Source organism: Beijerinckia indica subsp. indica ATCC 9039 (genome assembly GCF_000019845.1).
GTDB classification, from domain to species: domain Bacteria; phylum Pseudomonadota; class Alphaproteobacteria; order Rhizobiales; family Beijerinckiaceae; genus Beijerinckia; species Beijerinckia indica.
This window is the reverse complement of the sequence record NC_010581.1, coordinates 2,186,497-2,301,839: the sequence shown is the minus strand read 5'-3', so window position 1 is coordinate 2,301,839 and position 115,343 is coordinate 2,186,497. Positions and strand designations below refer to the sequence as shown.

Genomic DNA, 115,343 nt, shown 5'->3' with positions numbered 1-115,343 from the left:
GTGCAGATCAGATCGACTCCGAAAAATCTCACGGAATAGGTGAACATTCGCTTGAGACAGGCGCCATGAAAGGGAGTGGCCGGGCGCAAAATACTCGTGGCACGCCAAGCGAGCATTGCAGTGATCGGAACTGTTGGCAGGAGATAGCTCATTGCGGCTGTGGCCGGCGTCAGCAATCCCGAGAGCCATAAAAGCGAAAGACTACACAGGATGAAGAAATTGTTTAAAAGGCCTAGTCGGCTCACGAAATTGAATTCGTGATGTCCATCGAGGACACCGTTCAACACATAGGAGATCACGCTGACCGGTACGACAAAGGTCAAGAGGCGCCCGGCGAGCAAAGTATGTTCATCAAACTTGTCCAAGATCCAGGGGAGGGCGAACCAGCCGATGGTGACGCCGATGAGACTGACGATTAATCCGATCAATAAGGCGCTGCCAAAATAATAGCTTTTATTTGGTGGATCGGATTTCATATTGTAAACGAGCGCTGTATGCAGACCGAAACTGCATATGCCACTCAGGGTCAGAGCTCCGAGCAATATGGCGGCTTGTGTGCCGCGCCCCGCTGGACCAAGTGACCATGCGGTGATCATGCCGGTGCCAAGATTGGTCACCAAAGAGACGACGCGCAATGATGCAATTAAGATCATCGAATTGACGCGTTGATTGCGAAAAAGTCCCCGCATTCTTGTTACCGTGCTCCGATATTTTTGTTGCTTATTTTCTTGTAGGCTATCCGTTTCATGGGGATCGATCGACTGCTTGGCCCGTCTCCAATGTGTCCTTGGGATGGGCATTATCGATAAATTTTATTGAGTGTTGAACCGAGAAACCAACTGAAAGACCCGAACAAAACCTCGCGTTCGCAAAGCTCTCCTCTCATTCGGTTCATAATATTTCAGACCAGGGCATTTTGATGCCATGCGGGGTGACGTGCAAACCCTGATGACCATAAATCTTATTGATTACAACTGCTTTTTTCGCAATGTGAAATCTCCATCTATAGGAATTGACAGGTCTCTTCATTGGAAAGCTATCGATTATTAAAATCTTTTGATAAATTTTTATGCAGCAGAGAGCAGAAAGTCATGTCCTGGTTGCCATCATCCTCAAATAATAGGCGTTATATAATAGTTTTATGTCATAGTAGTTTATAATTAGAGTGGAGTAAGGCGGATTCCCGCAAACCCTTGGCATGGCCGATGAGCTCTGTTGCTTCTTTGGTCGATAGCTCCTGCGCCAATGTAAAAGCTTTCTCTTTCGCTTTTGCGGGATGAAGACGCGTAAGATTGTCTATTTTGTCATGGACGCGAAGAGCGTGTCGCGGCATCAAACCGCGAAGCAGCACCTGTTTGCGGACGCAAACGTCAGGGTCGCTGCACTAGGTATGGATCTTGCTTGATTTTAGGGGAATGTCATAATCAGTCAGTGGTTTATGCAGTTTCCTCGACCCGTCCATCCGCTAGAGCCTCTTGATGGTTTTCTCCTATAAATCGGCTTTGGCTCGTTGATTAAACCCATTTCCTTGATGCGAGCTGGATTCGCGACAGAGGAAAATGGTTTCGTCGTTTGAAATTGCGCGTGGCTTCTGCCTCAGCTTTTTCGGCATCCACTTCCCTGCCACAAGCCTTGTCAGGACAAATGTCATGAAAGTCTTGTTTATGTGTGGCTATTTTCCTGACTTGGCGGGCGTGTACGATGCATGGCCTCTGGATTATCAGGATGCTTTTTCGTTTTGTCGCGCTGTCCGAACTGGCCAATTCGAACGCAATTTTTCCGTTCATACGCAGAAGGATCCAGTCAGGGTTTGCGCGTCCAATGTTGGTGTCGCTCGCCGTGCTTTCGGACGGTTCATTGAACGCCGTATCACGGAGGAAACATCATGGCCTTCGCCAGTTCTCGTTCCCATGCCGTCTGAAGATGCGGTCATCGGCGTTGGAACATTTCGTTCCTGGTTTATGCTGAACGAGGCCATGGCTCCGACCGAATTCAAATTATCGCCTGTTGACGCCTTGTTCTGGCGGGAAAAGCCTTCGCCGCAGGTTCTGACCGCGGGGCGGGATGAGCTTTCAACGCTGACGAAGGATTTGATTTGTGATTTCCCGTTGCGTGGTCAGACCGTGGTGTTAGTGGATGATCTGGTCAGCAGTGGAACCACGCTTTTGGCCGCGCGCGATTGCCTGCAACGTGAAGGCGCGGCCGTTCTCGGTGCGGTGGTTTGCGGCAAGGTCATTCATGATCGCAAGACACCTGCATTCGGAAGGCAGGAATTTTGGGTCGATGACGATGGAACGGCTGATCCATCATGAGCGCCTGATGGGGCTATGAGATATATTGTGTTGGACGCTTCGGGCGACGCTAGAGTATCAGACACGAGACAAGTCGGACGTCCGATGCCTAGGGTGAGTTCGATCGTGATGTAAGGTTTGATCCCATGGAAGAAGTAGCTGCATTTTCGGTCGATCAGGCTGATCAGGAGACCATATTGATCCGGCATTGCGCAGAAGCGCATCGCTATGCGTTTTTCATCGTGTCTCAGGATGGCCGCCGTATACTCGGTGACGGTGTGACCATCGGCAATAATGCAACGGCTAATGATGGCGCTGATTTTGCCGGTGAAGCGCGTTTATTCGCCGAGGCTGCGGCGCGCGAACGCAATCTCATCGATTGAGATATGAGGATCGGGATTGATGCATAGGATTTGGCGGTCGCATGACCGCCAAAACTTCGTGCAAATCAACCGATATAATTTTGGACGATATCGCCCAGGATGCGGTTGATATCATGGATGGATTCGCTGGAAAATTTGGTAATCTTGCTGCCTGAGGCCTTGTCGGCCAGGTAGAATTTGTCATGGGCAAAAGTGATCTGCTTGCCCTGGATATCGAAGGGAATGGTGAGCGCAGCCTTCATGGGGCGCGAGACCTCGAGGGCGCCACTGACTTTGCCTGTGGCAAGATCGACTTCGGGTTGACTCACTACGAGGCCGAATTGCGGGCCCACTTGATCTTGAATCATGCCGTTCAGCACATCGGCCCATTTGAAGAAGCCGGAGAAATCGGTTCTGGCGTTGGCGATCAGATCTTCTGCGGTTTCTGACATATTATCTGCCTCGAATTTAGCCTTTTCGCCGAAGGTCCCGAAAGACCTTTCTACGAAAAGCGCCGACTTCTCCAATAGAAGCTGCGTTCATACGATAAAAGCGACACTTTCCGAGCGAGCTTGAATGGAAGGTGCAAATCCACACCCGCGCTTCGCTCTATTCGTCAGAGGACGCTTTGGGAAACCACTGCAAAGGAAAAGCCAGATTTCCGTGTCCTTGGGTCCCCACTTTGCCGTTGGGGGACCAACGCATTGTGCGTGTCGTTTGTTCTTCTTACACCCTAAAAATGCGTCCTTTTATAAACTGGGGTGTGATAAAGTCGAAACGACAGCACGATTTGAGGCCTCATACTGACCCAAAAGAGGCGTCCGCTTTTGGGTTTGATAGTGTAACGTTGCGCAAACAGTGGGATTGAATCGAGCGATGGTTGAAGAAGCGAGACGGCGCACAACGGTCGACGCCGAGGATGTGGCCCGTTTCGATCGCGTCGGCGGCGCATGGTGGGATCCACAAGGGCCTATGGCGGCGTTGCATGCCTTCAACCCGGTCCGAATTGCCTATCTGCGTGATCTCTTGTGCCGTCATTTTCCACAAGACGGGCAGTTTCGAGATCGCCACGCCGCGCATCCGTTGCAAGGATTGCGGCTGCTCGATATCGGCTGCGGCGCGGGCCTTTTATCAGAACCTCTGGCGCGGCTTGGCGCGAGCATGACCGCGATTGATCCGGCCCCCCACAATATCGAAGTCGCTCGTGCTCATGCGGAAACCTCGGGTCTCGCCATCGATTATCGTTGCATGCGCGTGGAGGATCTCGATCCGGCCGCTGAATGTTTCGATGCCGTGCTCACCATGGAAGTGCTGGAACATGTCGCTGACGTTCCAGCATTTTTGAAATATGCGGCGGATTTGGTCAGGCCGGGAGGGCTGCTGATCGCCGCGACATTGAACCGGACATTGAAAAGCTTCGCCCTGGCGATTGTGGGCGCGGAATATATTCTACGCTGGGTTGAGCCCGGCACACATCAATGGCGGCAATTCATTACACCGGAAGAATTAACCCGGATGTTGCGCGCCAATGGCTTGACCCTCATCGACAGAACCGGTGCGAGTTACGATCCCCTGCGCCGGCAATGGCGTCTGTCACATGATCTCGATATCAATTACATGCTCGCCGCCCGCCGGTGAATGCCATCCGCTTGTCATGTTGATGGTTTGAACAGGGACGCGAAGATTAATTTCGTCAGAATCTCCGGTATCACCCTTGGCATCCTTTCAGGGAACAGCTAAGCCTTTGTTGCCTTGGCCAATGTTTTTCCGAAACGGTCATGTAACCGGTTTGCTGACTAAAAGGATACTCGATGAAGAAGTTTCTTGTCGCTGCCCTTCTCCTTGCAAGCTCGACACAAGCTTTTGCCTTTTCACGCGCTGAACAGACCAGGGCCTGCCGCCCGGACGCGGAACGGCTTTGTGGTCGCTTCATCCCCGATGTGACCAATGTGACCCATTGCATGAATCATTTCTATTCTCAGCTTAGCCCCGAATGCCAGAGAATGTTTGGGCCCCGACATCATCACCGCCAGGGCTAAGATTGCTCATCGTTCTTGCGATGTGGCATGGGCGAAGCCGGTCACTGGCACCGCCCGGCCGTCCAGCCAATGCGAAAGCATGGCGAAGAGGGTCGCGATGATTGCGATTGTCATCCCAACCCAGGGCAATTGGGCGTAGGAAAGGCCCTGTGTGAGGAGCAGACCTCCGATCCATGCGCCAATAGCATTGCCGAAATTGAAAGCTCCTTGATTAAGGGTCGATGCGAGGTTGGGGGCCTCTCGGGCTTCATCGACAACGCGCATCTGTAAGGGTGGAACCATCGCGAAAGCGAGCAGACCCCAACAAAAGACCGTTATGGCGGCAGGCAGCGCCTCTGAACTCGTCATGCGGAACAGGCAGAGCAGGGGAATGAGCAAAGCGAGTATGCCGATGACAGAGGGCATCAGCTTCCAATCGCCCAGGCGTCCACCCAAGAAATTGCCGCAGGTTACACCGACACCGAACAAAAACAAAATGAGTGTCACAACGTGGGGAGACAGGCCTGTCACGTTTTCAAGGATTGGCGTGATATAGGTAAAGACACTGAACAAGCTCGCCGAAGTCAGGATGCTGATCAGCATGGCCAGGATCACTTGCGGGTGGCCAAGTGAGCGTGCCTCACGTGCGAGCTGCATTGGCGGTACGGGAATGTTGCGCGGCAGCCAACGATAGAGCGTTACGATAGCCACCAGGCCGACCACGGCGACACACCAGAAGGTTTCGCGCCAATTCAGGGTCTCGCCAAGCGCGGTGCCGAAGGGGACGCCAAGGACATTGGCAACGGTGAGGCCACCGAACATCATGGCAATGGCTTGGCCCTTTTTATGAGGCGGCACGAGCGCGGCCGCAACCACCGCGCCGATGCCGAAAAAAGCGCCGTGGCAGAGGGCCGTCACAATACGTGCACCCATCAAGAGCCCATAGGTTGGCGCCAGGGCACAGAGCACGTTGCCGAGGATGAAGACACTCGCCAGAACGAGCATGGCGTTCCGGCGATCCATGCGCGCGGTGGCAATCGCCAAAAAGGGCGAGCCGAAGGCAACGCTCAAGGCATAGGCGCTGACCAGAACGCCAGCCTGCGGAATCGTGACATCAAGATCGCGGGCTATATCCGGCAGAAGCCCCATGATGACATATTCGCTGGTCCCGATGCAAAAAGAGCCGATGGCAAGTGCTGCAAGTGCGCGTTGAATGGTCCGATCGCTCGGCTGAGAGGGAGAGGGCATGGACATGAGGCATTGACCGTGAAAGCAGGAAACGGCTGGCGGTGTTGAGGGAATCAAAGGAAAACTGCCGCGGAGGAGCGCGGCAGGTTATCAAACAGATCAATTGTATAGAGGGTACACGTGATCCCTTGAGATTGAATCACAAACCTGAATGAATCGTGTATTTTTGCGCCTGGGATCGCTCAATCCAAGATGAGGCATTCCGAAATTAAACCTCGCCGTAGCGCAGTAAAACGCGAATTTCCGCATGGCAGGCCCCTGAAAGATGAATATCCTTCAGCGGGCTGTTTTTCGGGAGATATGAGCGCCGGCATCGGGTTTCAGAAACAGACAATCCGCGATGGCAAGCAGGGCCGGTGTGGCGATGATGAGAAAAGCCAGGCGATAGGGGCCCGCTGGCAAGGATAATAGGTCGAGATCCTGACAGAGCATCGTGCCGATCCGGATGGCGATAGCGCCAACCGCAATGCCCATGCCCATCGTGAGTTGCAGCGCGGTGCTGAACAAAGTATTGGCGCCGCTCATCTGCTTGGTTGGCACATCGGCAAAGGCGATGGCATTGAGCGCGGTAAATTGCATCGAGCGACACAGGCCGCCGATGAACAGGATCGTCACGATGACAAAGACCGGTGTGGTCGGGGTGAACAAAGTACAGGCCGCGAGCATGATGGCATTGATGAGACCATTGACCACGAGCACGGGTTTGAAGCCGAAACGGCGGAGAATTCTCGTGGTCGCGGGCTTCATGGAAAGATTGCCGGCGAAAACCGCAAGCGTCAGAAGACCCGCGTGAAAGGCATCGAAACCGAAGCCGAGTTGAAACAGGAGGGGTAACAGAAAAGGAACCGCGCCGATCGCCATGCGGAACAGGGAACCGCCCAGGATGGTGACGGTAAAAGTCGGCTGCGCGAGCGCGTCGAGAGCAATCATCGGATGTGTCGCGCGGCGGAAATGCCGGAAGGCCAGACAAAGAAACAGCGCGCCCGTGGCGATTAACAGCACAATTTGCCAAGCGCCGGGGCTGGAATGGCCGAGCAGCTCGAATCCATACATCAGGCTGGCAAGGCCGATGCCGCTCGCCACAAATCCTGGCCAGTCAAAGGGTGTTTTTTCCTGTCCGGTCGTCGCCGGAACCAGGCGCAGCGCGAAGACGAGGGCCAGGAGGCCCAGGGGCAGGTTGAGATAGAAGATCCAACGCCAGGAAGCATGATCGGTGAGAAAACCGCCGATCGGTGGCCCGAGGATAGGCGCGACCAAGGCGGGCCAGGTGATGGTCGCAATGGCCTGGATCAGCTTGCCCTTGGGGGTATTATTGAGGACGACGAGGCGCCCGACAGGCACCATCATCGCGCCGCCCATGCCTTGCAGCACGCGCATGGCGACAAAGGTGCCAACGCTATTGCTCACACCGCATAACATGGAGGCAATCGTGAAAAGGATGATCGCCGAAGCGATCGGCGACCCAGCCGCTGATCGGAACGAAGACACCGAGCGTCAGCAGATAGGCACTCATGCCGATATCGAGCTCGACGGGTTCGATGCCAAATGTATGCGCCATTTGTGGCAGCGCCGTCGCGATGACCGTGCCGTCGAGATTTTCCATGAAGAAGGCGGCGGCGACGAGGAGAGCGATCCAGAAGGGGCGTCTGTCCATGGGCTGTTCGATGATCTGGGACGCGCTCATGTCCACTTGTGGCGCGGATGGGGTCGTCGCTCGCATCGTGTTTCCAAATGGGCTTAGCCTTCGGACAAATCTTCGAGAAGCGGATGACCCGCAACAGGCAGGCCGGCCGCTCTCCTCGCTTTGTCTCCAAGAGCTTTGCGCATTTTGAGTGCGAAAGAAGAATCAATTTTTGCTGAAATGGCCGGGAGAGGCGTCCTCATGCCGGCGCTCATCAGGGTGTGAATGGGCTCCTTTCAACCCTTGTCACGAAAATGTTATGCGTTCCGTCAGGCTTGTCCCTGACGGCCGGGCCAAGGCTTGAATATATTCAGAGACCAGGGTTCGGGGGACGGGGCAAGACATGAATCAAAACAGAAGCCGATAAGTGTCATCATCCCTCGACCTCCATTCTGTTCCGCTAGGCCGCGACCATGGTCAATCCTCAAAGCCCGAATGATCAAGAGCCAATGGGCCGTTCAGCGCCGCAAGGACCGCAATTCGCGGTTCTTGGCGCGATCAGCCTTTGCCATATGCTGAATGACACGATTCAATCCTTGATTGTTGCCATTTATCCCCTCTTGAAAAGCTCCCTGGCCTTGAGTTTCGCGCAGATCGGGCTGATCACGTTCGTCTATCAATTGAGCGCGTCTCTGTTTCAGCCGGTCATCGGATATTACACGGATCTCAAGCCGAAACCGTTCTCGCTCGTCATTGGCATGAGTTGCAGTCTTATGGGCCTGCTGCTCCTTTCGGTAGCGCCGGCCTATGGCATCGTCCTGGCGGCGGTCGGGCTGATTGGACTCGGCTCCTCCGTGTTTCACCCGGAATCCTCGCGCATCGCTCGATTGGCGTCGGGCGGTCAGCCGGGCCTTGCTCAATCGGTTTTTCAGGTCGGCGGCAATTTCGGCACCGCGATCGGTCCTTTGCTCGCGGCCTTTATCGTTTTGCCGCAGGGCAGGGGGAGCCTCGCCTGGTTTTCCGTGCTGGCCTTGATTGCCATGGCGTTTCTGTTTCGCATCGGCCTCTGGTATGGCCGTGAACTCGTGCGCAGAAAAGCCAAGGCGCGACAGGCCAATGTCCGAGCGCTGCCCTTGCCGAAAAAGCAGGTGGCGGTCTCAGTCGCGATTCTGCTCGTCCTGATCTTTTCTAAATATTTCTATCTGGCGAGTATCTCCAGTTATTACCTTTTCTATCTCATCCACAAATTCGGGATCAGTCCTGAAGAGGCGCAACTCCGCCTGTTCATCTTTCTTGGCTCGGTCGCAGCCGGCACCTTGATCGGCGGGCCGATAGGAGACCGGATCGGCCGCAAATATGTCATCTGGGGCTCGATCCTCGGCGTTCTGCCTTTCTCGCTGGCGCTCCCCCATGCGGACCTGTTCTGGACGGCCGTGCTCACGGTGCCGATCGGCATCATTCTGTCCTCGGCCTTTGCGGCGATCCTTGTCTATGCCCAGGACTTGATCCCGGGGCGAACCGGCACGGTGGCCGGCTTGTTCTTCGGCTTTGCTTTTGGAATGGGCGGCATTGGCGCGGCGGTGCTGGGTGGTCTTGCTGATAGCCATGGCATTGAGTTCGTCTATCAGCTTTGCGCCTGGCTTCCCGCCATCGGCCTGCTCGCCATGTTCTTGCCGGATCTGCGCGAGAAGGAGCCGAAGGTGAAGGTCGTGACCAATGTAACCGAACAGGCCTCGCAAGCCTGAAGGTTACAGAGCCGGAATCTGATCGAGTCCGTAGAGATCCTCGATAGCCTCGGCGGTCAACACGCTGTCCGCCGGACCATCGGCTTTGATACGGCCTTTCTGGATCAAAACCGCGCGGTTGAAAATGGTTCGGGCGCGCAGCGGATCATGGGTCGTGGCGAGAACCGCATAGCCCTCCTGCGCGAGTTTTCTCAGCACCGCGAAGAGGCGCTGCTGCTGGCCGAAATCGAGTCCGGTTTCCGGCTCGTCGAGCACCAGAATGCCGGCGCCTTGGGCGAGCGCGCGGGCAATCAACACCGCTTGCCGTTCGCCTCCCGACAAATGCGTATAGGGGCGGGCGGCCAGATGTTCGATGGCGAGTTGGCGCAGGGCGGCGCTCGCCACCTCGCTATCAGAGGAAGGGGCGATGCGCCCGAAGGGCGAGACGGGAAGCCGCCCGAGCATCACGATTTCAAGGACGGTATAGGGAAAAGCGGGCACATGGCCTTGCGGCACATAGGCAATGGCGCGGGCGAGGTCCCGGCGGCTGTAATCCCGCAAGGGCTTGCCATCGATATGGATCGTGCCGGAAGCGGGCTCGAGGAGTCGCAGAAGAAGCCGCAGCAACGTCGTCTTGCCGGCGCCATTCGTGCCGAGCAAGGCGATGAGGTCCCCGCCTTTCACGCTGAAGGAGAGATCGTTGAGGATCGTGCGTCCGTCCACGGCATAGCAAAGGTTTTGCGCGATCAATTCCGTGCTCATGCCCAGCCTCGCCGCAAAAAGCGGAGAACCGCCAGGAAGATCAGAACGCCGAAGAGATCGACGAGAATGCCAACCGGGATTTCTTCCTCGGATAAGGTTCGCGCCAGATCATCACAGATCAGGAGGAAGATCGCCCCGTAACAAGCGGCAAGAGGGAGCAACCGTCCGTTGGAGGGACCGCCCATGAGACGGGCGATATGCGGCACGATCAATCCGAGCCAGCCGATCATGCCAGCGGCCGAAACAGTCAAGGCGGCGAGAATCGTGGCAATGGCGATGGCGCCAAGACGCAGGGCTTCAACCGGCACGCCCAATGTGCGCGCCTCATCGTCGCCCATTGATAGAGCGTCGAGCATACGTCCCAGGGTAGAGAGCACAAACAGGCCAAGGGCCAGCGCGCCGGCGAGAAGCGGCAATTGACGCAATTGAATCTGTGTCAGACTGCCGAGCAGCCAGAAGACAATATCCGGCAATTGGCGCTCTGGATCGGCAATATATTTGAGGATCGACAAAAGCGCCGTGAACAAGGCCGTGCTGACGAGGCCGCCGAAGACCAGCATGAGCATCGAGCGAGACTCGAAACTCCGCGCGACCGTGACACTGATGGCCACCGCGCTGATCCCACCCAAAAAGGCCAGGACCTGCATGCCGAAGGGGCCGGTGTCGTAAACAATGCCGAGAGCTGCGCCGAAACCGGCGCCGCTCAGAACGCCGACGAGATCCGGTGAGATAAGCGGATTGCGAAACACCGCCTGATAAGTTGTGCCGGCGACGGCCAGGGAGGCGCCGATGATCGCCGCCCCCGCGATGCGCGGCAGGCGTGAGCCGACGAAAATCGAATGGATCAGGGCATAGCGATCAGAGGGCAGGGCATGACCGCCGAATGCCGTGACCGTGAAAAGGAAAAGGTCACCCGGCGCGATGGGGTAACGGCCGATACAGAAGGAGATCGAGACCACCAAAACAAGGAGGAGACACGCGAAGGCCAGCAGGCTTTTGCCGGGCGCGGTTTTGATTGTGTCTTTTGCAAAGGTAATGGCGGTCAAGGAGCGGAGCCCTCCGGTGGCTGTGCGGCGAGGATCCGTTCTGCTTCCGTGGGGCTCAGAGGATAGTCGAAAAAGGTGCGGTAGAAACGCATGGTTTCGGCTTTCATATCAATGTTCGGAAAGAGACTGGGATGCAGGGTTTGCGCCGTCCAGAGGACCTGCAACAGGAATTCGCTGCTATAGCGGTCCCAGGGGAAAACGCCGTAAGGATTGCGATAGACGCGATGATCGTGCACGGCGCGGACGGATTGCCATAGGCCGCCCGCGGATTGCGGATCGAAGGCGCCGGTATGACCCGCGACGATGATGACATCGGGATTCCAGGCCGCGACCTGTTCGGGGGAAACCTGTTTGCTATTGCCCTTGAGGCTTTCCGCCACGTTCCGGCCACCGGCGATCTTAATCCATTCATCGATGATCGTGCCAGATCCATCGACCTTCAGGGGGCTGACGGATGGAATATGCAGGACGCTCAATCGTTCCTCGGGTTTCAGGCGATCGGTGATCTCGCGCGTCGAACGAACCGTTTCTTTGAGAGCCGTTTCATAGCGGCGTGCAATCGCGCGGGCTTCATCCGTATTGATGACATCGGCTGTAAGGTTGATGGCACTCAGCAGCGACGCGGTATCAGAAAAGCCGCCGTCAAAGGTCGGAATATTCATCTGCCGCAAGGGGCCGATGGCTGGTGAATCGGAAAAAACGAAAGCCGCATCCACACCCTTGCGAATGAGAACTTCCGCATTCGGCACCAGCCCATTGATCTCGATGGCGTTCTTCAAAACGGGCGCGACTTGGTACATCCAGGGTTGCATTGAGGGTCGATCGACGGTGACGGCGACTTTGTCAGCGGCGTGGAGCAGGATCATGAGGGCTGGATGGGCAAACCAGAGTTCGGCGAAATGGGCAGGATGAGCGGGGACCTGGCTCGCGACGCCGCTCATATCGGTGATGGTTCGTGTTTCCTCAGTCCTTGAGGGTTCAACCTTTACGGGCTCTGCCAATGAGGAGAAGGGCAGGCCCGTGATGGAAAGGACCGACAAAATTCGCAAATAAGGGTTCATCAACCATGCCTCTTTCGGCAGAACTTATATTGCGATTTATATACGATGGCCAGCCCGGGCAGGCGGCGCGGCGGGCAACGCGGAAAAACCGGAAAGTTTCACAAAATTAATATGTTTTGGCGGGAGAAACCCACTAAACAAACCCGGGGACAGAGATGATCGCGACAGTGTGATCACGGATCGATTTTATATCCTATTGATACTCTGTCCTTCGGAATCAATGGCCTGGAAAGGCGGATCGCAAGCCGTCTGATGATGGAAGGAATGGCAATGTGCGGCAATGAGAAAACGACCGGTGTCGGCGAGGATGAGCATAATCATTTGCATATTGATCGCCGGGCGCTTTTCGGGCTCGCCGCGATGACAGGCCTCCTGCCGTCCCTGCTCCAGGCCGAAGAAGTGACCAAGGAAACAGCCAAAGTGCCGACTCCGCCGGTGACTCTGCCGAAGCTCGATGCCGACCATCAGGCGATCCTCGACGATCTTCTAGCGGGTCATTCCCGCTTCCTGGCCAATACGCCGCGTGAAAAGGATTTTACGGCCAAAAGGGTGCTGCAATCCGAAGGACAATCGCCGGCGGTTGCCATTCTCTCCTGTTCCGACTCGCGCGTGCCACCGGAAACGCTCTTCGATCAGGGGCCGGGCAGCTTGTTCATCGTGCGGATCGCCGGCAATTTCGTGACCGACGAAGGACTTGCCAGCCTCGAATTCGGCACGAAAGTCCTCGGGGCCAAATTGATCCTGGTGCTGGGGCATACACACTGCGGCGCTGTGAATGCGGCGATCAAGGTTTTGCAGGAGAACGCAGTTCTGCCCGGACATATCCAGGATCTCGTGCGTAATATCAAACCGGCCGTCGCGCCGGAACTTGCGAATAAAGAGCCTGATCTGGAAGATCGCGCTGTCGCCGCCAATGTGCGTTATAATGTCGAGCGTTTGAAACAGGCGACGCCAATTCTTTCCGAGCTTGTGGCGGACGGGACTGTGGTCGTTATCGGCGGTGTGTATGATATCGAGACTGGGCGGGTCAGTTTGGTTTGATAGTGGTCTTCTTATCGTTTACAAAATATAGTGTGAGTGGTGGCCTTGTTTAAGGATTGGACGTTCAATAACGGACGAAACAGAATTTCGCCAAACCCGGGCAAATTCTGTTTCATGGTTATCGATCAGGCCACCCATGAGGTACCTAAATTAGAGTTCGAGGTCTAGAGCATCAGAGGTTCAAGTGGAATTAGGTCTGATGTTCGATATCTTTCTAAACCCGTCAGATTTTTTCCAAGGGCGGAAAAACTTTGGGTCTGATACTATAGATGGATCTGACCCAAGGTGGGCTTTGCTAATTCTAGTTGGAATGTCTCAAAAGGAAGTCTACTGCGTGGCTCTGGACTCGGTAGCGCTCCATTGTCATTGTGGGCTACAAGCGTTCTGGGGTAAATGAGCCTCGAAGGGGAGGGGAAATGTCGAGGCAACTTCGGTTAACAAAGTTTCGCGAACTGTCGCTAGCCGATCCATTTTTTGATAGCTTAAAAGCAGGATATCAGAATTTTTCCGCTTGGTTCGCCCGCAAGGCCGACGAGGACCTATATGTCGTGGTTGACGGCTCCTACCTTAGCGGCATGATCTATCTAAAGCTTGAAGACCATCCTGTGACCGATGTTGATCCTCCGCTTCCCAATGCTCGCTGGCTGAAGGTAGGCACTCTTAAGATAGAGGGACGCGGGACGAAGATGGGTGAACGCGTCCTCAAAAAGATACTTGATACTGCGATCTTGGAAGGAAGAGATGGAATTTATATCACTGTTTTTGATATTCACGCCGATCTGATTGCGCTGTTCGAGCGATACGGATTTGTGCGTCATGCAACCAAGACGACGATTGATGGCATTGAACTGGTGCTTGTGCGACGATTAGATCATTTTACAGGCAATATGATTTCAGACTATCCGTTCATACATACCGCCGGGCAGCGATACTGGCTCCTTGCTATTTATCCGGAGTTTCACTCACAGCTCCTACCCGATTCGATATTGAACAATGAGCCGAAGGAGATAGTAGAGGATGTCTCTCACACAAATACAATTCATAAAGCTTATATAGGGCGAGTGCCTCTTACTAGATTATCTCGTGGTGACGTAGTGGTTATGTATAGAACATCTGATGGAAAAGCGCCAGCTTACTATAGATCGGTAGCTACATCCATCTGCGTTGTAGAGGACGTACGAAGAAAGCAAGACTTTTCGGACGTTGACGCTTTTGTGGATTATGCGAGAAAGCATAGTGTGTTTGATGATAACACTCTTCGCGACTGGTTTGTGACAAACCGGAAACTTTACGTAGCTCGTATGACATACAATGCGGCGTTTGGTCGCCGTATGACCAGGGGTAAGCTATTGGATGAAGTAGGTATCACCGAACAACCACGGTGGGACTTACGCGAGCTCTCCTCTGAGCAGTTGCATCACATAATTGATATGGGGAATGTCGATGCGCGTCTTATTATCGATTAAGCCGGATCATGTTGCAAATATAATGTCCGGCAAGAAGGTATTCGAATTTCGGCGGAAAGTCTTTGCCCGACGAGATGTTCGGGTAGCAATTATATATTGTACAATGCCCGTTGGTAGAATAGTCGGAGAGTTCGATATCGTGGATATTATCAGGGATTCTCCAGATAGGCTGTGGGAGCGAAGCCAATGGGGCTCTGGCATATCAAGGGAATACTTTGACTCGTATTTCGACGGATGCAAAGATGCGTATGCTCTTCAGATTGGGAATGTTCGAGAATTTGAGCCGCACATTAATCCGTCTGATCTGGTTGATAAGTTCACGCCACCACAGTCCTATATGTACATAGGCGAGGATAGAAAGCGTGATATGGCTACACAGCTAGAGTTACTTTGGTCGTGACTCATAGACTTCTCCTTTTTGGTGTTTCGGGGGTTGGTAAGACGACAGCATGTCGCTCCTATACCCTGCGACATGCTAACGTCTTATGCCTCAATGCAGGTAGCCTGTTGAGTGCGGCCTCCCATTGTGAGGCTAATGAATTACGATCCTCTAGCTCCGACGCAATTATTCGTAGGCAGTTCTTTCTTGCCGATGCGTTAGATCGGCAGCTACGTGGATGTAATGCCGAATTAGTAATTATTGATGGCCATGCTATCATCGACAATAATCGGGAACTCGTGCGGGTGCCGGTGGAGGTCGTACAATCTCTCAAACCACACGGACTTTTGCTACTCGAGGCTTCGGTAAGCGACATTTTCCATCGCCGTTTAGAACGTAAACAGTGCCCATATCGTTCTGAATTAGAACTATCCTTAGAGATGGAGCAGGAGAGGCAGGCAGTTGAAAGCTATGCGAATGAGCTTGGCTTACCTTTTGAGAAAGCCTGCTCAACCAAGGGGTTTGAGCTTGACGCTATCGTGCAGGCTATCAGGCCAAGATTGGGCTAGGCCTTTATTGTCAAGTGTACTCTTCAACTCATTGTATCCTAACTCTGATGAGTTTGGGATGTAGACTCCAGATCTAACAGAAGTGAGATCAAACCCATACCAGTCGAATATTCGCTCAAACGCAGCGAGCTTCCCTTCACTCACTGTCAAGTGAGGCTTGTCAACATTAAGCCATTTTAGAAGCCCATCGAAAATTCGAAGGCCGATGCCGCGTCCCATATGCGAGGGAGCGACCCGCACGGTGCATATCTTCCGCTCGGCTTCCTCTCGCTTTCCGATCCCTAAGCCGACTAGGCGACCTTCACGCTCAATAGGTAGCAGTGTCCTGGTCCCAATCCGTAGACCCGGAACAACCTTGGAACAGAACCAAGGAACGATATCAGGATAATCACCAGAAAGGGGCATAAGGAAGGCTAACGCTTCTCGCTCGGTCGCGGATAGAGTGGGACGAGCAATTTCAGATTCGGCGCAGATCATCTGCGGGTAAGCTCCAGGCACGAGATATCGCCGATCATGCCATTGCGTCATTCGGTTTACCGAGGCTCCGGCAATGAGTGAGTCGGTTTCGAAGGACTCACTGGTAAGTTCATGCTCCAGATTCGATTCCATACATAGTCTATCCATACATGTTCAATATGGGGTTGGATCTCAGAAGCAACAAGATTACCAACGATGCCGAACACGAAAGCGACGGCTAAATATGCATATAAGGTTCGGCGACCGCTTCTACGTGTTTGAAGTTTCACAAAAGCGGAGAAATCTTCAACGCCTTGAGCCTCATCCTTGCGCCAGTGATAAACCATCATACCGGGAGGTATCCCACTCGGAATGTAAGGGTCCCAGAGATCGTGCTCCAGGAGTCTGTTCTTGTGTGACTCCCGATTGCTTGCTGTTAAGTCCGACAGAACAGGGACCGCAGTTAGAAACGCTACCTTCGTGATTGCAAGGGAGACAGCGTGATCTGTTCTCATGCGTGTTTCAATGGAGGGGGGAAGCGTGCGGGCTTCATTCAAGCGAAAGTCCACATATTCGACTTCGTCGAAACCGCTCTGAAAGAACCTGTCTTTCGGCGGTATCACTCGTACAAACGGTCCCTTTCTCCTGTCCTTAACATAAATTCTTAACCTGAAGTAAGCTGCTGCGAGGATCGTCGTGCAAACCTCGTCAATAGCACAACGAGTTATCTCTAATAGAGTTCCGCCAGGATAGTCTGTCCTTGACAACTGTGAAAGGTCAATCTTTCCTGAAGAGTCCTTCATGAACTTGTGAACGCGGCAGTATGGAGCTTGCCCCTTTTGCAACTCGACACGAGGAGGACCTGGCGGACCAGCAGATATGCATGATAGAGGTTCATTGAATATCCCCTGTGCAATGCTTACTTCCGAAAAATAAGGGCCGCAGTCTTCAATTGTGTTATCGTCGAGTACTTCAGGAATGAAAATGTATACCTTCTCTGTCAGCAAGGGGGTTGCCAGCCAAATTCCTATCTCCGCGAAATCCCTAGCCGGGTGACCTCGACGTCCTGAAAAATCGGTGTCCCCAGCTATACGCCAATAATTGAAGTGTACTTCGGCCGTGGCATTTTGCGAGCCAGCTCGATGCACACACCAAACTGCCATACTACCATTAGCCGCCACTGGCCTCTCCAAGGTTCTTCGCGTTTCGATCGAGGGATTTCCCCATTCCTATATTTCCGAGAGAATACGTCGTCAACGCCGTTAATGGACGTATTATACTTGGTTAAGAGCCTTCAAATAAGATCGTGACCCTAGCACCGTGACGGGACTTCGGCAAAGGCGTGCGGAGCCGAGTTGACGTGCCGAGATATGGGAGTGGCTGTTTTGGAGTGACGACACTTCAGTGCTTAACGAGAACGATGGAATCCGATAGACAAGTTGAGGAAAATGGCGCGAATATCTGCTTTTGACTAAATCATCCGTTCGATTTACGTAACGAATATCCATTTTGGGTCGAGTTGCGCATTCGATTTTAAGAATGCGCGAACCTCCCCGCTGATCTTCTCTGGAGGATGATCATTCCAAGCCGGCTTCTGATGGATCTGCATTTTGTAAAATCCCGACCGGATAATTCACTTCCCGCTTGCCGCCCGTAAATCCCGGCGTCGGATTTTGCTGCGAGGCGGGAATCCACAGGAAGCCATCATTATCGACCCACATGGCATCCGACCAGATCAGCCTCGGATTGGCAATCAAGGTTGAAACCTTGCCATCGGCACCAATCGCCAGAATGCGGCGATTGTCCGTGCCACTCAGATAGATCGTACCAGCATCGTCAATGGCGATGCCGCCAGTTGTTGGCGTATTGCCACGGACTTGTTCTACGTGGGACGCAAGTTCTGCGGGACTGAAATTTCCATCATCGAGCCAATGCAAGAGTTTTGGCGAAACAACAAAGCGTGCATCGCTCGACTTTGATCAGCCGTCGCTTTTTTTGTTGCGTCTTTCGCGCCTTTATTCCGACCCGGCTGTATTCATTTCCCAGCTCGCATGGCGCACGTCTGGTTGTGTGCGGAGATTGGCGAGTGCCGCGTCGAGCGCCTTGGCATCGATCGACGTGGCAACGAGCGTGGCCACCAGATCCGTTACCGTATCCGAGACTTCCTCGGTCTCGATCTCGCTGATCGGCAGATTGGCGGTGGATAATTGACGTGTGAGCTGATTGCGGACAGTGGGCACCGCTTCGTCGTTCACCGTGACGCGAACGGTGAATTCGCCTTCTGATGCAATCGTGTCGAGCGGCCGGCTGTTGATGAGATTGACCACCGGCCGCAGCAGCGTATTGCCCATGAGAATGAATATCGTCACCATCACGGCTTCGGCGACCATGTCGGCGCCGGCGCAGGCTCCGACCGCGGCCGAGGCCCAGAGCGTCGCCGCCGTATTGAGCCCGCGGACATTGGCGCCCTCCTTCATGATCGTGCCAGCGCCGAGGAAACCGACGCCGGAGACTACATAAGCGATGACGCGGACCGCTCCCTCCGTGCCGCCGATCCGCGCCGCGAGATCGACAAAGGCGGCTGCGCCGACAGCGACGAGAACATTGGTGCGCAAGCCCGGCACACGCTGGCGATATTGCCGCTCAGCGCCGATCGCCGTGCCGAGCACAAAAGCCGAAAACAAGCTGACGAAGGAATCCAGAAAGGGTGCGAGCTCAAAGGTTTGAATGAAACGCATGAAATCGGCCTGTTTCAACCTCGGGGAGAGGGATGGCATGGGACGGATGAGGAATCCCATTTCATAACAGGAGAATATTGAACAAGGGTGACGAGGAGGTCTGCCTGGGCTTTGCCCGAAATGGGAGGGGAAACGAACAAGCCGATTCACGACGAAGTGAAACCTGACTTCGGGATGCGGCGTCGCAAAATCGCTCATAAGGCTTATGAATCAAGGGGGATGACGGCTAAAAGGGAAATAGCCATGCCATGGAGGTGCTTCTCGCCAATGGTGAAACCAGAGGCCAAATATGAAAGATATTTTAGTTCTCGAATCGCGAACGATTGCCCTTGTAGAAAATCTGGACGGGTCGATGTGGTCCCCCTGATTGAGTTTGTACCTAGTATCGAGAATCACAGATTCTCGAACCGTCACTTTTAAAACCGTATCCACCCTTATTGAACAGCGACGAGTCGCGCTTCAATAAGGGTGGATACGAGGAGACTGCCTGATAATGCTTGGATTTCGACGGCGTTTCCTCCCCGATAATAGGGCTGCGCGCCTCGCGTGGGTCTTGCTTCTGGCCGGTGTCTTCGGGCCGCTTCATGCCTTGCCCGTAAAAGCCGATGATATGGCGGCGGAAATCCGAGCCTTGAAAAAGAAGCTGGAGGATTTCGACGTCATCAAGGCGCGGCTGAAGGAACTCGAGGAAAAGGTCAACGGGCAGGCCTCCCATGAACACAAAACCCATATCGTTCACGTTCATGAGCGGCCGCAGCCGGTTCACGGCACGGCGGCGCCGCAGAATGAGGCTTCCGCGCAGCATGTGCATATTCGTGATCCCTTCGGTGCGGCCCATGAGCGTGTTCCGGTTACGACGCCTTTGCCGATTAATCAGTTGAGTGGCCATTATACATTCGACTTCAACGGTATACGGGTGACGCCCGGTGGCTATGTCGATCTCGATGGCGTTTTCCGCAGCAAGAATCTAGCATCTGACATAGCGACGCCGTTCAATGCCATTCCCTATGGCAATATTCCGCTTGGCCATACGCGTGAGTTTCGCGGCAGCTCGCGACAGAGCCGTGCCTCCATTCTCATTGAGGCGAATGTGAGCCCGGTGACGCATCTTGCAGCCTATGGCGAATTCGATTTTCTCGCAGCACCGCAGACGGCGAATACAAACGAGAGCAATTCCTTCTCACCGCGTATCCGTAATCTCTATGGAACCGTGGATTGGGGTGATCTCGGCCTTCATTTGCTCGCCGGTCAATCCTGGTCGCTTGCGACTATCAATCATAACGGGATCATGCCGCGCGACGAATACCTCCCACAGACCATCGATGTCGGCTATGTTCCAGGGTTCGTATGGACACGGCAACCTCAGTTGCGTCTGACCAAGGAACTCATGAATAAGGAACTCTGGATTTCGGCCTCGCTCGAAAATCCGGCGACGACTTTCTATAATGTTGGCTCGACGCCCTGGGGGACTGCGCCTCTGCCACCAACCTTGCTTTACATGACTCAGGGCGGTTCATTGTTCGACGCACAAAATCAGATGTCGATTAATCATGTGCCGGACATTATCGGTAAGATCGCCTATGAGCCGACTGTATTCGATCGCAAGACTCATATGGAATTGTTCGGAATCTATCGCGACATTTATACGCGCAATCAATTTGCCAATCACGATGTTGCGGCCGGCGGTATTGGTGGCTCGCTGATCTTTCCGATCATCCCCAAAACACTCAACTTGCAACTTTCTGGCCTGACCGGGACGGGCATCGGCCGCTATGGCTCGGCGCTCTTGCCTGATGCGACGATCGATCCCAATGGGGCGGTTTCTCCGATTCCAGAAACCATTCTTTTCGCTGGCTTGACATGGAGCCCCACGTCTAAGCTCGATCTCTATGGTTATGGCGGCGAGGAATTCGAGCGGGCGACTTATGCGACCACTGCTTCCGGCCTAGCCTATGGCTATGGAAACCCGCTGTACGACAATAGAGGCTGTTCGACAGAGGGCGCGCCGAGCACGACTTGCAATGGCAATACGAAACTCATCCGTCAGATCACTGGCGGACTCTGGGACCATATTTACGATGGGCCCTTCGGCCATTTGAAATTCGGCATGCAATATTCCTATACGCAGCGCTTTGGTTTCGTCGGCATCGGCGGCGCCCCCAAGACGGACGAACATATCTTTCTGACCAGCCTGCGTTATTATCCCTTCTGATACCACGGCTATAGGAACGGCCTGCGCGTACTTTTGCGCGCGCAGGCAACAGGCCTGGCCGAGCTTTTCGTATGGCGTCGATCAAGTCACAAAAAGATCAGGCCAGCAAAGTGGCTTCCAGGCTGATGTCGGCCTTGATCACTTTCGAAAGCGGGCAATTGGCCTTGGCCTTATTGGCGAGTTCGGTGAACGTTGCCTGGTCCGCTCCGGGAATCTTGGCCGTCAGGGTCAGGTGGACCTTGGTGATCGCAAAACCGCCCTCGACCTGATCCAGAGAGACCTTGGCGGTCGTTTCCATCTCCGTGGCGACGAGCTTCGCCTCACCGAGGATGAGCGATAGCGCCATGGTGAAGCAGCCGGCATGAGCAGCGCCCAGAAGTTCTTCCGGATTGGTGCCTTTCTGGCCCTCGAAACGGGAGGCGAAACCATAGGGATAGGCGTCCAACGCGCCGCTTTCGGTTGAAATAGCGCCCTTGCCATCCTTGAGCCCACCGGACCATTTGGCTGAAGCCTTGCGGACGATTGTCATGTCTTGCTCCGTCGTTTTGAGGAGGGGAAACCTGCATGCGAGTAGAAGAAACTTGTTTCGGGCCTACCTTGCGCTGCCTACTTGTGTTTTGGGCGTCTCCTGAAAAGTAAAATAGAGATTCCCGATAAAGCGGCAATGACACCTTTTGTTGATGGAGGAGGGATGATCTCATTCCGCCGATTGTCTGTCGGGCGAGGAAGCGCAAAACCCGATGGATGGCGGGCAGGCGAAAATTGATGCCGAGGGCAGCATCGGAAGCAAAGCACCTGGACGAGCGTGAAAAAGTGAAAGATTAAAGACAATCCCGCGAAAAAACTGTCGCGTTTTGGCTTCACAGACGCATGATTCAGTCCAGGAGGAGCATTTTTTATGTTTATTGACTTGCCATAAATTAATAAATAATATTTTATTAAAGGGCCTATGCTGCTACCATATGGCATAATATGGGTAGTTTTTTATATTGAATACTCTTTTCCCAAGGGTTTCCCACTCTTGAAAGGTCACGCTTTTGGAACGATCCATGGTGGATAGGCGTGATTGATCCTTTTGTCGAAAGTTTAATCCGCGCCATCTATGATTGTGTTGTTGATCCTTCCGGCTGGGAGGAAGTTCTGCGGCGTATTGTCACCAAGACCAACGCTGTCTCCGCTTCTATGCAGACGACATTTGATGCAAAGCCCAGCAATATTGCAAGATGGAATGTCGATCCTTTCTATTCAAAGATCTATCTAGAGCATTTTTATACTGTAAATCCTTTCATTCCTCTTCGTATGAACTATATGGCTGAAAAGGTTTATAGTGGAGATAGCCTCACCACGACGGCCTCGTATCGCGAGTCCTCCTTCTTCAATGAATTCGCCAAGCCGCAGGAGTGGGAAGGCTTCAATGGCATCAGCCTCAATGGACCGGGTTCCGCTGATGTCCTTGCCCTGATGCATAACCGGAATGCAGATTTTGCGCAGACGGGGGGCGAGGATCTTCTTTCCCGTCTCGCCCCGCACGTCTGTCGAGCCTATGATCTCGGCGGTTTGCTGGCCAAAGCGCATCAGACGACGGATTTTTTGGGGCAGGCTATCGCTGCGGCCGGTTTCGGGACCGTTCTGCTGAGTGAGAATTGCCGGATCATCTATGCCAATCAGGTCGCTGAAGACATGCTCCGCCAGCAAAGCGGTCTTGTTTTCATCAGAGGTGAACTCCTTGCTGAGGCATCGCCACTGACCAGCCAGCTGCAAGCCTTGGTCCGCGCCTGTGTCGATCAAAAAGCTGCGACTTATCCCCTTGGCACGATACTCAAGCTAACGCGCCGCAAAATCGATCAGCCCATCCTCGTCCATGTTCTGCCCCTCCGAGAAAAGACGGCAGCCATGCTTACCAACAAGGTGCGCCCGGTTGCGGCTCTTTTCCTGATCGATCCGCATCAAGATCTTTCCGCGCGTTTGCAAAGCTTCGCCAATGCCTATGCTCTGACATCGGTAGAGATCGCGATCATGAGCGAAATCATCCAAAGCGACTCGCTGACGATCATCGCGGCGAAACTCGGCATGGCTGCCTCGACCTTGCGGACGCATCTTGGACGTCTCATGGCCAAGACCGGAGCGAGCAACCGGCTTGCACTCCTGCGCCGCTTTTTCGAAATGGCCAGCTTGGCCATGCCGTGAAACGCTATATAAATGCTTAAATTTTATCTGATAAGCGCATGCCACCACTTTATCATAGCATTAGCAGTTAATAGAGTAAAACCAGTTTCTTACATATCGGATTAAAATACAATTTTTAATAAGATTTGAAATTTGTTTGATCTCGCTCTATTGCTACCTTTTGTCTTATTTACAGCGAATTGGGTTGCATACACAGTCTTTGCCCTAAATTGAAACCTTAATTTTGGGGAGATCTCTGGTGGGTAGGCGTGATTGATCCTTTAATCGAAAGCCTGATCCGCGCCATCTATGATTGCGTCATTGATCCTTCCGGCTGGGAAGAGGTTCTGCAGTGTATTGTCACTCAGACCCATGCAGTCTCCGCGGCCATGGAGGCGGATAGCGGCATACCAGGGGTAAAGCCCAAAATCGTTGCGACTTGCGATGTTGACCCTTTCTATACCAAGGCCTACCGAGACTATTTTTATAAGCTCGATCCCTTCGTTCCCTTTCTCCAGGCGGAAGCGCCGGAACAAGTTTGTATTGGGAATTTTCTGACCGAGACCGCCCTTTACCGATCTTCGGCTTTCTTCAATGAATTCGCCAAACCGCAGGAATGGGAAGCTCTCATCGGCATCAGCCTCAACGGGTCTGGCTCGGCGGATGTTCTGGCTCTCATGCGAAACCGAAAAACCGATTTCACTCAGGCCGGCATCGAGCGTTTTCTCTCCATTCTCGCACCGCATTTGCGGCGTGCCTACGATCTCAGCACCTTGCTGGTGAGGACCCGTCAGACAACGAACCTCTTGGGACAGGCCATTGCGGCGGCGGGTTTCGGAACTATTCTGCTGAACGAGAAATGCCGGATCATCTATGCTAACCAGGTCGCTGAGGACATGCTCCGCCAGCAAAAAGGCTTAGCCTTCATCAGAGGGCAACTCGTGGCCGAAGCCTCGCCCCTGACTGCTCAACTCGAGGCTTTGGTGCGTGCCTGTGTCGATCCTCGCGCCTCGACCTTTCCGCTCGGCAGGATCCTCAAACTCCCGCGTCGTGGCTCAGATCAGCCGATCCTTGCTCATGTCCTTCCCTTGCAGGACAAGACGGCAACCATGCTGACGGACAAGGCGCAGCCGGTCGCTGCGCTTTTCTTGATCGATCCGCATCAAGATCTTTCCGTGCGTTTGCAAAGCTTCGCCGAGACCCATGCACTGACATCGGCAGAGATCGCGATTTTGGGCGAAATTATTCAAAGCGAGTCGCTGACGATCATCGCGGCGAAACTTAGCATGTCTGCCTCGACTTTGCGGACGCATCTTGGACGTCTCATGGTCAAGACCGGAGCGGGTAACCGGCTTGCACTCCTGCGCAGCTTTTTCGAAATGCCCAGCTTGGCCATGCCGTGAAAGCTCTGGCGTAATAACGATGTGTTGCTGTTTGCGCGTTATTTATGGTTTTTGTCATGTTGTACTATGCATTGTGGATAATGATGCTTAGTTTGTTTCTATAGTTTTTGCTCTTTCACAAAATATATTAATAATATTATAGTATTAAATAATTAGTTATTTATGAGCTAAGGTATTACTTGTTGCGTCGGACCCATCGGCTCCAACAGGCCGAGAAGGGACGCTTTCCCATTCCTCGAAATTGCAGGATGAGAATTGCCAAAGGATTTGAAGCCGTGCCGTGGCTGGCTGGGCCGAGGCTTTGGATTTTTCGCTGGAAAGCACCATGCGTAAGCGGAACCTTTGGCTTGCTTGTAACTTTAAATTGTAATGGCCTAATCGGGTCTGAAAATAGTTACGACCAATGCTCCTAATATGGAAACATGGTTCTCAAAATCTCAAGATCCTGAAAGGTCACGCTTTTGAAAAGATCCGTGGTGGACAGGGGTGATTGATCCCGTCGTCGAAAATTTGATCCGCGCCATCTATGATTGCGTCATCGATCCATCGGGTTGGGAAGACGTCCTGCAAAGGATCGTCACCCATACCCATGGCGTTGCCGCCGCTTTGGAAGCGGAGATGTCAGAGACAAAGCCTAAGAAGATCGCAAGCTATAATTTCGATCCTTTTTATGACTTTGCTTATCGAAGCCATTTTCATGCCTTGAATCCGTTCATCCCTGGCCGATTGTCCCAAATGGCCGAAACCGTTTCTATTGGCAATTCCATAACCGATACCGCTGCTTATCGTGCGTCATCCTTTTATAATGAATTCGCCAAGCCCCAGGGATGGGAAGCCTTTATCAGTGTGAATCTCAATGGACCTGGGGGCGCCGATGTCTTCGCCCTCATGCGAAGCCAAAAAACCGATTTCGCTCAGACGGGCATCGAACATTTTCTGACTCTTCTCGCGCCGCATTTGCGGCGTGCCTATGATCTTTCCAGCCTCCTGGCCCATAGTCGTCAGACGGCGGAGTTTCTAGGGCGGGCGATTGCCACTGCGGGGTTCGGCACTATTCTCCTGAGCGAAAAATGCCGGATCGTCTATGCCAATGAGGTTGCCGAGGAGCTGCTTCGTCAGCAACAGGGGCTGGCTTTCATTCGAGGTGAACTCGTCGCGGAGGCAACGACCCTGACCTCCCGACTTGCGGCCATGGTGCGCGCCTGTGTCGACCCGCGGGCCTTGACCGATCCGCTCACCACAATGCTCGAGCTCCCGCGCCGCGGTTCGGATCAGCCCATCCGCGTGCATGTCTTGCCCCTTCAGGAAAAGACGGCGGCGATGGTGGCCCATCGGGCACGGCCCGTTGCCGCGCTTTTCCTGGTCAATCCGCAGCATGATCTTTCCACTCGGATGCAAAGTTTTGCCGATGCTTATTCCTTAACGTCGATCGAGATCGCAATCCTGGGGGAACTCATTCACAGTGAGTCGCTGACATTGGTCGCTGCGAAGCTTGGCGTGTCTGCCTCGACCTTGCGGACGCATATGGGACGCTTGATGGCCAAGACCGGGACAAGAAATCGACTTGAACTTCTCCGCAGCTTCTTCGAAATGTTCTGCTTCGCTTCGCGGTAAAAAGCGCGCATATGCTCATGTGCGTGAGACATGCGGTTTAGAGCACCAGACGTTCGGATCGATCTGCCATCTGATGCTCTCGATCTTCGAAAGCGGATCAGATTGATCCTAAAAGGGTGATCCATTTTAGGATGAGATGCTCTAGAGCCTTTTCATGACAGGCTGGATCATGAAAAGGCTCTAATCTATTTGACGAGAAGCTATTTTCTCGATCCAAGCCCATTGGCTAGGGTTGCAAACGCCCCGACTGAACAAAGGAGGGGCGAAGAAGGAAACAGGATCAAACCATGCCCCACGAACCTCTCAATTCCTATCGCTCGGGCCCGGATGAGAGAGGGCATTTCGGCATTTTTGGTGGTCGATTCGTCGCCGAAACCTTGATGCCGCTGATTCTCGATCTCGAAAAGCATTATGCGCTGGCACGCGTCGATCCCGCCTTCAAGGCGGAGCTCGATGGTCTTCTGACGCATTATGTCGGCAGGCCGAGCCCTCTTTATTACGCTGAGCGTTTGACCGAACATGTGCGTGCTATTGCGGCGCACGCCGGTGGCAGGGGAGGCGCCAAGGTCTATTTCAAGCGCGAGGAGCTGAACCATACGGGCGCGCATAAGATCAATAATGTGCTCGGCCAGATTCTCTTGGCGCGGCGGATGGGCAAGACGCGCATCATCGCCGAGACGGGGGCCGGCCAGCATGGCGTAGCGACCGCCACGGCCTGCGCGCGCTTCGGCCTCGAATGCGTGATCTATATGGGCGCGGTCGACGTCGAACGGCAAAAGCCCAATGTCTTTCGCATGAACCTTTTGGGTGCCAAGGTTGTGCCCGTGCAATCGGGAGCACGAACCCTGAAGGATGCGATGAACGAGGCCTTGCGTGACTGGGTGACCAATGTCACCGATACATTCTATTGCATTGGCACGGCGGCGGGTCCGCATCCTTATCCAGCCATGGTGCGTGATTTCCAATGCGTGATCGGCGAGGAAACTCGCACGCAAATGCTGGAACGCGAGGGGCGGCTTCCCGACTCGCTTTTTGCCTGCATTGGCGGCGGTTCCAATGCAATCGGCCTGTTTCATCCCTTTCTCGACGAGCCGAATGTGGAGATTTACGGGGTCGAGGCGGCGGGTTTCGGCCTCGACAAGCAACATGCCGCCTCGCTAGCGGGTGGACGGCCTGGCGTCTTGCACGGTAATCGGACTTATCTTCTCATGGACGCGGATGGTCAGATCGAAGAAGGCCACTCGATCTCGGCGGGGCTGGATTATCCGGGGATCGGCCCGGAACACGCATGGTTGAAGGAGACCGGCCGCGTCACCTATCTCTCGGCCCGAGACGATGAGGCCTTGGACGCCTTTCAGCTTTGCGCAAAGCTCGAGGGAATCATCCCGGCGCTGGAGCCGGCTCATGCCTTGGCGAAGGTGGTCGAAGTCGCGCCCTCAAAGCCGCGTGATCATCTTTTGGTGGTCAATATTTCAGGCCGTGGTGACAAAGACATTTTCACGGTCGCCGATTATCTGGCGCCAGTTGGCTAGTGCCATCAGCAGCGATCCAATCAGATGGACCTGCGGCCTTGTTCCATCTGATTGGGCATCACTTTTGGGATCAATCTGATGTACAATTGGACATCGAGAATAAGCGTAGGCCTTAAGGCGGGAGCCATGGGCGGGCGCCTGTGACCAGAATGTTCTTTGCCGAAGAGATTCTAAGTGGAACACGCCGGAGCGCTATCCGCGATCCTTGGGCACAAGATTATCGCGGCTGATCAGCCGAATTCAGCATTTGTTCAGGGTTTGATAGTCTATGCTTAAGGTCCCGCTTATTTCTTGATTCAGCTGATTTGAATAATTTGCTCTCTTCACTATGTAATGATAAAAAATGCCGGCTCCGAAGCTTTTCGATTCATGATGTATTTTCGAAAACCTATAGTGTTGCGCAAATTTAACTTTAACATTTTATACTTCAGTATTATGATAAGTTCATATCTGTTCACATGTTATGTTCTCCTTATAATTTCATCAAGCAATGTGATTTTCTATGGCTTAAATTGAATATGTCAAAATATAAATCCGACAAAATTTGTCGATGAATTGTCCAATTTTATAAAAATACATTATTATCGTAAATCCATCCAGACAATTTTTATTGTTGCAGAGTATATTAATGAATAATGCATTAATTATAGTATAAAATGTAGCTTTTATTAATGAATTTCCATATTATATATTATGCACGTTATGTTGATAAATTATATTGAATAATCCATTTGAGGTTGCCCGTGGCCCATGAAGACGATTTTTCCGATTGCGATCGAGATATGTCCACCGACGAACGTTTGCTCGAAATGCTCTATCTCGCCGCTGATGTCGATCATCTCTCGCGCCTCGCGATGCATATGCATTATCCCGATATTGCACAGGCTTTGGCGAAGACCGCTTCGGACATTCTCGCTCTGGTGCGAACGTCTCGATCCAAGGGTTAGACCTACCTTTTTTGATGCTACTTGAAAGACAAGGGCTCGGAAACGTCTAAACAGACGTGAGCAATGGGCGGCCCGTCTCGGCGCAGGGGCTGACTAATCGGGGGACGTCGATCGCAAAATCTGTTTCCTTGCAGAGGATTTGGTTTTAACGACAAACAGCAAACTCCCAATTCGTGCCTGGAGGGACAAGGGGGAGAAATCTGTCGCACGAGAGTGCCTGTTCAGAGGTGAATCCATTTCATGCCCACACGCATCGATCGCCGCTTCGAGGAATTGGCCAAGGCCGGCCGTGCCGGGCTTGTGACTTTCGTGATGGCCGGCGATCCGGATCTGTCGACTTCTCTCGAGATTTTGCACGCCCTGGTGCGGGCGGGTGCGGATGTGCTCGAGGTCGGCATGCCTTTCACCGATCCCATGGCTGATGGGCCGGCGATCCAGGCGGCGGGCTTGCGGGCGCTCAAGGCTGGGATGACCTTGCGCAAGACCCTCGACATGGTCGCGGCTTTCCGCGCGAAGGACGCGACAACCCCAATCATTTTGATGGGCTATTATAATCCGATCTATATCTTCGGGGTGGAGGCTTTCCTGAACCGGGCCAAGGAAGTCGGCGTGGATGGTCTCATCGTCGTCGATCTGCCTCCCGAGGAGGATGAGGAACTATGCCTTCCGGCGCGGGCGGCCGGGCTGAATTTTATCCGGCTTGCCACACCAACGACCGATGCTGTGCGCCTGCCTGCCGTGCTCGCCAATACGTCGGGTTTCCTCTATTATGTGTCGATCACTGGGATCACAGGCGCAGGGGTCCCTGATTACAGCAAGGTTGCTTCCGCGGTTGCCGGCATCAAGGCGCATACGAATCTACCAGTTGCCGTTGGTTTCGGCGTCAAGACGGCGGAAAGCGCGCGTACGATCGCGTGCCATGCCGATGCCGTTGTCGTGGGGTCAGCCATTGTCGATGCTTTGCGAGCCTCGCTCGATGGCGAGGGCAGGGCGACACCGGCCTGCATAGGCACTGTGGAAAAGCTTGTGGCGGAACTCGCCGAAGGTGTGCGGAGCGCAGCAGCAGCAGCCTGACTGCGCGCACAAAATTGAGTCGCTCCGAGAGCGTAACCCGAGACAATCGCCGAGAGAACCGCAATGAATTGGATTTCCAATGTCGTTCCGCCGAAAATCAGGTCCTTCCTGCGGCGCGATACGCCGGAAAATCTCTGGATCAAATGCCCGGAAAGCGGCGAACTGGTTTTCCATAAGGATCTGGAAGCCAATCTTTTCGTCATTCCGGGGTCGGGTTATCATATGTATATCGCGCCCAAGCCGCGGCTCGATGCTCTATTCGACGAAGGAGTCTATGAGACGATCCCGACGCCGGAGGTCCCGCTCGATCCGCTGAAATTCCGCGATGTCAAACGCTATACCGACCGTATCAAGGAATATCGTCAGAAGACCGGCGCGCCGGATGCGGTCAAATTGGCTTATGGCAAGTTACAAGGCCTCGATGCGGTCGTGGCGGTGCAGGATTTCGCCTTTCTCGGCGGTTCTCTCGGCATGGCGGCCGGGGAGGCTGTCATCACTGGCATGCAGCAGGCGCTTGAACGGCAAGCGCCTTTCATCATCTTCACAGCCTCCGGCGGCGCACGCATGCAGGAAGGCATGTTCTCCCTGATGCAGATGCCGCGTACGACGCTGATGGTGCAGGCCCTGCGGGAGGCCAGGTTGCCCTATATTGTCGTTCTGACACATCCGACGACCGGAGGGGTCAGCGCCTCCTATGCCATGCTCGGCGACATTCAGGTCGCCGAACCCGGCGCCGTCATCGGTTTTGCCGGGGCGCGGGTCATCGAACAGACCATCCACGAACATTTGCCGGAAGGTTTTCAGCGCGCGGAATATCTACAGGCGCATGGCATGGTTGATATGGTGGTGCGCCGGCATGATCTGCCTGCCGTGCTCGCCCGTCTTTGCGCCTTTTTAACCAACAGCCCGCGTCGCGCTCCGATCCCCGCCTGACCCCATCGCATGCAGGCTCTCGACACGCTTCTTGCCCGGCTGTTCACCTTGCATCCGCAGCAGATCGAGCTTTCGCTCGGCCGTATGCGGCGGCTCTTGGACGCCATGGGGTCGCCCGAAAAGCATTTGCCGCCGGTCATTCATGTCGCCGGGACTAATGGCAAAGGTTCGACGGTGGCCTTTTTACGCGCCATTCTCGAGGCTGCGGGCAAAAGGGTCCATGTCTATACGTCGCCCCATCTCGTGCGGTTTCATGAGCGGATCAGGCTCGGCGCGCCGGGCGGCGGCCGTCTTGTCGGTGATGCTGAATTATTGGAGGCTCTGCGCTTTTGCGAGACCGTCAATAAGGGGCAACCGATCACCTTTTTCGAATCGACCACGGCGACCGCTTTCCATCTCTTTGCCAAGCATTCGGCAGATTACCTTTTGCTCGAGGTCGGACTCGGCGGCAGGCTGGACGCGACCAATGTTGTCGAAAATCCCCGCATGACGATCATCACACCGGTTTCGATCGATCATCAGGAATTCCTCGGTGAAACGCTTGAGAAGATCGCCGGTGAAAAGGCGGGAATTCTGAAACAGGGGGTACCGGCGGTCATCGGACCGCAGCAACCGCAAGCCTTGGCCGTCATCGAGCGTGACGCGGCACGCTTGCATGCGCCCTTGATTCGCTCCGGCCAAGAATATGGTGTTCGCGAGGAACATGGCCATCTGATCTTCGAGGATGAACGCGGGCTCCTCGATTTACCCTTGCCGCGTTTGCCAGGCCGCCATCAGCATCACAATGCGGCCCAAGCGATCGCGGCGCTTCGCTGGCTCGACGCGGATCTCCCTTTCGAAGCCATCGGACGTGGCATGGTGCAGGTGGAATGGCCGGCGAGATTGCAAAATCTCGCCAAGGGGCTGTTGGTGTCCCTTGCCCCGGAAGGGGCCGAACTCTGGCTCGACGGCGGGCATAATGCCGAGGGAGGACAAGTGCTGGGTCAGGCGATGGCGGATTTCGAAGAAAAGATGCCGCGCCCGCTCGTCCTCATATGCGGTTCGCTGGCCAGTAAGGACACGGTCGCTTTTCTCAGCGCCTTCAAAGGCTTGGCTCAAGAAGTTCTGGCTGTTCCCGTGTTGAGCGAGCGTCATGCGCGCCCGACTAGCGAAGTCGCGGCGGCAGCGCAAAGCGCCGGTCTGTCGGCGGCAGCCTGTGAGAGCGTGAGCTCCGCCCTGCGTTTTCTGGCTGTTCGAGATTGGCGCGTACCGCCCCGGATCTTGATCTGTGGCAGCCTCTATCTTGCGGGCGAGGTTTTAGCGTTGAACGGCCCATCGCCAATATAGATCGTAATCCTCAATCAGAATTATCCATTAAAACAAAGAGATAGGAATTACTTCCTCACCAACTCAATAAAGAACGTCTTCAATTCAATTGAAAATACGCAAGATTAGCATATTCGGCTTTGGCGTTAATGCGCCGAAGCCATTTCTGTTGGATCGTTTCGTTCTTCCAGGGGCGTTTAAGAGTCCGTGGAACTACGGCCAAGCAGCTTCGCCATTTCCTCTTCAAGCGAATCCACTGACTCGGCGATTTTGGCTTCCGACGCGAGATTGGGCTCTGAAGGAGGCGTTGCCACAGGTTCTTCGGCCATCACAGGGATGGGTGTTGGTTCTGGTGTGGGCGGCGGCGGGGGTTGAACCTGTTCGGCCTGCGGCTGCGGAACCGCAGTTTCTGGCGCGAAAGACGGTGCGGTGGGCTCCTCCCGCGTGGCTTCCGTTGACCCTTGGCGTTGTGGCAGAGGTCTCAGGAAAGGTGTGGTGATGGGGGCGCGAGGAAAAGCTGCGGCGGGACCAGCTGCCGGGCTTCCCGGAGCGGTTTGCTCTCGGGTTGGCGTCGGGCGGTTGCCGAGTGTGCCCAAGGGAGGCAAAGGACGCTTGGGCGGCATGGGATAGGCCGGCGTCCGAGGCAACGGTTGGGCAGGGGTGGGGCGCGGAGGAACGGGAGGCGCGCTCTGGGCGGCTAGGGAGCGTTCAGCCTCGCGACGGCTCACCGGGAAGGGCTCTTGCGGTGCCTGTGCCGGGCCCTCGACAGGAGCAAATCGCTCGGGAGCGGGGGTTGGCCGATAAACCGGTTCAGTGCGCGGCAAGGGCTTTTCCGCTGCGACGGGTTCCATCCGCACGGGCTCCGGAACGAGCGGCGGTTCGGTGAAGGGTTGTATCGGAGTCGGAGCGACGCCAGGCGATGGCCAAGGAATTCCAGTCAGGTTTTGACCGGGAATGCCGGCTGGCTCTCGCGTCTCCTTGTCACGTAACCGGCCATCACCCCGGATGATCTCAGCCTCGATCAGGAGATCGTTGGGACCACCGATCATGATGAGATGTTCGGTATTGTCTCGCCGCACGATGAGCAGTTGGCGTTGCCGGTCAAGATCAAAGGCTTCGACCAAGCCGAGCCGTTGCTGGCGCGTCCGCCCGCCCGGCATCCGCAGCTTGCGGCCAAAAGCGAGCCGGAAGATCAGCAGGATGAGCACGACGGCGATCAGGAAAGTGATCAGCGCCACAGCATACATCAGGGTCTTGGATTCGAAAAATTGCTCGTTCAAGGCCTGTATCGATGGTTTGCTTGATGAAATCCGGTTGGGCTCTCTCTGCGGGAGAGGCCCGGTTCCTTTCCGATTAAGGCCAACCGTTCACGAAAGCTAGAGCACACCGTGAAAAACTGGGCAAGCTCGGCGGCTCACCTCATGGGTGTCACGACATTGCCTGGGCCTTCCGGGTGATAAGGGTCAGCGCCGAGCCCCATGCGACCGGCTGTGCCTGAATTATGATAAAGGCGCTGGCGATAAACATCGACCGGGAGAGATGATCCCGCATCAGGATCATAAGTCGGGGAGCGGTGGCGCGCCGCCGGCGCGGTCTGGATCTGTCCAAAGGCTGGATGGAAAGATGCGAGAAACCCATCGCCGAGCAAAAATCCGCCCACCAAAAGGCTTATCGTGAAGAATGAGGCCTTATTGGCGCGGGCAAGTGGGAATTTCATGGCGGACTGCCCCATCATGATCATGGGATCTCATGCGCGCGTCACGGACGGCCAGCCGCATGGATCAAATTCGATAGGCTTCGATATAAGCGCGAAAGACGATCAATTCACGCCTTGCGCTCAATTTTCATGGATCTGGGGAAGCGGCTTCGATTCGAAGGTCCGATAGTCCAGAGGCCGATCCTGAAGAGTGAGAACAAGGCTCCAAAACCGTGTAACCAGCAAGCCTTGCACCAGGATTGTGTGATGAAATCCTTTATACTGATCGTAGATCGATTGGCAATCGAACCCCTCTGACGTTTGGATCGTGGGAAGGGCGGCGTTGGAGAAAGAGTTCACTCTCCATGGACTTCAACAGCCAAAGCGATGGTTAGCTCAGTGATTGTGTATTTAAATCAATAATATATGGAATTTCATTGGAGCTCTGATGGAGAGCGGGCGTTGCAAGGTTTGGTCAGGACATGAACTTAATGGTCATGGAGCGAGTCGTTTGAGAAAAACGAGATCAGATATTTTGCAGCTCGAGAGAGAAAAACGCCTTATGGTGTTGATATCATTTCAAGACTGTCTCGGAATCGATCGGACGGGCTCTCGCATGCCCTGAGCGGAACATCTGATTTGTTTTTTAACACGCACCCTGTTTCTGGCACGAATCGAGGCGATGTCCTTATGACCGATTTCAAAATGCCGGTTCCGATGAAACGCTCCGGCATATCCGGCATGATCTTGCTGTTGTTGACTGTTTTCGTGACAGTGATGGCCGCTTTGTCCTTGCTGCCACGCGAGATGGCTGCCGGTCTCGCTGTCTGGTGCCTGGCCCTCTTCGCGGTGGTCGGCCTTCTCGCGCTTTATGCCTATGCTTGCGGTTGGTTGCGCATTGCGGGACTGAAGCCGGACTTGCACCTGAGCCGTTTGATTTGCGACGAAAGTACCGATGGGCTCGTCGTGACTGATGTGGAAGGATCGCTTCTCTACGGTAATGCGGCTTATGAGGCCTTGGTCGGCCCTCTGGATTTGTGGCGTGGGCCGGCGGTCGAGCGGCGGTTCGCTGACGTGCCGGAAATCAGGGAGGCGATCTATCGCCTGGCTCAGGCGGGTCGGCAAGGCCGGGCAGGGTTAGAGGAATTGCGACTCAGCCCTGCGCTCATGGGGGGCGCGCCTTTTGGCTGGTATCGGATTGCCGTGCGCCCCCTGTTTTTGAAAGAGGCGCGACCGGCGACGCTCTGGAGATTCACCGATATTACGCGCGAGCGGGAGCAACAGGAAAAGCTCTTTGGCGAATGGCGTCGTGCTATTGCTTTTCTCGATCAAGCGCCAGCGGGCTTTTTTTCTTCCGATCGGGACGGACGGATCACCTTTTTGAATGCCACGCTGGCGACATGGCTCGATTATGATGTGACGCCGCGCGAGACGGAAGAGATCGCGCTTTTTCAATTGGATGGACGAGAGACGCGATCAGGTGGCCTCGCGCTCGGGGATTTGATGGCTGGCGATGGGGCCAATGTGCTCGGCGCCAAGAAAGGTGCGCCGGGGGAAGTGCGTTGTGAACAATTGGATCTCGATCTGAAACGGCGTGAAGGCCGGAGCCTGCCCGTGCGGCTCTTGCACCGGATCGCCTTCGGCGAGGATGGACGGCCAGAGACATCCTGCACCCTTGTTCTCAATCGGGCGGCGAATGAAGAACCGGCAGAGGGTCTGCGGGGAAACGAGACTCGTTTCGCACGCGTGTTCGATACCACTCCGATCGCTATGGCGATCGTCGATCGCTCCGGCCAGCTCCTGCGGTCCAATGCTGCTTTCGCTCGTTTCATGCCGGAGGCTCTCGATCGAAACGGCAAAAATCCACCTCGCGCGCTCCAGGCCTCGATTATCGAGCCTGATCGTGCGGGGCTCGATGAAGCGATTCAGGCAGCGGCGCGGTCGGGAGGCGATATTCCACCGGTCGATGTCACGTTTGTCGGCGCGGAAGAACGCTCAGCCAGATTGTTTGTCGCGAGCGCGAATGAAGGACAAGGCGGCGCGATGATCTACGCGCTGGATACGACTGAATTGCGGACCTTGCAGAATAATTTCGCGCAATCGCAGAAAATGCAGGCGATTGGTCAGCTCGCCGGTGGCGTAGCGCATGATTTCAACAATGTGTTGACTGCCATCATCGGCTATTCGGATCTTCTGCTTGCCAATCAGCGTCCGACTGATCCCTCCTTCCAGGATATTATGCAGATCAAGCAGAACGCCAATCGGGCGGCGGGCCTAGTGCGTCAATTGCTGGCTTTCTCACGCCGGCAGACCTTGCGCCCGCAAGTGCTCCAGCTTGGTGATGTTCTCTCCGATCTGCAAATGCTGCTGCGCCGCCTCGTCGGGGAGACAATCGAACTTGATCTACGGCATGGCCGCGACCTCTGGCTCGTCAAGGCCGATCTCAATCAGTTCGAACAAGTCATCGTCAATCTCGTCGTCAATGCGCGTGACGCCATGCCGGACGGCGGACGGATTGCCTTGCGCACGCGCAATATCGAACCTGAAGCCTGCGCCGCTTTCAGTGAAAAAACGGTACGGCCCGCCGAATATGTCCTGATCGAGGTGGAAGATAATGGTCAGGGCATTCCCATCGACGTCAAGGATAAGATTTTTGAACCCTTCTTCACCACCAAGGAAGTTGGAAAGGGGACGGGGCTAGGGCTGGCCATGGTCTATGGCATCGTCAAGCAAACGGGAGGCACTGTCTTTTGTGATAGTGTCTTGGGTGTCGGCACGACCTTTTCGATCCTATTGCCGCGATACAAGGAGGAGCATTCAGCCGAAGCCCCGGTGGTGGAGGCGCCAAAGCCCGCCGCCGATCTTACCGGTCGGGGAACGATCCTGCTCGTCGAAGATGAGGAAGCCGTGCGCGCTTTTGGCGCGCGGGCTCTGACCTCACGTGGTTATACCGTGCTACAGGCAGGTTCCGGCTTAGAGGCGTTGGAAGTCGTCGAACAGAATGAGGGCAAGATTGATCTCGTCGTTTCCGATGTCGTGATGCCGGAGATGGATGGTCCCACAATGTTCGGTGAATTGCGTAAGCGGGGCGTCATGGCCAAGGTCATTTTTGTGTCCGGCTATGCCGAGGAGGCTTTCGCCAAAAATCTGCCGGAGGGACAAGAATTTGCGTTTCTACCGAAGCCTTTCTCCCTGAAACAATTGATCGAAGCGGTGAAAGGGCAAACGACCTGATCATCGCGCGGTATAAATTGTGCTCATGACTATACGGACGGCTGTTGGAACATTCTCGAACTTTTCATTCACCTGTGGGGAATGAAAAAATCCGGGAATGAACCCAAGGATCGCTTAAAGCGACTCTGGCTGTTAAATCGCCTCTACAGGATTTTCGTTGATGATTGTTTGGCAGCTGACGCTTTCGGAATTCATGGCCGGCCTGGGACAGGGGGAAGGCTACGCGAAAATAAATCCGTTCGATGATCTCATGGCGGGGCTCACGGCACCGGGCTGGGTCGTCGGGACGGAGACGATCATCGAGGAAGATCCGGAATTCGCCACGGCGCTCGCCAATCAGGCGGAGCCAACGCCGGCCAACCAGGTGCTCCTGCATAAAGAGGGCGATGGATGGAAACCGGTCGGCGCCTATATCGACGATAAGATTGCAATCATCGATGCCTTTCGCGGGCGTGATCCAAAGCTCTCGACCGATCTGATTCTGCGCTGCGCCGAGAACCGGCCGGTACCCGAAAGCCGGGACATGACGATCCCTGGCTTCAAAGCGTTCCTGCGCGCGCATTTCGCCGCCGTCGAGCGGGCAATTGGCGCTGGCCTCGATGTTCCAAAGAACGTATGTGAGGATTATGGCTTCTGAGAAGTCCGCTTTATGCTGATTGTGAGAGTCACGCGCCGCCCAATGTGATGTCTCTATCGAGCGTTGCAGACTATGATCCTTGTTTCTCCTCTTGAATTCTTGTCTTTCCGAGGCACTAGCAAAAATTCATCGCCGATTTGTCCTATTGGCGATGAAACGCAATCGCACCAGCAGATGTCAGGATCCAGCAGCGCCCATGCAGACCTTTTTTGTGGAGATCAAATGTGCGCTCGGGCGGACCTATGATGTCGCCAATGCTCTGGCTCAGGCGGAAATCGCCTCGGAAATTTATTCGATCGCCGGGCGTTATGACATTCTCGCCAAATTTTATGTCGGCCCTGATGTTGATATTGGTCGCTTCATCGGTGAGAACCTGCACGGCCTCGAAGGGATCGTGGATACGCGCACGATCATCACCTTCAAAGCGTTCTGAGCCTTTCGGGCTGATGCGTCATACGCCGGGCGGCGGACGCATCAGCCCGAAGCGATTGCGAAACCAATCCTTCAGCATCGCTTTTTCATATCCGAGGCGTTCGCTCGACAGGCGCCCCGCCGGATTCATCAAATAAGCCAGATCCGTGATCGTCTCATCGGCTTGAAGAATGACGCGCCCTTTTTGTTCCAGGGCGTAGTGGACCTTGAAACGTGGTGGTGTGTAGTCGCGCATGATGCGGACATCGTAACCATAGAAGCGCCAAGGTTCGAAATAACCGGCAAGGTCGATATCGAGCACGTCGAGTTTCAGGGTCTGACCGGGCTTGAGATAGGTGGCCCCGAGCTGTTCGAACGTCCGCTGAAACTGATTCAATGTGTCTTGCTGATACCAGGGACGATTACGGTCCAGATCGGTGTAATGCTCCGGGTTGACGAAGGTCACTTTGACAGCGGCGATTGCCGAGGCCTGGGCGAGGCATAAAGCCAAGGCGGCAAGCACGAGGGTTTTGGCGAGGCGCATCGACACTCTCTCTGCTCCAATCCCGTTTTAGAGGACCCCGCTGTCGTATTCCTGCGCCGAAGAGACAGTGCCCCGAGGTTGCTCGCCCAAAGATCGGCCGAGTGTTCCTCGAGGACGTCCCCTGATTTTTACTGTTCCGGCTTCAGAGGGCGCCGCCGCCGGCGGTCTTGAGCCATGCGGCGCCACAGGCCTTGGCGAGATCACGCACACGCAGAATATAGGACTGGCGTTCAGTCACGGAGATGACGCCGCGTGCATCGAGAAGATTAAAGAGATGTGAAGCCTTGATACATTGGTCATAGGCCGGCAGCACGAGGCCCTTGCCGGTTTTTTCAGCCTCGATCAGCAAAAGGCGGCAGGTCGCTTCGGCGTCCTTGAAATGCTGGAACAGGATTTCCGGGTTCGAGGCTTCGAAATTATAGCGGGAATATTCCTGCTCAGCCTGGAGGAATATATCACCATAGGTGACTTTTTCCTCGCCCTCGCGGCCATTGTAGTTGAGATCCATGATGCGATCGACATTTTGCAGATAGCAGGCAAGCCGTTCGAGACCATAGGTCAGTTCGCCCGAGACCGGTGCGCATTCGACGCCGGCGACCTGCTGAAAATAAGTGAATTGCGAGACTTCCATGCCGTCGCACCAGCATTCCCAACCAAGGCCCCAGGCGCCGAGCGTCGGGCTTTCCCAATCGTCTTCCACAAAACGGACGTCGTGCAAACGTGTATCGATCCCGATGGCTTGGAGCGAGCGCAAATAGAGGTCCTGGAGATCGGGCGGTGAGGGCTTCAGGACGACCTGGAACTGATAATAATGCTGCAGGCGATTGGGATTTTCGCCATAACGCCCATCCTTTGGCCGACGGCAGGGCTGGACATAGGCCGCCTTCCAGGGTTTCGGGCCAAGCGAGCGCAGAGTGGTTGCCGGATGAAACGTGCCCGCGCCCACTTCCATGTCATAGGGTTGCAAGATGACGCAGCCCTGGCTCGCCCAGAACCTTTGCAAGGTCAGGATCAGGCCTTGAAAGGAACGTGTCGGATCAAGGAAATCGATCCCTGCGGGCGCGGTCTCTGGATGGGGAGCGGGGGCGAGGGTAGAAGACATCAAGGCACCAGAAAACTGAAGCGTCATTCTCCATGGGCATAAACCATTGGCCATGGAAAGGCTGCACGATATGGCTCCTACAATGGCGGAGGCGTCTTGCCAAGCAAGGCGAGCGCGAGACAGGTCGATTGGCGGGGGACCGATCGAGCGCTGGACGGCATAAGAAGGGTTGGGCTCGCCATCAATCTCCTGGCCTATTTTCTGATTAAAGACATTGCGATAATGTCGTGGCATCTATCGCGCGACATCCCTGTCCCGGTCTCTTGCAGCAAGGAAACATGATGGGTTCGTTCAGAACGGTCATCGCGGGGGCGATCCTCGCTAGCGGCCTCATTGTGACGGGTGTTGCGCAGGCTGCCCCCTTGGCGGGCTTGTCTCAAGCGAGCGCGTCCTTGCAGGTCGAAGCCCCAAGGCTATCCATCGAGACCGTGTCTTACCACCATAGGAGGCACTGGCGATATCGTCACACTGCCTCCGCCGGCCATTTGCCGGCCTATCATTATTACCCGCGTGTCGTTGCCTCTCGGGATTTCTACTGGCGCCCCAATCATTGGAGCCCGATGTATCATCCCTTCTATTGGTAAAGCCGGGAAAGACCATAGCTGACGCTTGGTGGTTTTCTCAAGTTTCAATATTTTCAATAATATACGAAAATTTGAGAGTGTTCCAAGAGGCGATTTCTCGGACCACTCGTATAAAACAAGGTTCACGGCCAATCGATAAAGGCCGTGCCGCGATGGATGGCCTCGGCCTCGTCCGTGAACCGCCCCTGGTTTTGCAGGACGAGGGGAGGGGCGATGGCGAGGGGAGCGCGGCTGCCCTTGCGCGCGCGGATCAGCACACGCTTGGCGCAGGACTTGGGGCTTGTCTGTATCGGCAGGATGACGAGCGCTCCGGCGCGGCCCGCGCAGGCACCAATAATGGTGCCGAGCACCTCGGGGCGATGAATCATCAAGAACAGGCCATCTGCCGCCAGAAGGGCGAGGCTTGCCCCAATCCAGCGTTCGAGCGGCACGGGACCAGCGGCCTCCATCATCGCCGCTTGGCGGCGGCGGGCATCCTGCGGAGGACGCATGCAGGCTGGATCATAGAAGGGCGGATTGGTGATGACCATTTGCGCTGCTCCCTCTTTTAGGCCGGCCTCGCGGCGGGAGGCCGGCGACAGGAGATCGGCGACAAAAACGTGCCCGCGCTCCGCGAGCTGATTGAGATGCAGATTCTCAGCGGCGAGCTGGGCGGTGCCAGGCTCCCTTTCCACAAGCCCGATTGTGAGGTGAGGACGTTTGACGGCAAGCGCCAGACCCGCGGCGCCGACGCCCGCGCCGAGATCGAGTGCATGACCCTCGAAGTCGCCTGGGGCCGCCGCTGCAAGCAAAATGGCATCCGTGCCCGAGCGGTGCCCCTTGCGGGGTTGGCGCAGGACCAAAGCACCGTCGAGAAAACGGTCGGTCGTTGTTTCGCTATCGGATATGGTTTGAGTCATTCCGCCTCAAAATCAGCATGATCCAGCCCCATTATAAAAGTTGGCCCCGGCAGTCCCTTTGGACCTTGTTGATGCTCGAACCGACCGCACGAATCAAGGACACGACAATCAAGGACACGAAGCCTGCGGCAGAGCCCGGGCTGTGGAAGCTGATGCCTTGCAGCACCAGCGCCTTTTTCTTCGATGTCGATGGGACTTTGCTCGATATCAAGCCCCATCCGGCCGATGTTGTCGCGGATGCGGGTTTGAAAAGCCTTTTGCTCCAATTGGCCGCCAAAACCAAAGGGGCTTTGGCCCTGGTGAGCGGGCGCATGATCGAGGATATAGACCGGATCTTCGTGCCACTCGTGCTCCCAGCCGCAGGTCTTCACGGCGGGCAAATTCGTCTCTCCCAGACGGTTGAAATGCTGGCCTCGCGGCAAAATATTGATCTGGCAAGGCCAGAGGTGTCGGCCTTTGTCGATAAATTTCAAGGTCTCATGCTGGAAGACAAGGGGGCCACGCTTGCGATTCATTTTCGCCAATGCCCGGAACTTTCCGAAATCGTGCGCATTAGTGTCGAGGAATTAGCGTCAAGACACGGTTTGGAAGCACAGGAAGGTAAAATGGTGGTGGAGTTGAAGCCCTCTGCGTTCGACAAGGGTACCGCCATCACCAACTTTCTCACCGAGCCGCCTTTTTTCGGCCGGCGTCCGGTTTTCTTCGGGGATGATCTGACCGATGAAAAAGGGTTCGAGGCCGTTAATCGGGTTGGAGGGATTTCGGTTAAAATCGGGTCCTTCGAAACACCGACCAAAGCTCTCTATCGCCTTGCAGAGCCCTCCGCTCTTCGATGGCAAATCGAGCAGATGATTTAATGTGGACTTTGTCCCTTGAATCGCATGTTGCTTCAATTATACTGGGAATATTCGCAAATACTTCGTATCCAGTGCGTTAATTGATGATATCTTTGCCAATGCATTGGGTGGCGGTATACCGCCCAAGCAGAAGTTTGTTCTTAAGAATGGCGAAGCTGGATGGCAGGTCTAATTCTTGTCATGCGGTCTTTATATTTATAATTTACAATGAAGTCGGTTAAAAGGTCGACGGGCTCAATGATCGCCAGACAACCGCTTTCAATCGATTTGGGAGGAACCATGTCGTCGATTACGGAAATTCTGCGCAATTGTTCTCATGAAAAAGTCGCCCAGGCCGCGGTGGCATCACTGGGTTATGCCTTTGCGCGGAAGGTTGAGGCAGCGGCTTGTGCCAAGGGCATGTCGATTGGCCGTTTCACGGCAGAAACCGTGGGTGATTTTGAGCGCCATTCGGACCTCCAGGAGAAGGATGCTCTCGGTCAGGTGATGAAAAGGGCGGATCAGCCCATTCTGACCGGGTTGCATCATATTCTCGAGCCCGTTCTCGATCAGCGCGAGGCGAATTGATCTGTTTTGCAAGCCCTTACTAAAAGAGTGGGCTATTAGAGGACAGATCATCTGCGATAAAACGCCATTATCAGGGAACAGGCCACAATCAGCATTCTTGTTATACGTCTAACGGTCATAAAAGATGATCGTTAGACCGTTCTTGAAATTTCGCTTATGCGGCGCGTTTGTGCTGGACGATGAGCACAGGCCTCGCTCGTCCGCTTTCCTCGAACGCGATTTCCTCGTCTTCCACCGCTCCGAGGAGCTGACTTCCGAGTGGGGATCCGACCGAGAGGAAACCATTGGCATAATCCTCTTTGTCTTTCGTGATCGTGAAACTCATGGTCTTGTGATCATCCAGATATTGGATGATCACGCGATCACCTATTCGAATGCCTTCCGGAGAAGGAGGCTTCCCTTCAGAAGCATCCTCATGCTCAGTGTGTGCTTTGGGCGTGGAAGAGAGCGCGGTCTTACCGCCTGACCTCTGCTTGGGCGTAGCGGTCAGATGAAGCGTGAAGTTTCCAATCGGCCGTTCTTCATCGGTGGGACGGATGTTCAGCCGGTCCAATGTCTCGACCAGATCCATCATGCAACTGTCTGGATTGAGAACGAAACTCGAGGCCCAGCAGCGCCAGAACCGCCATCCTACGCGTTCAAGGATACGCTGTCGCCGCATGTCGTCGGACCAGCGTTCAGGCCCATGATATTTGTCGCCATCACATTCGATGGCCAATCGCTGGCCATTGGCACCCTCTACAACCAGATCGATACGATAGCCAAGCGCGCCGACCTGAGGCAGTACGCGATATCCGCGCTCCGTCAGGCGCTGGAACATATCACGCTCGAATTCTGATTCACACAGAGCTGCAAGATCTCCCTTGGGTGCCGATGCCTCTGCCATTGGATCGCGGAAGTGCCGAATAATGCGCGCCTTGAGATCTTCGTGTTTCAGCTCTTCCTCGTGGACTGACCTGACGAGGACCAGGCGATCGCGGGCACGCGACATCGCCACATTGAATCTCTGCTCGAATTGCGTTGCCGTTTGGGCCTGTTTATTGTTTGGATCGGCAATCATGGACAGAAAGATCACGTCTCGTTCATTGCCTTGGAATGTTGCGCTGTCGCCGCAAGCAATGTGATGACGCCTCATGATCTCCTCGCCCAGTTCCTCGAGGAGCAGCCGATTGATCAAGGCCGCTTGTTTGGCCCCTATGAGAGAGACGACGCCGATCGTCCGCCAGCGATTATGAGCCTCGATCCGTGCGAGCGCTGGCTCATTGATGATTGTGCGGATTTCCTCGACGATGACCTCAGCCTCACGAGGATTTTGCTTATCGCCGACGCGGCGCCCGTCGGGAACATAGATGTCGACCAGCGGAGGGTCCAGCCGCTCATGGGCATTGGGCACTCTGAGGGGCACCAGCGGTTCTGGATAGAAACCCATGGAAAAGCGAATGATCGGCTCGGCGCAGCGGAAATGTTCGCGCAGCATCACAAGCTTATCGGGGAACATGACCTTAGCCAGATCGTAGAGTGATGATCCGGGCAGAAGCAATGTCTTGAACGGTTGCTTTTGCAGAAAATTATGCTCCAGACGGTCCAGTTTGGCATTCTCGATAAAGGCGGCTGAGGGGCTCACCTGCTTGTCATCACCGACGACGAGAATTTTCTTGCCACGCAGCAACGCGGGCAGTTCCTTGATGTCGGATTGCGATGCCTCGTCCATGATCACAAGATCGAAGGATCCGATTTCGCCCGGCAATTGCTCGGCCACGCGCCATGTCGGCATGATCCAGCACGGGATCGCGCTGTAGCACTGAGCCATTGCGAGGCGGGCATCACGGCGGTGTCGCGCCGCGCCTTTCCCTGTTCCCTTGCCGATCTTGCGCAAGGCTGTGGTAAACATCATGAGGGCGCTGCGAACCGTACCCTTCATTGAACGGCCGAGTTCGTAGAAGGTTCTTGCCTTCACAAGGCGTTCGAAGGTGTTGCGCAAGTCGCTGTCGAGCCGGACGCGCTCTTCCGAAAGAGTCTGTAAACCGCCCCGATCATCAATGTGCATCAGATAGGCCTTGGCGGCGGCCCAGTCCCATGCGTCCCGCCAATCACCCGGCAGCAATGTGTCGGTTGCATCCACAAGGGGTTCCGTCCGCAATCGCTTCGCCCAACGGGAAGCACCGGCCGCCTCGATCGCGGCACTCACATCGCGCACGATCTGCATCTGCGTGGCATGCTGCTTCACATCAGCGATCTGGTTGCGGAGAGTCGACCATAGGCGCGAGATGTGATCGGGTTCGATCCTTTCAAGACCAATCGCATCGTTCAAGATATCGCGTGCGAGCTTTCCCAGTTTGCCAGAGGCGTCCGGGAACAAGGCCGTAAGTTTTGTCAGCTCGGCCTGTGCCTTGGCCAGATGTGTGGCTGCCGCAGCATTGCGCAGCGCGTCCTCAACGGCCGTCATCCGTTCCACGCTCGGCCATAGAGTTTGCGGCGAGGCGCCGTCAGCCATGATCACCGCAAAGGCAGAGCCCATAATGTCGAAGGCTTTCCTGGCCTCGATCAGGATCGCATCAAGATTGCCGACCAGATCCTCAAGGTCGCGGGCAGAGCCGACCGGCGGGGCTCCGATTTCCTCACCAAGCGCTCGCCAGCGCACGCTCAAGGCCGTAACCTGATCGCGCCAGACCAAATGATCGCGCACGTGTTGCCATTCATTGGCGTTCGCCGGCGCCAGTCCCCGCACCCTGATGCCTTCGATCAAGGGTTTGAAGCTCTTGGCTCGGAAGGAGAACAATCCGAAAACCTGTTCGCCAGCGGCAAGCTTCGTGACGAGAGCCGATGCGTCACCTGCGGATTGATCGAATCCAGCGGGCAATTCGACGGGCAGGGCGATATAGCGTTGACGCTGGTGGACGACTGGCCGGGCATCCTCGACGAATGCCTTGATCAGTGCGAGCAGGCTATCGGATTCATCACCTCGCAAGCTGCGATCCGCCAGCGCTTCGAGCCAGGAGATTGCCGCCGCGATGGGCTGGATGCGGCGCAAGGTCGCGAGCGCTTCGGCGGCTTTCATCGCGAGAGCGATATCAGACGGTGAGGTGAGGCGTATGCGGATCGAAGGGTCGCGTGCCGCGGCCTCGGCGAAGGTTTTTGATCGCACGAGATCCTCATGCAGCTTGGCCATGGCCTCGCCGCTGGGCAGATCCTCCACGGAGGGTAATGTGCAGCTAAGATGTTGGAGGCGCGGCCCCAAAACCGCGCGGGCCGCCCGCAGGCGGTCGATGGCTGCATCGGATGGGGCAAGATCGATCGAGGTGCCGGCCGGTCTATCCTCAAACCAATGGAAAGAGGTGCTGGCGGCGACGACTTTCCTGGCAAGTTCCGCCGGTTGGTGGCCGAACGCTGGCAAGAGCTGTGTGGTCGCAATCTGTGCAATCTTTTTGTCGGTTGCGGCGAGCTTTTCTCGCAAGCCCAAGACATGGGCCTCAAGGTCACGGATGAGCTTGTTTTGCTCATCGGGCCGGATGTCTTCGACGACGGATTGCAGCAGCCGGACCGCTGTTTCGAGCTGTTTCAAACCTTCCCGTTCGGTTGCCGTGACGCTGATTGCGAGATCGCGTATCCCCTCCGGAAGCTGGTCTCGCAGAACGGCAAGCGCCGGCTCACCATGCGAGACCACGAGCACGCGGTGGCCAAGCGCCATAGCATGGCAAATGATGTTTGAGATCGTATGGGTCTTGCCTGTTCCAGGAGGCCCTTGAACGACGACGCCATCAGATGCTTTCAGCCTTCTTATGATCTCGACTTGCTCGTCGTTGAAGGGCTTGGGAAAGAACAGGTCGCCAGCCTCGATGGTTGGCGAAGAGACGGTTTCACTGGCGGGAGATTCTCCGACATTATGGCTCAACGGCTTCCAGATGTCCGTCGTCGGCCCGTCTTGTGGCCCCATGACAAGGGTGCGCGCCGGTCCGGGCAAGGGGTTCGTATCTGTTCGAAGCTCGATCGATTGCTTAAGATTGTTGAGATCATTCAGCAGGAAACTATCCGAGCGGCGACGCGCGAAGATAACCCACCGGTCAGAGACAGTGAGGCGTGAGTCAGCCGGTGGAACCGGCTGCTCGGGCGCTAAAATAAGCGTGTCGGGCAGATAGACGCCTTCTGCATCGAGCTGGGTCTGACAAGCACGCAAGGTGGGTTCGAAGCTGTCACATTGGAAAGGCGAGATGCCTTCATCCTGATCCATTGTCGCGATCAGGCGCCGCGCCGCATCACGGGCAAGCGAGACCCCGGGGATGCCCATCGCATCGAAGGGGCGCAAGTTGACGCCGGCATCGGCGGCTTGGGAGCCAGTTTGCGAGCCGATCTTGATCTCGGTCCGTGGCCTGATCTTGATTGTGCCAGCGGCCTTCTCGTCGATCTCGATTTCGACGAGCCGCTCGATGAGCGGCAGATCGACTTCATGGCCATCACGCTTCCATCGCGTAAGACCGACACCCCATACGATTTCAAACGGATGATCGTTGGCACCCATTTCGGTGAGCTGCACGATCTCGAATAATTGTTGATAAAGGGCAAGCGATCGCCGGACGGGACGTTCGGCAATGGCCCAGGGCGTCCAGAGATTTTCGAGCCATTCGGTTGCAAGCCGCGAGATTTCCGGCCGGTCCTCGATGCGCAAACGAACATCCCAGAGCGGGATGTCGTCCTTGACCTTTTGCATCGAGACCGCGCAATCTTCCGCTCTCGCTTGGCCTGCACTGACCAGCGCGCCGCGCTCCTTCTCGGTCACGGTCCTCAGTAGAAATGAGCGAATAACCGGTAACGCGTCGGGATCAGGCGAAACATCAATCCATTCCTTGGCTTCTTCCGGTGGCGCTGGCGGCGCACTGCGTCGAAGACGTTCGGCTGCAAGCCAAATCGGGCCATCATCATCGATGAGATTCAGCGTGATCCCGGGAAGGGCATGCAGTTCGTGCTGATGCAGAACAAACGATCGACCATTTGGCAGGCGATGTTCACCCAGCCGCTTCGCGACATTTTCGTCCAGCCGGACGAGTTCCTCGATATAATCGAGGAGAGAAGCGAGCCGCGCGGCTGCCGTGTCGGGTAATGCTGTCATGATCCAATCGACAAAGAGCCGGAAATTAAAAGCTTATCGGCAAAGTCCCCCACAATGATCCGATCGTCAAGCCAGGGCAAAAGGACACCAAAAGCCTCGCACAGGCTTGGCCATTCTGGCTCCTGACTCTTGGAGGTTCACGCTGGAACAGGCCATGAGGCTCTTTTCTTGATCCTTACGACGATGGTGTCAGCAGTCTCATAATCTGCGCCCGATCAGGGCTGGAAAGCAGATCGGCGAGCGTATAGCGCTGAAGAACGGCCAGGAACGCAGCCAGGGCTTCTCCTAATATGGATTGCAAGCCGCAATAGCCGGTCAGAACGCAGGCCTCGTGATCTTTTGCCTGCTGAAAACAGGCGACAATGGCCATGTCTTCTTCGGTATAGCGCACAACGTCATCAAGCCGGATTTTATCCGGTGCGCGAGCGAGGCGGAGACCGCCGCCGCGACCGCGGGTGGTTTCTATAAATCCGTCTGGGCGGCCCAGTTTCTGGATCACCTTCATGAGATGATTTTCCGAAATGCCATAGGCATCGGCGATTTCGTGGATCGACACCCGGCGCTCCTGGTGAAGGCCGAGAAAAATCAATGTCCGTAAGGCATAATCGGTGTGCAGGGTCAGGCGCATGGATAAGATGTACCATCTTTACATCTTATTTCCAGAGGTTATAAGAGGTATATTGTTTACCCCTTATAGGAGCGATCATGGCCGAGCCTCTTTCTCCAGAAACCATTGCCCTCATCAAGGCGACAGTGCCGGCGCTGGAAGCGCATGGCCTGGACATTACGAGGGAAATGTATGCGCGCTTGCTGCAGAACCCGGCCATTAAATCCCTCTTCAACCAGTCCCATCAAGGCGATGGTGCGCAGCCTCGGGCTCTTGCCATGGCGGTTTTGGCCTATGCCAAGAATATCGATAATCTTGGCATGCTGGCTGGCGCCGCCGTCGAACGCATTGCTCAGAAACATGTCGGCCTGAACATTCTGGCGGAACATTATCCTTATGTGGGAGAGGCTTTGATCGGCGCGATCCGGGCGGTTCTTGGCGACGCCGCCACACCGGAGATTATCGACGCCTGGGGCAAGGCCTATTGGTTTCTCGCTGATCTGCTCATCGGCCGCGAGAAGCAGATTTATGACGCGCATGAACAAGCGCCGGGCGGCTGGACCGGCTGGCGGGACTTTACCATCGCGCGCCGTATAGACGAAAGCGACACCATCACATCCTTCGAACTGGCTCCCTCGGATGGCAAGGAGGTTCTCCGGCATCGGCCGGGCCAATATCTGAGCTTTGCTTTCGATCTTGCGGACAAGGGATCCTTCCGCCGTAATTACAGCATTTCTTCCGCGCCTAGCCAGGAGAGCTATCGGATCAGTGTCAAACGTGCCGACCAGGGAAAAATATCGAACTGGCTGCATGATGAGGGGAAGATCGGCGTCACGCTGAAGGTCTCGGCACCAGCCGGAGAATTCGCGCTGCCAGCTTCGGAAACATGCCCGCTCGTTCTGTTGAGCGGGGGCGTCGGGCTGACACCGATGATCAGCATGCTGGAGGATCTTGCGCAAACGGATTCGCAAGTGCCTGTGCGGTTCATCCATGCCACACATTCAGGCGCGACCCATGCGTTTGGAGCGCGTGTGCGTGCCCTGTCGGACGCTTCGAAAGGGCGTATTCGTCCGACGATTTTCTACAGTGCGCCGCGTCTCGAGGATGAAATTGGCGTCGCTTATGACAAAGCCGGTCATGTGACCGCCGCCTGGTTGCGCGCCGAAATGCCGGAAGATGCGGATTATTATGTCTGTGGCCCGCATGAATTTCAGCGTGATCTCATCAGTGGCCTGCGTGCATCGGGAGTTGCCGATGCGCGGATTCATTATGAATTTTTCGGTCCCACCGATGAATTTCTGACCAGCTGAGATGGGAAGGGTATAAAAGGCGCATTCCGAACAAAGACTGTTGGCATTCTTACAGGCAGTCTGCATAATAATACATCAGAACCCCCAAGGCGCTTGCCGTCTTGGGGGTATTTTTTGCCCTTGGAATGGCAGGCATAATATTTGCTTTAATGTCGGCGTGCCGGGAAGAATGGGCCGCATGTCTCTTTGACGGCGGCTCCAATGAATGTCCAAATTTTGCTCGGTTCACGCGCCTATTCAACGGTGGATGGGTGTGGTGCGGGCTGAAAAGCCTTTGTGACGAACTGGTGGGTCAACGGCGGCCTGCTTGGCCCCAAGGGGCGACGATGGAACTGGAGTACTTCCTCGTCATCGGATCAGACCTATGGATAGAGGTTTTCTGAAAGCAGGGCATCTGCCGACACTCTTTGCCGCCTTTCTCTATTTTGACATTTCCTTCATGGTTTGGGTGCTGCTGGGTCCGCTCGGGATCTCGATAGCGCAGGACCTCCATCTCAATCCCGCTCAAAAAGGCTTCATGGTCGCGACACCCGTTCTGGCGGGCGCCTTTTTGCGTGTTGTGCTGGGGGCGTTGGTCGATCGCTTCGGCGCCCGCGCTGTCGGTATTGGAGCCCAGATCGTTGTCATTCTGGGGCTCGTTACGACGTGGCTGATCGCGCCGCATTCCTATGAATATATGTTTGTGCTGGCTCTGGTGCTCGGCCTCGCGGGTGCGTCCTTCGCGGTCGCCTTGCCTTTGGCTTCGTCCTGGTATCCGCCCAAATATCAGGGCACGGCTTTGGGGATTGCCGGTGCGGGTAATTCCGGCACGGCGGTGGCCGCCTTGTTCGCGCCGGGCCTTGCCGTCCTTTATGGCTGGCTGAATGTGATCGGTCTGGCGGCGATACCGCTTGTCATCGTGCTGGTCATCTTTATCGCGCTCGCAAAAGACTCTCCGAAACGTCCCCCAGCGCGTCCGCTTTCGGCCTGGTTGCCTCTTCTGCGGCAGGCCGATTGTTGGTGGTTCATGTTTTTCTACAGCGTCACTTTCGGCGGCTTCGTCGGGCTTGCAGCTTCGTTGACGATCTATTTCAACGATCAATATGGGTTGCCGCCGGCCATGGCTGGCCTGTGTACGGCGCTGATTGTTTTCGCCGGTTCGTTTGTCCGGCCGGTCGGTGGCGTGATTGCTGATCGCGTGGGCGGTGTCCGGGCTCTGGTTGTCTTCTATGCCGTGGCGGCCATTGTTTTCGCCATTGTGGCTGCCGGGCTCCCTTCGATCTGGCTGGCCATGCCGGTTTTTATTCTCGGCATGCTGGCTTTGGGTATGGGCAATGGGGCGGTCTTCCAGCTCGTGCCGCAACATTTCAGTCATGCCATTGGAATTATGACTGGATTGGTGGGGATGAGTGGCGGCGTCGGCGGCTTCTATTTAGCTTCGTCGCTGGGCGCCGCGCGGCAGCTCACCGGTTCCTATGGCGCGGGCTTTCTGTTGTTCAGCCTGCTGGCCGTGGCTGCTCTCTTGGGCATCCTCTATTGCCAGCGCCGTTGGCGCGTCACCTCCTCGGTTGAAGAACAAGTTGGAGAGATCGGGGAAGTCGCGGGGACGCGTAAGGCATCTGTGTATCTCGCTGTCCCGTTTGCAACTCTAGCCTGATTTTCTGAAAAGCCACGTCTCCCATCAAGAGACTGTCACGTCTTGTGTGTGCGTGCCCGATCCTGTTCGGGTTCGCCCCACCGTATGGGGCCATTGCGCGGGCTGGCGATCCGGCCGCCGACGCAGATCATTGAATCAAAGTTCTGGCCATGGACGATTGTCCCATCTGCCTGGAGGTCTCAATATATGACCGAACGTAATCATCGCGAGAAGATCATGGTCGTCGGCAATGGCATGGTCGGCCATCATTTTGTTGAGCAATTGGTCGCGCATGATCTGCACGAGCGTTTTGACATTCATGTCTTCGGCGCGGAACTGCATCATGCCTATGATCGTGTGCACTTGTCCGAATATATGGCCGGTCAGGACGCCAGGGCGTTACAATTGCACCAGGATGATTTCCATGCCGCCCATGGCGTAACATTGCATCTTGGGATTCATGTTCGTTCGATCGACCGGGAAAAAAGGCAGATCGTCACGGGCGAGGGGGATTTTTCCTACACGACTTTGGTCCTGGCGACAGGGTCCTTTCCTTTCGTCCCGCCTGTGCCGGGGAATGTCGGAACGGCTGGTCTCGTCTATCGCACGCTTAAAGATCTGGACATGATCCGCGCGGCCGCGCAAGGCGCATCGCATGGTGTCGTCATAGGTGGCGGCCTTTTGGGGCTTGAGGCGGCGAACGCACTCAAATTGCTCGGTTTGGCGGTCGATGTCGTTGAATTCGCGCCGCGTCTGATGCCGGTGCAGCTTGATGACGAGGGTGGCCGGGCCTTGCGGCATCGCATCGAGGCTTTGGGCATTGGCGTGCGCACCGCCCATGCCACGCAAGAGATCGTTCCCGGCACATCGCGCCGTCACCGTCTCGTTTTCTCCGACGGCACATGTCTGGAAACCGATCTGGTGGTCTTCTCCGCCGGTATCCGCCCGCAAGATGCGCTGGCGCGGGACTGTGGGCTGACACTCGGCACCCGGGGCGGCATCGCGATCGATGATCATTGTCGCACCTCCGATCCCTCGATCATGGCCGTGGGCGAATGTGCCGCTTGGCGGGATCAGACGTTCGGTCTCGTCGCGCCGGGTTATACGATGGCCCGGACAGCAGCCGCTGTGCTGGCGGGCGAGGAGGCGGCTTTCACGGGCGCCGACATGTCCACTAAGCTGAAACTGCTCGGCGTCGATGTCGGATCGATCGGCGATGCTCATGGCACCGCGCCTGGTTCGGCGAGCTATCGTTTCATCGGCGAGGCGGATGGCAGCTATCGGCGGCTGGTGCTCTCGGCCGATGGCAAATGTGTTACCGGCGCGATCCTGGTCGGTGACAACAGCTATTATGATACGATCCTGCAATATGTGCAGAATGGCATTCGCCCGCCTGCGGACCCTGCCGCGTTGATCCTGCCGCAAGGGGACGGCGCGTCGCTTTTGGGCGCGGACGCCTTGCCGGCGACAGCCACCATCTGCTCCTGTCATAATGTCACCAAGGGCATGATCTGCGAGGCCATCGATGGAGGGTGCGGCGATCTCGCTAGCCTCAAAAAGTCGACAAAGGCCAGCACCGGATGCGGTGGCTGCGCCAGCCTGTTGAAACAAGTGTTCGAAGGCGAACTGACCGCGCGCGGTGTCGTAGTCGATCATAGCCTGTGCGAACATTTTTCCTATACGCGGCAGGAACTTTATTCCCTGGTCAGGGTCCATGAAATCAAGACATTCGAAGAGCTGATGGCACGCTATGGCAATGGCGGGCTCGGCTGCGATATTTGTAAGCCGAGTGTCGCCTCTATTCTGGCGTCGGCCTGGAACGAACCGATTACCGATCCTGCTTACATTCCTTTGCAGGATACGAACGATACGTTCATGGCCAATATGCAGAAGAATGGTACTTATTCAGTGGTGCCGCGGATCGCGGGCGGCGAGATCACGCCCGAAAAGCTGATCGTACTCGGGCAGGTCGCCCAGAAATATGGTCTTTATACCAAGATTACCGGTGGTCAGCGTATTGATCTCTTCGGCGCGCAATTGCATCAATTACCGGATATCTGGGGTGAATTGCTCGCCGCTGGATTCGAGACCGGACACGCCTATGGGAAATCGACGCGCACCGTGAAATCCTGCGTCGGCAGTACGTGGTGCCGTTATGGCGTCCAGGATAGTGTTGCGAGGGCACTCGATCTCGAAAACCGCTACAAGGGTCTGCGCTCCCCGCACAAATTGAAATTCGCGGTTTCTGGCTGCACACGTGAATGCGCCGAGGCTCAGAGCAAGGATGTTGGCGTAATCGCCACGGAAGTTGGCTGGAATCTCTATGTCTGCGGCAATGGGGGAATGCGCCCGCGCCATGCCGAACTCTTCGCGATCGATCTCGATTTCGAAACTTTGGTGAAATATATCGACCGCTTCTTGATGTTCTATATCCGGACCGCTGACAGGCTGCAGCGCACCGCTGCCTGGCGTGAAAATCTTGAAGGCGGGCTGGATTATCTGCGCGATGTCATCATCAACGACTCGCTTGGCATCTGTGATGAATTGGAGCGCCAGATGCAGGCGGTGGTGGACAGCTATCGCTGCGAATGGCGCGATGTGTTGACGGATGAGGACAAGCTCAAGCGTTTCCGGACTTTCGTCAATGATTCCCGGTCCGATCCGAATGTCCGCGTAGTGCCCGAGCGCGATCAGGTGAAGCCGGCCGACAATCTGCCGGACGCTGTGCCTGACTATGCAGGGCCTGCCGACTGGACATCGGTCTGCGGCATTGGCGACCTTGTGGCCAATTCAGGTGTGGTTGCCTGGCAGGATGGCGCACAAGTGGCTTTGTTCTATCTGCCAAATGGCGCGCCGGGACAGAACGGCGAGCCCATGGTCTATGCCGTCGATAATCATGATCCGTTCTCCAATGCCAATGTGATTGGACGCGGCATTGTCGGTGATCTCAAGGGGCATCTCGTCATTGCTTCACCTCTATACAAGCAGCATTTCCGTCTGGTCGATGGTGTCTGTCTCGAAGATGAAGGCAAGCGCTTGCGGACCTGGGATGCGCGATTGCGCGATGGCCAAGTGGAAATTCGCGGCCGCGCGCCTGTTATGGTGTAAGGGCGATGGCACGCAGAAATATCCGTTCCGTCTGTCCGTATTGCGGGGTCGGTTGCGGAATTGTCATGGAAGTCGAGGATGATCGCATCACCCGTATTCGTGGGGATGCGGATCATCCCGCCAATGGCGGCAGGCTGTGTACCAAGGGCAGTTCCTGCGATAAGCCGATTGCCTCACCCGCGCGTCTAACCGCGGCCTTGCGGCGTCCGACGCGACGGGGTGCGGTGGAAACCATGCCCATGAGCGTGGCAATCGATGCAATTGCCTCGAAACTGCACGCTCTCATGGAGACGCATGGTCCTGATTCCATTGCGCTCTATGTCTCTGGCCAGATGTCGCTGGAAGCGCAATATCTGGCCAATAAACTGGCCAAGGGTTTCATCCGCACGCAGCATATCGAATCCAATTCGCGCTTGTGCATGGCGAGTGCGGGGACCGGCTATAAATTGTCTCTCGGCGCCGATGCACCGCCCGGCAGCTATGAGGATTTCGACTGCACCGATCTGTTTTTTGTGATCGGCGCGAATATGGCCGATTGTCACCCGATCCTGTTTTTGCGTTTGCTCGACCGCAAGCGAGCGGGAGCCAAACTGATCGTGGTTGATCCGCGTCGGACGGCGACGGCGGACAAGGCGGATTTGTTTCTGCAGATCCGCCCAGGCACTGATCTCGCGTTGTTAAATGGGCTTTTGCATATCCTGGTTCGCGAGGGTGCGATCGACAAGCGTTTCATTGCCGCTTGCACGACAGGCTGGGACGCGATGCCGGAATTCCTCGCTGCCTACACGCCCGAGCGTGTTGTGGAACTGACAGGACTCGCCCGTGATGATATCGAGACGGCGGCGCGGTGGATCGCCGAGGCGCAGGCCTGGATGAGTCTGTGGACCATGGGACTCAACCAGAGTGTCATGGGGACCTGGCACACAAACGCATTATGTAACCTGCATCTCGCCACGGGTGCCATCTGCCGCCCCGGTGCGGGACCCTTTTCTTTGACGGGTCAGCCTAATGCCATGGGCGGGCGGGAAATGGGCTATATGGGTCCCGGTCTGCCGGGACAGCGCGTGGTCACCGTAGCCGAGGACCGTGTTTTTGCCGAGGCGCAATGGTCGCTGCCGCAGGGAATGATCCGGGAGGATGCGGGCCTTGGCACGATCGGCATGTTTGACGCTATGGCGCGTGGCGAGATCCGCGCCTGCTGGATTATCTGCACCAATCCGGTGGCGACCGTCGCGCATCGCAGCCACGTGATCGAGGCGCTGGAACGCGCTGAGCTGGTGGTTGTGCAGGATGCCTTTGCCGATAGCGAAACCGCGGCCTTTGCCGATATTCTCCTGCCGGGCGCCTTGTGGGCGGAAGGGGATGGCGTGCAGGTCTCTTCCGACCGGACATTGACCCTGGCCCGCCAGGCCGTACCGCCGCCGGGTGAGGCCATGGCGGATTGGGAGATCATTGCCCGCATCGCCCGAGCCATGGGCTTTGGTGATGCCTTTGCCTATGAAACTGCAGGGGATGTGTTTGCCGAGCTTAGTTGCTTCGCCAATCCGAGGACTGGTTATGATGTGAGCGGCGTCAGCCATGAAAGGCTGCGCGAGGGACCGGTGCAATGGCCTTGCCCGCCGGGCGATACAGATCAGCGTCATCCGATCCGCTATATCAATCCTGCGCAGGAACCGGTCGAGGGACGCGGCGCGCCCTGGCCGACTTTCGCGAGGCCGGATGGCAAGGCTGCCTTTTATGCACGCCCGTTCATGCCGCCGGAAGAACAGCCTCGCGATGCTTATCCTTTTCTGCTGAATACGGGCCGTCTGCAGCATCAATGGCATACGCTGACCAAGACCGGGCGGGTCGAGGGATTGAACCGTCTCAATTCCGGTCCCTTTATCGAACTTCACCCAGACGATGCTCAAAGCCTGTGTGTACGCGAGGGGGAGGGTGTGCGTATCCGCTCGCCGCGTGGCGAGGCCGTTCTGCCAGCCCGTCTCTCCGACCGTGTCGCTCCGGGGAGCTGTTTCGCCCCGTTTCACTGGAATGATCGTTTCGGTGACGAACTGGCCGTGAATGCGCTGACATCCGATGCGGTGGATCCGGTTTCTCTTCAGCCCGGCTTCAAATTATGTGCCGTGCATCTTGAAGGCCTGCCTCCGGCAATGGGGCATAATAGTGCCTTGAAAGCATCGCCGGAGCAAACCGACAGGAAGGTTGATGTGAAGATTGAAGCGTTGGCCCGGCTTCTTGATGTCTCGCTGACGGCGCCGGCTGATTTTTCCGATGAGGCGCGTCTCTGGCTTGGCGGCTTCCTGGCGGGTGTCGCGGCGGAAGATTCTGTGGCTGGGACGGAAGTGCCTGTTGTGCCGGAGAAAGCGCCGCTTGACCTGTCGCAAAGATTGTTCGTGAACGGCATGCTGGCCGGTCTCTTTTCACGGTCGCGGTCCGCACAAGCCGTGATCCCGCAACCCGCTGCCATCAAGATCTGGTGGGCCTCGCAGACCGGACGGGCGGAGGCTTTGGCGGGGCAGGTGGCTCAATGGTTGACGGAGGCGGGCAGGGCGGTGGTTTGCGCCAGTCTGGAAACCTGCCGCGCCAAGGATCTCGAAAAAGGTTTGGCCCTGTTCGTCGTCTCGACCTTCGGGGATGGTGACGCCCCCGATAATGGCGCGGCGTTCTGGAACATGCTGCGCGCCCGGAAAGATCGGTTCGAGGAATTGTCCTATGCCGTTTTGGCGCTGGGCGATTCCTCTTATGCCAGTTTTTGTGGTTTCGGCCGTGCGCTGGATGAGCGCTTGGACGCCCTGGGGGCAAAGCCCGTTCTGGCCCGCATCGATTGCGAAGCCGATTATGAAGAGGATGTCGAGGCGTGGCGTAGCCAACTTCTCACCCATCTCTCCGATCAAGGCGTGAAAGAGCAAAGCAGCCAGCCGGAGCGAGGGGCTGGAAAGGTCGCGGAAAAGGCGGCCTCAAACAAGGAAGTGCCAAGCCGGGATCACCCGGCCACGGCGCGCCTCTGCCTCAACCAGCGTCTCACCGGCGCAGATTCCGACAAGGATACGCGATTGATCGGTTTCGATCTTTCCGGGACGGGGCTGACTTACGAACCGGGCGATGCGCTTGGGGTCTGGCCGGTTCACGATGATGCGGCGGTCGAGAGTGTATTGAAAAGCCTTGGTCTGCCTGAGGATACACCTTTGTCGCTGCGTGGCCAGAGTGAGATCGGGCTCAAGGAGGCGCTGCGTCGGCGGCTGGATCTGTCGCGTCCAACGCCGGCTCTCCTGGAGCGCCTGGGGAGGCCGGAAGGTGGGCATGTGCTTGATTTGCTCCGCGATGTCCGGCTTGAGGTCTCGCCGGCGGAGGTTCCCGTCCTGTTTCGCAAGATGCAGCCGCGTCTCTATTCGATCGCGTCCTCGCCTGAGGTTCATCCGCATGAAGTCCATCTGACCGTTGGCGTGGCGCGGGGCGAGCATCCCGGTGTCTGTTCCACCTTCCTCGCCGATCGGGCGCAAGAGTGTGGCGTCGCGGTTTTTGTGCAGGCGTCGGTTCATTTTCATTTGCCGCAGGATCCTGGCGTGCCGATCATCATGATCGGACCGGGGACCGGCATAGCGCCGTTTCGGGGTTTTCTTCAGCATCGCCAGGCGAAGGCCGCTCAAGGCGGAAACTGGTTGTTTTTCGGAGAGCGGCACGTCGCGTCCGATTTCTACTATCACGAGGAACTGGCAGGGTTCATGGTCTCGCGCTGCCTGACGCGGCTCGATACGGCTTTTTCGCGTGATCAGGCGGAGCGTGTCTATGTGCAAGACAAGATGATGGCGGCAGGCGCCGATGTCTGGCAATGGCTTGAGGATGGAGCCTATGTCTATGTCTGCGGCGACGCCGCGCATATGGCTCGTGACGTGGACGCCACTTTGCGGCGCATCGTGGCGCGGCATGGCAATATGGCCGATGAACGCGCGGATGATTATATATCGAAACTCTCCCAAGCTGGGCGTTATCGGCGTGATGTCTATTGAGGCGCGGAATGAGGATTCTGCTGGCGGATGAAAACCGTGGCCGCGCGCGTGCCTTGTCGGATATTTTCGCGGGTGATCCGTCTCTTGAATTGGTGCGGCTCGTTCCTGGACAATCCCTGATCGATGCCGTTTCCCTCCATGGTCCAGATGTCGTTCTGGTCGATATTTCACGGCCTGATCGTGATGCACTCGATAGTGTGCGCGCTCTGGCCGTGTCCGGCTCAAGGCGTCCGGTCGTGCTCTTCGTCGATGAGGATGATACGGATTTGATGGAGGCTGCCTTTGAGGCAGGTGTATGCTCTTATAATGTCGTAGATACGCCTCCGAAGGATGTGAAGCCGCTGCTGCGGGCGGCGATCGCGCTTTATGATCGTTTCCGCCGCACGGAGGATGAATTGCGCGTGGCGCAGCAACAGCTCTCGGATCGTGCGACGGTCGATCGTGCGAAGGCGGTCTTGATGCGGACGAACCGGATGAGCGAGCCCGAGGCCTATCGCTGGCTGCGGCGGCGGGCCATGGATCAGGCGAGGAAATTGGCCGACGTGGCGGAAGATTATCTTCGTACAAGTTCAGAAGGTCACGAAGGATGAGCGGACTTCCCATTCGTATCGGACTGTTGCGTCTGGCTGATAGCGCGCCGGTCCTCGTGGCGCACCGCTTCGGGCTTTTTCAGGCGGCTGGGATCGAAGCCCAGATTTCGGTGGAGCCCTCCTGGGCCAATCTCGCCGATAAGCTGACCTGGGGCGCGCTCGATGCCGCGATCATGTTTCCGCCACTGGCCTTGGCCACGGCGGCGGGGCAGCGTGGGCGCAGGGTCGGTCTTCATATCGCCGCCGCGCTGAGCCGGGGTGGCAATATGATCGTGCTGCGAGGGATGAGGCCCGATGACATGAGCCGGCCTTTTGGCGACAATGCGCGGCGGCAAATCTTTGACAGCTGGAAGCAACGGCTTGGCCGCATGCCGCGTCTCGCGGTCGTCCATATTTTCTCGACCCACAATCTGATCCTGCGCCGTTTTCTAGCCTCGATCGATATCGATCCCGATCATGCCGTGGAAACCCTTGTCATGCCGCCGGATCAGATGGTCACGGCATTGGCGCGCCAAGAGATCGATGGATTTTGTGCCGGTCCGCCTTGGGGGGCCGAAGCCTGTCTCGATAGACTTGGGTTCATGATCGCGGGATCGGCGGATGTGGTGCCCGGCCATATCGAGAAATGCCTGATCGTCTCGCAAAATTGGCTGGATAGAGGGTCAACAGGGCTGTCTCTTCTTCAAACCGTAATATCAGAGGGCATTCATCTCTGTAACGATCAAGAGCGCCAGCATGAAATTGCTCAATTGCTGGCCACGGATGTCGCGCATGGCGGTCTTGGCCTGCCGCTCGCCGCGACCCTTTCCGTCATGCCCAGCGGTGAGGGGCTTGAACGAATGGAATTTTGTTCTTCCCTGACAGTATCCGATGCGGATCTCGCCTGGTGTGTCAGTGACATGCAGCGTTTGGACTGGCTTTCGCGGGAGCAGAATGGAGATTTGCTTGTGAAGAAGAGCGCCTAACCCGATCGTTCCGATGATCGGATCTCATGCCGTGGTGTTGCTTCTTTCTGAGCGAGAACATTCCTCGTTCATTCGGATGCATGAGCGATGCTATAAGCCTTTTTATCACGGCACCATAAAGCGGCGTCCTCATGAGCTTTCCTAAGGTGATGGGTATTATCGGCCGGAGTGGGTCGGGAAAAACGACGCTGATCGCCCGCCTGATCCCGGCGCTTTGCGCGCGCGGCTATAGAGTGTCGACGCTCAAACATGCCCATCATGGCTTCGATATTGATCGCCCTGGCAAGGACTCCTTCATTCATCGGTCGGCTGGCGCTTTTGAAGTGATGCTGATCTCCAACCAGCGCTGGGTGCTGATGCATGAACAGGATGCGGAGCAAAAGTTCGATCTGCGGGAATTGATCGGCCGCCTTGCGCCGGTCGATTTCGTTTTGGTCGAGGGATTTCATGCGCTTGTGCCCCAATCCATCGAGGTTTATCGGCCTGCCATCGGCAAAGACGCCTTGTTTCCGTCTCAGCCCGGTATCATCGCGGTTGCGAGTGAAGATCCAATGATTTTCCCAGGTTCCATTCGTTCTCTTTCTTTGCAGGATATTGACGCGATCGCGGAAATGGTCATCAACGAGGCGCGAGCGCTTTGACATTCAAAACGGAATGATGACCGCTGGCTGACCGTTCGGCTGGTTCCGCCTGTTTTAGAAAGAGCAAGGAATTGTCGATGGCCTGGATTTTTCTGCTGATTGCGGGCCTGTGCGAAATAGCCTGGGCTATTGGCCTCAAATATACGCGCGGCTTTTCGCTTCTCCTGCCCAGCATCGCCACTCTCGTTGCCATGGTCGCGAGCATCGGCTTTCTTGGTCTTGCTCTCAAAACATTGCCGGTCGGCACTGCTTATGCTGTTTGGACCGGCATTGGCGCCGTTGGTACGGTTGTGCTTGGTATCTATCTTTTCCACGAGCCAGCAAATTGGCCGAGACTCGTTTCCATCGGCCTCGTTCTCATCGGGATCATTGGCTTGAAAGTCACCTCGTGAGCAGGGCGAGCCGTTTCAAAAATAGTTTTGCAATGTGCCGCGTCGCCTGATGTCGAGCGTCGCGCAATGAAAGGCTCCGCCGAAGGCGGCATAATGCAGAAACGGGCAGGGGATGGGTTCGAACCCCCAGCGTTCCAGAGCGTCGATCATGCCTTTGTGATGCTGATCGACGATGACGCGTTTCTCATCGATCGTCAGCACATTCATATTGAGCCATTTGCCGCAGAGCGAGGTGATTTTCAGAAAAAGATCATCGATCGGGTCCGGCTCGGGAGCGACGAGAATATCCCATTTTTTCAGGATGGGCGGCAATTGCTCGATATCGATATAATCGGGATTGATCAGCAATTTGCCAGGACCCAAGGGCAAAATGGTCGTATCGATATGCATGGGGTTGGGACAGCGGCTCGTGATCTCATGAATGCGATAGGTCTCGCCTAAATGGCGGCGTAGCCAGGTGATGCCGGAAAGATTGGTGACATTGCTGCGGATGACAAACAGATCGCGCCCGCAACGGATGAAATCGGCGGCGTCGAAGACGGGTTCGAATTCGGTCAGGATATAAGTGACCGGTTCGCCCTTCCGGGGCGGATGGTAGTCGCCGTCATAGAGATCATCGCTTAATTGTGGTCTTGGCGCGGCCGTCCAGCGCGCGCCACGCCGGAAATAATCCTTGAGGATAGGACGATAGGAATGCGTCTCGAAATAACGGCACGGCCAAGCCATGGGTGTCTCGATGATCTCATCGCCAATCACCAGCATGCTGTCGCGCGGACAGGCATTACAAAAGCCGCGTGAAGACCATTCGGGTGTACCGAAACGCTTCCTGTGATCGACGGGTTCCGGCCGTGTCACGGTAATGTTCAAGGATTGCAGGAGAGCGATGAATCCGTCCAATTCGCGCTGTGCCCGCTCGACCATGATTTTGGGATAATGCAGGCCCGCGACCAAAGCTTGAAACCGTCCGGCCATGCCGGGAACGTTGCAGGACACAACTGGATGCCTGGAGGGGAGAGTCGCGCCTTCTAGCCGGCCGACAATCACTTCCTCCAGCGGGTCCCATTCATTGTGCGAGTTCACCGGGCAGGTCTGGTGAGGGGCGATATTCAAGCCAAAAGATTGCGCGATCATATCCATGGCGCACACATCCAGGTTGAGAGTCCCTGGGCTTGAAACCTTCATCCGTCTCATGGGTTCCGCTGCTTTGCCACGGCGGTGATGGCGCCTGCATGGAGCTTGTCCATGGCCTATGAACTTTACTACTGGTCCGGCATTCAGGGACGCGGCGAGTTCGTCCGACTGGCATTGGAAGAAGCAGGCGCAGATTATATCGACATTGCCCGCAAGCCGGACAGCCAGGGTGGCGGTGACACGGCGCTAATGGCGCTTCTTGAGCGAGACGATATCCCTCATCCGCCATTTGCAATCCCTGTCCTGAAGGACGGGGATATTTTGATTGGCCAAACCGCAGTCATCCTTCTCTATCTCGGCGACCGCCACCAACTGGCTCCCAGAGACGAGGTGAAGCGGCTGTGGACCCACCAGATTCAACTCACCATCGCGGATCTCGTCGCGGAGGCCCATGACACCCATCATCCTTTGAGTGCAGCTCTTTACTATGAGGAGCAGAAGCCGGAAGCGCTGCGTCGAGCCGAATATTTCCGTAAAGATCGAATCCCCCGGTTCCTCGGCTGGTTCGAAGAAATCTTGGCTCGTAATCCCGAAGGTGATCGGCATCTCGTGGGCAAGGCCATAAGCTATGCCGACTTATCGCTGTTTCAGACCGTTGAAGGTCTGCTCTATGCCTTCCCACGAAGTACGAAGAGGACCTTAAAGCACGTTCCACGCGTGGCGGCTTTGCATCATGCTGTCGCGCAAGGTCCGCGCATTCGCGCTTATCTCGAGAGCGACCGCCGTGTGGCATTCAACGAGCAAGGAATCTTCCGCCATTATCCGGAACTCGATGGATAAGCTCGTTATGTCGGCGAGCACGGACTGTGTTCGTCGATGAAATGAGCATCCCAACGGCGATATTCCGGATATGGACCCTTTGTATCCGCATTAATGTGGCAACTTGGCTGTTATGCGGGATTTCAACAGGACGTCGGCGATGACGCAGAATGAGACCTTGACTCGCGCGCCTTTAAGAACACCCAAGGCCGCTGCCATCGCAGGCATAGTCTTTTCCGTCCTCCTGATAATCATATTCTGGCTTCTGTGGATTTCGACACCGCGTGATCCACAAGAGCCTGGATCATGGCTTAGGGATAGTTCGAAAACCGTTGCTCTTGCTTTGAATCTGGTTCCCTTTGCCGGAATTGCCTTTCTTTGGTTCATCGGAGTGCTGCGCGACCGGCTCGGCCAGGCCGAAGACCGATTTTTCGCGACGGTCTTTTTCGGCAGTGGTCTTTTATACCTCGCCATGCTTTTCAGCGCTGCGGCCCTGATCGGTGCAATCATAATCGCTTTTTATGCGCGACCAGAGGAGCTTGTAGGGTCTACGACCTTTCATTTCGCGCGCGCCGCAATATTCAATATTGTGAATATCTATATGACAAAGATGGCAAGTGTTTTCATGGTCACGACGTCAACGCTCGCAATCTATACGGAGATCTCACCACGCTGGCTGGTCTTTCTCGGATACGGGATGGCTCTGGTTCTTCTATTCGGCAGCTATTACATAAGCTGGAGCTTCATCATTTTCCCGCTATGGGTGTTGATGACCAGCATTTACATTCTGGTCGATAATATTTGGCGTCGTTCGCCCGAGCGTGATGCAAAGAGTCATAGCTTGGAAGCCTTGTGATATGATATTTTGACACTTTTCAAAACGAGGGGAAGCGATAAGATCAATTGTATATTGCTCCATAGCTCTGATGCTTGCACGGAAAGTGAAGAAGCCCAATATTTCTGATAGAATTCAGGAGTGTGGGTCATGGTGGATCATCCCGTTCGCCTGTTGCTGGTCGAGGACAATCCCCTTCACGTTAAGCTGGTCCTGCGATTTCTTGCGGGGGACGTGCAACTGCGGTGTGCCGTGGAGGTGGTTGATTGTCTCAGCGATGGCTTGGCGCGGCTCGGCCGCGGCGCGCTCGATCTCGTTCTGCTCGACCTGATCCTGCCTGACAGCCAAGAACTGGAGACCCTGTTCAAGGTCCGAGCCGCTGCCCCAGACACGCCGGTCATCGTGCTGACCAGCATGGATGATGTGAAGCTGGCCGCGCGGGCGGTGGATGTGGGCGCGTATGCCTATCTGCTCAAAACCCAGATCAATGCGGTCTCGCTTGGCCGCGCGATCCGCTACACACTGGCGCGGGCGCGGACGCGCGGTAACGAATGGGACTCGCCAATATTCCGGCTTGCCCAGCAGCAGTTCCTGAAAGCAGCCCAGATCATGAACCTGGACGACAATTTTCGTCAGCGGCTGCTGTTCCCAGAGCGCACTCAGGTGGTATCGTTTCCCTTCATCCGCGACGATCAACAGCAGGTGGAAACGGTCTTCGGCTACCGCGTGCAGCATGTGCTGAGCATGGGGCCGACCAAGGGCGGTATCCGCTATCATCAGGACGTCGGGCTTGGCGACGTGGCGGCGCTGTCGACTTGGATGACCTGGAAATGCGCACTCATGAAGCTGCCCTTTGGCGGCGCCAAGGGCGGTGTGCGGATCGATCCGACTGGTCTGTCCAACAGAGAATTGCAGCGGCTGACCCGGCGCTATACTTCCGAGATTATCAACATCATTGGACCAGAGAAAGACATTCCTGCGCCCGATATGGGTACGAACGAGCAGGTGATGGCCTGGGTGATGGACACCTACAGCCAGCAGATGGGATATGCGGTGCCGGCGGTGGTCACGGGCAAGCCTGTCGTCCTCGGCGGTTCCCTAGGGCGGAAGGAAGCGACCGGCCGGGGCTTAGTCTATCTTGTCCAGGCCGCGGCGCAGCACATCGGGCTCGACCTCAAAGAGGCGACGGCCGTGGTCCAGGGATTCGGCAATGTCGGCAGCTTCACAGTGCAATTCCTTGCTGAAACAGGGGTAAAGATCATCGGTGTCAGTGATGTCTCTACTGGCCTCTACAATCCCGCGGGCCTGTCGGTTGAGGCGCTCTTGAAATATGTCGCCACCAACCGAGAACTGAAGGGATTCCCTGACGCCGAGCCGATCTCCAATGCCGAACTTCTGGAGCTTGAATGCGACGTGCTGGCTGTGGCGGCGCTGCAGAACCAGATCACAGCCGAGAATGCCGAACGGATCCATTGTCGTCTCCTGGCCGAAGGCGCCAATGGCCCGACCACCCTGGAGGCCGATGATGTGCTCAATGCGCGTGGCGTGTTCGTCCTGCCCGATATCCTCGCCAATGCCGGCGGTGTGACTGTGTCCTATTTCGAATGGGTGCAGGGCACACAGAACTTGACCTGGACGCTGGAGGAGATCAACCAGCGATTGAAGGCGATCCTGCTTGATGCGTTCCAGCGCACGCTGCATCGTGCGGAGACCGACAAGCTCGATATGCGCACCGCGGCGCTGATCGAAGGCGTCTCCCGCGTGACCGAGGCCAAACGGCTGCGCGGGGTGTTTCCGTAAGTGGCGGTTTCCTGTGACCGCCACTTCCACCCTTGAAGACCATGCCGGTTTTCAGCTTGTCATTTGAATGGTGTAACGCACTCTGGGATAAATTTCAGTGCTCCAGCGTCGCCCGGCGAAGACGCCATAATGACCAACGCCCATCTGCACATGATGGAACTTCATATAGGGTTTCAATCCCGAGCAAAGCTCCTGGGCAGCAAGCGTTTGGCCGAGGCCGCAAATATCGTCTCGCTCACCCTCAACGGTCATGAGCGCGGTATGTTTGATAGCTTTGGGATTGATTGGACGGCCATGCACCGTGAGCTTGCCACGTGGTAAAGCGTGATCCTGAAAAATCAATTGAATGGTTTGCAAATAGAGTTCGGCCGGCAAGTCCATAACGGTCAAATATTCATCATAAAATGTTTGAATGGCTTGAAGTCTTGGCAGATCATTGGCCACCCGCGCCTCCGCCATATCCTTGAAGGCGCGAAGATGGCGGTCCCAATTCATGCTCATAAAGGCCGTGAGTTGTAGAAAGCCCGGATAGACATCCCGTCGTGCGCCCTTGTAACAGAGCGGCACCTTATCCGTCAGGTGCTGCTCGAACCAGGCGATTGGATGCTGGGTCGCGAGTGCGTTGACCTTGGTCGGATTGATGCGCGTGTCGATCGGTCCAGCCATCAAGGTCATGCTGGAAGGCTGTGCGTCGTCCTTGTCTTCGTTCATGAGGGCAGCTGCGGCGAGCACGGGGACGCATGGTTGGCATACCGCGATGACATGCGATCTCGCCCCCATCATGCGCAGGAAATCGATTACATGGTCGACAAAGGTGCTGAGATCGAATCTGCCCGCACTCAGCGGGACGTCGCGTGCATTGTGCCAATCCGTGATATAGACGTCATGGTCAGCTAAAACGGTCTCGATCATCGCGCGCAGCAGGGTCGCAAAATGACCTGACATGGGGGCGACCACCAAAACGCGTTGCTGGTGCAGGTTGGTTTCCTTCTTGAAATGAAGGAGGGTGGCAAAGGGTGTCGAAGCGACGATTTCTTCCGTCACCGGGACCCGGCGATCACCCACAAGAACCGAGTTGATGGCAAAAGGGCGGCGCACATGCGTCACAGAAAGATTGGCGAAAGTCTCTAAAATGCCGACGATTTCACTGGCTGGCCAAACCTGCCCAAGCCCAGGGTATGGCGATCGCAGTGTCTTTCCTGCCGTGGCAGCCAATGGCCTGAGCAGGTCGAGCAGGTTCTCCTGCACTTCATATGTTTGGTAAATCATCAACGCGCACCATCACTCGGGCGAAATAACGCGCGTGAACCGTGATGAGTTGCTTATTCTATGCTCGTCAAATGCTGTTCAGAAAGCCGGCGTAAAATTTTTCTCGGAATACTTCAGGCTATGTACGTTCTTGTTTTTTAACGAGCATATTTGAGGTAGAATATACAAAAAGAGGAGTGATCCTTGAATAGTGCAACGCTTACGATCAGCAGTAAGAACTATTCGTCTTGGTCGCTTCGTGGCTGGTTACTGACGAAATTTGCCGGGCTGCCTTTTGCGGAAAAGATCATCTCGCCCGATGATCCCGCGATGCGCGCTGAGCTCCTTCTTTTGTCCCCTTCTTTTCTGGTGCCTTGCCTAACACATGAAGGGATCAAAGTGTGGGACACGCTGGCAATCGGCGAATATCTGAATGAAATCAAGCCGGAAGCGCATTTGCTGCCGGAAGACAGAATGAAACGGACGCACTGCCGCTCGATCTGCGGCGAGATGCATTCCGGTTTCTTTGCCCTGCGTTCGGCTTTGCCGGTAAATTTGAAAGGCGATTTTCCTAACTTCAAAGTCTGGGAACGGGCCCAGGCCGATATCGATCGCATTGCCGTGATCTGGCGGAATTGTCTCACCAGCTATGGCGGTCCATTTCTTATGGGCGAGCGTTCCATGGCCGACGCAATGTATGCGCCGGTGGTCACGCGATTCCTCACCTATCACGTCACATTGGATTCGGTCTGTAGCGCCTATTGCCAGCAAATCATTGCCATGCCCGAGATGATCGAATGGACCGAGGCGGCACGGCTCGAACCCGAAGAAATCGTCGAACTTGACGCCGAATTCTGAGCGATGACGAAAACTCGTGTGTGAACCAACCCGCCCACGACGCTCAGCGCGATGCAGCCTATGGAACCTGCAGACTCTCCACAGGTGCAGCGCCTGCAGCCTCGTGTAAGGCCGCAGGCAATCGAGCGAGTTCGGTTTCAAGGTCGCCTCGAACGCTTGGTGCGGCTTGCAACTGTCCCTCGCGGCCGATCGCTTCGAGCGCCAGCGCTGCCTGCGCCACGGCACGGGCGCCAATGACATGCGCCGAGCCCTTCAGCGTATGCGCCGCCCGACGCAACTCAGGCGCATCATTGCTTGCGATCGCCGTGTCGATCGCGCGCATGAGCTTGGGACATTCGTCGAGGAACATCGCGGCCATCTCTCGAAGCAGCGCTTCATCGCCGAGATTGCGGAGCGCGCCCTCCCAGTCGAGCACTTGTGCTGGCTCAGCTGGGCGCGGTGCCTTGCCGGCCAGGAAACATGCCGGGGGCTGTGCTGTCCGCGCTGTCTCCAGCCCAAGGCGCGGCGCCAGTTCGGTCACAGGAGGACTCTGTTGAGTGGGCGGCACTGACTGCTCAACCGCCCGGTACAGCTCGGCTGCCCGGAACGGCTTTGTGACATAATCATCCATGCCTGCCGCCATACAGCGCTCACGGTCGGCCTTTGTGGCACTGGCTGTAAGGGCAATGATGGGAATGTGACCACCCGTGTTCCGCTCTCGCTCACGAATCATGCGGGCTGCGGCGAGGCCATCCATCACCGGCATGTGCACGTCCATCAATACCACATCGAAGTCGCCGCGTTGCACCGCCTCGACAGCCTCCTCACCATTCTCGACCACTTCAACCGGATGGCCCCGCTTGGTGAGCAGAGCCACAGTCACCTGCTGGTTGACGACCCCATCTTCCGCCAACAGAACGTGACGTATCGGTATCTCGCCAGGCCGGGTGAACGGCGATGGAATGGGGATGTGGGGTTCGGGCAAGCCGACGCCGAGAGCCTCAGTGACAGCGTTCAGCAGGTCGGATTGCTTGATCGGCTTCATCAGCAACCGGGAAATACCGAGCTCATGCATCCGCGCTTCGCCGTCCGTTCGTTCCGCCGACGACAGCATCAGGATCCGCGTCTGTGCCAATTCCTGCCGCGTGCGGATCCGCCTGGCAAGTTCGAACCCATCCATTTCCGGCATAAACACGTCGAGGAGCGCGAGCCGCGGCGGCACACCTTCAGCTATAGCCCGATCGAGCGCGGCAAGCGCCTCGGCGCCGTTCGACGCAAGCGTCGGCACCATGCCCCAATTGACGAGGATCTCTTGGGTAATGCGCCGGTTGGTTTCATTGTCATCCACCAGCAAGACCGGCTGGCCGCGCAATTCATCCGAAGAGAGCGTGCGGACCTTGCGTTCTTCGCGGGCCAGGTGGAGAATCGGAGCAAAGGAAAACGTGCTGCCGACGCCGGGTTCGCTCTCGAGCTTTATCTTCCCGCCCATCTTCTCCGCGAGTTGTGCTGCGATGGTGAGGCCTAGCCCCGTGCCGCCATAGCGACGCGTCGTTGAAGCGTCGGCCTGGCCGAATGCCGTGAATACTTTCTCTTGCTGATTTTTCGAGATGCCGATCCCCGTGTCGCGCACCTCGAACTCGAGTTGCACGTCCGTATCGGTCGTTTCCTTTAACCGAACGTCGACCACCACCTCGCCCTTTTCTGTGAACTTGATCGCGTTGCCGACGAGGTTGGTGATGATTTGGCGTAACCGTGTCGGGTCTCCCACCAGCGCGTCAGGGATCTCGACCGGGACGTGATAGGCGAGCTCTAGCCCTTTGTGAGCGGCCCGCGCCGCGAGCGAGTGCAGCGTATCGCCCAAAGTGTCGCGCAGTTGGAACGGGATCGACTCAAGCTCGAGCTTACCGGCCTCGATCTTCGAGAAGTCGAGAACGTCGTTGATCAATCTCATCAATGTATCGGCCGAGTGGAGGATGATCGACACATATTCGCGCTGCTGCACCGACAATTCGGTGCCATCCAGAAGTTGGGCCATGCCGATCACACCGTTCATCGGCGTGCGGATCTCATGGCTCATATTGGCGAGGAACTCGCCCTTGGCCACATTCGCCTGTTCCGCTTCTGCCTTGGCGCGGGTCAGGGCGACTTCGGCCCGCTTGAGGTCGGAAATATCGGTGCAGCTCCCGCACCATTTGGATATGATCCCCCGGCTGTCCCGGATCGGCACGCCACGCGTCTTGAACCAGCCATAGACACCGTCACGCCGCCGGACGCGGTATTCCACGTCATAAGGGTGATGCCCCGCGACTGAATCCGTCCAGAATTCTCGTGTGGGTTCCCGGTCGTCCGGGTGCAGCACCTCTATCCAGCGCCAGCCGAGCAACTCGCTTTCCGGGACGCCGGTGTACTCTGTCCATTGGTGGCTGAAGTAGTCGCAAGTGCCATCCGGCGTGGCAGCCCAGACGAGCTGTGGCAAGGCATCAATCAGGTTCCGCCATTCACGGCGGTGATCGTAAACAAGATCCCCCATGGCTTGCCTTCGAACAAAGTGGGGCGCGAAGAGCTCAACAAGGCGGCGCCGCATGAGCTTGAACCTTGTCTACGAAAGCCGAGTTCTCCGCTTGAAAATGCATCCGGTTGGATGCGGGCTCGCGTGGCGTACGAAGACAAGAGAAAAGGTGCGACGCCCCTCGGCGATTTTCAAGAGATGGACTGGTGACGCTTTGAATCAGCCTCTTTAGTAAAATGCATCTATTTGTTTTATAATATAATTTTTGGTATTGGCCTATTCAGCGTCCCCCAGGATAGTTGAGAGCTATTACGCTCACGCTGTCATTCTTTGTCATTGCGTCGCGCCAATATGGCGAAGTTTATTCTGAATAATGTAATCAAGTTCAGCTACACGCTGCTTTGCTTGTGCAAAGATCATTCTGCAGACATCAGCATCGTTCATCAGATCATGAAGCTCAGCTACATTTAATTTGGCCTTGTCTTAGCTGCTGGAGAGCTGAGGTTTAGCTTCAATGGACTGGAAGTGGGATGCGGCCTGCGATATATTGACGCGTGAACAAAACGAGACAAGCGAAGCGTTCGAGCGCTTGTCCAAAAAATTGCCGGCTCTAGACGATGAATTCAGGGAGTCGACGGAGGGAAACGTGTCAGAAATCCAGAAATGGGACGATATGACAGAGGGGCAAAAGGTGGAGGCATTAGCACGTGCTCGCGCGAGTGGAGCAAGATGCGCCAGGAGCGCATGCGCTGGTGCTATCGGATATGATGCCAATGTGCTGATGGATTGCAGTGATTACGTGGAAGCACCGAGTAGGTTACAGCTCGCCTTTATGCAGGGTGCGCAGGAAGTTCTGAATAAAAGACTTCGGGAAGAGAGAGTGACCCCTGCGAAGTGAAATGGCGGGGAACTGGCTCGAATAATCTGAGATCATGGCCACCGTCCATTTTTACACGCTGCAAAGACGCATTGAAAATGCCTGCTTAAACAGCCGATTTATCCTATCCTTAACAGTTCGAAGGCTTAGGAAAGGTCAAGTGCACTCTCCCCCTCAAGGCTACGCAGATAATTTAGTCGCGGGATATTTGTAGCAAGATGTTGGTTGCCAATATAATGCGGCTAATCAGGTTCGCAATTGACAGGCAGTGCAGAGTGGTTCAGCATCTACTCTAGGTTGATACGACCTGCTGGTTGCGCCCTCATGGGAACGGTGAACGTATCGAGCCTTCAGGCTTCCCTTTGCCCGAGCGACTGGGTCAGCAACGCAACCACCTGACACGCCTGGTTCGCTCATGCAAAGGACCAAGACATGCGCGACTTTCGCGATGCTAAGGCCATGGCACAGACCCTGCGCGAAAACTTGACCGCCAAGGCCATCACAATCAGCTACAGCGAGAGCTTGGAACTGGTTTCGAAGATACTGGGCATTTCTGACTGGAACACCTTGTCGGCCTTACTCCAAGCGCGGCTGCGGGAGACCGCAAGTCCTCCCACAAGGCACCCAGGTGGAACGGTAAACTATCCGGCCCTTCCGATTCGGGATTTCGTGGTTTTCCCGACGATGAACGTCCCGCTTTTAGTCGGCCGTGACAAGACAAAGCACGCCCTCGACCATGCGTTTGAGCGTCACCGGGAGGTCGTGCTAGCCGTCCAAAAGGACCCCGCTATTGAAGAGCCTGGCTTTGGCGATGTTTACGAAGTTGGAGTGCTTGCCAGGTTACTTGAGCTTGAGCGGTTTCCCGATAGCACAATGAAAATCCTGGTGCATGCGCACCGGCGTGTCGCGATCTGCGGATTCATTGGGGAAGCAGGCGCGTTCCAGGCCGAAATCGCCGACATCAGCGAAGGGCCGATCCCTGATGCGCCTGAACTTATCCGAAAAGTTGTTGAACGGTTTGAACGCTACGTGGCTGTCCACGAAATCGATATACCGCAGACGTGGCCAGCCCTTGGTCAAATCCGCGATCCTGGACGCGTCGCCGATGTTATCTCTCAGCACATGGCCATGCCGATCAGTAAGAAGCAGAGTTTGCTGGCGACTCTTGATCCGGTGATCCGGCTCGAAAAAGTCGTTGCCCTGTTAGATGGTGAGTAGGTGATTGCCAACCTGCCTATGCAGACGATGAACATATGAAAATGTCACCAGAAATCAGGTGACATTTTTGTGGTAGAGCCAGATTGGAGATAGTGACAGTTCTTCTGGCAGAGTGACATCATATTTGGCACCCGACACCACCGCTACAACGTTTGCACCCGGCTGCTCATGAGCAGCCGGTCGTCGCCCCACAGGTATCGCATTTCAAACACGTGCCGTTGCGCACCAAGGTGAAATTGCCGCATTCCGTGCAGGAATCACCCGTATAGCCCTTCATCCGTGCTTCGGCGCGTTTGCCAGCCAAGGTTGAGGCGGGACCCCAGTCGAGCGCGCCAAGCTCCGCCGAGACTTCCTCCACGAGGCTTTCCTTGAGAGCGGTCGTGGTCGAAACCGCAAGGGCTGTCGCGCCTTGTGTTGTGGAGGCAACGACGCCACCTTGGACCAGCATCAGCTTGTCCGCCTTGGACCGCACGAAACCATGCGAGACAAGCTTCGCGGTGCCGGGCGGCACAACGGGCGTCTGCTGCGGCCGGCTGCTTTGCTTCTCGCCTTGGCCCAGCACATCAGGGCCGATCTCGCTCGGATCGATATGGGCGAGATCATTGCGGCCGATATAGGAAATCGCCAATTCGCGGAAGACATAATCGAGAATCGATGTAGCGTTCTTGATGGCGTCATTGCCCTGTACCAGACCCGCCGGCTCGAAGCGGGTGAAGGTGAAGGCATCGACATATTCATCCAGCGGCACGCCATATTGCAGGCCGACCGAAATGGCGATGGCGAAATTGTTCATCAACGAACGGAAGGCCGCGCCTTCCTTGTGCATGTCGATAAAGATCTCGCCGATCCGGCCGTCCGCATATTCGCCGGTGCGCAAATACACTTTATGGCCACCGACCACTGCCTTTTGTGTATAGCCCTTGCGCCGGTCGGGCAGACGCTCACGTTCGCGGATACGTTCTGTCTTCTCCACGATCCTTTCGACGATCTTTTCGGCAACGATCGTGCTGCGCACGGGCGCGGGGGCGGCGACCAATGCGTCGAGCGCTTCTTCCGTTTCATCCTCGTCGTCTTGCAGCAATTGGCTGTTCAACGGTTGCGACAGTTTGGACCCGTCGCGATAGAGCGCATTGGCCTTGAGGCCCAGGCGCCAGGAGAGGAGATAGGCGTTCTTGCAATCCTCGATCGTCGCCTCGTTCGGCATGTTGATCGTCTTGGAGATCGCGCCGGAGATAAAGGGCTGCGAGGCCGCCATCATGCGGATATGGCTCTCGACCGAGAGGAAGCGCTTGCCGGTGCGCCCGCAGATGCTGGCGCAATCGAAGACCGCATAATGTTCAAGTTTCAGATAGGGCGCACCTTCGATGGTCATCGCGCCGCAGACATGGATATTCGCCGCCTCGATCTCCTGGCGCGAGAAACCCAGCGCGCTGAGCAGATCGAAATTCGGCTCATCCAGCTTTTCGGCCGGAATGTTCAGGACCTCGGTCAGGAAATCAGCGCCGAGCGTCCATTTGTTGAAGACGAATTTGATATCGAAGGCGGAGGCGAGCGCCGCTTCCACGTCGGCGATCTTCTCCGGCGTGAAACCGCGCGCGGTGAGGCTCGCGTGATTGATACCCGGCGCATTGCTGAGTGAGGCATGGCCGACGGCATAGGCCTCGATTTCGGCGATTTGGGATTCCGGATAGCCCAGCGCGCGCAGACCTTCCGGCACGGCGCGGTTGATGATCTTGAAATAGCCGCCGCCGGCGAGTTTCTTGAATTTCACCAAGGCGAAATCAGGCTCGATGCCGGTTGTATCGCAATCCATGACGAGACCGATCGTGCCAGTCGGCGCGACAACGGAGACCTGGGCATTGCGGAACCCGTGCCGCTCGCCGAGGGCGACAGCCTTGTCCCAGGCCATGACCGCGTGACGGCGCAGGGCAGGGGCGCCGAGCGCCGGGTTTGCGTCGAGGGCTACGTGATCGAGCGGGACGGGGAGAATATCGAGGCTCTCGTAACCCGTGGATTCGCCGCGGGCCGCGCGTGCATGATTGCGCATGACCCGTAGCATGCCGGTCGCGTTGCGCTGATAGCCCGAGAAGGGGCCAAGCTGGCCGGCCATTTCGGCGGAAGTCGCATAGGCAATGCCGGTCATGATCGCTGACAGCGCGCCGCAGATCGCTCGGCCTTGCGCCGAATCATAGGCAATGCCGGACGACATCAAGAGCCCGCCGATATTGGCGAAACCCAAGCCGAGCGTGCGGAATTCATAGGAGAGCAAAGCGATTTCCCGGGACGGGAATTGCGCCATCATCACCGAGATTTCGAGCACGATCGTCCAAAGCCGAACGGCATGTTCATAAGCCTCGACGTCGAAAATCTTGGTCTGCGTATTGCGGAACTGAAGCAGGTTCAGCGAGGCAAGATTACAGGCCGTATCGTCGAGGAACATATATTCCGAGCATGGATTCGAGGCGACGATCGGGCCATCGGCCGGGCAGGTGTGCCAATCATTGATCGTCGTGTGAAATTGCAGGCCCGGATCGGCGGAGGCCCAGGCGGCACGGCCGATCTTCTCCCATAACTCACGCGCGGGCAGGGTTTTATGCGGCTTGCCATCGAGGCGCCGTGTCAGGTTCCAATCGCCATCTTGCTCCACGGCGCGTAAAAAATCATCGGTCACGCGCACGGAATTATTGGAATTCTGGCCGGAGACGGTGAGATAGGCTTCCGAATCCCAATCCGTGGTGAAGGCTTCGACATCAATGTCGGTCTCGCCCTGGCGAACGAGCTGGAGCGCCTTCTTGATCGCGGCATCGGGCACGAAGGCACGGCGCGCGAGCTTGATCTCCCGTTTCAACGCCGGGTTCTTTTCCGGGTTGAAGCAATCATCGCCCGGCCCCTCGCAATTGACGCAGGCGCGCACGATGGCCTTCAGGGCCTTCTTCAAGGTTTTGGAGCCGGTGACGAGGGCCGCGACCTTTTGCTCCTCGCGCATCTTCCAGTCGATATAATCCTCGATATCGGGATGATCGGCATCGACGACGACCATTTTGGCCGCCCGCCGCGTGGTGCCGCCCGATTTGATCGCGCCCGCTGCCCGGTCGCCGATCTTCAGGAAGGACATCAGGCCAGAGGATTTGCCGCCTCCGGACAGTTTTTCATTCTCGCCGCGCAGCTTCGAGAAATTCGAGCCAGTGCCGGAGCCATATTTGAAGAGGCGGGCTTCCCGCACCCACAAGTCCATGATCCCGCCCTCATTGACGAGATCATCCTGAACCGACTGGATGAAACAGGCGTGCGGCTGCGGATGTTCATAGGCCGATTGCGACTGGACCAGTTCGCCATCGAACGGATCGACATAATAATGGCCCTGGCTCGGTCCATCGATGCCATAGGCCCAGAACAGGCCGGTGTTGAACCATTGCGGTGAATTCGGCGCCACCATCTGGCTTGCCAGCATGAAGCGCAATTCGTCGTAAAAGGCCTGGGCGTCCTCTTCGGTATCGAAATAGCTGCCCTTCCAACCCCAATAGGTCCAGGCGCCGGCCAGCCGGTCGAACACCTGCTTGGCCGAAATTTCAGAGACGAATCGCTCTGCGGGCGGCAGCGCCGCGAGAGCTTCCTCATCGGGGACGCTGCGCCACAGGAAAGAGGGGACGCTATGTTCCTCGACGCGTTTCAGGCGCGCCGGAACGCCGGCCTTGCGGAAATATTTCTGGGCGAGGACATCGGCCGCGACCTGGCTCCAGGCCGCCGGCACTTCAATGCCTTCGAGAGAAAAGACCACCGAGCCGTCGGGATTGCGAATCTCGCTCTTGGCCGCGCGAAAGGCGATACCGGCATAGGGATCGACCGTCGATTGCGTGTGGCGCCGAGGGATCTGCATGGCACTGGCCCTTCAGTTCAAGAATCGTATTTGGGATTGGGAGCGGGCCCAAACAATGATCGTTCTCAGCCGACGCGCCAATATCCCGACTATCCGATTTCCGTGGCTAACAGGGTAAAGCATAGGAACTCTTGGGGATCTTGGCTGTGGACAAATTTTACCCGCGATCCGGCACGATTTTTGTGCTCATTTTCTGTATATAGTTAAGACATCATTAAACTTTTAGGTGCAGCGCATTAGAGAAGCCAGGGCAGCACCACGGGAACCAGCATGCTGGTCAAGGCGCCGTTCAGCCCCAGCGCGATACCGGCAAACGCGCCGGCCACGGGATCGCATTGCAGCGCGCGGGCGACGCCGATTCCATGCGCGGACAGGCCGACCGCGAAGCCACGTGCCGCGAAATCCTTGATGCGCAGCAAGTTCAAAAGTGCTGTGACCGATATGGCTCCGAAAATCCCCGTCAGCAGGACGAAACAGGCGGTCAAGGCCGGAACGCCGCCGAGATTTTCAGCGAGACTCATGGCAATCGGCATGGTGACCGATTTCGGAGCGAGTGAAATCACCACTTCGCGTGGCAAGCCCATCAGCCGGCCGAGCAGGACGGCGCTGATGATGGCGACCAGAGAGCCGGAAACCAATGCCAGCATCATCGGAATGAACAGGGCACGCACGCGCCCGAGATTGCGGTAAAGCGGCACGGCAAGCGCCACGGTCGCGGGGCCGAGCAGAAAATGGATGAACTGCGCGCCTTGGAAATAGGTCGCGTAATCGGTGCCGGTCGCGAGCAGAAGGCTGATGAGCAAAAGAGAGGCGATCAAAACCGGATTGGCCCAAGGAGGGCGCCCAAAACGGGCCGCGAATTCCTCGGCCAGGATGAAGGCGCCGAGCGTTGCTGTCAGCCAGAAGAGGGGATGGGCGGCAAGATAGACCCAGATGCCGTTGGAGGTCTCATGCATGGGTGTCCGCTCCTTTCGTCTCTGGAAGGGATTCCTCCCGTTGCGGTGTTTCCCCCGTGGCCTGAAAATCCAGATTGCCCGGGGGCAGGGTCCGGCGCATCACCCATTCAAACACAAGTGAAGTCACGGCCAGTGCGGCAATGCCGGAAAGGGCGACACTCAGCAAAATGCCGAGGCCATAGGCGCGCAGCATATGAACCTGTTCCATCACGCCGACCGCCACAGGAATGAACAGAACGGCGAGATAGCGCAGCAAGGTCGTGGCCAGGGTTTCGATTTCGGGGGGAACCACGGGATCCGTATCGCCTGCCTGCCAGCCGCGCCAGGACAGCCAAAGGAAGAGAAAAAGCAGACCAGCGACTGGTCCCGGCAGGGAAATTCCCAAGGCGCGCACGGCGATCTCGCCGAGGAGCTGGCAGAGGAGCAGAAGGCTCAGGGCATGGATCATGATCTATCCGGCGACGCTGGAAGAGAAAAACTCCGACCGCATGGGGACTGGACAGCACGGACCTGTGTCGCCATAAGAAGCCCATAGCGGGGGCCATGGGCGCGTGAAAACGGTCATGGCAGGATTTTAAGGCTGAACATTCAGGAAAGTAGGCCGATCAATGAATCTCCTGACTCAAATTTTTACCTGGTGGAACGGCGCGACCCTGAACACTCGTCTCTATACGAAACGGTATGGAGAAGAAGTCGGTAAGGACGAATTCGGCAACATCTATTATCGCAAGCCAGGTATCGATCCGGCGCTTGGCTTCGAACGCCGCTGGGTCATCTATGCCGGTGTCTCGGAAGGCTCGATGACGCCGCCCGGCTGGTATGGCTGGCTTCACCATACAACTGATGTGCCGCCGACGCAGGAAGATTACAAGCCGCGCCCCTGGCAATTGCCGCATCTGCCGAATATGACGGGAACACCGGAGGCTTGGCGTCCCTCTGGCTCGACACTCGCCGCTGCTGCGCGTCCGCCGGCAACCGGTGACTATGAGGCTTGGTCGCCGGAAGCTTGAGCACCGACCAATTGTAACGGCGGCCCCCGCGATCGGCGGATCACGAAAATCACGAGAGCTGTTTGCGTTTTTCTGCTTCCCTTCCTTCCGTAAGCCGGTTGCTGCTCGCCCTTGCCCTGGGGGGAGCCGGCCTCTTGCCTTGTGGTTTCGCGCGAGCGGATCGGATCAAACATCCGATCGCGGTCTTTTCGGGTCTCGACAAGATCACCGGGCGGATCATTTCCTTCGAGGTCGCGACCGATGAGACGGTCCAATTCGGCTCGTTGCAGATCACCGAGCGCGCCTGCTACACACGGCCCTCGACGGAAACGCCGCAGACGATCACTTTCGTCGAGGTCGATGAAATCGACGCCGCCGACAAGACCAAAACCCCGAAACAGATTTTCGCCGGCTGGATGTTTGCCGCAAGCCCGGGGCTGCATGCCTTGGAACATCCCGTCTATGATATCTGGCTGAACGATTGCAAAGGCGGCAAAGAGGTTCTGCCGAGCCCGGATACAGCAGCGGGTTTGCCAGCAACGCCGGACAATGCGAAAGAGGCTTCGGACATCGACCCGTCGGAAGCGCCGAAGCCCAGCCCAGCCAAATCCAAGTCAAAACCCAAGCCCAAACCGGTTCAACCGCCACCTGACGATTCGTTCGATGATCCGCTGGCGCCTCCGGCCATGCGTCGGGCTCCGCCCGATGACGGACCCGTCGAAGTGGGGCCACCGCCCGGCCTGATCCCAGACGCTCCTCCTCCTGAGCGGCGCAGGCGCAAACGTGTTCCACCACCGGCCGATGCGCCGCCGGATGGTTTCTACTGAGACGGGTCAGTCTTTACGCTCCGCCGTGTTCTGGCGCTGTGTTCTGACGGATTGTAGCGAGCACTTCGGCTCCCGAAATCCTCTGACCCTTGGGCCAGCGCCAGAAATCGGCTGGAAGAGTGATGGCCTCGGCGAGCAGGCGTCGATAGGCCTCCTTGGGCACTTCGATCGCCCCGAGCGTGGCGAGATGCGGCGTCACGAATTGCGTATCGAGCAGGCGGAAGCCGCTGTGGATCAACCGGGCCGCGAGATGGGCGAGGGCAACTTTCGAGGCATCCGTTTTGCGGTGAAACATGCTTTCGCCAAAAAAAGCGCCGCCGAGCTGGACGCCATAGAGCCCGCCGATGAGCTCTCCCTCCTGCCATGTCTCGACGGTGTGAACCTGTCCGATGTCGAAAAGCTGGCGATAGAGCAGGCGGATACGGGCATTGATCCAGGTCTTGTCTCGACCTGGTGCCTCGGCGGCACATTGGTCGATGACCGCGTCGAAATCATAATCGACCCGCACCTCGAAACGATCCGAACGGATCGTCTTGGCGAGGCTTTTGGAAATGATCATCCCATCGAGCGGAAAAATGCCGCGCAATTCCGGATCGACCCAGAACAGATTCGGGTCTTCCGCGCTTTCGGCCATGGGAAACAAGCCGATCGAATAGGCGCGCAGCAGGATGTCACTGGTGATTTCGAATTGATCGCGCGAATGAGCCATGGGGAAAAGGTGCGCGCGCGCTTCCTGCTCGTCAAGATGGGCGACCCGCCGGGCGGATCTTAAAGATTGGCGATGGTGATCGGATTCGGTTCGAGGCGCGGAAATTTGCGCGCTGCCAGGGTTTCTCCCCCTGGGCATTGTCGGCGTGAGGATTTTCATCGTAAAGAAGGCGTGTCATCAGTTTTTTAAATGGATCGCCTTGCATGAACGACACCGAGGACTATATCGAGAATCCGCCAGAGGAAAAAAATTACGATACTTCCCAGGATCCTGAAAACGCTCGTTATTTCGTCTCCTATACGGGGGTGAAGCTGCCCGTGCGCATGATCAATCCGCTTGAGCCGGAAGCTTTGCGCAACCGCAATACTTTTATTGTCGCTTATTTCGACGAGCAGGAGCGACTCCTCGGTTTCAAGAAAATGGTCTACGGGGAAATCGAGATTTCCCATAAATATGAATATGATACGGCGGGTATCGTGCGGCGCGCCGAAATTTTTATGGATGATGATACGACAGAGCTTTTCTTCGATGAAAATGGCGCCCCCAGCGCCGGTTGAGGCCCGCTTGGAAAAGGGCGGCTTGACTTTGTCCGCTTCGCTTGAAACTAAGGCGCCGCTGCGTCATCCGGCCAGTCTTCTCTCCAAATCAGCAAATTGAATGATTGAGGTTTTCGCCTATGGGCAAGGAAAAATTTGAGCGGACGAAGCCGCATTGCAACATTGGAACGATTGGCCATGTTGACCATGGCAAGACGTCACTGACGGCGGCGATCACCAAGGTTCTGGCGGAAGCGGGCGGCGCGACCTTTACGGCCTATGATCAGATCGACAAGGCGCCGGAAGAGAAGGCGCGCGGCATCACGATCTCGACGGCGCATGTGGAATATGAGACGCCGAAGCGGCATTACGCGCATGTGGACTGCCCCGGCCACGCCGACTATGTGAAAAACATGATCACCGGCGCGGCGCAGATGGACGGGGCGATCCTGGTGGTTTCGGCGGCCGATGGCCCGATGCCGCAGACGCGCGAGCATATTCTTCTGGCGCGCCAGGTCGGTGTTCCGGCGCTGGTCGTGTTCCTGAACAAGGTCGACATGGTCGATGACGCGGAACTGCTCGAACTCGTCGAGCTGGAAGTGCGCGAGCTTCTGTCGAAATATGACTTCCCCGGCGATGACATTCCGATCACCAAGGGTTCGGCCCTGTGCGCCTTGGAAAACCGCAATCCGGAAATCGGTCATGATGCGGTTCTCGCTCTGATGCAGACGGTGGATGATTATATTCCGCAGCCGGAACGTCCGATCGATCTGCCGTTCCTGATGCCGGTGGAAGACGTGTTCTCGATCTCAGGCCGCGGTACGGTTGTGACAGGCCGCGTCGAGCGTGGCGTCATCAAGGTCGGTGAGGAAATCGAGATCGTCGGTCTGCGGCCGACGGTGAAGACGACGGTGACCGGCGTCGAAATGTTCCGCAAGCTTCTGGACCAGGGTCAGGCGGGCGACAATATCGGCGCTCTGCTGCGTGGCACCAAGCGCGAGGATGTGGAGCGTGGCCAGATCCTGTGCAAGCCGGGTTCCGTGAAGCCGCACACCAAGTTCAAGGCGGAAGCCTATATTCTGACCAAGGATGAGGGTGGCCGGCATACGCCGTTCTTCACCAACTATCGTCCGCAGTTCTATTTCCGGACGACCGATGTGACGGGCGTCGTGACGCTGCCGGAAGGCACGGAAATGGTGATGCCTGGCGATAATGTGACGATGGATGTGGAGCTGATCGTTCCGATCGCGATGGAAGAGAAGCTGCGCTTCGCCATCCGCGAAGGTGGCCGCACGGTCGGCGCCGGCGTCGTCGCCTCCATTACCGAGTAAAAGCTTGAAGCGGCCGGGCTCGGTCCGGCCGCTTGGTCAGGTTGGTTGATTTATCGAGAGCGTGATGCTGGAGGAAACCCAGTATGACGCTCTTATTTTTTCAAAGAGGCCACCCATTCGCCCCCAAAGGGGCCCTTTCGTTGGGCATTGGGGCTCTTTTCTGAAAACGTTCTGGGCTTAACGGTCGGCGCAGACGAGACGGAGTTCCTTGCGGGTCACGCCATAGCCTTCGTCGAGGGAGACTTCCTGGCTGACGCAGCCCGCTGGCGCCATTTCGCTGGCACGGGCCTCGACCGTTTCAATATGCGGAGTGACGACGAGAAAAGCCACCATAATGGCGCCGAGAAAGACAGCAGTGAGAAGAGCGACCGTCTTGAACATGATGGGAAAATGTCCGGCGTGGGCGCTGGTGATCAGCGCGTGAAGGAGCCTCGAAGAGGCCCCTGATCTTGTTGCGGGATATCTACGGCGAAGCGAAAGGCTCGCCTAGTGCTGGTGCGCAACACTGAGTTGAAACGTTGTTTTGGGCTAAATTATATCTTGATTGGGCGTCAGGCCGTTTCGCCGGATGAAAATCTCATCCAAAGCCCCCTTTATCCTTGAGTCCCCTTATCTCTTGAATGGCCGTGGCCGCCGCCGTAGGGGCTGCGCGAAGCTTTGCCCTCACTTCAAGCAGAGATGGGACATTTCATCGTAAAGATGGCGTAACCTCTGATACGCTCAAGCTATACATTTTCGTCAAGTGTCGATTGAGGGCTAGCATTACTTAGAAAGTGGATGTAGCATATTTCTTATTCATTTGATCATTGCCTCAAATGTCATCCATGAGGGTTGTTCCTCTTGGTAAAGCTGGCAGAAGAAGGGCCACTATACGCGACATCGTAGATGGAGATGATACTTCGAGTGCCGAGCCTGATGCCGTTTGCATGTCTGATATTCTATAAGAACGCTCGTTAAATCAGACGCATAAGCGATATTATCTTTTTGTAACAGGATGGTCCTTGCTTAACCGCAAGATATTTTAGCCGTTGCTTCGTCATCTTGTTGCGTAGCGTGTTGAATTCGCGTCGCTAATCACACCCAACGACAAATGCGCAAACAGGCGCATCTCTAAACCCGCAATGAAGACGGGAGGAATAGCCATGTCTCATAGGAGGAATAACCATGGAGATGATTCGAACTTTATGGCTTAGCCTCGTTGCGCTGGTTTCCGTCACTATGGCGGTGACTACCCCGGCGTCCGCGCAGCCGCAGAAACCTAACATTCTCTTTATCATGGGCGATGACATCGGCTGGTTCAACATCGGCGCCTACCATCAGGGCCTCATGTATTCGACGACGCCAAATCTCGACAAGCTTGCCACCGAAGGCATGCGTTTCACCGATTATTACGCGGAACCGAGTTGTACTGCGGGCCGCGCCAATTTCATCACCGGGGAACTGCCGATCCGCACGGGGCTGACCACGGTTGGTCAGGCGGGCGCCACGGTCGGTATTCCAGACGAGGCCCCCACGATCGCCACAGCGCTCAAGGCGATGGGCTATGTCACGGGCCAATTCGGCAAGAACCATTTGGGCGATTTGAATCGCTACCTGCCGACCGTCCATGGGTTCGACGAATATTTCGGCTACCTCTATCACCTCGACGCAATGGAGGACCCGTTTTGGCATTCCTATCCTCCTGCGTTGAAGGATCAGGTCGGACCGCGCAACTTGATTCACAGCTTTGCCACGACGACCGATGACCCGACCGAACAGCCTCGTTGGGGCAAGATCGGCAAGCAGAGGATCGAGGATGCGGGGCCGCTACCGCCGCATCCTATACAGGGCATCAAATACAATATGGAAACGGTCGACGAAGACATTCTCGACTATTCGGTGAAGTTCATCGACAAGGCCAAGCAGGACGGCAAGCCGTTTTTCATGTGGGTCAATCCCACCCGTGCGCATGTTCTCTCGCACCTGTCGCCGAAATATGCCGCGAAGCTGACCGGTGATAATGAATGGTATCTGGAAGAAGGCGTGATGGCCCAGCTTGATGACGTCGTCGGGGGCTTGTTGGCTAAGCTTAAAGCCGAAGGGCTGGAAGATAATACGATCGTTGTGTTCACGACTGACAATGGGGCCGAGAATTTTACTTGGCCAGACGGTGGGAACACGCCATTTGCTGCGGGCAAGGGAACGATCATGGAAGGTGGCATGCGTGTGCCAATGATCATTCGCTGGCCGGGTCATATTCCAGCAGGAAAGGTCGAGAATGGTCTCATGTCGGGTCTGGACTTCTTCCCGACATTCGCCGCCATAGCCGGCAATCCGAACATCAAGGAAGAGCTGCAGAAGGGCAAGCAACTCGGAGACACGACATACAAGGTTCATCTCGACGGTTACAATCAGTTGGATTTTCTGACCGGCAAGGGCCCATCCAATCGGAAAGAGATCTTCTACTTTGCCGAGGGTACTCTTGGGGCGGTTCGCCTCGGGGACTGGAAATATAGAATGATCGACCAACCCGACGGTTGGATTGGGGGAACGGTCCACCTCGATATGCCGGTCCTCAGTAATCTTCGGCTGGATCCGTTCGAGCGCATGCAATATCCGAAGGGCAACATGGGCTCTTACTTCTTTTTCCCGGATTTCTATGTCCATGAGTTCTGGCGCTTCGTCTTCCTTCAGCAAAAGGTTGGCGAATATGCTCAGACATTCATCGATTTTCCGCCGATGCAACGGGGTGCGAGCTTCAATCTCGAAGCAGTCAAGGCCGAAATCGCTGAACGTGTCAGGGCGATGAAAGGCAAGCTGGAATAGCCGGAAAGAAGGAACCACCACAAAGCCCGCTCAGCCAATGCTTGAGCGGGCTTTGGCATAATGAGGGCAAGGCTGCTTAGGAGGCCGTGATCTTGGGGCGCAGGCAAGGTCAATCTTCAACGAGAGCAGCACGCCGCAGGCGATCGGTTGTTGAGCCGATATCATCGTCCAAGGAAATACCACCGCCCAGCGCGGCCGTCGGCGTGCTCACGAAGCGCATGGTCTGGATCGGCGTGGTCCTGTCCGCTTTGCTCGTTGCGATCTGCGGCCTCGCTTTTCAATATTTCAAAAGTCCGGGCGGTACGGATCAGGGCCTCACACCAGGGCTCCTGACAGCGCTCACTTTCGTCGGCAGTGAGACTTGCGCCACCTGCCACCAGACGGAGGCGCAATCCTGGAAGATGTCGCAGCACCAACATGCTATGGCGCATGCGACTGACGCGACAGTGCTCGGCGATTTCGCCAATGCGAGCTTCGATTATTTCGGGATACATTCGCGCTTCTTTCACAAGGACGACAAGTTTCTCGTCGAAACCGATGGGCCTGATGGAAAGCTTGCGACTTTTGAAGTCAAATATACCTTCGGCATCGACCCGCTGCAGCAATATCTCGTGGAATTTCCCGATGGACGGCTCCAGGCTTTGTCGATCGCGTGGGATACGCGGCCGGAAGAGAAGGGCGGCCAGCGCTGGTTCCATCTCTATCCAGACGAAGGGATCCGACATGACGATGTTCTGCATTGGACCAAGTTGAATCAGAACTGGAACTTCATGTGCGCCGAATGCCATTCGACAGATGTGCACAAGAATTATGACGCTGTGCATGATCGCTTTGCCACGCATTTTGCCGAGATCAGCGTCGGTTGCGAGGCGTGCCATGGCCAGGGCTCTCGCCATGTTACCTGGGCGCGAGAAAAGCAAAGCTGGTGGCCGTTTGCAAAACAGAATGACCCGACCAAAGGGTTTCTGGTGAGCTTTGACGAGCGAGCTGGCGTGACGTGGTCACCCGATCCCGCGACTGGTCTACCTCGCCGGAGCGCTGCACCTGCGACCTTGCGCAAGGAAGTTGAGACCTGCGGCCTCTGTCACGCGCGACGCAGCGCATTTTCTGAAGACTGGGTGCCTGGCCGATGGCTTTCTGACACGCATGGGGTCTCCCTGCTTAGCCGTGGCCTCTTTGAGGCCGACGGGCAGATGCGTGATGAGGTTTATAATTATGGGGCGTTCAAGCAGAGCAAGATGTTCGCGGCGGGCGTCACATGCAGCGATTGTCATGAGCCGCATGGCGCGAAACTCCGGATTCCTGGCAACGGCGTCTGCCTGCAATGTCATGCCACTGACCGATATGAAACCGTGGCGCATCATCATCATCATTATGACGGGGCAACGCCCGCGCTTGCCTGCACATCATGTCATATGCCACAGCGAACCTATATGGTCATCGACCAGCGGCATGATCACAGTTTCCGAATTCCGAGACCGGATCTGTCCGCAAAGCTCGGCACGCCGAACGCTTGCAATGGTTGTCATACTGGTAAACCGCCCGAATGGGCAGCGTCGGCGATCGAGCAATGGTATGGACCCGACCGCAAAGGGTTCCAAAATTATGCTGCTGCTTTCCATTCCTCATGGACTGACATGCCGGATGCGGCAGTCCGGCTTGCTGCCGTCGCCGGAGATCGTGGTGCACCGGCCCTTGCCCGAGCGAGTGCTTTGACCGAGCTTGGTGGACACGTCACGCCATCGAATTTTGTCCTGGCCAGAAATGGCCTCAGCGATCCAGATCCGACAGTGCGGATTGCGGCGCTCGATATGCTGCAAGGCCTGCCCGGACTTCAAATCTGGCCTCTCGTTTCAACGCTTCTTTCCGATGAGAGCTTGGGTGTGCGGATAAGGGCCGCCGCACTGCTGGCCTCGGTGCCGACGGCGAGCCAGCCGCCTGCCGACCGCGAGCGTTTCGAGCGCGCTGCTGCTGAATTCATTGCCGCACAGCGTTTGAATGACGATCGGCCCGAGGCTCGCAGCATGCTCGCCAGCTTCCTTGTCCAGCGCAATCGCTTTCCTGAAGCGGAAATCGAATATAGGGCTGCTTTGCACCTCAGCGCAGCCTATACGACGGCAGCAATCAATCTCGCCGACCTTTATCGGCATCTTGGGCGCGAAACTGCAGGAGAGGCGGTGCTGCGGGAAGCCATTGCAGCCTCGCCGAAGGATGCAGGCGTTCATCATGCGCTGGGGCTGACGCTGGTACGCCTGAAGCGCCAGAATGAGGCGCTCACCGAGCTTCGTCAGGCGGCGGAACTTGCCCCCGATCAAGCCCGATTTGCCTATGTCTATGCGGTCGCATTGCATGGGATGGATCGCGGCGATGAAGCGCTCGGCACTGTCAAGACAGCTTTGGCGCGGCATCCCAATGACCATGGACTTTTGTCAGCGGCGGTCACTTTCTCTCGAAACGCCGGAGACATTCCAATGGCGCTTCGCTATGCCGAGCAACTTGCGCAATTGTCTCCGGAGGATCGCGATCTCGCCTCTCTCGTTATGGCATTGAGACAGCAGCTCAACGCGCCCATAAAATGATTCATCTTCTGTCTGTCTATGTCTATGCGCCGCATGTGTCGTGTGCATGAGGACGTCGTGTTCGCGCGGAGCACCGGGATATCGCCTCTCTGTGCAAGGTCTTCAAGCTGCGCAGAGAGGCACGTCTTTGTGGGGGGATAGCCCATCAAGGCTTGTTTAGCATGGTCCAACGCTCAAAAAGAACAAAGTGAGAACTTGCCTTGCGTGCATCCCTCGGTTAGGCCTGCCGTATGGCCAAAACTCCCGCCGCTCCCATTGCTCCGCCGCCAACAGGCGGCACCGATCTTGTCAATCTGCGCGAAGCGCTCGAAGAGCGCTATCTCGCTTACGCGCTTTCGACCATCACCGGGCGCGCGCTACCTGACGCGCGCGACGGCTTGAAGCCTGTTCATCGCCGCATTCTTTACGGCATGCAGATCCTACGGCTCGATCCGGGCACGGCTTTCAAAAAATGCGCGAAAATCGTCGGTGACGTGATGGGTTCCTTCCATCCGCATGGCGATCAGGCGATCTATGACGCCTTGGTGCGGCTCGCACAGGATTTCTCCTCGCGTTATCCCCTTGTCGATGGCCAGGGTAACTTCGGCAATATCGATGGTGATTCGGCTGCCGCTTATCGCTATACCGAAGCGCGCATGACGGAAATCGCTCGGCTTCTGCTCGAGGGGATCGACGAAGATGCGATCGATTTTCGCGAAAATTATTCGGGCGATCAGAAAGAGCCGATCGTCTTGCCGGCCGCTCTCCCCAATCTCCTTGCCAATGGCGCGCAAGGCATTGCGGTCGGCATGGCGACCTCGATCCCGCCGCATAATCTCTCCGAGCTTTGCGACGCGGCGCTCTATCTCATTTCGCATAGAGACGCGACAAGCGATCAATTGCTGACTTTCGTGCGCGGGCCGGATTTCCCGACCGGCGGCATATTGGTCGATTCGCCTGAATCGATCGCCGAGACCTATCGCACCGGGCGCGGCGCCTTTCGCTTGCGCGCCCGCTGGGAGCGGGAGGAGGGCACACGCGGCACCTATGTGATCGTCGTGACTGAAATCCCCTATATGGTGCAGAAGTCGCGGCTCATCGAAAAGCTGGCCGAACTGCTCAACGACAAGAAATTGCCGCTCGTCGGTGACATACGCGATGAATCGGCCGAAGATGTCCGCATCGTTATTGAACCCAAAAGCCGGGCGGTCGAGCCCGAGCTTTTGATGGAATCTCTGTTCAAGCTCACCGAGCTCGAAACGCGATTCCCTGTCAATATGAATGTGCTTGTCGATGGTGTCGTGCCGCGCGTCGTCTCCTTGGACGAGGCTCTGCGGCAATGGCTCGATCATCGGCGCGAGGTTCTGTTACGCCGCTCGCGCCATCGCCTGGCCGAGATTGAACGCCGGCTTGAAGTCCTGGCTGGCATGCTGATCGTCTTCCTCAATCTCGATGAAGTCATCCGCATCATCCGTGAGGAGGATGAACCCAAAGAGGTTTTGAAGGCCACGTTCACGCTGAGCGACATACAGGCCAATTACATTCTCGACACGCGTCTGCGCAGCCTGCGCCGCTTGGAAGAAATGGAACTGCGGCGTGAATATGAAAATCTAGAAAAGGAAAAGAGCGAGATCGAGGGTCTGCTGGCCAGCGAAAGCAAGCAGTGGAAAGAGATTTCCTCTCAAATCCGCGACCTGAAGAAACGTTATGGCGAGGCCACGCCGCTTGGACGGCGGCGCACAACATTCGGAAACGTGCCGGATGTCGGCGCAGTGGATGTCGCCACGGCCCTGATCGAGCGCGAGCCTGTCACCATTGTCGTTTCCGAAAAGGGATGGATACGCGCCCTCAAAGGCCATGTTGCCGATCTTTCGACCCTTACATTCAAGGGCGATGATCAGCTTGCCTTTCAGTTCTTTGCCGAGACGACGTCCAAAATCCTGTTGTTTGCGAGCGATGGCAAGGTTTTTACGCTGGAAGCTTCGAAACTGCCCGGTGGACGCGGACATGGCGAGCCTTTGCGTCTGATGGTCGATCTTGGCGAGGGCGAGGAGGTGACCTCCATTATCCCCTATGAGACCGGCGCCAAACTGTTGCTGACCGCGTCCGATGGGCGTGGTTTCATCGTCGGCCAGGATGATCTGATCGGTACGACCCGCAAGGGCAAGCAGGTCCTCAATTGTGACGCTCCGGCGAAACTGAGCCATATAGTGCCGGCAGCGGGCGATCATCTTGCGATTATCGGCGAGAACCGGAAATTACTGATTTTCCCGCTGGTACAAATAGCGGAAATGACGCGTGGCAAGGGTGTGCGCCTGCAGAAATACAAGGATGGCGGCGTGAGCGATGCCAAGGTCATTTTCATCGACGCTGGCCTTTCGTGGCAAGACGCCGCCGGCCGCAGTTTTCATCTTGCCAAAGCCGATTTGGCCGACTGGATCGGTCAGCGCGGTGAGGCCGGTCGCCTGCCACCGCGCGGTTTTCCAAAAAACAATCGATTTACAGGGTGAAGGGACAGCGTTCAGGCTGAATGAGCCGAAGGATGACTATCCCTCGACGGTATTTCCCACCTCCCATTTGGGAGGTGGGAGCAGATGATCCTTTTTTGAGGACGGGCTCTCTCATAAAGGGATACACATTTTCCTATTGTACATTCACCAGGCTTTGACCGCTGCGAAACAAGACATAGGCGGCCACGCTGAAGATCAGCAGCGAGAACGCTTTGTTGAGAGCCCCCTTGTAGCGGGAGAGGAAATAGGCGGCTTTGACGCCCAAAAAGCCCCCCATGATGCCGCCCAATATGAACTCTAGGGCAATGCGCCAGTCGATGAGGCCCGAGACGGCATAATTGATGGCCGTTGTCAGGCCGAAGGTGCCGACCGCAAGCAGCGAAGTGGCAACCGCGTTGATCATCGGCATGCCGGTCGCCAACACGAGTCCTGGAACAACGAGGACGCCGCCACCAATGCCGAAAAAGCCAGCGGCCAGGCCAACGGCGAGAGCGGCGAGGATGATTGTCGAAAAACGTGTATCCGCATCGGCATCCATCTTTTCGGCATGGATCGGCCGCAGCATGGTGAGACCGATGCCGACCATGGCGAAGCCGAAAAGAAAAATGATTTTGTCGCCATTGAGCGATTTGCCGAGCGTCGAGCCAATGAAAGCGCCGATTGTGCCGATCAGAGCGAAGAGAACGGCCGCGCGCCAACGAATGCGGCCGGAGCCGATCTGGCTGAAAAAGCTGACATAGGCATTGACTGAAACAGCAACGGCGCCGGTTCCGATGGCGACATGGGCGGGAGCGAGGCCGACGAGATAAAGCAGCAAAGGCGTGGCCAGAACCGACCCGCCGCCACCGACGACACCAAGCGAGAATCCAGACAGGGCCCCGGACAAAAGGGCAAGCGTGTCCCTTAGCATGATCATGCTCTCTCAGGGCTCAAAGGAAAGTTGGTGAAGGGGATCGAGTTTTTTTACGAAGGGGGTGGCTCGACCCGCGCGAACATGGCGGCGGCGGTGCCAGTAAGCCTTTGTTCCTTCATGAAAGCCTCATGTTTGAGCGGGATCTCGCCCTGCAAAATGCCCGGCAGGGCATGCAGCAAGGCGAGAAGGCGCTTGTCGCCGAGGCGGTAGAAAACCTGTTTTGCTTCGCGCCGGGACTCGACGAAGCCTGCGTCCCGGAGTTCAGCCAATTGCTGCGACAAGGTCGGCTGTTTGATGCCGAGCATGGTTTCGAGATCGCCGACGGGATGCTCGCCGAGCGCCAGTGCTGCGACGATCTGCAGGCGATTGGGGTTGGAGAGACTTTTGAAAAGCTCGCTCGCCACCTCGGCCTGAGATCGTGACAAAGAGGAAAGGTCCATAACATTCCTCCCGATTTACCAAACCGCGCCGGGGAAGGCTCCGATCGGAATTTTCAAATAATGCCTTTGATTGTCTTCAGGTGGCGGCAATTGACCCGCATTGATATTCACCTGAAGCGCAGGCAGGAGCAGGTGTGGCAGGGGCAGGCCGCTGTCACGTTTATGGCGCAGGGCAATGAAATCGCTTTCAGTTTTCCCTGTCACGTGAATATTGTGGCGTTTCTGCTCGCCAATCGTGCTTTCCCAGCTCGCCTGGCGTCCCACCGGTGGATAATCATGTCCTGTAAAGACACGGGTCTCGTCTGGCAGTGTGAGAAGCGTTTGGATCGATTGCCAGAGCAAGGCGGCGTTGCCGCCGGGAAAATCGGCGCGGGCCGTGCCGGAATCCGGCATGAACAGGGTATCATGCACAAAGACGGCATTGCCGATCAGATAAGTGATCGAGGCCGGTGTATGACCTGGCGATAAAATGACATTTACCTCGAGATTGCCGATCTGAAACGAGTCGCCCGACTTGAACAATCTGTCCCATTGCGAACCGTCAGCGGGAAAGTCCGGCCAATTGTAAATGTCTCTCCACAAAGACTGAACAGCCGTGACATGATCGCCAATACCCATGGGGGCGCCGGTCTGTGTCTTGAGATAGAAGGAGGCCGAGAAATGATCAGCATGCGGATGTGTATCGAGAATCCAGGCGACCTGTAGCCCCTGTTTGCGGATGTAATCGAGGATCGCATCAGCGTTTCTGGTGGCGATCGAACCGGATTTTTCGTCGAAGTCCAAGACCGGATCGATAATGGCGCAGGCGCGCGTGACGGGACAGACAACGACATATTGAATGCTGCCGGTCGCAGAATCATAAAAGGCTTCGACGAGTGGTTTATCGGCTGAAGCAGGAAGTGTGTCGTGTAAGGCGAGGGGAGTGTGCATGATGGCCTCTCACAGCTTGCGAAGACGATAATACCAATCGGTACCGAGTTCTTGGTCCCGTTCATGATCGAGCGCGGCATTGTCAGCGCCAATCGCTTCGACATCGAGCGGTGGGGTCTCGATGACCGGATCACCCGGGTGCCATCCCTCGGGCGTGGAAACAGCGGCGCTATCTGAAACCTGCAAGGCCTCGACGACGCGCAGGATCTCCTCGACAGAGCGGCCAATGCTCATGGGGTACCAAAGGATGAGACGGATCACCCCATCGGGATCGATGATGAACGAGGCCCTGACCGTGGAACTGTCGGCAGCATCGGCATGGATCATTCCATAGGCGCTGGCGATCGCCATGGATGGGTCCTCGATCACGGGGAATGGGATTTCAACGCCGAAGCGCTGCTTGATCGAACGGACCCAGGCGATATGGGAGAACAGGCTGTCGACGGAAAGTCCAAGAAGATCACAGTCCAAGGCTTGGAAGCGTTGATAAGCTTTGGCAAATGCGATGAATTCGCTCGTGCAGACAGGCGTGAAATCGGCGGGATGCGAGAACAGGACGAGCCAGCGGCCACGATAATGAGCCAGGGCCCGTTCGCCCATTGTGGTGCGCGCGACGAAGAGCGGGGCCTGGCTGCCGAGAAGCAGCGGCTGCGCGGTGCGGCGGTCTTGGGGTTTCTCTAATGATTTCTCTCGGATCGTCTCGCTCAAGGAAAACTCTTTCTCTCGATGGGCGACGCCTGTGCCTACTCATTTTTAAGGGCAGGCCTAAAGGATCTTGCCGCTTTCAATTAACAATTAAATATTCTATTATATGAAAATTAGCAAGTATTATTTCATGCGTCATCGGCATGGAAAAGTCAGATGGAAAAGCCAGACCGGTCAGGAGTGATTATGGACAACGCATCGCAAAGCCCCGCTGGGCTTGAAACATCCGAGCCCGCTCTTCGTTGCCAAATTCTCATCATTGGGGGCGGGGCTGGTGGAATCAGCGTGGCGGCTTCGCTGAAACGCCGGCGGCCGGAACTCGATATTGCTCTTGTCGAGCCCTCAGAGCGCCATTTTTATCAGCCTGGTTGGACCCTTGTCGGCGCCGGGGTCATGTCCTCCGCTGCAACAGAACGGCAGGAGGCGGGGCTCATTCCCAAGGGTGTGCGCTGGCTCAAGACAGCCGCTTCGGCTTTTCTACCGGAGACGAACCGGGTGCGGCTCGCCGACGGGCGCGTCGTGGTTTACGATTATCTTGTGGCTTGTCCCGGTCTCAAACTGGATTGGGCCAAGATCGAGGGCCTGACGCAAACGCTCGGCCGCAATGGCGTGTGCAGCAATTACAGCTTTGAGACCGCGCCCTATACCCATGAATGCGTGAAGACGTTCTCCGGTGGCACGGCTGTGTTCACGCAGCCGCCGATGCCGATCAAATGCGCGGGCGCTCCGCAAAAGGCCCTCTATCTGACGGCGGATTATCTGCGCCGGCATAATCGTCTTGCAGGTGCCAATCTGGAATTCTGTCTTGCGGGCGATGTCTTGTTCGGCGTGCCATTCTTCGTGCCGCCGCTGCAAAAAAAGGTAGACGAATATGGTATTAAGCTGAATTTCAAACACAATCTTATCGCGGTCGATGGCGCCAGCAAGAAGGCGACCTTCGCCGTGGTGGACAAGGACGGAAAGAGCACGGAAAAAACCATCGCCTTCGACATGCTGCATGTCGTGCCGCCGCAAGCTCCCATTGACGCCGTGCGCGATAGCGCACTTGTCAATGCGGCTGGCTGGATCGATGTCGATCCCGGCACCCTGCGGCATACGCGTTTTGCCAATATTTTTGGGATAGGGGATGCGCTTGGCACGACCAATGCCAAAACGGCTGCCGCCGTGCGTATGCAAGTGCCTGTCGTCACCGCTAATCTTTTGGCGTTGCTCGAGGGCAAGTCATTGCCGAAAACCTATGATGGCTATGGGGCCTGTCCGCTCACTGTTGCCTATGGCAAGATCGTCCTGGCGGAATTTCTCTATGGCGGCAAGGTCGCGCCGAGCTTTCCCTTCGATCCGCGTGTGCCGAGCCGTTTTGCCTGGTTTCTCAAGACCACAATCATGCCGCTTCTCTATTGGCACCAAATGCTGAATGGTTACGAGCTCGACATTGGCCATCACGAGAAACAATTTCTCGCATGATGTTTTATAACAAGGAAATTCCCTCAAGAAACGGTTCTTGAGGGAATTGCTTGATCGATTGATCATATCTCCAGATAATCATGGACAACCTTGCCATAAGGCAGAGTCATATCGGCAAGGAGATGGATGCCGCCACGGGTGCGCAAGACGGGAAGATCGGCAACGGGCGCATTGACATGGGGAATGAGATGCAGACGTGCCGGACCTTGCCAAGCGCCCTTGAAGGCAATGTCGGTCATCGCGAATTTCACGAGCTGCGCGATCTTGGGCTTGCCATCGACATCGGGGATCAGCTTGAGACAGACTTGATCTTTGCCAAGGGCGCGCAAGGCTGTTGCTTCGTCAAGGGTCTGTTGCTTATAGACCATCGTGCCTAAAGCGACACGTTCGTTGGCGTAATAGAGGGTCCCCGTCAATGTGTCCGTTACGAGTTCGAGCTTGGGTTGGGCATGTTTCTTCGGAAAACCCCAAATCTCCCGTCCGGCGGCGATCGGCGCTTCATCGTCGAGATACATTTGAACGGTGAAGCTGACAGGCTGTCCATCCAGCAGGCAGGGGATTACAGTGCCGGTCTCGGTATAATCGCCGAAGCCGGAGCTGTCTGGCATGCGCATCCATTCGTAAGTGATTACATTACTGGCCGGTACGAGCGGTTCCGGGACAGCAGCTCTAATGGCATCCGGATCGCTTTCATAGCTGATGATCATATATTCACGGTTGATGAACCGATAGGGACCTTTGGGATAGCTGGGGCCAAAGGCGGGCATCGAGGCAGCGGTCAGGATTTCATCGCGATTCATGGGTGTCACTCTCGGGCATGACTTTCGCGGAATGGGTTCAAAGTGAGAGGCGGTCCTCTGACAACCGCCCCTTATACTTGACTCATTTTACATTTCGGACACGGAGGCGAGGTTAGGCCGCCGCGTCAACCAGGACGATTTCAGCATCCTCCAAGGCCTTGACGCGCAAGGTCTCGATTTTGCTGATGGCAGCGCCGTCCCGAGCACTAACGCGCGTGCCCTCGATTTCCACCGCGCCCACAGCGGGCACCAGATAGGCGAAACGTTCAGACCCAAGCGGATAATCGATCTCCTGGCCGGCTTTCAGGGTCGCCCCGAGCACACGGGCATCCGCGTGGATCGGAAGAGCCTCGGCGTCATTCTCGTAGCCGGAAGCCAGCGTCACCAAACGTCCCGCACGATCCCCCTTGGGAAAGGGCCGCGAGCCCCAGCGCGGGGCGAAACCGCGTTCACTTGGCATGATCCAGAGCTGGAAAATCTGGGTCGGCTCCGTCTCGCGATTATATTCGCTGTGCAGGATTCCGGTGCCGGCCGACATGACCTGCACGTCGCCCGCCTCCGTCCGGCCCTTATTGCCGAGACTATCTTCATGCGTGATGGCGCCCTTGCGGACATAGGTAATGATTTCCATGTCGCGATGCGGATGCGGAGGAAAGCCTGTATTGGGCGCGATCGTGTCATCGTTCCACACACGCAATTCTCCCCAATGGACGCGTGCCGGATCATAATAATCAGCGAAGGAAAAATGATGTTTGGCTTTGAGCCAACCGTGATCAGCGCCGCCGAGGCTTGCAAAGGATCTGATGTCAATCATTTTGGATCTCCCGCACGTTTCGATCGTCTTTTCGTGAAACATGCTCTTGGTTTTTCCTGAACCAAGAGATAGAGCAGAGGTGGCGTTTCTAAAATAGAAATGGTGGAAACCTATCGATGCCGAATTTGACATGACGCGTTTGCCGGATCTCGAAGCCTGGGCCGTTTTCGCCAAAGTGGTGGAAACCGGTTCCTTTGCCCGCGCGGCGGAAGAACTTCAGCTTTCCAAACCCACGGTCTCGAAGGCGATCACGCGCCTCGAGGACCGTATCGGCGCGCCGCTTCTGCACCGCAGTTCGCGGCAGCTTTCATTGACCGAGACAGGTCGAGGGGCGCTTGATCATGCCAATCGAATCCTGGCGGAGGGTGAAGCGGCGGAGGCCGAGGCACGGGAGCAGACGGTGCGTCCGCGAGGGCTCGTGCGGCTTGCGGCGCCAATGACGTTCGGCATCACCCATCTGGCGCCGGTCCTGCCGGCTTTTCTCGCCCTCTATCCAGAAGTGGAGATCAATGTCGATTTCAGCGATGCGCTGATCGATCTGATCGGTGGCGGTTATGATGTGGCTTTGCGCATCGCGTCGCTGTCGGATTCTTCCTTGCGGGCGCGCCGCCTTTGCACGATTAATCCGCTGGGTTATCGCGTCGCCCGCCTATCTCGATCAGCATGGCCGTCCGAAACATCCGCGTGATCTCGAACGCCATCAGACTTTTGCCTATACAAACACATCCGGCCTGTGGCGATTACGCCACCCGACTGAGGGCGACTATATGGTGACGCCACCCGCGCGTCTTTCTGCCAATAATGGAGAAGCCTTTTTGCCAGTCCTGCTGGCGGGGCTCGGCATGGCCCTTTTGCCGGAATTCATGGTCTGGCGGGAATTGGCGGACGGTCGTCTGGAGCAGGTTCTGCCGGAATGGCATGTGGCGCCCGTCGCCATTCATCTCGTGACCCCACCGGGTCTCTTGCGCCCGGCGCGGGTGACGGTTTTGTTGGATTATCTCGCCAAATGTTTCGCGACCGCGCCCTGGGCGAAGCCACTGCCCTCGGATGGCAAGGTCGAATCCTTGCCCTGAGGGGTTTTTAAGGAGATTGCCGCGCGATGAGATCGACATCGACGCCGACTTCCAGCGCGACCCATTGGCCCGAGGCCCAGGTGCCCTGACCGACACCGAAAGCGGTGCGGACGAGTTCAAGATGGCCCTTGGCGTGAGCGGCATCGCCCGTAATGTCTAGCGCGAAGGGCAGGGTCGCTTCATGGCTGATGCCACGCAGAGTCAACGTACCCAGCGCTTCAAAATTATTGCCGTTTATAGGCCGAAAACTTTTGATCTCGAAGGTCGCCTTGGGAAAGGTCTTGGTATTGAACCAATCGCCGCCAGGAAGAGCCTCGTCGCGCTGCCGATCGCCGGTCGTGGCGCTCGCCATATCTATGGTGATCAGGGCATGCCCCGTTTCGGGATGGTCGGGATCGAAATGGATGCTGCCATCGTAACGGGTAAAATGGCCTTGAAACTTTGTTCCGGTCTGGGTGCCGGAAAAGCCGAGTGTGCTATGGGCCTTGTCTATGGTCCAATCCGCCGCATCGGCATGCGTGACGGGAGCAAGGAGCACGATCCCCAAAAGGGCGCGGCGGAGAGAAGGGGTAACAGCGAACATGGTGAAACCTATTGCCTGACCTTGCGTCAGCGCGGCAGCATCCGCTGCAAGATCCGATCATGAAGGATGAAATGATGCCGCAGCGCCGCACCTGCATGCAGGACGATGATGGCGAGAAGCGCCCAGGCACTCCAATGATGCAGCAGTTTGAGAGTGGCTTCCGCTGGCGCTTTGTCCCCGAGCGTTGAAAGGATTGGCAGATGGGGCCATGGCAGGACGCCGTAGAGCACGGTCGGAATGCCGAGGATGGAGGCCGAAACAAGCGCCCAACCACTGATCGGCAGGATCAATTGCAGGCCATAGAGCAACCCATGAACCCATTCAGCGGCGCCCCGCTCGAAGGGTGGCATGCTCTTCGGCAGCGCTGGCGGCTTGTGCGTCAACCGCCAAAGGAGACGCAACACGATAGCCAGAAGAACCGTGATGCCGATCGATTTGTGAAGCTGATAGAGCTGGAACAGACGTAAAGGCGGCAGCGCGACATGATCCATGACGAGGCCCATCACGATCAAGATCAAGATGCCGAGCGCGATCATCCAGTGAAGGATGATCGCGACCGCCGTATAACGACTCTGATCCGGGACGGACAGGCCGGACATGACGGGTTCAGTCCTGATGTTCGAAGGCGCCGGCGATTTTCAACTGCACCTGATCGCCGATCAGCGGCAGATAGGTTTTGACATCGTAATCGCTGCGCTTGATCGTGCCAGTGGCCTCGAAACCGACTGTATATTTCTTGTCGAGCGGATTGATACCGGCGGCGATGAAATGCACTGCCAGGACGGTGGGCTTGGTGACACCATGCAAGGTGAGTGTGCCTGTGACAGTCGCTGTATTCTTGCCGGTCAATTCCACTTTGGTGGAAGTGAAAGTGGCATTGGCGAATTGCGCCGCATCGAACCATTGCGCGCTCTTCAATTCATCCGTCAGCTTGGCGCTGGTCGTCTGCACGGATGCGATCGGAATGGTGACATTCAATTTCGAGGCGGAGGGCTTTTTCGGATCGAGCTCCAGCGTACCGCTGACATCGGAAAAGACACCGGAATAATTGGTGAAGCCGAGATGCAGAACGGAAAAGCCGACCTGTGTATGCCCCGGTTCGACGACATAGGTGCCGCCCTTGACTTCAGAGGGCGTCGTGATCATTTGCGCCGCCGCAGGTGAAAGCGCGAGGCCATAAGCCAAAAAGGCCGATTTGAAGGAAAGGGCAAAAAGAAAAGAAGATTTCATCAGAGGTGACTCGTTTGGAAGAAGAAAAGAAGAGGTTGGATCAGGCGTTCAGCTTCTGGGCGATTTCCGCCACATGCCGGCCGAGGAATTTCGCGCCTTCTTGTTCATTGGCGCTGACCGCGCGCGATCCGTCGCCATTGGCGATCGTCGTCGCGCCATAGGGTGAGCCGCCGGTGATTTCGTTCATATTCATCTGGCCGGCAAAACTATAAGGAAGGCCGGCGACGACCATGCCGTGATGGATCAGGTTCGTGAGCAAGGAATAGAGCGTGGTTTCCTGGCCGCCATGCTGCACAGCGGTCGAGGTAAAGGCTGCGCCCACCTTGCCAATCAGGGCACCCTTCAGCCACAGACCGCCGGTCATATCCCAGAAATTAGCCATTTGCGCGGGCAGGCGTCCGAAGCGGGTCGGGGCGCCGATGATGATCGCGTCATAATTGACGAGGTCTTCGGGCGTCGCGATGGGTGCGCCTTGGTCAAGCTTGAAGAAATGCGCTTTGGCGACCGGCTCCGGCACCAGCTCCGGCACGCGTTTCACATCGGCCTCAGCGCCCGCCGCCCGCGCGCCTTCTGCGACGGCTTCCGCCATCGTCTCGATATGGCCATAGGAAGAATAATAAAGAACGAGAACTTTTGGCATCATGGTCTCCTGCCGCGGGCCGAATATTTTCGGCTTGAGGCTGGCCAGTCGAGGGGATCTCGCGCTGTCGCGTGTCCCGCTCGATTGGCCGTCGAGGAGAAAGTTACCCGTGAAGCCTAAGCGATAAAATGTAAATGATAGAAATCTACTGGTTCTGATTCTTGATTTGACGGGCGCGCCGAGGCATTGGGGATCGGTGTTGGCCGCTTCAGGCTTTCATGAAATTTGCTATAAATGTCCTGCCCTGGATGGGCTGCGCCAGCAGGAACCCGTGATGACCGTCAATCAATTGATCGAATTGCTGCAGTCGATGCCGGCCGAGGCTGTGGTCCTCCTCGAAGGTGATGGTGCCTTCGCGCGTGTGGCCGGAGTCAATCTCGAGAAGAGCGTGACTCTCGGCTTGCCGGATGAGGTGATCCTCTTCACTGACGCTGAGGAATAATCAGCCTGTCGCGCTAAATCGCTCCGTTCCCGGATTTTTCGACTTGGATCTTCGGGTGGAAGCGGGACCTTCAGGGACCGGTGATCAGCTTGGCCGCATCCTCGCGCAATTTCGCTCGGCTCGTCTCTTCGAGATAGAGCATGTGGCCGCCTGGATAGACCGACAAACGCAGGCGATCAGGATCGCCCATGGGTGCGACTTGGTCGAGCAGAAGTTTCGAGGCGAAATAGGGCGTTACAATATCGCTCAATCCATGGATGACCAGCACGCGCAGGCGCGGATCGAGCGCCATCACATGTTTGAGGTCGCTTAAGGATTCCGCCTGGGCATGGGCATGGCCCCGATCCGGGTTCCAATTCCATTGCCGATTGACATTGTCGTTGAGAATTTCATAGCGAGCCTCGATCGGCCAGTTCAAGCGATGCGCGATGAGATCCGCCATGGCGCTGGCGAGAGGTGCGCGCAAAGCGTCCAGGATTGGATCGGCATAATCGCTCGAGGCCTGATGGGGATCAGGATCATAGCCGAGAATGCGTGCGTCATAGAGGCTTGCGACTTTGCCTTCATCGCGCTTGCGCTCACGTGAGAGCGTCGCAAGATCGATACGGCCGCCGAGCCGACGCACCAGAGTGGGATCGAGCTTGGTGAATGCGGAAACCTTGGCCGCCAGCCGGTCGAGCGCGGCGGGATCGCGTTCGCCGCGCAGGAGATCGACGAGATAGGGGCCGCTTGCATAGGCTTCCACATCGGCGAGATCGGCTCGGCTCGCGCCTCCATCGAGTCCGCGCGCGGTGGCGGTGAGCGATGGCAGTCGCGCGACCGCGATGAGGGGATTATTGGCGCCCTCGAACCAACTGAAATCGAGGACAGGCGAGATCATGATGAGGCCCGAAACGCCGATGCCTTCTGTTTCTTGCAGGCGACGGGCGAGTTTGGGCGCGCGAAATCCACCATAACTCTCACCGACGATGAATTTCGGACTGGCGAGACGATCATGCTCGGCCAGCCATTTGCGAATGGCGACGCTCAAGGCGCTGATGTCGCCATTGACGGAAAAAAAGCTCCGCCGGGCTTCGTCATCCTTGCCGTAAAGCCGGCTGTAGCCGGTGCCGGGCGGATCGAAAAAGACGAGATCGGCGAAATCGAGCCAGGTCTCGGCATTGGGCACGAGCATGGGCGGTTGTGAGGGCGCAAGAAGAGGAGCGTCGGCTTTGAGCCGCCACGGTCCGAGCGCGCCGAGATTAAGCCAGCCGGAAGAAGCTCCCGGCCCGCCGTTAAAGACCAGCACGATGGGGCGCTGTGACGCTTCCTGGCCGTTGAGGAGGAAGGCGGTAAAACCAATGTCGGCTTCTGGTGTGCCGCTTTGCGCGTCGGAAAGTTTGATCGCTCCGGCTATGGCCTGAAAATTCAGGCTGCGTCCGGGCAGATCGAGCGTATGGGTCGTCGTAACCGGAGCGGGCAGGGGATGCGGCGGCGTGGTATCCTTGGTCTGTTCGGTTTCCGCGCGCGGGATTGGGACCGTTTGTTCAGCCCTAGCCGAGGAAGGAAAGGTCAAGGGGAGGGTGAAGAGAAGCGAAATTGTCGCGAGAAGAATAAAACCTCGAACAGGCCGCATTCATTTCCCCTGCAGCAGGTGGATGCCGAAAGCCGAATCTGGTGTGCGTTCCATGATCAGGAAGAGCGACCTTTGGTAGCATCAATTCAGGCGGCGGGCGATCAGCCTTTGGAGCCCTTTCCGGGAAGAAGGGCAAGAAAAAGGCTTGAGAGATCAGGCCGCGGAACGTGGCGGACAAGCGCGGTCGAGATGGTCCCGGTTGAAATGATCGAGGACGAGGTCGTTCAAGGCTTGTTTGTCCAAGGCGAAATCGTTGAGGGTTAGTCCATCGAGCGAGGGATTGGGCGTAGATGCGTCGCCTATCGACTCGGTTGCCAACCGCGTGGGGGTGGAAACGGTCAAAGGGACGACAGAAGGAGCGGCATTGGCCGCTAGCACACGTTCGGCCGGCAGGACGACAATGGCCTCCGTGCCCTCGTGGAGACGGGATTTCAGGCTGAATGTTCCATTGTGCAAGTCGACGAGGCCTTTGACAATTGGCAGGCCGAGACCCGAGCCTTCCAGGGCGTTTTTTTGAGCGAGGGTGCCGCGTCCAAAGGAAGACATCACGATCGGCATTTCCTCTTCAGGAATACCGGGTCCTGAATCGTGGATGGAGACATATTGGCCTCCGTTCGCCGTCCAGCCGATCTTGATCTTGATCCAGCCGCCGGGGGGCGTGAATTTGACCGCATTGGTGAGAAGATTGAGCGCGACCTGCCGCAGCGCGCGTTCATCGGCGCGCAACCGGGGCAGATCGGGTTCCACATGCTCCTCGATCGTGAGACCGCGTTTCTTGGCTTTCAGTGCAAGAAGATGCCGGCAGTCATCGACGACATGTGCGAGGGCCACGCAATCATCCCGGAGTTCCAGATGGCCCGCCTCGATGCGGGAGAGGTCGAGGATTTCATTGATCAAGGTCAAAAGATGCTGGCCACTCGCATGAATGTCGTTCGAGTAATCCTTGTAGGAGGAAATGACATGGGCGCCGAACAATTCGCCCTTCATGACTTCCGAAAATCCGAGAATGGCATTGAGCGGCGTTCGTAATTCATGGCTCATCGTCGCCAGAAAGCGGGATTTGGCGAGATTGGCTTCCTCGGCACGGCGGCGAGCGAGATCACTGTTGACTCGTGCCTGTTCGAGCTCGGTGATCAATTCGTCTTTTTCGTTTTGGATTGTGAGCTTTTCGAGGACGCCAGCGCGGATCTTTTGCGCGGTTACTAAAAAATAGAGCAGCACCGCACTTGCGAGACCCGCGAGAGGCATCGCTTGCTGGCTCACGATCGTGAGACGCGAAATGATCGCGATAGCTGTGGCCATCGGCAGCAGGGGGCCGAAGACGCAGGCGGGGATGGGGGCGGTGAGCCGCAGGTTTGTGGCGCCAATCGCCAAAGCGAAGACGAGGCCGATGGTCAAAGCCGGTTCGCCACCGGCCTCGACGATCAGGCCGATGAACAGACCCCAGACGAGGCCGTGGAGCCCTTCACCGAGCACGAAGCCGGTTTGCCAAGTCTTGAGCTCGCTTGGCGTTGGGCAATGAACGTCTGACGGTGTCAGAAAACGAGTGAGCAGGTGGTAAACGAGCGTGAGGCCCAGGAGATTGAAGCCGAGCCAGCCGGCCACAAGCGCGCCATCGAGCCAGGCAAGGCCGACAGCCGCCAGGAGACAATCCAAACCAGCGAGCAGTGGGAGCGACGCCAAGCGTTTGCGCGCATAGGTCTGAGCCAGCTCCAGGGCGAATGTCTGTTCTCCAGATCCACTTCCAAGGCCAGTTGGAGAACCGGACCTGATGCCGGGATCGGCGATCGAAGGGGCATCGGGCTTGGAAGCGTAGGGCTCATCCGCCTGCTTTGGCTCGCTCCCCTCTTGTCGTGGCTTTCCTTCATCCTGCGGCGCGGCAAAATGATTTGCCGCGAAAGGCCTTTCCCGGAGAGAGTTTGCGACAATTGCACTCATTCTTGAAAAAACCGGCTGATACCATTGCCCACGAGCTGTTGTGACGATGGATGAAAAAAATGAACAAGAAACTCGATATAATACTTTGATTTAATTAAAATAATTCCCATCTCCCTTTTGGCCGTGCGTCTCGACCAGTCATCGTGACCATGGAAAGGACTCTAATCTCTGGACCTGACGCGAGGCCGGATTGCACGACTTTTGTGTGGCGGTGCTTTTTTTGACGAACGGCCCTTTCAGGGACCATGATGACGGATGCCATGCCTTCCCCGGCTCTAATCGATGGATCTTTCGTGAGCGATGAACTGGCGGCCTATGCGGCGTCGATCCGTGCCTGCACGCTTTGCCGCGACCAGCCGCTGAAACTGCCTTTGCCGCATCCGCCGCGCCCAGTGCTGCGGGTTTCCTCAACGGCAAGGCTTTTGATCGCCAGCCAGGCGCCTGGGGTGCGCGTGCATCAGACCGGCCTTTCCTTCAATGATGCTTCGGGCGACCGTTTGCGCGGCTGGATGGGCGTCGGCCGCGATATTTTCTATGATGAAGCGCGGATCGCCATTGTGCCCATGGGTTTTTGCTTTCCGGGTCATGACGCGAAAAAAGGTGATTTGCCTCCAAGACCGGAATGCCGCCAGACTTGGCACGACGGCCTGTTTGGGCTGATGCCGCAAATCGAAATGATTCTGGCGATCGGCCGCTATGCCCAGGACTATCATTTCGCGCGGCTTGGGCGCCCCTTGCCCAAAAATCTGCGGGTGGACGACATCATCCGGCGGGGTGCTGAGCTCTCTCCTGCCTCGCCGCGCATCGTTGCCTTGCCGCATCCCTCCTGGCGTAATAGCGGCTGGCTCAAGCGCAATCCGTGGTTCGAGGAAGAGATTCTTCCTCCCCTTCGAGAAATTGTCGCCAGTCTAATCGGTCCGCCCTGACGACAGGCAAAAGACATGGGCATATTCGGCCCCAGCGCGGATAAGGTTTTTCTTTTCAAACGGCGTCGGAGAGAACTAAGCTATCGCCGTTTACATATTGCAAAAAGAGGAGAACGAGTCGCTTGGCGATTTCTAAACCGATTGTTACATTCGTAGAAAGATAGGCCGCGACAGAGCGCCGCTTCTTCGAAAGGTAGGGGTACGCCCGGTCGAGTGGCATATTGGGAACCAGGCGCCGAATCATGACGGCAAGGACGCGATGCAGACGATTCAAGGTGCCAATGGTAAGAGCCGAACACGAAGCGGCAATGGATTCATGAATCCACCCTTGCCGCTTGGCTCCCTTGCTTCATTGCCGCCGCGTCCGGCGCGGAACCCCATTTATGCCGCACTCGATCTCGGCACCAATAATTGCCGCTTGTTGATCGCGAAGCCGACCTTGAATGCCGCTTGTCAGGGCGGTTTCCGCGTCGTCGATTCCTTCTCCCGCATCGTCCGCCTTGGCGAGGGGCTCTCGCGCACGGGTCAATTGGGACAGGCGGCGATTGATCGGACCTTGGAAGCGCTGGAAATCTGCCGCGACAAGATGGTGGCTCGGGGCGTGACCCGCGCGCGCCTCATTGCGACGGAAGCCTGCCGCTCGGCTGAAAATGGCGCCGCCTTCCTCGAACAGGCGCGGGCTTTGACTGGTCTCGATCTAGAAGTCGTCGATCGTGAGACGGAAGCCCATCTTGCGGCCGCAGGATCGGCCTCGCTCGCCGATGCCTCGGCTGAAGGTGTCCTGCTTTTCGATATAGGCGGTGGATCCTCCGAGGTCGTCTGGCTCGGTCGCGAGCGCGAGAATGCATCGGAAGGCGCCAAGGCTCTCGATGAGAGCCTGCGCGAGCGGGTCCGGTTCTGGACCTCACTCAAGCTCGGCGTGGTGACGCTGGCGGAAAAATTCGGCGGTCTCGACGTGTCCGATCGCACTTTCGAGGCGATGGTCGATTATGTCGGCGAGCAACTGGCCCATTTTGTGGAAAAGGTCGGCACGGAGCATCGCTGCCGCAATTTCCATCTGCTCGGCACATCCGGCACGGTGACGACGATTGCCGGCGTCTATCTTGGCCTTTCCCGTTACGACCGGCGGCGCGTCGATGGCCTGTGGATGACCAGTTACGAAGTCGATCATGCCATCTTGCGCCTGCGCGGCATGAGCTACGATGAACGCGCGGCCAATGGTTGTATCGGTCTCGGCCGCGCTGATCTGGTATTGGCCGGCTGCGCCATTCTCGAGGCGATCCGCCGGGCTTTTCCGGCCGAGCGCGTGCGCATTGCCGACCGTGGTCTGCGCGAAGGCATTTTGATGCAAATGATTAACGCGGACCGGTTGCACGCCGGGACGGAAGGGCGCTAAAGCCTCCTCCATGAACGATGTTTCTTCTTCTGGCCGCGAGGGCGGCCGCTCGCTGAAGACGCGGGTCAAGACTGCACGCAAGCGGTCCTTGTCCTCGACGCTTTGGCTTGAGCGCCAGCTCAACGATCCTTATGTCGCTCGCGCCAAGCGTGAGGGCATGCGCTCGCGCGCCGCCTATAAACTCATCGAAATCGACGAGCGCTATCCCTTTCTGAAACCGGGGCAGAAAGTCGTCGATCTTGGCGCTGCACCCGGTGGCTGGTCGCAAGTCGCTGTGCGCAAAGTCCAGAGCGAGCAGGGGAAAGGGCGCGTCATCGGCATAGACCTTCTGGAAGTTGATCCCATGCCGGGCGCCGAATTCAAGGTCCTGGATTTTCTCGATCCGGCCGCGCCCGAAACGCTCGAACATTGGCTCGGCGCGAAGGCGGATGTCGTCTTGTCGGATATGGCGGCCAATGCGACAGGCCATAAGAAGACCGATCATTTGCGAATCGTCGGCCTGGTGGAATTGGCGGCGGATTTCGCCAGCACGATCCTGGCGCCGGGCGGCAGCTTTCTCGCCAAGGTCTTGCAGGGCGGCACAGAAAATAGCCTGCTCGCAAAGCTGAAACAGGAATTTGCCAGCGTGCGGCATGTGAAGCCGCAAGCGAGCCGCGCCGATTCCTCGGAGCTTTATATGCTCGCCACGGGATTTCGAGGTAAGGCCTCGGCTTGAGCGTCGCAAATAGTCGCTCACTTCATCGATGATGTCGTCACTCTTTGGCTCGCACCACGAGAATCGGGCAGGGAGACTTGCGCATCACGGCCTCGGCGACGCTGCCAACCAAGGTGCGGGTCAGACCTCGCCGGCCATGGCTGCCGACGACGATCAGATCCGCCTCCCATTCCTTAGCCGCCCTGACGATCTCATCGCCTGGAGCTCCCTGGGGGATAAATTGCAGAACATGGCTTTCGGCTGGTAATTTGGCGCGAAAATCCGCCATCAGACGTGCGCCCTCCTGTGCGGCCCGTAGGGCCAATTCAGTGGCTTCAACCCCGGATTCCGGGGTAAAAATCGGGGATGGATCAATGCTATGGACGAGCGCCACTTGGGCTTGAAGGGAGCGGGCCAATCCTATTCCGACATCGGCTGCATGGGCGGCGATCGGATCATCATCCACAGCGATGAGAATTCTTTGGAAGCTCACGTTCGTCCTCCTTTGCCCGAATGCCTTCCGCGAAGAAGCAAGAGATCATAGGAAATTCAGCCCGTGAGAAAGAGGTTCAATCTTCCCTTGCTTGGGTGAGATAGAGAAGGTGTCTTTCTGTTAGAGGTCGTAACGCTAAAGAATTGCCATGGGGAACGGCCCGGGGTTAGCCAGCGCTCTCCGTCTGTGGGCGGCTCGCAAGCTCCGCTCCAGCATCTTGTGGGAGAGTCCGAAAGACGAAAACGGATGCGGCTGAAATCAGACCGACGCCGATAAAACCCCATTTGAAATTATCCAATGTAAAGGGATCGCCCTCTGCCTGGAAAAAGCTCAAACCCTGCAGAATGCCGGCGGCAAATGCGATGCCGATACTGAGGGATAATTGCTGTGCGACTGAGGCAAAGCTCGTCGCCTGGCTCATCCTGTCATGATCGATATCGGCATAGGCAATGGCATTGATGCTGGTGAAGGCCAGCGAGCGGAAAAAACCGCCGGCGAGGAGCAGACTCATCATCGCGAGCATGGGGGTCGAGACGGTGAAAAATCCATAAGAGGTGAGAATGATCGCGCTGAGGATGACATCGTAGATCAGGATGAAGCGAAATCCGAAGCGCCGCAGGATCGGGGTCGCGGTTGTCTTCATCAAAAGCGCGCCGACGGAGGAGATGAAGGTGACCATGCCCGATTGGAACGGGGTCATTCCGAAGCCGATTTGGAGCATCAGGGGCAAAAGGAATGGCAGTGAGCCAATGCCAATGCGAAACAGCGAGCCACCCACAATGCTGGCGCGGAATGTCGGAATGGCGAGGAGTTGCAGATCGATCAGCGGATGGGCGACCCGCTTTGCATGACGAACGTAAAGCGTGAGGCAAAGCCCACCACAGCCGGCGAGCAAGGCGATGGCCAAGGGGGAGACCAGTCCACGCCCCGCGCCGGCAAAGCCGAAGATCAGCATGCCAAGTCCCAGGCCGCACAGCAGGAAACCAGAGCGATCGAGCGGTTTTGCCTCATCTTCGCGGATATTCTCGATGAAGATCATGGCGAGGGTGAAGCCGAGGATGCCGATCGGCACATTGATCCAGAAAATCCACCGCCAGTGGAAATAGGTGGTGATGAAACCACCAACGATTGGCCCCGTCACAGGACCAAGCAGGGCCGGGACCATGAGATAGGACAAAGCCCGGACCAGATCGGCGCGTTCCACGCTGCGCAAGAGAACCAGCCGGCCAACCGGAACCATCATGGCTCCGCCGAGGCCCTGAATGATACGGGCGCCGATGAGTTCCGGCAGGGTGCCGGAAAAGCCGCAGAGAATCGAACCCAGCGTAAAGACGACGATCGCGGCGCAAAAAATCGTGCGGGCGCCGAACCGATCGGCGGCCCAGCCGCTAATCGGAATGAAGACGGCGAGTGAAAGAAGATAGGACGTCATGGCAAGCTTGAGCGCGATCGGATCTTCATGCAGATCGGCGGCGATCGCCGGCAATGCGGTCGAAATGACCGTCGCGTCGAGATTTTCCATGAAGGAAGCGCAGGCCACGATCAGCGCGACGAGGAGATAACGAGGCATGGTTTCAACCGATTGCAGGGGCCAAGCCTGGAATCGCGTCCAAACCATAGACCTCCCCTAGGCCATTTGATGCTTTTTCAACGATTTGAGAGCGTCGGACAGGATTCGATTTAAACGTCCGATATTCTGTACCCGTGCACTACTGCATCCGGCCTTTTTTTGGAATTCATCCTCTAGAGGCAAAAGGGCTATAAAACAAATGGATAACAGAATAGACCCCGTCGATGGTCGCAAGCCTGACCGTCGAGAAATAGGACATGTATCATCCAGAAAAACTCAATCGACGCGCGCTGATGCATCTTCATGTGGGAAAAGTTTGACGCTTTGCTTTACGCTTGGCGTTCAGGCATGCTAAGAGCCCCCGGCAACTCTTGTCGACATATTGATCCCCTCGATCCGCCCGCACCCCAGAGGGAGCGCGGCGGCGTTAGAGGTTTTCCTAGGAGTTGTCTTTTGGCCGCGATCAAGCCACATAATTTTAAGGAAGCCTTCACGTTTGATGATGTGCTTCTGCTGCCTGGCCATTCCCAGGTCATGCCCAATTCCGCCGACCTGCGAACCCGCCTGACCTCACAGATCCAGCTCAATATTCCGATTCTTTCCGCCGCGATGGATACAGTGACGGAAGCGCGGCTCGCCATCGCTTTGGCGCAAGCTGGCGGCATTGGTGTCATCCATCGCAATTTACCGGCGGAGGAACAGGCCGAGGAAGTCCGCAAGGTCAAGCGCTACGAGAGCGGCATGGTGGTCAATCCGATCACTATTTTTCCCGACGAGACCCTGGCAGATGCTTTGGCTCTCATGCGCCGCTATGGCATTTCCGGTATTCCGGTGGTCGAGCGCAGGTCTGGCGGCAAGCCTGGCAAATTATGTGGCATCCTGACCAATCGCGATGTCCGATTCGCCGATAATCCTTTGCAGCCGATCTCGGAATTGATGACCAAGAGCCTGATCACGGTTCGTGAGGGCGTGAGCCAGGACGAAGCGCGCCGGCTCCTGCATCAGCATCGGCTGGAAAAGCTGCTTGTGGTCGATGAGGATTTCCGCTGCGTTGGTCTCATCACCGTCAAGGACATGGAAAAGGCGACGCTTTATCCCCTGGCCTGCAAGGACGGCGAAGGACGGCTGCGCGTTGCTGCCGCCTCGACGGTTGGCGAGAAAGGCTATGATCGGGCCTTGATGCTGATTGATGCTGGTGTTGATTGTCTGGTCGTCGATACGGCGCATGGCCATTCGCAATCCGTGCTCGATCAGGTTGTGCGGTTGAAACGGGCCTCGAACAAGGTTGGGATCGTGGCCGGCAATGTGGCGACTGCTGATGGCGCCAAGGCCCTGATTGACGCGGGCGCTGACGCCATCAAGGTCGGTATTGGTCCGGGCTCGATCTGCACCACCCGCATGGTGGCGGGTGTTGGCGTGCCGCAATTGACCGCGATCATGGATTGTGCCGAGGTGGCTCATGCGGCCAATGTGCCGGTGATCGGCGACGGCGGCATCAAATATTCGGGCGATCTCGCCAAGGCGGTCGCGGCTGGCGCCGATTGCGTCATGATCGGTTCATTGCTCGCCGGCACGGATGAAAGCCCCGGAGAGGTCTATCTCTATCAAGGCCGTTCGTTCAAATCCTACCGTGGCATGGGCTCGGTCGGTGCCATGAGCAATGGTTCGGCGGATCGCTATTTCCAGCAGGACATCAAGGACAGCCAGAAACTGGTGCCGGAAGGCATTGAGGGTCAGGTGCCTTACCGTGGCCCGGCGGGCGCCATTCTGCATCAATTGGCGGGCGGTCTGCGGGCGGCCATGGGTTATGTCGGCGCGGGGACGATTGCCGAATATCAGGCGCGCGCCGAATTCGTACGGATTTCCTCGGCAGGTCTGCGCGAAAGCCATGTGCATGATGTGGCGATCACGCGGGAAAGCCCGAACTATCCGACGGGAATCTGACGCGCCATGACCTTGCAAGCCGTTCTTCTGCCGGTTTTCGTGCAGTTCGGATTGATGACCTTTCTGCTTCTGTGGATGGTCGCCGACCGGCAGAAATTGTTCAAGAGCGGCGCGCTTCGTTTCAAGGATATTGCGCTTGGACAGCAGGAGCCCTTGCCCCTGCTGTCACGACAGATCGGCAATGCCTATAACAATCAGTTCCAGATGCCGGTTCTGTTTCTGGCTCTGGTTCCCCTGGTGATCCTCGCCCGCAAGGCTGATCTCACCTTCGTTGTCCTCGAATGGTGTTTCGTTGTTTCGCGGCTCATGCATGCTTATGTGCATACGACCTCGAATCACGGCACCTCGCGCGGCAATTGGTTTGCCGTTGGCAGTTCCATCCTGTTGTTGATGTGGGCTTTCTTCGCGGTGCGTTTGTTCCTCTCCCCACCCATTGAGATCTGATGATACCTGCCGCCCGTCTGAGCGCCGCGATTGAAATTCTCGCTGACATTGAAACCCGCCGCCGCCCTGCTGCCGATGCCGTAAAAGATTGGGGCCTTGCCCATCGTTTCGCTGGATCGAAGGATCGCGCCGCCATTGCGGGCCTCGTCTATGACGCCTTGCGGCGCAAGGCGTCATCGGCCTGGATCATGGGCGAGGACACTCCCCGCGCGGTTTTGCTTGGGTCCTTGCGGCAGGTGCAAGGCCTGCCTCTGGATGCCGTCGAAGCTTTGTTCAGTGGCGAGGGCCATGCGCCGGCTCTTTTGAGCGATGCGGAAAAGCAGCGCTATCGTGATGGCACTCTCGATGATGCGCCGGCCTCTGTCGCGGGCGACTTCCCGCAATGGCTGGAACCCGCCTTTCAGCGCGTCTTCGGCGCCCTGGCGGCGGCGGAAGGCGAGGCGCTTGCCGCCCGTGCGCCGCTTGATCTGCGCGTCAATCTGCTGAAAGGGGATCGCGCCAAGGCGATCAAAGCCTTGGCCCATCTCAAGCCAGAACCCACACCTTATTCGCCCTTCGGCCTGCGCCTGCCGCTTTTGCCTGATGGCCGCGCCGCGCCGCTTGTGGCCGAGGCGGCTTACGTCAAAGGTCTGGTCGAGGTGCAGGACGAAGGCTCGCAACTCGCCGCGCTTCTCGCCCATGCCAAGCCGGGGGAACAGGTTCTGGACTTATGCGCCGGTGGCGGCGGCAAGACCCTGGCTCTGGCAGCCTTGATGAACAATAAGGGCCAGATTTATGCGAGCGACAATGATGGCCGCAGGCTCGCGCCGATCCATGAAAGGCTCAAACGCGCTGACGTGCGCAATGTGCAGGTGCGCGCGCCGCGCGGCCGTGTGGCAAAGCTCGATGATTTGGAAGGACGCTGCGATCTCGTTTTCGTCGATGCGCCGTGTACAGGCACGGGCACATGGCGGCGCAACCCCGACGCCAAATGGCGGATCAGACCGGGTGCGCTGGAAGAACGGATCAAGCAACAGAATGAAACCCTCGCCACGGCCGCCCGCTATGTAAAGCCGGGCGGGCGGATTGTGTATGCGACCTGCTCGGTCCTGGCCGAAGAGAACGAAGACCGGATTACGGATTTCTTGAAGGAGAACGCCGGTTTTCAAGCAAGGCCAGCGGGAGACATGGCGCGGGAGGCTGGTCTTCCGATGCTGGCCGATTTCGCCTCGACGTTGGGACCGGGTTTGCGGCTGACGCCGAGGACAAGCGGGACCGATGGTTTCTATGTGGTGGAATTGACGCGTGAATAATACCAAAGGTCGTAAAGAACGGCCTTTGGTTCCTTTCTTGAATTTTCGCTTTTACAAAGCGAGAGCGAAAATTCAAGAGCGGTCCAACGGTCTTGATCATGACCGTTGGTATAAAACGGCCTGTTCACGGCGCTCAAGGCAAGCCTAAAAATCTGAATGGCTTGGCTTCCTTGAAATTCTCCGTTGCATTGCCGGAAAAGATGTTGGTCTGCTCCGGGCCGAGGTCGAGCTTGCGCACTTTTCCGGTTTCCGGCGAGAAGTCGATGGTTTTGAGATCGACCCAGAAGACATTGGGCGTCAGCGCCGATTCAAAGAAATAAAGCTTGCGCTTGTGGTCCGCGACGGTGCGCCATCGTGTCGAGGAAATATTGGGCTCCTCGGCCGTGTTCAGTCCATAGGGCACGGATGCGTTGCGAATGACACTGAAGACGCTGGCAATAGTGCGATTGGGCGTCTCATCCTTCGGAATGGCATTGATGTAAAAGGACGCGCGTGCGAAACGGTCGGACGCCCTGTTCGTGCCCGGCAGCATGATTGTGCCGCCAATCTGCTGCCAATAAGAGTCCAATGCCAATTGCTGATCGAACAAAGGCGAATTGGTCATCACCTGATATTTGCGATCGTGATGAATGACCTGCTTGCCGTTGACATATTCGATGATGGCGCTGTCACCCGTCGCATCGGAAATGGAAAGGTGAACGGTCGCAAGGCGCGTCTCTCCTGGAATATCCGCCGTCACCGGCACGAAAGGCTCGCGTGAAAGTGCATCCACGGCCTCGGCCACAGTGGCGAAATTGTCGAGCACATATTGCGCCCAGGCGGCGATAGTGAGCCCCGGCTTGGACGGGTCGAAGGCGGGGTATTGGGACTCGACCAGCCAAAGCAGATTGGCCGAAAGACCTGCCTCATTGAGACCATCCGAGGTCGAGACATCATAGGCGGAGGCGATGACGCTGCCATATTTCGACGTCCAGCGAACAGTCTTCGGCCCCGTCTCGCCATTGCGCTCCATGCCGCGCGGAAAGATCCACAGATTGGTGCCGATATCCGTCTTCCAATCCATGGAACGCGCCGTGACGACTTGGCCATCTTGCCCGAGAAACACCGCCCGTGTACAGGCTTCTGCCAGGGGGGTTGTCATCACCAATGACATGAGGCTGAGCGCGAGCAGGGAGCGGGCGAATGAGTGTTTGGTGTTGCTCATGGGTGGTTTCAGTTTGACGGTGAGATTTGGCTTACCTATATGGCGAAGACCAGTTTGCTGCTTTTCTCTTGTAATAATGAGGATAAAGTATTACTTTTTAAGCCCCGTCGAATATCATGCGAGTAACCCTCTCTTGACATGCTAAAAGTTTGTGGGAAGAGAGAGTATGTATGAAAGAAAGTGGGGTTTGTTCGGGATCTACTATAGCCAATTGACGATCTTCGAAAGGATCTGTTCAACTACCGTTTCGTGTCCCAATGCGGGCATTCTGGATACACCGGCTGATTCCCAAAACTGGCCATTCGTTTATGATCCAAGCTTGTACGATTTGGTAACGATGTCGGGACGCGCGCTCAGAAGGGTAGGCTGTGGCAATAGAAGCAATCCGAATTGGGATGAAGGCGTTGCGTCCGCACAAGGCTGTCTGTGATGCTCAATTTAAAGTTCCGAATATCCTGACCACTGATCCCTTCAACTATGTTGATTTATGGCTTCGTCGCAAACATCACAACGATGCTCTGTTTTATTGGCGGCAGGCCCAAGCCTTTTACCGAGCGTCGCAAAATCTCTCGATCGAATCCGCGCCTTTAGTGCTTTACTATTGCTTTATGAACGCCGCGAAAGCCCTCCTATCTGCTAAAGGGGTGACGTTCAGCCCAGTGCATGGCGTAACAGCACATAATATGCGAGGACCTACGAGTAAGGTACTGCTGAAGAACGAAGGCGTTAAAATCAAAAGCAATGGAATTGTACCGTCTCTTTCAGCTTATTTTGGCGAGGGGGAACGGTCTCTAATACACAGTCTTGAGGACATTCTATACAACCTTGTTTTCATCCATCGAACCTACTGCCTGAGTTACCCAAGCAGCAAGGAGCGGTTCCTCCCATTGAAGAGTGCAGAATTTGTCCGCGATTCCGTAACAGGAGAGGTCTGGTTCAGGGCCAATCCCGTGGACGACGCAGATTGGCGCTTTTTTAAGAAGGTCTTGCCTCAGGAGGTTGCTATAAACGCGAATGACCTCAAGGAGATATCATCCATCGCGAGAATCAATTGGGCTACGAGCAACAATCCAACTGGCCAAGAACTTGATGCACTTCGAGGGTTGAACCGAACTCTCAGGAGGTCCCTCCACTACATTAATGGTGCGCAAACACTGTGGTACCTCAAAACCAAAGGGACCTATGTGATTGATCGCCAGTCAATCACTCTTACTCTAGCAGCCATGCACCGACTAAGCGAAATTTGCCGCTACCGTCCTTCCGAACTTGGGTCGCTTCTGAATGGCCAAAAGCACTGGTTGTTGAGCGAATTTGTTGCGATGTCACGAACCCAATTCTTGGACGAAGTTGCCTGTGAAATGACTGGACATCAGGTCATGATTCCAAACGTCCGTATGCCAGTTTGAGGTCGTCCATAATGAACATTTATGTCGCTTGCGGTCTTACGCATGTGCCCAGAGAAATCTTTGTCTGTTATGTTGCCTTTCTTCACAAGCTTGCCGCCTCTCTTCACTCTCTACCAACAGTAGAAACCGTCAAATATGCCTTGGTCGATAGCGACCCTCAATTAGCCTTCAAGCCGAAAAGCGATCAGGCAGCGCTCTGCTATGATTGGGATCGGCGAATGGTAGAGGAGGCTGACTTAATCGTGGCCGATGCCAGTTTTCCGTCCACAGGTCTCGGGATTGAGCTTCAAATCGCAGAAACCGGCGGCAAGCCAATTATTATGCTGATTGGCGATCACGGAATTAATCGCGTTAAAAGTGCTCATTACAAAAACCCTGACCATAGCGCGCATAGCTTGCAGGTAGGCGAGGGTATCGTTTCATTGATGGCCTTAGGGCTGCCTGCTATCCGCAAGACCCTACTATATTCGGATTTCGACGCAGGCGTCGAGATGGCCGTCGAAGCAGTGAGGCTTTACACTTAACACGACAGCCGGATCGTGTGTTTGTTATCTGTAAATGAGGCCTAAAAGTGGACTGGCCGCCTATGACTAACTTAAGATATTGAAAGACTGTTACCCAAGGTCATCTACAAGTTCATAGCAGAAAATCCCAGAAATTTATCTGTCTCTCTGCTATCTAAGTTGTATCGACGCCACGATCCCCAATCTGTGACAGTCAGCCCAGGTACGCGATCGAGCTTGTAGCGATTCAACGTGACTACAGATACACATTGGTACCTTGCCATAACGCGGTTCGAACAGAATAATCCCGGGAATCAAAAGATTCGTCCCGGCCGCGAGTTCGATTTGTATCCTCTCATCAAGAATCAGCCGATGTTTGCTCAACGCGAAAATAATGACATTCATATTAAGACAAAACATCGATCAATCAGTCGAAAGAAATCGAAGCATCTGGTTCGACTGGCGGTTCATCCGGCAAGCCTTCAGGCAGAAAATCCTCAGCCCCGAGAGCATCGAGCCGCGCTCGCCATGCCTTGGGATCAAATGGAGGCTTCTCCTTCTGTTCCGAGTTTGCTTTTTCGCCACCTGTACCCATGCGCTCCTCATCCTCCTGAACCAAAATCCCATGCCCTTCTAAAAGCTTGCCAAACCCGTCTGAAAACCCTTGACGTCAC

The 115,343-nt window shown here is 56.5% G+C and carries 95 protein-coding genes and 2 pseudogenes (2 of these 97 only partly in view); 56 read left to right on the top strand and 41 right to left on the bottom strand.

Annotated features, from left to right (window positions below; translation table 11 throughout):
- On the bottom strand, positions 1 to 653 hold the 5' portion of the coding sequence (locus BIND_RS10185; RefSeq protein WP_158304374.1) for an oligosaccharide flippase family protein. 601 nt of this gene lie to the left of the window's left edge; the window shows 653 of its 1,254 coding nt (coding positions 1-653); its start codon is at positions 651 to 653; the stop codon falls past the left edge of the window.
- A 996-nt stretch (positions 654 to 1,649) separates the two neighbouring features.
- Here BIND_RS10185 and BIND_RS10180 point away from each other — a divergent pair.
- The gene (locus tag BIND_RS10180; RefSeq protein WP_012384992.1) at positions 1,650 to 2,312 is read left to right on the top strand and encodes a phosphoribosyltransferase; all 663 of its coding nucleotides are present in this window, start codon (positions 1,650 to 1,652) and stop codon (positions 2,310 to 2,312) included.
- Between the two features lie 125 nt (positions 2,313 to 2,437).
- Positions 2,438 to 2,674, top strand: a complete 237-nt coding sequence (locus BIND_RS10175; RefSeq protein ID WP_012384991.1) for a hypothetical protein — start codon at positions 2,438 to 2,440, stop codon at positions 2,672 to 2,674.
- A 65-nt stretch (positions 2,675 to 2,739) separates the two neighbouring features.
- Here BIND_RS10175 and BIND_RS10170 read toward each other — a convergent pair whose 3' ends face one another.
- On the bottom strand, positions 2,740 to 3,105 hold the full coding sequence (locus tag BIND_RS10170) for a hypothetical protein (RefSeq protein WP_012384990.1): 366 nt from the start codon (positions 3,103 to 3,105) through the stop codon (positions 2,740 to 2,742).
- Between the two features lie 424 nt (positions 3,106 to 3,529).
- Between BIND_RS10170 and ubiG the strand changes: the two genes are divergently transcribed.
- Positions 3,530 to 4,291 carry a bifunctional 2-polyprenyl-6-hydroxyphenol methylase/3-demethylubiquinol 3-O-methyltransferase UbiG gene (gene ubiG / locus BIND_RS10165; RefSeq protein ID WP_012384989.1) on the top strand — a complete coding sequence of 254 codons (762 nt, stop codon included), beginning with the start codon at positions 3,530 to 3,532 and terminating at the stop codon, positions 4,289 to 4,291.
- A 407-nt stretch (positions 4,292 to 4,698) separates the two neighbouring features.
- On the opposite strand, the gene BIND_RS10160 is transcribed toward ubiG, so the two are convergent.
- Both BIND_RS10160 and BIND_RS10155 read right to left on the bottom strand, forming a co-directional pair.
- Positions 4,699 to 5,925, bottom strand: coding sequence for an MFS transporter (locus BIND_RS10160; protein ID WP_012384987.1), 1,227 nt, complete (start codon positions 5,923 to 5,925; stop codon positions 4,699 to 4,701).
- 270 nt (positions 5,926 to 6,195) lie between these two features.
- Positions 6,196 to 7,477, bottom strand: a pseudogene (locus BIND_RS10155) (MFS transporter).
- Between the two features lie 536 nt (positions 7,478 to 8,013).
- Here BIND_RS10155 and BIND_RS10150 point away from each other — a divergent pair.
- Entirely contained in the window at positions 8,014 to 9,285 is a 1,272-nt protein-coding gene (locus BIND_RS10150; protein WP_012384986.1) for an MFS transporter, read from the top strand.
- Positions 9,286 to 9,288: 3 nt separating this feature from the next.
- On the opposite strand, the gene BIND_RS10145 is transcribed toward BIND_RS10150, so the two are convergent.
- From BIND_RS10145 to BIND_RS10135, 3 genes are read right to left on the bottom strand one after another with little or no spacing between them, the layout of a single operon-like run.
- On the bottom strand, positions 9,289 to 10,026 hold the full coding sequence (locus BIND_RS10145; protein ID WP_012384985.1) for an ABC transporter ATP-binding protein: 738 nt from the start codon (positions 10,024 to 10,026) through the stop codon (positions 9,289 to 9,291).
- Entirely contained in the window at positions 10,023 to 11,072 is a 1,050-nt protein-coding gene (locus BIND_RS10140) for a FecCD family ABC transporter permease (protein ID WP_012384984.1), read from the bottom strand. Before BIND_RS10140 ends, BIND_RS10145 begins: the two co-directional genes overlap by 4 nt.
- Positions 11,069 to 12,133 carry an ABC transporter substrate-binding protein gene (locus BIND_RS10135; RefSeq protein WP_012384983.1) on the bottom strand — a complete coding sequence of 355 codons (1,065 nt, stop codon included), beginning with the start codon at positions 12,131 to 12,133 and terminating at the stop codon, positions 11,069 to 11,071. The genes BIND_RS10140 and BIND_RS10135 overlap by 4 nt, the downstream gene beginning before the upstream one ends.
- Before the next feature lie 270 nt (positions 12,134 to 12,403).
- Here BIND_RS10135 and BIND_RS10130 point away from each other — a divergent pair, with 270 nt between their 5' ends.
- The 3 genes from BIND_RS10130 (at position 12,404) to BIND_RS20590 (ending at position 15,588) form a co-directional block, all read left to right on the top strand.
- Positions 12,404 to 13,174 carry a carbonic anhydrase gene (locus tag BIND_RS10130; protein ID WP_012384982.1) on the top strand — a complete coding sequence of 257 codons (771 nt, stop codon included), beginning with the start codon at positions 12,404 to 12,406 and terminating at the stop codon, positions 13,172 to 13,174.
- Between the two features lie 416 nt (positions 13,175 to 13,590).
- A complete protein-coding gene (locus tag BIND_RS10125; RefSeq protein WP_012384981.1) occupies positions 13,591 to 14,640 on the top strand; it encodes an N-acetyltransferase in 1,050 nt (349 codons plus the stop codon).
- Between the two features lie 396 nt (positions 14,641 to 15,036).
- The gene (locus BIND_RS20590) at positions 15,037 to 15,588 is read left to right on the top strand and encodes an ATP-binding protein (RefSeq protein ID WP_158304373.1); all 552 of its coding nucleotides are present in this window, start codon (positions 15,037 to 15,039) and stop codon (positions 15,586 to 15,588) included.
- Positions 15,589 to 16,121: 533 nt separating this feature from the next.
- Here BIND_RS20590 and BIND_RS21630 read toward each other — a convergent pair.
- The 3 genes from BIND_RS21630 to BIND_RS10100 form a co-directional block, all read right to left on the bottom strand.
- Entirely contained in the window at positions 16,122 to 17,225 is a 1,104-nt protein-coding gene (locus tag BIND_RS21630) for a hypothetical protein (protein ID WP_012384977.1), read from the bottom strand.
- Between the two features lie 396 nt (positions 17,226 to 17,621).
- Complete coding sequence (locus BIND_RS10105; RefSeq protein WP_012384976.1) at positions 17,622 to 17,981, bottom strand: hypothetical protein; 360 nt, start codon at positions 17,979 to 17,981, stop codon at positions 17,622 to 17,624.
- 78 nt (positions 17,982 to 18,059) lie between these two features.
- A complete protein-coding gene (locus BIND_RS10100) occupies positions 18,060 to 18,782 on the bottom strand; it encodes an MgtC/SapB family protein (protein WP_012384975.1) in 723 nt (240 codons plus the stop codon).
- Positions 18,783 to 19,275: 493 nt separating this feature from the next.
- On the opposite strand from BIND_RS10100, the gene BIND_RS10095 reads away from it, so the two are divergent.
- On the top strand, positions 19,276 to 20,994 hold the full coding sequence (locus BIND_RS10095; protein WP_012384974.1) for a hypothetical protein: 1,719 nt from the start codon (positions 19,276 to 19,278) through the stop codon (positions 20,992 to 20,994).
- A 97-nt stretch (positions 20,995 to 21,091) separates the two neighbouring features.
- Here BIND_RS10095 and BIND_RS10090 read toward each other — a convergent pair whose 3' ends face one another.
- A complete protein-coding gene (locus BIND_RS10090; RefSeq protein ID WP_012384973.1) occupies positions 21,092 to 21,523 on the bottom strand; it encodes an OsmC family protein in 432 nt (143 codons plus the stop codon).
- A gap of 533 nt (positions 21,524 to 22,056) precedes the next feature.
- Here BIND_RS10090 and BIND_RS10085 point away from each other — a divergent pair.
- The 8 genes from BIND_RS10085 to BIND_RS10050 all read left to right on the top strand — a co-directional run bounded on the left by BIND_RS10085 (position 22,057) and on the right by BIND_RS10050 (position 31,989).
- Positions 22,057 to 23,181, top strand: a complete 1,125-nt coding sequence (locus tag BIND_RS10085; RefSeq protein ID WP_012384972.1) for a helix-turn-helix transcriptional regulator — start codon at positions 22,057 to 22,059, stop codon at positions 23,179 to 23,181.
- Between the two features lie 248 nt (positions 23,182 to 23,429).
- The gene (locus tag BIND_RS10080) at positions 23,430 to 24,563 is read left to right on the top strand and encodes a helix-turn-helix transcriptional regulator (protein ID WP_012384971.1); all 1,134 of its coding nucleotides are present in this window, start codon (positions 23,430 to 23,432) and stop codon (positions 24,561 to 24,563) included.
- A gap of 486 nt (positions 24,564 to 25,049) precedes the next feature.
- Positions 25,050 to 26,177 carry a helix-turn-helix transcriptional regulator gene (locus BIND_RS10075; RefSeq protein ID WP_012384970.1) on the top strand — a complete coding sequence of 376 codons (1,128 nt, stop codon included), beginning with the start codon at positions 25,050 to 25,052 and terminating at the stop codon, positions 26,175 to 26,177.
- A gap of 287 nt (positions 26,178 to 26,464) precedes the next feature.
- A complete protein-coding gene (gene trpB / locus BIND_RS10070; protein ID WP_012384969.1) occupies positions 26,465 to 27,709 on the top strand; it encodes a tryptophan synthase subunit beta in 1,245 nt (414 codons plus the stop codon).
- Between the two features lie 782 nt (positions 27,710 to 28,491).
- Positions 28,492 to 28,656: a hypothetical protein gene (locus BIND_RS21625; RefSeq protein ID WP_158304372.1), complete on the top strand. Its 165-nt coding sequence runs from the start codon at positions 28,492 to 28,494 to the stop codon at positions 28,654 to 28,656.
- 240 nt (positions 28,657 to 28,896) lie between these two features.
- A complete protein-coding gene (gene trpA / locus BIND_RS10060; RefSeq protein ID WP_012384967.1) occupies positions 28,897 to 29,730 on the top strand; it encodes a tryptophan synthase subunit alpha in 834 nt (277 codons plus the stop codon).
- Between the two features lie 63 nt (positions 29,731 to 29,793).
- Positions 29,794 to 30,663: an acetyl-CoA carboxylase, carboxyltransferase subunit beta gene (gene accD, locus BIND_RS10055; RefSeq protein ID WP_012384966.1), complete on the top strand. Its 870-nt coding sequence runs from the start codon at positions 29,794 to 29,796 to the stop codon at positions 30,661 to 30,663.
- Positions 30,664 to 30,672: 9 nt separating this feature from the next.
- Positions 30,673 to 31,989, top strand: coding sequence for a bifunctional folylpolyglutamate synthase/dihydrofolate synthase (locus tag BIND_RS10050; protein WP_012384965.1), 1,317 nt, complete (start codon positions 30,673 to 30,675; stop codon positions 31,987 to 31,989).
- A gap of 176 nt (positions 31,990 to 32,165) precedes the next feature.
- On the opposite strand, the gene BIND_RS10045 is transcribed toward BIND_RS10050, so the two are convergent.
- The gene (locus tag BIND_RS10045; RefSeq protein WP_012384964.1) at positions 32,166 to 33,248 is read right to left on the bottom strand and encodes a hypothetical protein; all 1,083 of its coding nucleotides are present in this window, start codon (positions 33,246 to 33,248) and stop codon (positions 32,166 to 32,168) included.
- Positions 33,249 to 33,382: 134 nt separating this feature from the next.
- A complete protein-coding gene (locus BIND_RS10040; RefSeq protein ID WP_148210609.1) occupies positions 33,383 to 33,685 on the bottom strand; it encodes a hypothetical protein in 303 nt (100 codons plus the stop codon).
- Between the two features lie 669 nt (positions 33,686 to 34,354).
- On the opposite strand from BIND_RS10040, the gene cckA reads away from it, so the two are divergent.
- From cckA to BIND_RS10025, 3 genes are all read left to right on the top strand, one after another.
- Positions 34,355 to 36,898: a cell cycle histidine kinase CckA gene (cckA, locus tag BIND_RS10035; protein ID WP_012384962.1), complete on the top strand. Its 2,544-nt coding sequence runs from the start codon at positions 34,355 to 34,357 to the stop codon at positions 36,896 to 36,898.
- Between the two features lie 160 nt (positions 36,899 to 37,058).
- Positions 37,059 to 37,535 carry a hypothetical protein gene (locus BIND_RS10030; protein ID WP_012384961.1) on the top strand — a complete coding sequence of 159 codons (477 nt, stop codon included), beginning with the start codon at positions 37,059 to 37,061 and terminating at the stop codon, positions 37,533 to 37,535.
- A gap of 196 nt (positions 37,536 to 37,731) precedes the next feature.
- Positions 37,732 to 37,968 (top strand): Lrp/AsnC ligand binding domain-containing protein, encoded by a 237-nt coding sequence (locus tag BIND_RS10025; RefSeq protein WP_012384960.1) that lies wholly within the window; start codon positions 37,732 to 37,734, stop codon positions 37,966 to 37,968.
- Between the two features lie 18 nt (positions 37,969 to 37,986).
- Here the strand turns inward: BIND_RS10025 and BIND_RS10020 are convergent, their stop codons facing one another.
- Complete coding sequence (locus tag BIND_RS10020; protein WP_012384959.1) at positions 37,987 to 38,490, bottom strand: DUF3016 domain-containing protein; 504 nt, start codon at positions 38,488 to 38,490, stop codon at positions 37,987 to 37,989.
- 142 nt (positions 38,491 to 38,632) lie between these two features.
- Positions 38,633 to 39,592: a glycine--tRNA ligase subunit alpha gene (locus tag BIND_RS10015; protein WP_012384958.1), complete on the bottom strand. Its 960-nt coding sequence runs from the start codon at positions 39,590 to 39,592 to the stop codon at positions 38,633 to 38,635.
- 281 nt (positions 39,593 to 39,873) lie between these two features.
- Between BIND_RS10015 and BIND_RS10010 the strand changes: the two genes are divergently transcribed.
- Positions 39,874 to 40,176, top strand: coding sequence for a hypothetical protein (locus BIND_RS10010; protein WP_012384957.1), 303 nt, complete (start codon positions 39,874 to 39,876; stop codon positions 40,174 to 40,176).
- A 122-nt stretch (positions 40,177 to 40,298) separates the two neighbouring features.
- On the opposite strand, the gene BIND_RS10005 is transcribed toward BIND_RS10010, so the two are convergent.
- Entirely contained in the window at positions 40,299 to 41,075 is a 777-nt protein-coding gene (locus BIND_RS10005; protein WP_012384956.1) for a tRNA1(Val) (adenine(37)-N6)-methyltransferase, read from the bottom strand.
- A gap of 71 nt (positions 41,076 to 41,146) precedes the next feature.
- Between BIND_RS10005 and otsB the strand changes: the two genes are divergently transcribed.
- Positions 41,147 to 41,932, top strand: a complete 786-nt coding sequence (gene otsB / locus BIND_RS10000; protein ID WP_012384955.1) for a trehalose-phosphatase — start codon at positions 41,147 to 41,149, stop codon at positions 41,930 to 41,932.
- A gap of 279 nt (positions 41,933 to 42,211) precedes the next feature.
- Positions 42,212 to 42,499, top strand: coding sequence for a hypothetical protein (locus tag BIND_RS09995; RefSeq protein ID WP_012384954.1), 288 nt, complete (start codon positions 42,212 to 42,214; stop codon positions 42,497 to 42,499).
- 154 nt (positions 42,500 to 42,653) lie between these two features.
- Here BIND_RS09995 and BIND_RS09990 read toward each other — a convergent pair whose 3' ends face one another.
- Both BIND_RS09990 and BIND_RS09985 read right to left on the bottom strand, forming a co-directional pair.
- Positions 42,654 to 47,603, bottom strand: coding sequence for an AAA domain-containing protein (locus tag BIND_RS09990; RefSeq protein ID WP_012384953.1), 4,950 nt, complete (start codon positions 47,601 to 47,603; stop codon positions 42,654 to 42,656).
- 175 nt (positions 47,604 to 47,778) lie between these two features.
- On the bottom strand, positions 47,779 to 48,231 hold the full coding sequence (locus BIND_RS09985) for an RrF2 family transcriptional regulator (protein WP_012384952.1): 453 nt from the start codon (positions 48,229 to 48,231) through the stop codon (positions 47,779 to 47,781).
- Positions 48,232 to 48,308: 77 nt separating this feature from the next.
- Here BIND_RS09985 and hmpA point away from each other — a divergent pair, with 77 nt between their 5' ends.
- The 8 genes from hmpA to sugE all read left to right on the top strand — a co-directional run bounded on the left by hmpA (position 48,309) and on the right by sugE (position 60,838).
- Positions 48,309 to 49,520: an NO-inducible flavohemoprotein gene (hmpA, locus tag BIND_RS09980; RefSeq protein WP_012384951.1), complete on the top strand. Its 1,212-nt coding sequence runs from the start codon at positions 48,309 to 48,311 to the stop codon at positions 49,518 to 49,520.
- Between the two features lie 364 nt (positions 49,521 to 49,884).
- A complete protein-coding gene (locus tag BIND_RS09975; protein WP_012384950.1) occupies positions 49,885 to 51,156 on the top strand; it encodes a nitrate/nitrite transporter in 1,272 nt (423 codons plus the stop codon).
- 186 nt (positions 51,157 to 51,342) lie between these two features.
- Positions 51,343 to 54,243: a nitrite reductase large subunit NirB gene (gene nirB, locus BIND_RS09970; protein WP_012384949.1), complete on the top strand. Its 2,901-nt coding sequence runs from the start codon at positions 51,343 to 51,345 to the stop codon at positions 54,241 to 54,243.
- A gap of 5 nt (positions 54,244 to 54,248) precedes the next feature.
- Positions 54,249 to 58,250, top strand: a complete 4,002-nt coding sequence (locus BIND_RS09965; RefSeq protein ID WP_041778025.1) for a bifunctional nitrate reductase/sulfite reductase flavoprotein subunit alpha — start codon at positions 54,249 to 54,251, stop codon at positions 58,248 to 58,250.
- A gap of 8 nt (positions 58,251 to 58,258) precedes the next feature.
- Positions 58,259 to 58,840, top strand: a complete 582-nt coding sequence (locus BIND_RS09960) for an ANTAR domain-containing response regulator (protein WP_012384947.1) — start codon at positions 58,259 to 58,261, stop codon at positions 58,838 to 58,840.
- The gene (locus BIND_RS09955) at positions 58,837 to 59,805 is read left to right on the top strand and encodes a CmpA/NrtA family ABC transporter substrate-binding protein (RefSeq protein ID WP_012384946.1); all 969 of its coding nucleotides are present in this window, start codon (positions 58,837 to 58,839) and stop codon (positions 59,803 to 59,805) included. The genes BIND_RS09960 and BIND_RS09955 overlap by 4 nt, the downstream gene beginning before the upstream one ends.
- Positions 59,806 to 59,936: 131 nt before the next feature.
- Positions 59,937 to 60,446: a molybdopterin-guanine dinucleotide biosynthesis protein B gene (mobB, locus tag BIND_RS09950; RefSeq protein WP_012384945.1), complete on the top strand. Its 510-nt coding sequence runs from the start codon at positions 59,937 to 59,939 to the stop codon at positions 60,444 to 60,446.
- A 77-nt stretch (positions 60,447 to 60,523) separates the two neighbouring features.
- Positions 60,524 to 60,838: a quaternary ammonium compound efflux SMR transporter SugE gene (sugE, locus tag BIND_RS09945; RefSeq protein WP_012384944.1), complete on the top strand. Its 315-nt coding sequence runs from the start codon at positions 60,524 to 60,526 to the stop codon at positions 60,836 to 60,838.
- Between the two features lie 15 nt (positions 60,839 to 60,853).
- Here the strand turns inward: sugE and BIND_RS09940 are convergent, their stop codons facing one another.
- Entirely contained in the window at positions 60,854 to 61,975 is a 1,122-nt protein-coding gene (locus BIND_RS09940) for an amidinotransferase (protein WP_041778024.1), read from the bottom strand.
- 105 nt (positions 61,976 to 62,080) lie between these two features.
- Here BIND_RS09940 and BIND_RS09935 point away from each other — a divergent pair, with 105 nt between their 5' ends.
- The 3 genes from BIND_RS09935 (at position 62,081) to BIND_RS09925 (ending at position 65,423) form a co-directional block, all read left to right on the top strand.
- On the top strand, positions 62,081 to 62,809 hold the full coding sequence (locus BIND_RS09935) for a glutathione S-transferase (RefSeq protein ID WP_012384942.1): 729 nt from the start codon (positions 62,081 to 62,083) through the stop codon (positions 62,807 to 62,809).
- A 139-nt stretch (positions 62,810 to 62,948) separates the two neighbouring features.
- A complete protein-coding gene (locus BIND_RS09930; protein WP_012384941.1) occupies positions 62,949 to 63,644 on the top strand; it encodes a hypothetical protein in 696 nt (231 codons plus the stop codon).
- Positions 63,645 to 63,773: 129 nt separating this feature from the next.
- A complete protein-coding gene (locus BIND_RS09925; protein ID WP_012384940.1) occupies positions 63,774 to 65,423 on the top strand; it encodes a Glu/Leu/Phe/Val dehydrogenase dimerization domain-containing protein in 1,650 nt (549 codons plus the stop codon).
- Between the two features lie 51 nt (positions 65,424 to 65,474).
- Here the strand turns inward: BIND_RS09925 and BIND_RS09920 are convergent, their stop codons facing one another.
- Entirely contained in the window at positions 65,475 to 66,692 is a 1,218-nt protein-coding gene (locus tag BIND_RS09920; RefSeq protein WP_012384939.1) for a polyhydroxyalkanoate depolymerase, read from the bottom strand.
- 183 nt (positions 66,693 to 66,875) lie between these two features.
- Here BIND_RS09920 and BIND_RS09915 point away from each other — a divergent pair, with 183 nt between their 5' ends.
- A complete protein-coding gene (locus BIND_RS09915; RefSeq protein WP_012384938.1) occupies positions 66,876 to 67,529 on the top strand; it encodes a glutathione S-transferase family protein in 654 nt (217 codons plus the stop codon).
- 58 nt (positions 67,530 to 67,587) lie between these two features.
- Here the strand turns inward: BIND_RS09915 and BIND_RS09910 are convergent, their stop codons facing one another.
- Positions 67,588 to 70,038, bottom strand: a complete 2,451-nt coding sequence (locus BIND_RS09910) for a response regulator (protein WP_012384937.1) — start codon at positions 70,036 to 70,038, stop codon at positions 67,588 to 67,590.
- Between the two features lie 493 nt (positions 70,039 to 70,531).
- On the opposite strand from BIND_RS09910, the gene BIND_RS09905 reads away from it, so the two are divergent.
- Together BIND_RS09905 and BIND_RS09900 are read left to right on the top strand one after the other, a co-directional pair.
- On the top strand, positions 70,532 to 70,915 hold the full coding sequence (locus tag BIND_RS09905; RefSeq protein WP_012384936.1) for a hypothetical protein: 384 nt from the start codon (positions 70,532 to 70,534) through the stop codon (positions 70,913 to 70,915).
- 411 nt (positions 70,916 to 71,326) lie between these two features.
- The gene (locus BIND_RS09900; RefSeq protein WP_012384935.1) at positions 71,327 to 72,112 is read left to right on the top strand and encodes an LON peptidase substrate-binding domain-containing protein; all 786 of its coding nucleotides are present in this window, start codon (positions 71,327 to 71,329) and stop codon (positions 72,110 to 72,112) included.
- Positions 72,113 to 72,278: 166 nt separating this feature from the next.
- Here BIND_RS09900 and BIND_RS09895 read toward each other — a convergent pair whose 3' ends face one another.
- From BIND_RS09895 to BIND_RS09885, 3 genes are all read right to left on the bottom strand, one after another.
- A complete protein-coding gene (locus tag BIND_RS09895) occupies positions 72,279 to 75,989 on the bottom strand; it encodes a vitamin B12-dependent ribonucleotide reductase (RefSeq protein ID WP_012384934.1) in 3,711 nt (1,236 codons plus the stop codon).
- A gap of 236 nt (positions 75,990 to 76,225) precedes the next feature.
- Positions 76,226 to 76,945: an LrgB family protein gene (locus BIND_RS09890; protein ID WP_012384933.1), complete on the bottom strand. Its 720-nt coding sequence runs from the start codon at positions 76,943 to 76,945 to the stop codon at positions 76,226 to 76,228.
- Positions 76,938 to 77,393, bottom strand: coding sequence for a CidA/LrgA family protein (locus BIND_RS09885; RefSeq protein ID WP_012384932.1), 456 nt, complete (start codon positions 77,391 to 77,393; stop codon positions 76,938 to 76,940). Before BIND_RS09885 ends, BIND_RS09890 begins: the two co-directional genes overlap by 8 nt.
- Positions 77,394 to 77,553: 160 nt before the next feature.
- Between BIND_RS09885 and BIND_RS09880 the strand changes: the two genes are divergently transcribed.
- Positions 77,554 to 77,955, top strand: coding sequence for an NADH:ubiquinone oxidoreductase subunit NDUFA12 (locus BIND_RS09880; protein ID WP_012384931.1), 402 nt, complete (start codon positions 77,554 to 77,556; stop codon positions 77,953 to 77,955).
- A 62-nt stretch (positions 77,956 to 78,017) separates the two neighbouring features.
- The gene (locus BIND_RS09875) at positions 78,018 to 78,761 is read left to right on the top strand and encodes a DUF2155 domain-containing protein (protein ID WP_012384930.1); all 744 of its coding nucleotides are present in this window, start codon (positions 78,018 to 78,020) and stop codon (positions 78,759 to 78,761) included.
- A 13-nt stretch (positions 78,762 to 78,774) separates the two neighbouring features.
- Here BIND_RS09875 and aat read toward each other — a convergent pair whose 3' ends face one another.
- Positions 78,775 to 79,470, bottom strand: coding sequence for a leucyl/phenylalanyl-tRNA--protein transferase (aat, locus tag BIND_RS09870; protein WP_012384929.1), 696 nt, complete (start codon positions 79,468 to 79,470; stop codon positions 78,775 to 78,777).
- A 203-nt stretch (positions 79,471 to 79,673) separates the two neighbouring features.
- Here aat and BIND_RS09865 point away from each other — a divergent pair, with 203 nt between their 5' ends.
- Both BIND_RS09865 and tuf read left to right on the top strand, forming a co-directional pair.
- Positions 79,674 to 80,027 carry a DUF6156 family protein gene (locus BIND_RS09865; protein ID WP_012384928.1) on the top strand — a complete coding sequence of 118 codons (354 nt, stop codon included), beginning with the start codon at positions 79,674 to 79,676 and terminating at the stop codon, positions 80,025 to 80,027.
- Positions 80,028 to 80,146: 119 nt separating this feature from the next.
- Entirely contained in the window at positions 80,147 to 81,337 is a 1,191-nt protein-coding gene (tuf, locus tag BIND_RS09860) for an elongation factor Tu (RefSeq protein ID WP_012384349.1), read from the top strand.
- A gap of 177 nt (positions 81,338 to 81,514) precedes the next feature.
- Here the strand turns inward: tuf and BIND_RS09855 are convergent, their stop codons facing one another.
- Entirely contained in the window at positions 81,515 to 81,718 is a 204-nt protein-coding gene (locus BIND_RS09855; protein ID WP_012384927.1) for a hypothetical protein, read from the bottom strand.
- 783 nt (positions 81,719 to 82,501) lie between these two features.
- Between BIND_RS09855 and BIND_RS09850 the strand changes: the two genes are divergently transcribed.
- The 3 genes from BIND_RS09850 (at position 82,502) to parC (ending at position 89,210) form a co-directional block, all read left to right on the top strand.
- Positions 82,502 to 84,142 carry an arylsulfatase gene (locus BIND_RS09850; protein ID WP_012384926.1) on the top strand — a complete coding sequence of 547 codons (1,641 nt, stop codon included), beginning with the start codon at positions 82,502 to 82,504 and terminating at the stop codon, positions 84,140 to 84,142.
- A 218-nt stretch (positions 84,143 to 84,360) separates the two neighbouring features.
- Complete coding sequence (locus tag BIND_RS09845) at positions 84,361 to 86,721, top strand: tetratricopeptide repeat protein (protein ID WP_148210608.1); 2,361 nt, start codon at positions 84,361 to 84,363, stop codon at positions 86,719 to 86,721.
- Between the two features lie 230 nt (positions 86,722 to 86,951).
- A complete protein-coding gene (parC, locus tag BIND_RS09840; protein WP_012384924.1) occupies positions 86,952 to 89,210 on the top strand; it encodes a DNA topoisomerase IV subunit A in 2,259 nt (752 codons plus the stop codon).
- A gap of 133 nt (positions 89,211 to 89,343) precedes the next feature.
- Here parC and BIND_RS09835 read toward each other — a convergent pair whose 3' ends face one another.
- The 4 genes and pseudogenes from BIND_RS09835 to BIND_RS09820 form a co-directional block, all read right to left on the bottom strand.
- Positions 89,344 to 90,126 (bottom strand): sulfite exporter TauE/SafE family protein, encoded by a 783-nt coding sequence (locus BIND_RS09835; protein ID WP_012384923.1) that lies wholly within the window; start codon positions 90,124 to 90,126, stop codon positions 89,344 to 89,346.
- Positions 90,127 to 90,278: 152 nt separating this feature from the next.
- Positions 90,279 to 90,563: pseudogene (locus BIND_RS09830) on the bottom strand (ArsR/SmtB family transcription factor); the annotation flags it as partial.
- Between the two features lie 15 nt (positions 90,564 to 90,578).
- The gene (locus BIND_RS09825; protein ID WP_012384921.1) at positions 90,579 to 91,493 is read right to left on the bottom strand and encodes an MBL fold metallo-hydrolase; all 915 of its coding nucleotides are present in this window, start codon (positions 91,491 to 91,493) and stop codon (positions 90,579 to 90,581) included.
- 9 nt (positions 91,494 to 91,502) lie between these two features.
- Positions 91,503 to 92,201 carry a peroxiredoxin gene (locus BIND_RS09820; protein WP_012384920.1) on the bottom strand — a complete coding sequence of 233 codons (699 nt, stop codon included), beginning with the start codon at positions 92,199 to 92,201 and terminating at the stop codon, positions 91,503 to 91,505.
- Between the two features lie 183 nt (positions 92,202 to 92,384).
- On the opposite strand from BIND_RS09820, the gene BIND_RS09815 reads away from it, so the two are divergent.
- Complete coding sequence (locus tag BIND_RS09815; RefSeq protein WP_012384919.1) at positions 92,385 to 93,662, top strand: NAD(P)/FAD-dependent oxidoreductase; 1,278 nt, start codon at positions 92,385 to 92,387, stop codon at positions 93,660 to 93,662.
- 62 nt (positions 93,663 to 93,724) lie between these two features.
- Here the strand turns inward: BIND_RS09815 and BIND_RS09810 are convergent, their stop codons facing one another.
- On the bottom strand, positions 93,725 to 94,462 hold the full coding sequence (locus BIND_RS09810) for an acetoacetate decarboxylase (protein ID WP_012384918.1): 738 nt from the start codon (positions 94,460 to 94,462) through the stop codon (positions 93,725 to 93,727).
- A gap of 112 nt (positions 94,463 to 94,574) precedes the next feature.
- Complete coding sequence (locus BIND_RS09805) at positions 94,575 to 95,276, bottom strand: pirin family protein (RefSeq protein WP_012384917.1); 702 nt, start codon at positions 95,274 to 95,276, stop codon at positions 94,575 to 94,577.
- A 130-nt stretch (positions 95,277 to 95,406) separates the two neighbouring features.
- Here BIND_RS09805 and BIND_RS22260 point away from each other — a divergent pair, with 130 nt between their 5' ends.
- Positions 95,407 to 95,964 (top strand): LysR family transcriptional regulator, encoded by a 558-nt coding sequence (locus tag BIND_RS22260; protein WP_341872302.1) that lies wholly within the window; start codon positions 95,407 to 95,409, stop codon positions 95,962 to 95,964.
- Positions 95,864 to 96,349: a LysR substrate-binding domain-containing protein gene (locus BIND_RS22255; protein ID WP_341872322.1), complete on the top strand. Its 486-nt coding sequence runs from the start codon at positions 95,864 to 95,866 to the stop codon at positions 96,347 to 96,349. Before BIND_RS22260 ends, BIND_RS22255 begins: the two co-directional genes overlap by 101 nt.
- Positions 96,350 to 96,356: 7 nt before the next feature.
- Here the strand turns inward: BIND_RS22255 and BIND_RS09795 are convergent, their stop codons facing one another.
- Genes BIND_RS09795 through wrbA form a run of 4 tightly spaced genes read right to left on the bottom strand, consistent with a single transcriptional unit; the run spans position 96,357 to position 98,802 of the window.
- A complete protein-coding gene (locus tag BIND_RS09795) occupies positions 96,357 to 96,932 on the bottom strand; it encodes a YceI family protein (protein WP_012384916.1) in 576 nt (191 codons plus the stop codon).
- 26 nt (positions 96,933 to 96,958) lie between these two features.
- Positions 96,959 to 97,531, bottom strand: a complete 573-nt coding sequence (locus tag BIND_RS09790; RefSeq protein ID WP_012384915.1) for a cytochrome b — start codon at positions 97,529 to 97,531, stop codon at positions 96,959 to 96,961.
- Positions 97,532 to 97,538: 7 nt separating this feature from the next.
- Positions 97,539 to 98,162, bottom strand: a complete 624-nt coding sequence (locus BIND_RS09785; protein WP_012384914.1) for a YceI family protein — start codon at positions 98,160 to 98,162, stop codon at positions 97,539 to 97,541.
- Between the two features lie 40 nt (positions 98,163 to 98,202).
- Positions 98,203 to 98,802, bottom strand: coding sequence for an NAD(P)H:quinone oxidoreductase (gene wrbA, locus BIND_RS09780; protein ID WP_012384913.1), 600 nt, complete (start codon positions 98,800 to 98,802; stop codon positions 98,203 to 98,205).
- A gap of 274 nt (positions 98,803 to 99,076) precedes the next feature.
- On the opposite strand from wrbA, the gene BIND_RS21790 reads away from it, so the two are divergent.
- Positions 99,077 to 99,244 carry a hypothetical protein gene (locus BIND_RS21790; protein WP_012384912.1) on the top strand — a complete coding sequence of 56 codons (168 nt, stop codon included), beginning with the start codon at positions 99,077 to 99,079 and terminating at the stop codon, positions 99,242 to 99,244.
- 70 nt (positions 99,245 to 99,314) lie between these two features.
- Here the strand turns inward: BIND_RS21790 and BIND_RS09770 are convergent, their stop codons facing one another.
- Both BIND_RS09770 and BIND_RS09765 read right to left on the bottom strand, forming a co-directional pair.
- Positions 99,315 to 100,859, bottom strand: coding sequence for a S10 family peptidase (locus tag BIND_RS09770; RefSeq protein WP_012384911.1), 1,545 nt, complete (start codon positions 100,857 to 100,859; stop codon positions 99,315 to 99,317).
- Between the two features lie 153 nt (positions 100,860 to 101,012).
- Positions 101,013 to 102,797 (bottom strand): sensor histidine kinase, encoded by a 1,785-nt coding sequence (locus BIND_RS09765; RefSeq protein ID WP_012384910.1) that lies wholly within the window; start codon positions 102,795 to 102,797, stop codon positions 101,013 to 101,015.
- A gap of 248 nt (positions 102,798 to 103,045) precedes the next feature.
- Between BIND_RS09765 and BIND_RS09760 the strand changes: the two genes are divergently transcribed.
- From BIND_RS09760 to BIND_RS09750, 3 genes are all read left to right on the top strand, one after another.
- Complete coding sequence (locus BIND_RS09760; protein ID WP_012384909.1) at positions 103,046 to 103,723, top strand: uracil-DNA glycosylase family protein; 678 nt, start codon at positions 103,046 to 103,048, stop codon at positions 103,721 to 103,723.
- Positions 103,724 to 103,982: 259 nt separating this feature from the next.
- Positions 103,983 to 105,119, top strand: coding sequence for a Ppx/GppA phosphatase family protein (locus tag BIND_RS09755; RefSeq protein ID WP_012384908.1), 1,137 nt, complete (start codon positions 103,983 to 103,985; stop codon positions 105,117 to 105,119).
- A gap of 10 nt (positions 105,120 to 105,129) precedes the next feature.
- On the top strand, positions 105,130 to 105,834 hold the full coding sequence (locus BIND_RS09750) for an RlmE family RNA methyltransferase (protein WP_012384907.1): 705 nt from the start codon (positions 105,130 to 105,132) through the stop codon (positions 105,832 to 105,834).
- Between the two features lie 37 nt (positions 105,835 to 105,871).
- On the opposite strand, the gene BIND_RS09745 is transcribed toward BIND_RS09750, so the two are convergent.
- Both BIND_RS09745 and BIND_RS09740 read right to left on the bottom strand, forming a co-directional pair.
- The gene (locus BIND_RS09745; protein ID WP_012384906.1) at positions 105,872 to 106,306 is read right to left on the bottom strand and encodes a universal stress protein; all 435 of its coding nucleotides are present in this window, start codon (positions 106,304 to 106,306) and stop codon (positions 105,872 to 105,874) included.
- A gap of 166 nt (positions 106,307 to 106,472) precedes the next feature.
- Positions 106,473 to 107,924, bottom strand: coding sequence for a DHA2 family efflux MFS transporter permease subunit (locus tag BIND_RS09740; protein ID WP_012384905.1), 1,452 nt, complete (start codon positions 107,922 to 107,924; stop codon positions 106,473 to 106,475).
- Positions 107,925 to 108,329: 405 nt separating this feature from the next.
- Here BIND_RS09740 and guaB point away from each other — a divergent pair, with 405 nt between their 5' ends.
- Genes guaB through BIND_RS09725 form a run of 3 tightly spaced genes read left to right on the top strand, consistent with a single transcriptional unit; the run spans position 108,330 to position 111,556 of the window.
- A complete protein-coding gene (guaB, locus tag BIND_RS09735; protein ID WP_012384904.1) occupies positions 108,330 to 109,820 on the top strand; it encodes an IMP dehydrogenase in 1,491 nt (496 codons plus the stop codon).
- A gap of 6 nt (positions 109,821 to 109,826) precedes the next feature.
- Positions 109,827 to 110,264: an MAPEG family protein gene (locus tag BIND_RS09730; RefSeq protein WP_012384903.1), complete on the top strand. Its 438-nt coding sequence runs from the start codon at positions 109,827 to 109,829 to the stop codon at positions 110,262 to 110,264.
- Positions 110,264 to 111,556: an RsmB/NOP family class I SAM-dependent RNA methyltransferase gene (locus tag BIND_RS09725; protein ID WP_012384902.1), complete on the top strand. Its 1,293-nt coding sequence runs from the start codon at positions 110,264 to 110,266 to the stop codon at positions 111,554 to 111,556. Before BIND_RS09730 ends, BIND_RS09725 begins: the two co-directional genes overlap by 1 nt.
- A 133-nt stretch (positions 111,557 to 111,689) precedes the next feature.
- Here the strand turns inward: BIND_RS09725 and BIND_RS09720 are convergent, their stop codons facing one another.
- Complete coding sequence (locus tag BIND_RS09720; RefSeq protein ID WP_050764144.1) at positions 111,690 to 112,709, bottom strand: linear amide C-N hydrolase; 1,020 nt, start codon at positions 112,707 to 112,709, stop codon at positions 111,690 to 111,692.
- A gap of 419 nt (positions 112,710 to 113,128) precedes the next feature.
- Between BIND_RS09720 and BIND_RS09715 the strand changes: the two genes are divergently transcribed.
- From BIND_RS09715 to BIND_RS21620, 3 genes are all read left to right on the top strand, one after another.
- On the top strand, positions 113,129 to 114,166 hold the full coding sequence (locus BIND_RS09715) for a YaaC family protein (protein ID WP_050763944.1): 1,038 nt from the start codon (positions 113,129 to 113,131) through the stop codon (positions 114,164 to 114,166).
- An 11-nt stretch (positions 114,167 to 114,177) separates the two neighbouring features.
- Positions 114,178 to 114,690: a TIR domain-containing protein gene (locus tag BIND_RS09710; RefSeq protein ID WP_012384898.1), complete on the top strand. Its 513-nt coding sequence runs from the start codon at positions 114,178 to 114,180 to the stop codon at positions 114,688 to 114,690.
- A 231-nt stretch (positions 114,691 to 114,921) separates the two neighbouring features.
- Positions 114,922 to 115,343, top strand: the 5' portion of a protein-coding gene (locus BIND_RS21620) for a hypothetical protein (RefSeq protein WP_158304371.1). 85 nt of this gene lie beyond the right edge of the window; the window shows 422 of its 507 coding nt (coding positions 1-422); its start codon is at positions 114,922 to 114,924; its stop codon lies beyond the right edge, outside the window.

What these genes read in the sequence shown, in the direction of transcription:
- BIND_RS10180 (WP_012384992.1), top strand. Translation starts at nt 1,650, where the DNA reads ATGAAAGTCTTGTTTATGTGTGGCTATTTTCCTGACTTGGCGGGCGTG.
- BIND_RS10175 (WP_012384991.1), top strand. Translation starts at nt 2,438, where the DNA reads ATGGAAGAAGTAGCTGCATTTTCGGTCGATCAGGCTGATCAGGAGACC.
- BIND_RS10170 (WP_012384990.1), bottom strand. Translation starts at nt 3,105, where the DNA reads ATGTCAGAAACCGCAGAAGATCTGATCGCCAACGCCAGAACCGATTTC.
- ubiG (WP_012384989.1), top strand. Translation starts at nt 3,530, where the DNA reads ATGGTTGAAGAAGCGAGACGGCGCACAACGGTCGACGCCGAGGATGTG.
- BIND_RS10160 (WP_012384987.1), bottom strand. Translation starts at nt 5,925, where the DNA reads ATGTCCATGCCCTCTCCCTCTCAGCCGAGCGATCGGACCATTCAACGC.
- BIND_RS10150 (WP_012384986.1), top strand. Translation starts at nt 8,014, where the DNA reads ATGGTCAATCCTCAAAGCCCGAATGATCAAGAGCCAATGGGCCGTTCA.
- BIND_RS10145 (WP_012384985.1), bottom strand. Translation starts at nt 10,026, where the DNA reads ATGAGCACGGAATTGATCGCGCAAAACCTTTGCTATGCCGTGGACGGA.
- BIND_RS10135 (WP_012384983.1), bottom strand. Translation starts at nt 12,133, where the DNA reads ATGAACCCTTATTTGCGAATTTTGTCGGTCCTTTCCATCACGGGCCTG.
- BIND_RS10130 (WP_012384982.1), top strand. Translation starts at nt 12,404, where the DNA reads ATGTGCGGCAATGAGAAAACGACCGGTGTCGGCGAGGATGAGCATAAT.
- BIND_RS10125 (WP_012384981.1), top strand. Translation starts at nt 13,591, where the DNA reads ATGTCGAGGCAACTTCGGTTAACAAAGTTTCGCGAACTGTCGCTAGCC.
- BIND_RS10100 (WP_012384975.1), bottom strand. Translation starts at nt 18,782, where the DNA reads ATGCGTTTCATTCAAACCTTTGAGCTCGCACCCTTTCTGGATTCCTTC.
- BIND_RS10095 (WP_012384974.1), top strand. Translation starts at nt 19,276, where the DNA reads ATGCTTGGATTTCGACGGCGTTTCCTCCCCGATAATAGGGCTGCGCGC.
- BIND_RS10090 (WP_012384973.1), bottom strand. Translation starts at nt 21,523, where the DNA reads ATGACAATCGTCCGCAAGGCTTCAGCCAAATGGTCCGGTGGGCTCAAG.
- trpB (WP_012384969.1), top strand. Translation starts at nt 26,465, where the DNA reads ATGCCCCACGAACCTCTCAATTCCTATCGCTCGGGCCCGGATGAGAGA.
- BIND_RS21625 (WP_158304372.1), top strand. Translation starts at nt 28,492, where the DNA reads ATGTCCACCGACGAACGTTTGCTCGAAATGCTCTATCTCGCCGCTGAT.
- trpA (WP_012384967.1), top strand. Translation starts at nt 28,897, where the DNA reads ATGCCCACACGCATCGATCGCCGCTTCGAGGAATTGGCCAAGGCCGGC.
- accD (WP_012384966.1), top strand. Translation starts at nt 29,794, where the DNA reads ATGAATTGGATTTCCAATGTCGTTCCGCCGAAAATCAGGTCCTTCCTG.
- BIND_RS10050 (WP_012384965.1), top strand. Translation starts at nt 30,673, where the DNA reads ATGCAGGCTCTCGACACGCTTCTTGCCCGGCTGTTCACCTTGCATCCG.
- BIND_RS10040 (WP_148210609.1), bottom strand. Translation starts at nt 33,685, where the DNA reads ATGAAATTCCCACTTGCCCGCGCCAATAAGGCCTCATTCTTCACGATA.
- cckA (WP_012384962.1), top strand. Translation starts at nt 34,355, where the DNA reads ATGACCGATTTCAAAATGCCGGTTCCGATGAAACGCTCCGGCATATCC.
- BIND_RS10030 (WP_012384961.1), top strand. Translation starts at nt 37,059, where the DNA reads ATGATTGTTTGGCAGCTGACGCTTTCGGAATTCATGGCCGGCCTGGGA.
- BIND_RS10025 (WP_012384960.1), top strand. Translation starts at nt 37,732, where the DNA reads ATGCAGACCTTTTTTGTGGAGATCAAATGTGCGCTCGGGCGGACCTAT.
- BIND_RS10020 (WP_012384959.1), bottom strand. Translation starts at nt 38,490, where the DNA reads ATGCGCCTCGCCAAAACCCTCGTGCTTGCCGCCTTGGCTTTATGCCTC.
- BIND_RS10015 (WP_012384958.1), bottom strand. Translation starts at nt 39,592, where the DNA reads ATGTCTTCTACCCTCGCCCCCGCTCCCCATCCAGAGACCGCGCCCGCA.
- BIND_RS10010 (WP_012384957.1), top strand. Translation starts at nt 39,874, where the DNA reads ATGGGTTCGTTCAGAACGGTCATCGCGGGGGCGATCCTCGCTAGCGGC.
- BIND_RS10005 (WP_012384956.1), bottom strand. Translation starts at nt 41,075, where the DNA reads ATGACTCAAACCATATCCGATAGCGAAACAACGACCGACCGTTTTCTC.
- otsB (WP_012384955.1), top strand. Translation starts at nt 41,147, where the DNA reads ATGCTCGAACCGACCGCACGAATCAAGGACACGACAATCAAGGACACG.
- BIND_RS09995 (WP_012384954.1), top strand. Translation starts at nt 42,212, where the DNA reads ATGTCGTCGATTACGGAAATTCTGCGCAATTGTTCTCATGAAAAAGTC.
- BIND_RS09990 (WP_012384953.1), bottom strand. Translation starts at nt 47,603, where the DNA reads ATGACAGCATTACCCGACACGGCAGCCGCGCGGCTCGCTTCTCTCCTC.
- BIND_RS09985 (WP_012384952.1), bottom strand. Translation starts at nt 48,231, where the DNA reads ATGCGCCTGACCCTGCACACCGATTATGCCTTACGGACATTGATTTTT.
- hmpA (WP_012384951.1), top strand. Translation starts at nt 48,309, where the DNA reads ATGGCCGAGCCTCTTTCTCCAGAAACCATTGCCCTCATCAAGGCGACA.
- BIND_RS09975 (WP_012384950.1), top strand. Translation starts at nt 49,885, where the DNA reads ATGGATAGAGGTTTTCTGAAAGCAGGGCATCTGCCGACACTCTTTGCC.
- nirB (WP_012384949.1), top strand. Translation starts at nt 51,343, where the DNA reads ATGACCGAACGTAATCATCGCGAGAAGATCATGGTCGTCGGCAATGGC.
- BIND_RS09965 (WP_041778025.1), top strand. Translation starts at nt 54,249, where the DNA reads ATGGCACGCAGAAATATCCGTTCCGTCTGTCCGTATTGCGGGGTCGGT.
- BIND_RS09960 (WP_012384947.1), top strand. Translation starts at nt 58,259, where the DNA reads ATGAGGATTCTGCTGGCGGATGAAAACCGTGGCCGCGCGCGTGCCTTG.
- BIND_RS09955 (WP_012384946.1), top strand. Translation starts at nt 58,837, where the DNA reads ATGAGCGGACTTCCCATTCGTATCGGACTGTTGCGTCTGGCTGATAGC.
- mobB (WP_012384945.1), top strand. Translation starts at nt 59,937, where the DNA reads ATGAGCTTTCCTAAGGTGATGGGTATTATCGGCCGGAGTGGGTCGGGA.
- sugE (WP_012384944.1), top strand. Translation starts at nt 60,524, where the DNA reads ATGGCCTGGATTTTTCTGCTGATTGCGGGCCTGTGCGAAATAGCCTGG.
- BIND_RS09940 (WP_041778024.1), bottom strand. Translation starts at nt 61,975, where the DNA reads ATGGATATGATCGCGCAATCTTTTGGCTTGAATATCGCCCCTCACCAG.
- BIND_RS09935 (WP_012384942.1), top strand. Translation starts at nt 62,081, where the DNA reads ATGGCCTATGAACTTTACTACTGGTCCGGCATTCAGGGACGCGGCGAG.
- BIND_RS09930 (WP_012384941.1), top strand. Translation starts at nt 62,949, where the DNA reads ATGACGCAGAATGAGACCTTGACTCGCGCGCCTTTAAGAACACCCAAG.
- BIND_RS09925 (WP_012384940.1), top strand. Translation starts at nt 63,774, where the DNA reads ATGGTGGATCATCCCGTTCGCCTGTTGCTGGTCGAGGACAATCCCCTT.
- BIND_RS09920 (WP_012384939.1), bottom strand. Translation starts at nt 66,692, where the DNA reads ATGATTTACCAAACATATGAAGTGCAGGAGAACCTGCTCGACCTGCTC.
- BIND_RS09910 (WP_012384937.1), bottom strand. Translation starts at nt 70,038, where the DNA reads ATGGGGGATCTTGTTTACGATCACCGCCGTGAATGGCGGAACCTGATT.
- BIND_RS09905 (WP_012384936.1), top strand. Translation starts at nt 70,532, where the DNA reads ATGGACTGGAAGTGGGATGCGGCCTGCGATATATTGACGCGTGAACAA.
- BIND_RS09900 (WP_012384935.1), top strand. Translation starts at nt 71,327, where the DNA reads ATGCGCGACTTTCGCGATGCTAAGGCCATGGCACAGACCCTGCGCGAA.
- BIND_RS09895 (WP_012384934.1), bottom strand. Translation starts at nt 75,989, where the DNA reads ATGCAGATCCCTCGGCGCCACACGCAATCGACGGTCGATCCCTATGCC.
- BIND_RS09890 (WP_012384933.1), bottom strand. Translation starts at nt 76,945, where the DNA reads ATGCATGAGACCTCCAACGGCATCTGGGTCTATCTTGCCGCCCATCCC.
- BIND_RS09885 (WP_012384932.1), bottom strand. Translation starts at nt 77,393, where the DNA reads ATGATCCATGCCCTGAGCCTTCTGCTCCTCTGCCAGCTCCTCGGCGAG.
- BIND_RS09880 (WP_012384931.1), top strand. Translation starts at nt 77,554, where the DNA reads ATGAATCTCCTGACTCAAATTTTTACCTGGTGGAACGGCGCGACCCTG.
- aat (WP_012384929.1), bottom strand. Translation starts at nt 79,470, where the DNA reads ATGGCTCATTCGCGCGATCAATTCGAAATCACCAGTGACATCCTGCTG.
- BIND_RS09865 (WP_012384928.1), top strand. Translation starts at nt 79,674, where the DNA reads ATGAACGACACCGAGGACTATATCGAGAATCCGCCAGAGGAAAAAAAT.
- tuf (WP_012384349.1), top strand. Translation starts at nt 80,147, where the DNA reads ATGGGCAAGGAAAAATTTGAGCGGACGAAGCCGCATTGCAACATTGGA.
- BIND_RS09855 (WP_012384927.1), bottom strand. Translation starts at nt 81,718, where the DNA reads ATGTTCAAGACGGTCGCTCTTCTCACTGCTGTCTTTCTCGGCGCCATT.
- BIND_RS09850 (WP_012384926.1), top strand. Translation starts at nt 82,502, where the DNA reads ATGGAGATGATTCGAACTTTATGGCTTAGCCTCGTTGCGCTGGTTTCC.
- BIND_RS09845 (WP_148210608.1), top strand. Translation starts at nt 84,361, where the DNA reads ATGGTCTGGATCGGCGTGGTCCTGTCCGCTTTGCTCGTTGCGATCTGC.
- parC (WP_012384924.1), top strand. Translation starts at nt 86,952, where the DNA reads ATGGCCAAAACTCCCGCCGCTCCCATTGCTCCGCCGCCAACAGGCGGC.
- BIND_RS09835 (WP_012384923.1), bottom strand. Translation starts at nt 90,126, where the DNA reads ATGATCATGCTAAGGGACACGCTTGCCCTTTTGTCCGGGGCCCTGTCT.
- BIND_RS09825 (WP_012384921.1), bottom strand. Translation starts at nt 91,493, where the DNA reads ATGCACACTCCCCTCGCCTTACACGACACACTTCCTGCTTCAGCCGAT.
- BIND_RS09815 (WP_012384919.1), top strand. Translation starts at nt 92,385, where the DNA reads ATGGACAACGCATCGCAAAGCCCCGCTGGGCTTGAAACATCCGAGCCC.
- BIND_RS09810 (WP_012384918.1), bottom strand. Translation starts at nt 94,462, where the DNA reads ATGAATCGCGATGAAATCCTGACCGCTGCCTCGATGCCCGCCTTTGGC.
- BIND_RS09805 (WP_012384917.1), bottom strand. Translation starts at nt 95,276, where the DNA reads ATGATTGACATCAGATCCTTTGCAAGCCTCGGCGGCGCTGATCACGGT.
- BIND_RS22260 (WP_341872302.1), top strand. Translation starts at nt 95,407, where the DNA reads ATGACGCGTTTGCCGGATCTCGAAGCCTGGGCCGTTTTCGCCAAAGTG.
- BIND_RS09795 (WP_012384916.1), bottom strand. Translation starts at nt 96,932, where the DNA reads ATGTTCGCTGTTACCCCTTCTCTCCGCCGCGCCCTTTTGGGGATCGTG.
- BIND_RS09790 (WP_012384915.1), bottom strand. Translation starts at nt 97,531, where the DNA reads ATGTCCGGCCTGTCCGTCCCGGATCAGAGTCGTTATACGGCGGTCGCG.
- BIND_RS09785 (WP_012384914.1), bottom strand. Translation starts at nt 98,162, where the DNA reads ATGAAATCTTCTTTTCTTTTTGCCCTTTCCTTCAAATCGGCCTTTTTG.
- wrbA (WP_012384913.1), bottom strand. Translation starts at nt 98,802, where the DNA reads ATGCCAAAAGTTCTCGTTCTTTATTATTCTTCCTATGGCCATATCGAG.
- BIND_RS21790 (WP_012384912.1), top strand. Translation starts at nt 99,077, where the DNA reads ATGACCGTCAATCAATTGATCGAATTGCTGCAGTCGATGCCGGCCGAG.
- BIND_RS09770 (WP_012384911.1), bottom strand. Translation starts at nt 100,859, where the DNA reads ATGCGGCCTGTTCGAGGTTTTATTCTTCTCGCGACAATTTCGCTTCTC.
- BIND_RS09765 (WP_012384910.1), bottom strand. Translation starts at nt 102,797, where the DNA reads ATGAGTGCAATTGTCGCAAACTCTCTCCGGGAAAGGCCTTTCGCGGCA.
- BIND_RS09760 (WP_012384909.1), top strand. Translation starts at nt 103,046, where the DNA reads ATGACGGATGCCATGCCTTCCCCGGCTCTAATCGATGGATCTTTCGTG.
- BIND_RS09755 (WP_012384908.1), top strand. Translation starts at nt 103,983, where the DNA reads ATGCAGACGATTCAAGGTGCCAATGGTAAGAGCCGAACACGAAGCGGC.
- BIND_RS09750 (WP_012384907.1), top strand. Translation starts at nt 105,130, where the DNA reads ATGAACGATGTTTCTTCTTCTGGCCGCGAGGGCGGCCGCTCGCTGAAG.
- BIND_RS09740 (WP_012384905.1), bottom strand. Translation starts at nt 107,924, where the DNA reads ATGGTTTGGACGCGATTCCAGGCTTGGCCCCTGCAATCGGTTGAAACC.
- BIND_RS09730 (WP_012384903.1), top strand. Translation starts at nt 109,827, where the DNA reads ATGACCTTGCAAGCCGTTCTTCTGCCGGTTTTCGTGCAGTTCGGATTG.
- BIND_RS09725 (WP_012384902.1), top strand. Translation starts at nt 110,264, where the DNA reads ATGATACCTGCCGCCCGTCTGAGCGCCGCGATTGAAATTCTCGCTGAC.
- BIND_RS09720 (WP_050764144.1), bottom strand. Translation starts at nt 112,709, where the DNA reads ATGTCATTGGTGATGACAACCCCCCTGGCAGAAGCCTGTACACGGGCG.
- BIND_RS09710 (WP_012384898.1), top strand. Translation starts at nt 114,178, where the DNA reads ATGAACATTTATGTCGCTTGCGGTCTTACGCATGTGCCCAGAGAAATC.